Raw genomic sequence first — 115,343 nt, 5'->3', positions numbered from 1 at the left:
GCAGTGCTGCGCCGGCATCCCGCCTGGCGGTCAGCAGGAAATCGATGGTCTGCCCTGCGGTATCGACGGCCCGGTACAGGTATTTCCACTGCCCTCTGACTCTGATGTAGGTTTCGTCCATTCGCCAGCGTCGACCCACCGGGCGTTTATACCGTCGGAACACCTTATCCAACAGGGGCACCAGGCGGATGACCCAACGGTGAAGCGTCGAATGATCAACAACAATGCCGCGCTCGGCCATCATCTCTTCCAGATTACGGAGGCTCAGGGAATACGCCAGATACCAGCGAACACACTGGGCGATAACATCGGGGGGATAATGCAGGCGTTGGAAAGATTTTCGGATCAGGGATATGGTCAGGCAACATCGTAAAAAAAACAGCATGTTACCTCACGACGTCTTAATGCGACAGAACCCTAAAAATGCCTTTTCGAATTTACTGAAAAATTGGCAGGTAGCCAGAATGAAGCTGGTTATTCCTGATTATGGCTGGATCATGTACGGGGTCAGGGTCAGGGTCAGGGTCAGGGTCAGGGTCAGGGTCACTGCACCCCACATTCTGGAATTGTCCAGGATCTGGGGTTCAGTAAAGACTGCGCCTCTTTGGGCTTACTGCGCCGCCGCGCAGTAAGCGAAGCGCATGATTTTGATCTAGAAATTGAAGTTCAAAAGCTGCCTTTAGATTGCAATTCTAAACCCCACTCCCATATTTCATTAATAGTTGGATTACCGATAACGTGCGTAAGCCTCACTACCATCGGCACAAACAGTGAGGGCGGTGAGGCAACATCAACCACATGATAGTTATATAGATTTTTTGAATTGACCTCGGAAGCAGGCAATAAAGTTGCAGCTTCGACGCCAAGATTGAACAGTTCAATAATCAGGCGAGGCTCTGAAACCTGCATGATCACGTTTATTTCATGGGCATATTTGTGCAGGCTATCGATCAATACTTCAAAAGTGCCATTACCGCCCGCGCGGTGCAATAACACCAGTGGAAAACGCGTCAGCGCTTCTAGGGTAATACTTTTCCTGGGCTTTTCGGGCAGTAAACTTTTGGCAATAACCGCCACAAGCTTCATTGGCCCCATTTCAATGACATCAAAGGCTTTTGTCATTTTCGGCTTTTGAATTAACGCAATATCAATAATTCGCTGCACCAGTAAGAACTCGAGATGACTTGAGTCGGCAACCGAGATATTTATTTCTATTTCAGGATAGCGCTGGCTGAGCTTATGAATAAAACTGCTGAAGTAGGAGAGGAAAAGATAGGAAATACCAATTCTGATAATCTTTTTATTGCGACTGGCGATTAATAAGGTTTGCAGCCTGATATTATCAATATTGTTAAGGATCTCTTTAGCATTTTGATAAAGATAAACTCCCGCCTCTGTAGGTATTAACGCTCGGTTAGTGCGATCAAAAAGCGGTGCGCCTATCTCGGCTTCCAGCTCCTGCATGCGCTTGCTAAGCGGCGGCTGCGCCATGTTCAATACCCGCGCCGCATGGCTGATAGAGCCTTGCTCGACGATGGTACAGAAGTAGCGCATTCTTTTGAGATCCATGGATGACTCCGATCTAAGACTTTTTATTCTATACTGTCATTAAATAATGACGCTGGAATGCCGCTGAAATGGCATCCTCTTCCCTGATTACAGTAATTATAATTAAAGCCTTTACCTTTTAAAGTAAATTTTTTAGAGCGCGCTATACCTTTCATTACGTTTCTTGATTAAACTCTGCTATCGTTAATACTGTGTTACTTATCTGCCCAAAGAATAGTTTATTCCAACTTTTATGATCTAGACGTAGACTAAAACGGTATTTTTTAATTTATTTCTATCGGCGTAATTTAAATTCCGCACCACGGTTATTTAAACTTACCTGAGAAATATGATGAAAAATACAACCCATTCTAAAAAAGAGTCACCCGTTCACGATCTTCGTTCAGCTATTGATTTCCTGCAAACCTTACCAGGCGAATTCGTAGAAACTAATGTAGAAGTTGACCCAGAAGCAGAACTCTCCGGCGTTTATCGCTATGTTGGCGCAGGCGGTACCTGTGAGCGTCCAACCCGTAAAGGACCGGCGATGATGTTTAACAATGTCAAAGGTTATCCGGGAGTGCGCGTGGTGACCGGCATTCTGTCGACCCGCGAACGTACTGGACATCTGCTGAACTGCAAACCTGAAAAACTGGGCTTTCTATTAAAGGATTCCGTACAAAACCCGATCCCTCCAGTCACCATTGAACGCGGCCAAGCCGTGTGCCAAGAAGTTATTCATCTTGCCAGCGACTCCGATTTTGACCTGCGCACACTGTTGCCCGCGCCTACTAATACCGAAGAAGATGCAGGTCCCTATTTCACCATGGGCATGTGCTACGCCTCTGACCCGGAAACGGGCGAGTCCAATATCACCATTCACCGCCTGTGTGTACAAAGCCGCGATGAGTTGACCATGTGGTTGACGCCGGGCCGTCACATTGACGCTTTCCGCCAAAAGGCCGAGGCCGCCGGTAAACCGCTACCGATTTCGATTAGTATCGGCGTAGACCCTGCTATCAGTATCGCCGCCTGCTTCGAACCACCGACTACGCCACTAGGTTATGACGAATTGAACGTTGCGGGTGCGTTGCGTGGCTATCCGGTAGAGCTGGTTAACGGCATTACCATCAACGAAAAAGCTATCGCCCATGCAGAGATAGTAATCGAAGGCGAGTTATTGCCAAACGTGCGTATCCGCGAGGATCAAAACACCAACACCGGTAAGGCGATGCCTGAGTTTCCGGGCTATACCGGCGAGTCAAAAGACGAGCTGCCTGTCATCAAGATTAAAGCTATCACTCACCGCAAAAACCCGATTCTGCAAACCACACTGGGGCCAAGCGGCGAGCACGTCAATCTGGCCGGGATCCCGACCGAAGCCAGCATTCTTGACATGGTCGAGCGCGCAATGCCGGGACGTTTACTCAATGTCTATGCCCACACCTCGGGCGGCGGCAAGCTTTTGGCCGTGCTGCAATTTAAAAAATCTTCGATTAATGATGAAGGTCGCCAACGTCAGGCTGCGCTGCTTGCCTTCTCGGCGTTTCCGGAATTGAAGCACGTCATTCTGGTGGATGAAGATGTTGATTTGTTTGATACCGACGACGTGCTGTGGGCGATGCAGACTCGTTTTCAGGGTGACATCGACACCATTAACATCCCGGGCGTGCGCTGTCACCCGCTCGACCCGTCGCAAACGCCGGAATTTAGTCCGCATCTGTTGCAGGTCGGCACCTCGTGCAAAGTGATTTTTGACTGCACGGTGCCGTTCCATCTCAAACATCACTTTGAGCGTTCCAAATTCAAAAAGGTTGACGTTAAACGCTTCCTTCCAGACTTCAAATAATAGGTAAAGAGTCATGACAACACGGCGAATCATCATCGGTATCAGCGGCGCCTCAGGTTTTCAATATGGTGTTAAGGCCCTGCAATTGCTGAAACCTATGGACATCGAGGTGCATCTGGTGATGTCCAGAGGAGCTGAAGTTACACGCGCGCTGGAAACCGACTATCAGCGGCAGGAAGTCAACGCGCTGGCAGACAAGATTCACTCGATAACCAATCTGGGCGCCACGATTTCGAGTGGATCGTTTAAAACGATCGGCATGCTGATCGCGCCGTGTTCAATGAATACCTTAGGTTCCATTGCGCACAGCCTGACCGACAATCTGCTGACTCGCGCCGCAGACGTGGTGTTGAAAGAACGCAAGCGGCTGGTATTAATGGTGCGAGAGACGCCTTTAAATCTCTCTCACATCAACAATATGCGTTGCATTACTGAAATGGGCGGGATTATTTTCCCGCCGGTTCCGGCCTTCTATCAACGCCCTGAAACGCTCGACGATATCGTGACGCACAGCGTAGGCCGCGCATTGGATTTGTTTGATTTGGACGTGCCTGACCTCCCGCGATGGGGCGACAGAAATAACACGACCAGAGAAAATTTAGACTAAACATTCATCAGGAGTATATATGTTAATTGGGCCTATAGCTAATGGCGCCGCCGTGGTATTGGGCGGCCTGGCGGGCGCCTTCATGGGATCGCGTTTACCTGAAAGATTACGTTGCGCGCTGCCTTTAACCTTTGGACTTTCTTCGATTGGTCTAGGCATTATTTTAATCGTTAAAATCAAATCGCTGCCCGCGGTAATTTTGGCGCTGATTCTTGGCGCGGCGATAGGCGAATTGATTTACTTCGAACGCAAGATTGGTGAATTCGGTGCATTTTCGAAAAAACTGGTTGAGCGAATAGCCCCTGCTAAGCAAGGTATGAGCGCAGAGTTATTTGAGGAGAAATTTGTCGCCATACTGGTGCTGTTTTGCGCCAGCGGCACCGGCATTATTGGCGCGATGACGGAAGGCATGACCGGTAGCCCATCGATTTTGCTGGTTAAAACCATCATGGATTTCTTTACCGCCGCCATTTTCGCCACCTCGCTGGGTTATGCCGTCGCTATGATAGCTGTGCCACAGTTTATTATCCAGCTCTGCCTGGTGGCCGCCGCCGGTATTATCATGCCGCTGATTTCTCCCACGATGATGGGTGATTTTACGGCGGCAGGCGGACTGGTGATGCTGGCCGCAGGTTATCGTATTAGCGGTATCAAGCTGTTCCCGGTAGCAAATATGTTACCTGCGCTAGTATTGGTGATGCCGATTTCCTATCTGTGGACCAGCTATATTCATTTTTAATCAGCCCAAGAGGTAATTGGTCGATAAGCTCCGAGGAATTTTTCCGGTTTCGAAACTTCAATGGTCATTTATTCCACAGCGCCGGAACCGGATAATAAGTGTAAGGCGCCACCTCTTGCATTTCTTTGCCTTTTGTCCAAATTTAAAAGTGTCGCCACTTAAGTTTGTAGATCTTTTCAGTGACATTCGCGCGTGGCCTAGGTCGCGCCGCTCTGTAGTTTATTCATTTCTTTCGAAAGCCAGAAGCGTCTTTCTCAACGTCATTCAGTGCAGCCCTGATTGTAAGCACACTCGTTTTAATTCCACACACTTTTTGAGTTTTCAGTCTTCTCAGCCATCAGCAGGCATTCTTCCTGAGTCAGGTTATTCAGAGATTCATGGAGCCGCTTACTGTTGTATTCATTCAGCCAGCGTGAATAGACCAGGGATTCACGGACACGATGCAGCTTCACAAATAGCTTCGGCATCCACGAAGTCGTTTTAACCCTGACCCAAAATCCTGCGCCATTCAGAAACAGAATTCCGGCATGATATTGACTCCCCTGAACGGAGGATGTGTCGATGAAAAAGTCACGATTCACCGAAGAGCAGATTGTTTTTGCCCTGAAGCAGGCTGAACTGGGTACGTCAGTGCCGGACGTCTGTCGCAAGCTGGGCATTTCGGGTGCCACTTTCTATACGTGGCGTAAAAAATACGGCGGCATTTCTCCTTCGGAGCTGAAGCATATGCGGCAACTGGAAGAGGCAAATCTGCGGCTGAAGAGGCTGGTTGCCGATCTGAGCCTTGACAAGGCGATGCTGCAGGACGTGCTGGCAAAAAAGAACTGACGCTGGCATGCCTGCGCGAATGGGGCAGGGATTTGCAAGCCCGCTACAGTGTCAGTGAGAGACAGGTCTGTTTTGTGCTGCGGGTCAGCCGCAGCTCGTTTCGATATCGTTCTGTGGTCGCCGACGACAGCGCACTGCGGCTACGCATCCGTGAGATAACCGAAATTCGGGTTCATTACGGGTACCGCCGGGTACACGTGATGCTCTGGCGGGAAGGCTGGCGCGATAATCACAAAAGAATCTACCGCCTCTACTGTGAGCAGGGTCTGTCGTTGCGCCTCAAACGGCCACGCCGCAATAAATCGGCCCAGCGCTGGCAACCGCAGCCTCAGGGTCTGTATCCGAATCACGTCTGGGGCATGGATTTTGTCTCTGATGCGTTGTTTGACGGGCGACGACTGCGCCTGCTGACGGTTATCGACCTGTACACCCGCGAATGCCTGGGGATCTGCGTGGGGCAGAATTTGGGTTCAAAATAAGTGGCAGAAATGCTGAATAGCATAGCGCTCAGACGTCCTTTACAGCTGACTTAAACGCTAGCTGGATGCACTAAATAGGTATCATGGTTCTGAATTTGTAGGGAAAATGCTGGACAGATGGGTGTACGAAAGAGGCATCAGAATCGACTTGTCACGCCCGGGAACACCGACGGACAACGCGACGGTGGAGTCCTTCAACGGCAGGAATGTCTGAACGAGAACGGGTTTATGTCTTTGGAGGATGCACGGTGCAAAATCGAGGCCTGGCGCATACACTATAACCAGAGGCGTCCCCATTCTGCGCTGGGCTGGATGACCCCGTCAGAATTTGCTGAGAAGTCTGCCGGTTGCCAGAAGACACAACCAACATGAAGCCGGTTATTCCTGATTATGACTGGATCATATTCGGGGTCAGGGTCACTAACATCACGGTGTATTAATCAACGGGGAGCAGGTCAAGATTACTGACACTGGATAAAATAACCAAAGTGTACAGTTGGAGGAGAAATGAGGTAAGAAGGCGTGCTAGCGGCCTAGCTTTTAGGATTGACTCGATAGTTGGGATCTCCCCGTTATCATCAAATTCAACAGGTATGAAAGTCTATACATCGCTCTCAGCAGACCTTCAGCGTCACGTGCTTGTCTGCTGTGTGCCAGAAGCGGAAGTTCGACTTTTGTACAGATCCTCAGCACAACGGTTTCTCCGCGCTAAAAAACGTTTTAAAGATATCGAATCTGACGTCCTGCAACGCCTCAGATAGGCAGCGCGCGATCTTTCACGACCGTTTTCATAACCAGCGTTGAGGTAAGTCGCTGCACGCCTGACATACCGGAGAGTTTTTCATCATACAACTGCTGAAAAGCATGAAGGTCCCGGGTGATAACGTGAAGCAGATAATCCGGATCGCCAAACAGTCGCTGCGCCTGGATAATTTGCGGTATCTCTTTTACTGTCGCCTCAAAGGCGCTGACCGTCTGTCGATCTCCCTCGCGCAGGGTAACGAAGACTAAGGCTGAAAAGTTCAGTCCGAATCGGGACGGATCGAGATTCGCCCGGTAGCCGCTGATCACGCCTTCCTGTTCAAGCGCTCTGACACGACGCTGGCAGGATGACAGGCTGATCCCAACCCGTTCTGCCAAGTCAGTGAGCGAAATCCTCCCGTCCTGCTGAAGCTCAGCAATAATATTGCAGTCTGCCCTATCCATTAATTAAAACCTCCCGATTATTTACATTTTTGAGTTAAATATGAAAGCATATCCCGCATAAAAAGCGATATTCTTTCTTTAATTATAAGCAAATATTCAGGTAAAGGTTTCTCTATATGCAGGTATCAGACGTTTATAAAGGGCAGGTCAGAGGTCGGGTCAATAAGGATAACGGCGCATGTCATTGAGCATGTTCGCCGCGTTCTGGGCTGTTTCCACGCTTTTTGTTATCACACCGGGTGCTGACTGGGCTTACGCCATTTCAGCTGGCATCAAGGGACGCCGTGTTGTACCAGCAGTTGCCGGTATGCTGAGCGGCCATCTTGTTGCAACACTCATAGTGGCAGCGGGAGTCGGCTCGGTCATTACGGGAGTGCCGGGCGTGTTGACCGTCCTGACCGTAGCTGGGGCTGGCTATCTGCTCTGGATCGGCATAGGCATGCTCCGCCACCCGCCCGCACCGGCGGCGGGGCAGAGTGACGATAGCGGCTCGCGACTGAAGTGGGCGCTCAAGGGCTTTTGCATCAGCGGGCTTAATCCAAAGGTCTTTCTGCTGTTTCTGGCTCTGCTGCCACAGTTCACCGACGTCCACGCCGCCTGGCCGCTTTCGCTGCAGATGATAGCGCTGGGGCTGGTACATATGATTAGTTGCGGCGTGGTCTACCTGCTTGTGGGCTATGGCTCCGGCACAGTGCTTCGGACGCGCCCACGCGCGGCGCAGAATGTCAGCCGGATTTCGGGCAGCCTGATGATTATTATTGCGGCTCTGTTGTTGGCAGAACAGTTTCTCTGAAGCGCGGCCATTCAGGATAATTAACAACATATCATGCAATAGGTACCCTACCTGCGCTGCTGCACGCCGGGGCTCGAAGGCATTTGGCAAATCGAGAAATACAATTAAGCGTTACGAAAGTCAGTATTATCGCACCCGCAACCACCTTTATTAATGCAACGAGTTAGCAGAGAACACCATGCCATCAATCACTCTGACATACCTGAAAAACCTCAAGCAGCGCGGTGAAAAGATCACCATGCTTACCTGCTACGACGCCACGTTTGCCCACGAGCTGAGCACGGCGGGTGTTGAGATGCTCCTCATCGGCGATACGTTAGGAATGATTTTGCAGGGCCATGACAGCACCCTGCCGGTCAGACTGGAAGATATGGTTTATCACACGACCTGTGTAAAGCGCGGAAACAACGGTGGCTTCATCATCGCCGACCTTTCTTTCATGACCTGTTCCTCACCAGAGCAAGCCCTGCACAACTCGGCGCAACTGATGCAGGCGGGTGCTCAGATGGTCAAGATTGAGGGCGGGGAGTGGTTGTGTGACACGGTGCATCAACTGACGCGCAACGGCATACCTGTGTGTGCTCACATTGGACTCACTCCGCAGTCGGTTAACGTCTTTGGTGGATTTAAGGTTCAGGGTCGTGACAGCAAGCAAGCAGAAGCGTTGATCGAAACCGCGAAAAAGTTTGAGCAGGCGGGTGCGGTGATGGTTCTGGTCGAGGCAGTACCGGTTTCGCTCGGAAAAGCGCTAAGCGAGGCGGTTTCAATACCGGTCATCGGCATCGGCCCCGGCACCGACGGGCAGGTACTGGTTCTTCACGATATGCTTGGCCTGAGCATCACCGGCAAGGCACCAAAATTCGTGAAAAATTTCATGAGGGGAGAGGAAAACATCCAGGGCGCGGTTAAAAGCTACATTGCCGCTGTCAAAGGCGGTAGCTTCCCGGCACTGGAACAGTGCTACTCTGAATGATTTATATTAAAAAGCCGCTTATTGTTAGTGGTTTTTTTAACGCTGCTAAACCAACTCATCCAAAAAGTAATGTCCGCAGATAGCTCATGAGGGACAATCATACTTAAATCTCCTACATTGCAGGAGGTTTGAGCATGAAAACGGCACCGTGAAACAAAGCCCGTATCATCGGACAAAAAAGACCGCTTTAGATATCTCCTATCTGGGGGATTAGAATCAGACTTGAACTAGAAGGCAAACGCGCGATCTAGCGCTGTTCAACATGGCTTTAGACAGTAAACTTCGGGGCTGCGATCTGGTAAAACTTAAAGTATCAGATGTTGCATATGGCAGTTCTGTTTCGAGCAGAGCAACGGTGTTACAGCAGAAAACCGGTAGTTCCGTCCAATTTGAGATAACCAAAGGGACAAGAGAAGCAGTTCCAGCGCTAATAATGCGAGGCAATCTGCACAGTAAAGACTACTTGTTCCAATCTCGGGTCGATTCTTGCCAACACATTTCAACCCAGCAATACATTGTATTTTTCATGGGTGGATAGCAAAGCTTGGTCTCGAAGATTCACTGTACAGCACACGTTTTATGAGAAGAACAAAACCTTTCCTGATATACAAGAAGACCAAGCATCTCCGGGTGATCTAACTTCTATTAGGCCATAAGAAACTGGAAAGACAGTGCGTTATCTCGGCATTGAAGTCGATGATACGTTAGAGATCTCTGTGTCGATTGAAGTCTAAGTTGTCAGGGCTGCAACAGCAGCCCTGTACCAGAAGCGGATATGGCCAACACCACGGTTTGTTAATCAATTGGGAGTAGGTAAGCCTGATATGATCCAGGAAAACAGACCCGGCAGCGACTTGGGGATTAATCGAAAATGTTAGGTTGGCATCAGGATGAGGTGGCGAATTATTCGCCGGTATTAACCGCGGGGAGTCAGCCAACGTCTCTCTTTTCACGAGGCTCGAGCAACCAGCGTTTCTCAGTGGCGACTTCGTCATAATTCAGCGCCGAGTGATCAGTTCAATCAGCAGGCCAAACGGCGTACGGCAGAACCAGGTCTGATTACCTATACCTTCTTCCTGCGCAAAACAGTCGGTTGGCCCTGCAAACATCAAGGCAACGTGTTGCTGTAAACTTTCGCCTGCCTGACGGATATCGTCCATATACACCGAGAAATGGCTGATACCGTACTGACTGATATTGGTCTCGCCGTTTTCCGTGACGGGACGGGTTTCGAATAACTCAAGATTACAGCCGTTTCCCAGTCGCAGCATAGCTAGGTCGGTCAGATTCAGCTCTTCGGAGAAATCATTCAGCGCGTGCATCTATTTTTCCGCTCTGCTTTGCCGGGGGCACGATGCGGTACAACACGGTGGCATCCAGCGTATCAATGAAAAATTGTTCTGCTTCCGTCAGGCTTGAGACTGTCACACCAGTATGTCCAATTCCTCTGATAATCATGATGTTCTCCTGATTAATCAGGAGCGAGCATCATGCCGCCCCTGATATGTTCATTACTTCGACGTTGTACTGAGTTTATCCGCCGCGCCGGTCAGTTTTCGCATATGGCTGACCTGATCTGCCGTCACCTCACTTCCCTGATTCCCCCAGCTATTACGCACATAAGTGAGGATTTCCGCTATCTGCCGATCATTCATTTTCCACGCAAATGACGGCATTCCGGCCGCAGTCTGGCGTTCTTCGGTATGCGGCGCGCGGGCACCATTCAGCATGGCATTGATCATGTTGGTCGGATCGTTTTGCATGGCGTTATTCCCCGCAAAAGCAGGCACCATGCCGGTGATGCCTTCGCCTTTCACGCCGTGACAGGCCGAGCAGTTCACTTCATACGTCAGCGCGCCATGTTCTTTGCTAGCGGCGTCCATGGCAAATGCCTGCGGTGCCGGTTTTCTGGAGGACGGCAGCATTTTGAGATACGCCGCGACGGCCTGTGCATCTCTGTCGCTGAAATACTGCGTGGAATGCTCGACCGCTTCAGCCATCGGACCTGCCGCAACACTTTTTCCGTCGGAGCCGGTTTTCAGGTATTGCGCAATGTCGTCGCTGCTCCAGTCACCTATGCCGGTATGTGGATCCTGCGAGATATCCGGCGCATACCACGCACCGAGGCTACCGCCCTGTAAATAACCGCCGCTGACTTCACCACCCAGCACGTTACGTGCGGTATGGCAGACGCTGCAGTGCGCCGGGCCATCGACGATGTATTTGCCTCGGTTAATCATGTCCATATTGGCGTTTGCGGCGGTTTTGGCCGTGTCTGGTGTGAAACCGCTGTTATCGAAGAACAGAAAATTCCAGCCGAGCATGGCAAAACGGATGTTATAAGGGAACGACATGCCGCCGTTTTCATCCACCTTATGTTTCACCGGTTTCATCGTGGACATGTACGCCCAGAGATCGTGCATATCGGCATCGCTCATCTTCGCATAGGCAGTGTAAGGCATTGCCGGATAGAGGAAGCCGTGGTCGCCGCGCCCCTGACGAACAGCGTTGAAGAAGTCGCGCTCAGTCATGTTGCCGATACCGGTTTCGCGATCTGGCGTAATGTTCGACGTCTGCAACTCGCCGAAAGGCGTACTGATTTTGTACCCGCCCGCAAAGCTCGATTCGTGGCAGGCCGCGCAGTCACCGAGACGCATGGCGTATTCGCCGCGTTTAATCGCAGCGCTGTCGGTGCTGTGGAAATCCGCCAGCCGGGTCGTGTCATCCGCGACCTGAGATCGTGAGCTGTCCATGACTTCCCACAGATGACCAAAGGCGACGATCCCAGCGACAACGGCCAGCGCCGCCACGCTGTAAGCAATTTTCTTTTTTGTACTCATGATTTATGCCTTCACCAGAGGAGCCGGATTTTTGATGTAAGTCTGGTGGATCGCCTGAGCGGCACGAATTGCCAATGCGCCAACAGTGATCGTCGGGTTGTAACCGCCATTGTTAGGGAAGGCGGAAGCGCCGACCACAAAGACGTTATGCACATCCCAGCTTTGCAGATAGGTATTCAACGCTGACGTGGTCGGATCCGCGCCCATCACTGCGCCACCGATAGTGTGCGAGCTGTCCTGCTGATACGGGTTCCAGCTTTTATCGGTCTGGTTTTCGGACGTGACGTATTTACCCCCGGTTTCCAGCATGATTTTTTTTGCATGATCAATGATATATCTCGACATGTTGACGTCGTTTTTATTCCAGTCGAAGGTGAGGCGTAACAACGGCTGTCCGTGACGGTCTTTATAAACCGGATCCAGATCGAGATAGGCTTCACGTACCGGCATAGAGGTGCCCTGACAGAAAATGGTGGCTGCGGTCTGGTAATCGCGCGCGTATCCGGCTTTCCACTCACTGCCCCAGCGTTTCGTGCCCGGACGCAGCGCATCCATATGCTGGATAGGACGGCCATCGGTGGAGAATCCCATGATCCCGGCACCGCCGATGAAATCGAGATTGCTGTGATCAAAGTTATCGCCGTTGAAGTCGTCAATCTGCACCGCCAGCGCGCCGCCGCCGATAAACGGGTTCATCCGTTCGCCGTCAAAGAAGCCAGTGACGGTCGCGCAGGTCTGATAGCTATAGTTGCGTCCGACCGTGCCGTGGCCTGTTTTCGGGTCGTATGGTTCACCGATTTTCGAGAGCAGCATCATGCGCACGTTATCCATCTGGTAAGCGGTGATGCACACCACGTCCGCAGGCTGGAAACCTTCAACGCCTTCTTTGGTGATGAAACGTACGCCTTTAGCGGTCTTGCCATCGTCGTGTTTGACCACCTGTAAAACTTCGGTATCGGTCAGCACGGAAAAGTTCGGGCGCCGCATCAGTGCGGGCAAAATACAGGCCTGCGGTGAAGATTTGGAGAAGTTGCCACAACCGTGGAAATCACAGAAACCACAATAGGTGCAAGGCCCCATGGTAACGCCAAGCGGATTGACGTACGCCTGCGAGATATTACCGGCAGGGATAGTGAACGGGTGATAGCCCATTTTTTTCGTGGTCTCGCGGTATTTACGCATCCAGTGCGTGTCTTTTAACGGCGGCGTCGGGTAATCGCGCGAACGCGGTCCTTCGAAAATATTGCCGCCTTTCTGCGGCTGACCGTTTAGGTTTCCGGCGATACCCGAAGTACCCGCGATGCGCTCAAAACGATCGTAATACGGCTGCATTTCGTCGTAAGTAATGCCCCAGTCTTGCACCTGTAAGCCTTTGAGCTTCTCTGCGCCGTAGCGTTCACGCGTCTGGCTCGCCGCCTGGAAATCCCATGGCAGGAAGCGCCATGACATTCCGGCCCAGTGCGTACCGGCCCCGCCGACATTCCAGCCATACTGAAAGGCAGACCAGTTACGCACCGGTGCGGCGTCCTGACTACTGTTGTTACGGAAAGTGGTGGTTTCCACACTCATCGGCTGCAGGATCTGACGACGGGTGTGCCAGCGCAATTCATCCGGATCGACTGCCACCGGGAAATCCGTGGACGTATCGCGCCATGCACCGCGTTCAATGGCAACAACGTTCAGTCCGGCGCGGGTCAGTTCTTCTGCCATGACGGAACCCGCCCAGCCTAATCCGACGATCACTACGTCGGTTTTATTTCTTATTTCTGGCATCTTGTTGCTCCGCAATTAATCGTTCGGGATCAGGCTGACGGGAATTAATTTTAAATCTTCACCGCGACGGTCAATATATTGACGGTAGTCATAACGGGCGCCAGGGAAGCCAATCATTTTCCATCCGGCCATGGTTTTATTTCCGCCATAGAGCGGGTCGGATAAATAACCTTCACGAACGTTTTGCAGCATTAATTCAAAAAATGCCTGACTATTGACATCCGCACCGAGATTAATTTTCCCGGCTTCCATATCAGTCAGAAATGCATCGATCTGATCAGCATTGAGGCTAAAAAAGGAGGCGTGGTGGTGAGTCTGCGACCAGGCTTCGAGGGCTTTCAGTCCGGTCATATAGCGCTCACGCGGAGAGGAAAGAAATTGCGGACTGCCCATCAGTTTCTCTTCATTCTCCGGACGCAGCGGGCCGACCAGATACAGCGCGGATCCTGCACCGTAGTCGCTTGCGAGCTGGCTGTCGATGAATTCTATGCAGCCTTCTTCACTGGCAGAAGGACCGTGATCGTCGGCGGGGATCAGCCGGTCAAAAATAGCCGCCAGATTTTTGCGGTCAGTCTCGTTGGTTAATACTTGATAGCCGCCTTGCAGGGCAGGGACGGGCAACACATCTTTTGTCAGCTGTGTTTCCAGCGGGACATTGTGCATTTCTTTCGCACTCAGTTTGGGTACCACGGTTAGGGTGGCGACCAGTGAACTCAGTGAAAAGAGCGCTTCTCTTCGGTTCATGAATATATCCTTCAATAGCACGACATTTTATTAACTGTTTTATAACCGCTTATTTCAGGCAAGCAGATCCCTGCGGAGCGGCAACAGAAAACCGATCCTGTTAAAAAACATGATTAAGCTGATGATTTATCACCAGAGGATAAATATTAAGGAAGGAAACCCTGAGAAGTGTTTCCCCGGTATTTTATTTTAAGAATGAATAAATAGTTCAAATGCACAATTATGTTTTATTGCTATCACTGTTCCGGTCAGATTTTAGTATCCTGATCCGAAACAACGTTCGTTCTGTTACCTCTTCAGGTGTGACTGCCTGATAATCAGTTCCCCATGACGCCAGTCGCCATCGGGATCCGGATTATCATCAATCAGCCGGTTCAGCGCTTCGGCGATCAGTTTTTCCCTTGGCTGACGGTACGATGTCAGCTGCCAGACCGGTGAACTGGCCTCGTCAATATCGTCAAAGCCGATGACGCCCATACTGTGCCGCTGATCCCGCGCAATCAGCGCTTCGAGCACGCCAATGGCCAGAATATCGTTCTCACAAAACATCGCTTCAATACGCTCTCCGCGGGGCGTTGCCTGCCAGTACCCGGTGATCTGTTGATACGCTGCGTTGCGATCATAATGCCCGGCGACCATCATGACATTCAGCGTCGCGCCTTTTGCCTCCAGCCCGTCACGAAACCCTTCCATACGCAGCAGGTGGTTAGAGCCGACATCCGGTCCTTTCATGTAGCCAAACCGCTGATAACCCTGCGCGAGAAACAGCTCTGCGATCTCGCGACCGGCTTGATAACCATCAATATTCACAATATCGACACCGCGGTGCTCCTCACTGTTACGACAAACCTGCACCAACGGGATGTGATGCATGGCGTGAGCGACATCGTAAAGCTGGGTGGTCAGCACGTTACCTAAAAACAAAATGCCATCAACCTGAAGCTGATCGGCCATCGTAATCACGGCCTGATAATTTTCGCCCTCGGTGATGTTGAGCAGCAACGTCATATAACCGCGAGTTTGTAATGCTTTTGTTACCGTATCGAGAACCATCATCGAATGCGGGTTTTTCAGCTCATCAATGGCAACGCCAATGATGTGTGTGCTTTTCTTGGTCAGACTGCGTGCCAACAGGTTAGGGCGATAACCGAGTATTTCCGCGGCCGCCAGCACTTTTTTTTGTGCTTTGTCGGAGACTGATGCGCCGGGAGTAAACGCCCGCGACACCGTCCATTTCGACACGCCCGCCAGTTCGGCGACATCGCTGGCCGTGGCTTTCGAAGGTTTTGGCGCTTTGGTTTCTTTCGTCATTAGCCTGATTTTAGTGTCAGAGATACAGATCTGATATTGAACGTTAAAAGTCGACGAAAAGAAACTCCTCTCATTGCACATTCCCGCAGTTAAGTACGATAAAAAAAGTCCATACAAAAGCAATGTTGGGATTATGTTAATTTTTGCACCCGAGTGCAAACGATTTTTGCACTCGGGTGCAAAAATTATAATAACGACTAAGAAACAGAGCAGTTGATGAGAAGCCGGTCAGAAGCGGAAATTAAGGAAATTGCAATTCGTTGAGTGCGGCCTCCTACAGCGACTCCCGCAAATGATAAAGATAACATTCACTCATTGACTGTATTAACGCCTATCGCGGGTCGCTGACGCATAGCGCCTAGCGGATATCCATTGATGCACTTAAAAGCTCTGCTAAACGCTGCCTGTGAGGCATAGCCGAGGCGAAGAACAACGGTATCAATTGAGATTTTATCTTGGATAATTCAGTGACTTGCGATGCTCATTCGCACCTCCCTTGCATAGTGCTGGGAGGATTCTGGAGTATGGTTGCTGCCGTCGCTATGCGGCTGGTCCCTGCTAAAAGGGTTCTGTCGCGTTAACGTAGTGAAGATGATGAAATCTGCGCTACCTGTTTTTTCAGGCTGCCAGCAGATAAAATTGTTCTGCAGACGACAATCCTTCGCCAGCTTGATGATGAAGCTGTCCTTTACGGATCATGTTTACCAGCTCAATACCCGCAAGTATGGTCTGTGCCCGCCGGAATGATTTGAATCCCAGCATGGGTCGCGTTCGTCGTTTGATGTTCCGGTGATCCTGCTCCACAAGGTTGTTCAAATATTTGTTCTGCCTGATCGTGATGCTTTCTTCATCGGGTTTGTCGGCATTGAGTGTGGCCAACGCTGCCGTATTGGCGCTACTTTTATCAATGGTTACCCTTTCTGGCCCACCGTGGTGGCGAATAGCCTTACGAAAGAAGCGCAGTGCTGCGCCGGCATCCCGCCTGGCGGTCAGCAGGAAATCGATGGTCTGCCCTGCGGTATCGACGGCCCGGTACAGGTATTTCCACTGCCCTCTGACTCTGATGTAGGTTTCGTCCATTCGCCAGCGTCGACCCACCGGGCGTTTATACCGTCGGAACACCTTATCCAACAGGGGCACCAGGCGGATGACCCAACGGTGAAGCGTCGAATGATCAACAATAATGCCGCGCTCGGCCATCATCTCTTCCAGATTACGGAGGCTCAGGGAATACGCCAGATACCAGCGAACACACTGGGCGATAACATCGGGGGGATAATGCAGGCGTTGGAAAGATTTTCGGATCAGGGACATGGTCAGGCAACATCGTAAAAAAAACAGCATGTTACCTGACGACGTCTTAATGCGACAGAACCCAGCCTGACAGCGCGGATGATGCCGCGCCAATGCACAAACGAGCAGGGCTTTAAAGCCGCGGATTACCGCGCAATGATGCCACTGTTTTTCACGATTTCACCCTGGCGAATAATCAGCGGCAGGTGTTTTCCCTGACCACTCAGCAGGCTGATATCGCTTAACGGGCAGCCGTCAACGACGATCATGTCGGCGCTAGCGCCTACGCTCAGGCAGCCCACTTCACCTTCCATCCGCAGCAGCTGTGCCGCGATGCCGGTGGCGCTGCGAATAACCTCCTGCGTCGGCAAGACGCGCGCGCGAATTTCAAACTCACCGGATTGATGGGTATGCATGTCACCCAGCAGGTCACTGCCGTAAGCCATCGGTAAGCCCGCTTCATACATGATTTTCAGGCTGTCGAGACCCGAAAGCCTGACGTCGTCAATCTTAGCGATGGAGTCCGGCTGCAGGCCGTACTGCGCGCCTTCGAGTTTTAGCATTTCGAAGGTCACCAGCGTAGGGCAGGCCATCGCGCCTTTTGCGGCGGCGTGGGCGGCGGTTTCTGGAGTGATCAGGTTACAGTGCTCGAGCGAGCGTACACCGGCGTCAACCGCGCGACGAATCGCTTCATCGGTATAAAGGTGTGCGCTAACGTAGGTTTTGGCGTTGCTTGCTTCTTCAACGATGGCTTCAAGCTCAGAGACCGAGAAACTCAAAAACTCAATCGGATCGCTCGGCGAAGAGACGCCACCGTTGGCCATCACCTTGATAAACTCGGCACCGCCTTTGATTTCCTCACGCACGGCGCGGCGCACTTCATCGATACCGTTACATACGCGACCCAGCGTACCCAGCTTTTGGGCATAGAAATCGACATTGCGCTGGTCATAGCGGCCACGATAGTCGGTATGGCCACCGGTTTGCGACAGCGCCTTGCCGCAGACAATCAGGCGCGGGCCGTTAATCAGCCCCTCTTCCTGTGCCTGCTTTAAACCGTAGTCGGCACCGCCAACGTCGCGCACGGTGGTGAAGCCGCGCATCAGCATTTCATTCATCAGTTTTGATGCGCGGGCGGCGACCAGCGAGTCCGGTAAGAGGGCGTTGGCGCCGAGGTTGGCGCTGCTGGCAACGACGTGAACGTGGCAGTCGATAAGTCCTGGCATCAGCGTCTTGCCCGCCAGATCGACAACGATTGCGTCCGCTGCGTCAATGGGCGTGGCGGAAACGGCGTCGATACGGCCGTGGCGAATTAACAGCTGGTGATTTTTTAATGGCTCGGCCGAATTACCATCAACCAGATTGGCATTGATGAACAGGATGGCGTTGTTTGAGGATGTCGCAGGCATAGTGCTCCCGTCTTGGAATTATAGGTAATTATTTGATTATTCGGTGATGTTGAGTTCTTCACGCCTGAGTGTTTATTCTCTGAGCAGGCTTTGGCAGCATCTGTCATCTGTCTGCAATAATGAAATGAAAAAGTCGCATGCCGGCATGCGTGGGAGGAATGGCGTGCGGTTCAGAATGATTGATACGATAGCGATATTATGATGCCGGAGATTTTACTGTTATAAATTAAGGATGAACGTTACTTGACCGAGAGACGAGTATTGGATATCGCCACGCAGACTTTGCCCCGCTGGAAGATTTTTTTCATCCTGTTATTGCCGTTGCTGATTGTGGGCGTCTGCCTGCATCCCTCGGTTGCGCGTGCGGCAACATTGGGCGTGGTACAACCGGTAACCGACTGTGCCGATTTAGCGGACGTCGATCTCTCCGCAATCGGTGGACCCGGCAGCAAGGTGATGTCGGTGCGTGAAGTGGTAAAAGGCGATGTGTTTTGCGAGGTGAAAGGCCTGCTCAAGCCGACTGTCAATTTCACCGTACTGCTGCCGATCAACAGCTGGACCCAGCGTTATCTTCAGGTCGGCTGCGGCGGATTATGCGGGCGCGTGCTGCTCCAGCTAGACGGCGCAGCAGGCTGTACTCCGCTTAACAACAGCGGATTTGTGATTGCTGCTACCGACATGGGCCACGCTGCCGGCGAGGCGAACTTTGGCAATAATCCGCAGAAGAGGCGCGACTTTGCCTTCCGAAGCGTGCATCTGACCGCCGTGGCCACCAAGAAGCTCATCAGTGCCTATTATGGGCGTGGGCCCACCTATAACTATTTCAGCGGCTGCTCGGACGGCGGGCGCGAGGCGCTCGGCGAGGCACAGCGTTATCCAACCGATTTTAACGGCATCATTGCCGGTGCGCCGGTGACCGTTTTCCAGACCCATAAGGCGCTGGACCACGGTTGGAATGCGATGTCCAACACGGACGCCAGCGGCAACGCTATCATCACCGCCCGACAATTGCCGATGATTCATAAGGCAGTGCTGGCACAGTGCGACGCCCAGGATGGCCAAAAAGACGGGCTGATTTCCGATCCACAAAATTGCCATTTTGACCCGTCGGTGCTGAGCTGTGCAGACCTGAGTGCGGATAATATTGCCGGGCAGGACTGCCTGTCGGAAATGCAAATCAGCACCTTGCGTAAAATCTACGGCGGCCCGCGTGATGCCGTTACCGGACAGCGGTTGACCGTTGGCGGGCCTTTGCCCGGTTCAGAACTGGCTTGGGCCGGGCTGTTTGTTCCCAAAAAGACCGGGGATCTTAACTACAGTCAGAGCGTGGCGCTTTCGACCCTGAAATACCTGAATTTTGAAAAAAATCCGCCCGTCAGCTACAGCCTCAAGGATTTGAAGTTTACCCAGCAAACGCTGGTCGAACTGACCAGGCTGCATCCGCTCTATGACGCCAGTAATCCTGATTTGCGTTCATTTTATGCCGCAGGTGGCAAGCTGATTCTTTGGCACGGCTGGGCCGATCCCAGTATTTCGCCGCTCAACACGCTGGCCTACCATCAGGCGCTGGCGCAGACCATGGGCACGGTGACCCGCGATAAGTTTGAGCGGCTGTATATGCTGCCCGGGGTCTATCATTGTTCGACCGGAGAAGGGCCGAGCCTGGTCGATTTCCTGACGCCGATGCTTGGGTGGGTGGAGCAGGGCAAGGTGCCCGACGGCGTGGTGAGCTATCAGGCGACGGTGGAACAGAAAAATAAAATTGCCTCTAAGCCGCTGCAAGGCGACATGAAGCTCGATTATATCGCCGAAGATGCGCCATCGCGTCCGGTCTTTCCTTATCCGGACTATGCCGTTTATCGCGGGAAAGGCGATGACCGTCAGGCGACCAGCTATGAGCGCAAGCGTCTGGCGGTTGTTCCTGCCAGCTATCCGTGGTTGGGAGATAACCTGTTTAAACCTTATCAATTCATGAACTAAAGGGTCAGGAAATCAGTCCTTGTCCGCTGAGTCCTTCATATTCCAGTAGCCAGCGTTTGAACAGGCGGGTGGCGCGATTTTCGTGACGGTGCTGCGGCGTAATCAGGTAAAATCCTCCGCCCTGATGCGCTGAGGCAGCGCAGGCGCGCACCAGACTTCCCTGCCTGAGCGGGCGGTCGATGATACGCTTCCACGCCAGCGCAATGCCCGCTTCTTGAATCGCCAGTTCGATAAGCGGCGGATAGTGGTTGATGCGCAGCGTGTTACTCAGGTTTATTGGCGGCAGGCCGTTCAGCTCCAGCCATTCTGGCCAGCCAATCCACTGACGCTGTGCGTCCTCCAGCACCAGCAGCGTTTCGCTTAGCAGCTCCTGCGGCGTAAACCCGTTGCGCCCTGCCAAATATTCCGGTGAGCAGACCGGAAACATCTCCTCGTCGAACAGACGGATAGTATCAAAGTGAATGATATTGCTCTGTTTGAGGTAATACATGCCCACGTCAAATTCAAACCCGGATAGCGTGGTGATGCCGTCACGCATAATGAGATTGAAACGTATATCGGGGTAGGCTTTACGGAAGGCGGCAAGCCGCTGGGGGACCCAGAACTGGGCAATGCCCGACGAGCAGGCCAGGTTGATTTCGTTCTCCCCGGCGTGACGCATCACTTTGGCGGTGGCATCGGCGCATTCTTCGAGCAAATAGCGTACACGATGCAGGTAGCGTTCCCCGGCGGTGGTGAGCGTCAGCCCATTGTGATTCCGCAGGATCAGCGTGCGGCCAAGCGACTGCTCCAGCGTGGCAATCTGCCGACTGACGGCACTTTGTGTCAGATTGAGTTCTTCACCGGCACGCGTAAAACTGCCGAGTCGCACCGTGGCCTCGAAGGCAATCAGAGTATGCAAGGGAGGAAGGGGGGAAAGAGCCATATTCACTGTTCTTTTTATTGTGCAAACATGATGGCTACTATGAGCAAGATGATTTGAGCGGTCAATCTACCCTGACCTTCAGGGGCAGTGCTTTTTCTTATTGATAAGCCGCGATGAAAGTGTTCACTTACCCCCCAGCACAGAGCACACAAGGCAGCAATAATTCAGTTGTGACAGACTTTGTCACAAATCCCCGCAGTAAATCCGAGTGCGTAGAGAATTTTCCTCCCTTATAATTCGCCAGCAGTATTCGACGCTCCATTGATGACAACCTTTTTAAATACAGAGCAATGCATGTGAAAATCCGTCTTTTGGTATTGAGCTTTTTAGCCCTGAATGCAAGCATGATGATGCCTGTTGACGCCCTGGCTGCCAGCAAGTCTCAGCCGGTTGTCGCTCCCCTTGTTCAAATTGCTTCCGGCAGTGCCATGGTGGTCGATCTCAAGACCCACGAAGTGATTTATTCTCGCGATCCGGATCAGGTCAGGCCAATTGCCTCCCTGACCAAACTGATGACGGCGATGGTGACGCTTGACGCCAGGCAGCCGCTCGATGAGGTTATCTCGGTTGATATCCATAACACCCCCGAGATGCGCGGCGTGTTCTCCCGCGTAAAACTGAACAGTGAAATCACTCGCCGCCAGATGATTCAACTGGCGCTGATGTCCTCTGAAAACCGTGCTGCTGCGAGCCTTGCTGCACATTATCCTGGCGGCTACGACGCGTTTATCCGCGCCATGAACGCCAAGGCTAAAGAGCTGGGCATGACGCACACCCATTACGTCGAGCCGACGGGGCTGTCTATTCACAACGTCTCGACCGCCCGTGACTTGACTCGTCTATTAATGGCAACCCGCATGTATCCGCTGATTGGTGAACTGAGTACCACACAGGAGAAGACGGCGGTGTTTAGCCATCCGTCTTATGCTCTGCCGTTCAGAAATACCAACCATCTGATCATGAATCCGAAATGGAGCATTCAGGTGACCAAGACGGGCTATACCGATGAAGCGGGGCACTGCCTGGCAATGCGTACGGTCATCAATGGTAAACCGGTCACGCTGGTGGTGCTCGATGCTTTCGGTAAGTTCACCGCCTTCGCTGATGCCGCGCGCCTGCGTACGTGGATGGAAACTGGAAAAAGCGTGCCGGTGCCGCAGATTGCCAAGGTATATCGTAAGGAAAAGGATCAGCGCCGCACCGAACCTTCGGTTGAGCAGGCTACCGACTAGGCATTTTTGAGTCAGGAGCGCCTATCCGGCAAGACGCCGTGTCGGATAGGCTTTATCAGCGGTAAAAGATGAGGGGGCGTTAAAAGATCAGCTTAAATACGCCAGTGATGGTCAGCAGACCAACGATAAAGATAATGGCGATAATCCATAAAATAATTTTCATCGTTTCTCCTTAGGTAGGGTACATCGCAGAATAAGCATCGCTAACTCAATGATATCCTTTGTTCAAGTATAGCCCCTGTCTGAAAAAAATCCTTGGTAACCCCTATTTTCTGGTATTCCCCTGGCGCTTTTTTAGGCTGAAACAGCGGCTCTGAGTCCGCAAATCGGGCTGGTCAGCGGCGTGCCAAACTGGGTTAATTCTGCCGCACCTGCCATCGACGCCTGCGCCAATACCACGATGTCTGCACCCGCCTCATAGGCCTTATCAGCACTTGCCGCTATCTGCTGTAAATAGCCTGCGCCGTTACCCGCCTTAAACATGTCCCACGCCCCGGCGACCCATTCAAAGCGGACGTTGGCCTGTGCGTAGCCTTCTTGCTGTGAGAAAAGGTGTTCCGTGGGGCCTCGCGTCGTCTCTACGGCGTAGAGCACCGCAATTTCTTTTCCCTGCGCTAATGCGGTTTCTGCCAGCGCCTTGTCGACACGCAGAATAGGCACAGTCGAATTCAGCGCCGCGCGTTCTGCGGCAGCACCCAGCGTCGAACAGGTAAGCACGACGCTGTCGGCATCCTGACTGAGCGCCAAAAGATAATCAGCGGTGAGCTGACAGATTTCATCGGTCAGTCCACCGGCTTTTTCGCAGGCATCGAGTAAGTCAGATCTGACGTGGTGGGTAATAACCTCGGCGGGAACATTAATTTGAGCGGCGGCGGCGTTGAAAACGGCAATATTGCTTTCGGCGGTGTGCAGGCAGTGAATGCGCACGGACTTCCCCTTGAAATAGACGTTTATGACATGGAATGACTATCACAAAGTTAAAGCATTTCTCCCGCTATCACTGGTTTTTTTGCCACTAAATGCTATCTATTTCTATAGGGCTTTAAGACCGCTTAAAGCAGATGTATTATCTGGTTCGTTTTATGACGCAGTAATTATAAGGTCTCTCGTTTAATCGCCGTTTAATTATGCGTGATTTGGGTAATGTTTAACCAATAAGCCTGTAAATAAATGTTATTTACTATGATCGTATAATTCTATTTATATAAATACTTGATTTTAAAGTGTTTTAAAATGTACCGAATGGTACGAAATGCATTACTTTCATCTAACATCTCCGTATAATCTTCTTCACATTTTTTCGGGGCCCTTTTTCGGCTCCAGTCTCACTCGTCATGTAATGTGCGTAAACAGGAGAACTATCGTGAAACGCAGACATTTTCTGACCTCTCTCGGTGTGCTGTTAATCAGTACTGCTCTGAAGGTCAAAGCCAAAATCATCTCGGGCGGAATGCCGTGGGTTGTTCATGCCGTCAGGCCTCCAAAGCCTGTGGTTGCAGGGGACTGGCTGTACTTTAACCCGCTTGAGGTCGCGACGGTTGAAGCCATCGCTGACCGCATTATTCCTGCCGATGAGCTGAGTATTGGTGGTAAAGAAGCCGGTTGTGCGGTGTTTCTTGACCGTCAGCTGGCGGGAGACTACGGCCAGGCAGTGAGCGTTTATCGCCTAGGTCCGGTAATTCAGGACGGTATCCCTCAGGCTGGTCCGCAGTATAAAGATACCCCAGCCGAGCGTTACCGCACGGGTCTGGCCTCAATCAATGAAGCGTCTAAAGCACACTACAGTGGCAAAACCTTCAGTGAACTGACCCACGAACAGCAGGACGATCTGCTGAGCAAAATCGAAACCGGCGATATTCCCCTGGCGGGTGTGAACGGCAAATTCTTCTTCGCACAGTTGATTCAAAACATGCGTGAAGGCTTCTTTGCCGATCCGATTTATGGCGGTAACAAAGATATGGCGAGCTGGAAAATGCTAGGTTTCCCGGGCGCACAGTATGACTTCCGAGACGTCATCGACCGCCGCGGTGAAGACCTGCACATCATCCCCGTTAGCATGGTTAGCAACTACGAAAAATCATAATAAGCCGGTCACCGAACGGGCAAAGATTCACCTGGAGACAATTTTATGAGCAAAAAAAGAGAGAAGGTCGATGCGGTAATCGTCGGCCTGGGTTGGGCGGGTTCGTTGATGGCCAACGAATTGACGCAGGCAGGGTTGAACGTTGTAGCGATTGAACGTGGTTCATGGCGCGATACCAGTACTGATTTCCCAACCACTATCGACACCGATGAGCTGCGTTTCATCAGCCGCCGCGCTATTTTGCAGCCGACCGCCGTTGAAACCATGACCTTCCGTAATAACCCGATTCAGCAGGCACTGCCGCTGCGTGAGTTCAATACCTATCAGTTTGGTATGAACGTCGGCGGTGCGGGTACGCACTGGAACGCCATGACCTGGCGCTTCCTGCCAAACGACTTCCAGACCTATACCAACACCGTTGAACGCTATGGTAAAGATAAATTCCTGGAAGGCATGCAGGTTCAGGACTGGGGCGTAACCTATAACGATCTGGAACCGTTCTACGACAAATTTGAACGTTTTGCCGGTACCTCAGGCAAGGCCGGTAACATCAAAGGCGAAAAAATTGACGGCGGTAACGTCTTCGAAGGTCCGCGCAGCCGTGACTATCCGCTGCCGCCGCTGAAGCGTACCCAACTGTCGATGATCTTCGACAAGGCAACGCGCGAAATGGGCCTGCACCCGTTCGCCGTTCCAGCCGGTAACACCTCAGGCGCGTACACCAACACCCTGGGCATCAACATGGCCCCTTGTACCTACTGCGGTTACTGTGAATTCTTCGGTTGCGGTAACTGGTCCAAGAGCAGCCCGAATGCCTGTATCCTGCCCGCCGTGATGCAGCGTCCTAACTTCTCGGTTATCACCGAGTCGGAAGTTCTGCGCGTTAATAAAGCGCCAGACGGCAAAACCGCAACCGGCGTTACCTTCATTGGTAGCGACGGCGTCGAGTGGGAACAGCCTGCCGATATCGTCGTCATCTCCGCGTATCAGTTCGATAACGTGCGTCTGATGCTGCTGTCCGGCATTGGCCAGCCTTACGACCACAAAACCGGTGAAGGTGTTGTTGGCCGTAACTATGCCTACCAGACTATTTCTGGCGCGGGCGTGTTCTTTGAGAACGAAAACCTGAACCCGTTTATCGGTGCAGGCGCGCTGGCTCAGGCGGTTGATGACTACAATAGCGACAACTTCGACCACACTAACCATGACTTCATCGGCGGTGGCGTTGCGCTGGTTCACTCAACCAACGGTCGTCCGATCACCCTGTCAGGCGCCGTACCTCCAGGCACGCCGAAGTGGGGCGCGAAGTGGAAGCAGGCAGCCAAAGACAGCTACCAGAACTACAACTCGGTCTACGTGATGGGCAACAGCTATCCACACCGCGATGTGTTCCTGGACCTGGATCCAGAATACAAGGACCGTCACGGCCAACCGCTGCTGCGCGTCACCTTCGACTGGATCGAAAACGACAAGCGTTCAGGTAAATTCATGGCTGACCGTTCTGTTGAAATTGGTCACGCAATGGGCGCAAAAACCGTTGTTCGTCAGGAACCTACCGCAGCACCGTTCTCTCCGATGGACAACCTGTCATCGCACACCACCGGTGGCGCATGTATGGGTGATGATCCTAAGACCAGTGCCGTTAACCGCTACCTGCAAAGCTGGGACGTGCATAACGTCTTCGTTTGTGGCGCATCGGCATTTGCCAACAACGGCGGCTACAACCCGACGGGTACCGTGGGGGCGCTGACCCTTTGGGCGGCTGAGGCAATCAAGACTCAGTATCTGAAATCTCCTGGTCCATTGGTGAGGGTGTAAGCATGGGCGTTAAGAAGACAATCGCTAGCGTTGTTGGCGTAGTTGCTGTCGTTGGCCTGGGTTTTGTCGGTTACAAAACCTGGCATAACTCGCACCAGACCTACACCTTCCAGGCTCCTGCCTCAACCGGAATGACCGGTAAAACGGCTATCGAACGCGGTCAATATCTGGCGCAGGCCGGTGACTGTGTGGCTTGTCACACTGCGCCGGGCGGTAAACCGTTCGCCGGTGGTCTTGGACTGGCGACGCCGTTTGGTACTATTTATGCCACTAACATTACGCCTGACAAAGACACCGGTATCGGTGGCTGGACCGATCAGCAGTTCATGGATGCGGTGCGTAACGGTAAAGGTATTCACGGTGAGAACCTGTATCCTGCAATGCCTTACAACGTCTATGCCAAAGTCAGCGATCAGGACCTGAAAGACCTGAAAGCGTATCTGGATAGCGTGCCGGCGGTGCATTACGACGGTCCTAAAACCAACCTGCCGTTCCCTTACAACATCCGTCTGATGATGTTTGGCTGGAATCTGCTGTTCCTGGATACCGCTCCGTTCAAGGCCGATCCTAAGCAGTCTGACGAGTGGAACCGTGGTGCTTATCTGGTTGAAGGTCTGGGTCACTGTACTTCATGTCACACGCCTAAAAACTTACTGGGTGCCGATGACTTCGGCGTTCATCTGCAGGGGGCTCAGCTTGAAGGCTGGCTGGCGCCTGAGATTACCGGCAACAAACGTCAGGGCGTTGGCGCATGGAGCAATGAGGAGCTGGTGGATTACCTGAAAACGGGTGCCAACGACAAAACTGTGGCTGCGGGCCCAATGGCTGAAGCGGTGCACAACTCTCTGCAACACATGAACAAGCAGGACCTGACGGCGATGGCCGTTTACCTGAAGAGCTTGCCGGGTAGCAAAGACGAGACCCAGACGCTGGTGAACTCGCAGGACGTCATGGCACGGGGTAAAGACATTTACCTGAGCAACTGTGCGGCGTGTCACCAGTCCAACGGTGAAGGCGTTCGCAGCATGGTGCCTGCTCTGAAAGGCAACAATGCGTTGCAGGCCTCTGAACCGACCAACGTACTGCACGTGCTGATGGTAGGCGCGCAGGGCGCGGCAACGGACAGCAATCCGACCAGCGCAGCAATGCCTGAGTTTGGCTGGAAACTGACCGACCAGCAGATGGCCGACGTGAGCACCTACGTCCGCAACAGCTGGGGTAACAGCGCACCAGAGGTTACGGCGGACCAGGCAGCGGCAGCGCGTAAACTGCTGTCAGGTGATGCAGCACTGCATAACCCTGCCACCAAGTAATTGTTTCAAGAGTCATGAAAGGCTCCCGACTGGGAGCCTTTTTTATGTGCGTTAACAAAACCTTTTCCACGACTCGCACCCTCGCTAACCCGAGCTATACTTGGTTATAAGGTCGCCACCTTTTTATCTCTGTCGCATTTGAGAATTTACAGAGCGAAAGGAATGACTTTTGGCCGCTGTGGGCGACTGCCAGCGAGCAAGGGGGTGTATCATGGTAAATCATGTCTGGGGACTGCTGTCACATCCAGGTCCTGAATTGCAACGCATTCAACGTGAACATGAAACTGTTTCTCACGTCTATTCTCATCATGTCCTGCTAATGGCGGCCATTCCTGTCGTGTGTTCCTTTATCGGTACTACACAGATAGGTTGGAATTTTGGTGATGGGCAGAACATGCAAATCACCCTGCTTACGGCAGCTTCTATCGCAGCCGCTTTCTACGTATTAATCCTTTGTGCCGTCGCGCTGATGGGCCGGATCATCTATTGGATGGCGCGCCGGTACGAAAGTCGACCCAGTCTAAACAGCTGTATCGTGTTTGCTGGCTATGTGGCAACGCCGATGTTCCTAAGTGGGATAGTCGCGCTGTATCCACTGGTGTGGCTGTGTCTGTTCGTCGGCCTGATAGGCCTGTGCTACAGCGGTTATCTGCTGTATCTGGGGATCCCTAATTTTCTCGAAATCGACCATCGGGAAGGTTTCCTGTTTTCCAGCTCCACGCTGGCGATGGGCGTGCTGGTGCTAGAACTTTTACTGGCACTGACGGTGATCATGTGGGGATATGGTTCTAAAATATTTTGATTGAGGCCAGGTTATTCCAGTTTCAAATGCAGTAACAGCAGTAATAGATGCCTTATACGCAGTACCCTAAATCCCCGCCGGATAGCTATCTTGCGGGGATTTATTTTTTTATGCCTGCCAGTTTTTCAGTTTGCTGGTTTTGCCAATGCCGGGGTTAAAGCTGTTGGTCGGGTCGGCCTGACGATAGAACTCCTGCAGGTGCGGTTTGGCGAAATACAGATGGCCAACGTTGTGCTCTGCCGGATACTCGGCACCTTTGGCATCCAGAATCTCCAGCATCCGATGTTTAAGCGCTTTGCTATCGACGCCTTTTTTGACGATGTAATCCTGATGGAAAACGTGGCACATAAAGTGGCCGTAATACAGTTTTGCCACTAACTGCTGGTCAATGTCGGGCGGGAGCACTTCAAACCAGTCGCGATCGTTGCGTCGCAAGGCGATATCCAGCGCCAAAATATCTTCCACTTCTTTTTCATGCACGGCGTGATAGCGCACCGCAGCACCGGCGGCCGCAAAACGATGCAGAAAAGCCTTTTTACCTTCATCCGCCGAGCAGACAAAAAAGTCGCCGTCTCTGTCGGCAAAGAAATGGGTCAGGAAGTTTTGCGCTTCCGCCACGCCATCCCCGGACATTTTCAACAGCAGATGATGTTCGTACCGATCGCGGTATTTCTTCATCCGTGGCGGAAGATGGTTGGGAAGGGCGCGGCTCAGGCACTGCATAACGCGGTCACTGAAATGTTTGGGCAGAAAGGGCACCTTACTGATTTTGGCGTCGAACTTACCTTTGGCGGTAAATATCTCAGGCATTTTGTCGGTGCCGAGTTTGTCGATCATCAAAAAGGTATCTTTGCCGTAGACCTCGGTAATATCAAAAATATCGCGATGCATATACTCACCGGCGACCGGCAGATTGTTGAACTCACCGAGTATGCTGCGGCGTAAATCGGTAAGCACGGCGGTGCTGTCCGTGCCGATATAAAACACCTGTTGTTGAGTTTCGGCCTCGAAGGTGTCGAGCCTCACGGCAAAAATGGCTAACTTACCGGCGCAGCCTGAAGCTCCATAAAGGCGGCGGCTGTCGGCGTTGAAGCGTGAAGGCGTGTCGGCATCGACGTCGCGCACTCGCTCGGCATAGTCGTGATCGGAGGCCAGTAGATCACCGTAATGAATATCGGCGGGGGTATAGTTCCCCTGCTCAAGACGGGTGAGGATCTCTTCCGGCGTCGCGCCGAGGTCAATGCCCAAATGGTTGATAAGGATTAGCTTTCCCTGCTCATCTCTCTGTGCATACAGCGCCAGCTCCGTATAGGCCGGGCCGCGTTTCACCAGCGATCCGCCCGAGTTGTTGCACACGCCGCCAATGACCGACGCGCCAATACAGGAAGAGCCAATCACCGAATGGGGCTCACGTCCCAGCGGTTTAAGGCGTTTCTCAAGCTCATACAGCGTGCTGCCGGGAAAACCGATCACCTGCTTACCGTCATCAAGCAGCTGAATGCCGTTGAGCTTCAAGGTGCTGAAGATAATGATATCGCGATCGTAATCTTCGCCGCTCGGCGTTGAGCCCTCGGTCAAACCGGTATTCGCGGCCTGCATGATAACGATTTTGTCGGCCTCGACGCAGGCCTGTAGCAGCTGCCACTGCTGGAGCAAGGTCTGCGGAAAAACAACCGCCAGCGCCTTGCCGCCTCCGGAACGAAAGCCTTTGCGGTATCGTTCGGTCTGGCTTTCGGAGGTCAATACGTGACGACCTCCGACGATATTTTTGAGCCGCTCAATCAATGCGGCGTTGCTCTCTGGTGTGGACGGATGCTGAAGAGTCATTCTGCCTCCCTGTCGTTGTTTCGGCACATTTTTGCCGTTAGCTTGCCTCTAATCATAGGCTTAATTGCCATTTAAGGTATTTAAGATACGTTTTATCAATGGAAGAAGGTCATCTTTCGTCCATTAAAACATCATCAATCTGTCATAGTTGTCGCGCTTAATGGACGTCAGAATCTGCACGTAACCGGAGACAGCATGATGGCGCAAGCTCAACTTAAGCTGGCACAGGCTGAATATCCTCAGGCCGAGCCACAGCATCAGAATAAAGTGTTAGACGTTAAAGGCCTGGTTAAATCTTATAAATCAGGCAGTCGTGTGCTTAATGATATTAATTTTGAACTCCACGCCGGTGAATTTGTTGCCGTGATTGGCCGCTCAGGCGCGGGAAAATCCACGCTGCTGCACGTGCTCAATGGCACTATTCCACTGAGTGAAGGCAGCGTGGTTTGCCACTATGACGGTGGTGAAAAACAGGAGCTGGCGGGCCTGACCGGCAAGGCATTACGCCGCTGGCGAGCGGGCTGTGGCATGATTTTTCAGGATTTCTGTCTGGTACCTCGTCTAGACGTCTTGACCAATGTGCTATTGGGACGCCTGAGCCAGACCTCAACCTTCAGGTCTTTCTTCAACCAGTTTGATGATGAAGATCGTGCGCGAGCGATCTCTCTGCTCGACTGGCTACACCTATTGCCCCATGCGCTACAGCGCGCCGAAAACCTGTCCGGTGGTCAGATGCAACGGGTAGCAATTTGTCGTGCCTTGATGCAGAACCCTAAAATTCTGCTGGCTGATGAACCTGTCGCCTCGCTAGATCCTAAAAACACCTTACGTATTATGAATGCGCTGAAAAAAGTCAGCGAAGATAACATCGCCGTCATGGTTAACCTGCACTCGGTTGAACTGGTTAAAGATTTCTGTACCCGAGTTATTGGTATTGCCCACGGTGAGATTATTTACGATGGACATCCAGACTATTTAACCGATTCGATTTTGCACCAACTGTATGGCGAAGAGAGTGAAGCGGTAAACGGTTAATGATTAACTGTTAACAATTAATAGTTGGCCGTCATTCTATTTGTCATGCCACGGATGGCATAACGTATTTGCTTTCACATTTATCTATTTCATTCTAATTTAATCAATCTACACAAGGGTTATTATTACATGAAGAAGCTATTACGTCTGGCGGTATTCGTTGCAGGGACCATGGCAGCAATGAATAGCATGGCCGCAGATGCACCAAAAGAGTTAAATCTGGGCATTCTCGGCGGTCAGAACGCCACACAGCAAATTGGCGATAACATGTGTGTAAAACAGTTCTTTGATAAAGAACTGAATGTAGATACAAAATTACGTAACTCTTCTGACTATTCTGGCGTTATTCAGGGGCTGTTGGGCGGGAAAGTTGATATGGTATTAAGCATGTCGCCTTCTTCCTTCGCGTCGGTCTATCTTAATAATCCGAAAGCCGTCAGCATCGAAGGTATTCTGGTTGATGACACCGATCAGTCACGCGGTTATCACTCGGTTGTTCTGGTTAAAGCCGACAGTAAATATAAAAAGCTAGAAGACCTGAAAGGCACCGCATTTGGTTTTGCGGACCCTGATTCCACCTCGGGCTATCTTATCCCTAACGCAGCCTTCAAGAAGATGTTTGGCGGGACTACCGACAACAGCTACAACCATTTCTTCTCGAGTACGACCTTCTCTGGCGGTCATGAACAGGATATTCTTGGCGTGCTGAACGGCCAGTTTGCTGGTGCTGTTGCTTGGTCATCGATGATTGGCGACCCGTCAACCGGCTATACCTCAGGCGCATTTGGTCGCATGATGCGTATGGACCACCCGGACCTGATGAAACAGATCCGTATCATCTGGGAGTCGCCGTTGATCCCTAATGGCCCAATTCTGGTGAGCAATTCGCTGCCTGCTGATTTCAAGGCAAAAGTTGTGGCGGCAATTAATAAGCTGGATAAAGATGATCACGCCTGCTTTATTAAAGCCGTCGGCGGTAAGCAGCATATTGGTCCGGCAACGCTGGCCGATTATCAGCAAATCATCGATATGAAAAAGGCATTGACTGAAGGCGGTCGTTAAACCTCAGACTCTCGACAACCACGCGCCATATTATTGGCGCGTTATTTTTATCAGGCAGTGCAGATTATTATCTCCGCCATCAACTGTGGAAGCCTTATTTTGAATACTGAATTTCATCATTATTACCAGCAAATACGCAGCAAGCAAAAAAGAGAGGCGTTAATTTGGTCTGGCTTGATGTTAGTCCTTTATTTATGGGCGGGGAGTATTTCCGAGCTTAATTTAAAAACGATATTCGTCAATGCGCCACACTTTTTTGACTATATTGGTCAAACGGTGCCCACTTTACATTGGCACGATCTGTTTGCCGACGGACATACCAAAGGTTCTCTGGCCTATTGGGGTTATCGTTTAAACATTCAGCTTCCATTGATTTGGGAAACTATTCAGCTGGCCTTTTCGTCGACCATTTTGTCAACCGTGCTCGCTGTCGTGCTGGCCTTTATTGCGGCCAATAATACCGATTCGCCGAAATGGCTAAAATTTAGCGTGCGTACCTTCGTGGCATTCCTGCGTACCATGCCCGAATTGGCGTGGGCGGTGATGTGTGTAATGGCGTTTGGCATCGGCGCTATCCCCGGTTTTATCGCCCTGACGCTGCATACCGTCGGTAGCCTGACCAAACTGTTTTATGAATCAATAGAGACTGCCTCGGACAAGCCGGTGCGCGGCTTAAAGGCGTGTGGCGCAGGACGCCTGCAAAGGATGCGTTTTGCTCTGTGGCCGCAGGTACAGCCCATTTTTCTCTCGTACAGCTTTATGCGCCTTGAAATTAACTTCCGCCAGTCGACCATTCTTGGTCTGGTAGGCGCGGGCGGGATAGGGCAGGAGCTGATGACATCAATCAAACTAGACCGCTATGACCAGGTCAGCATGACGCTGTTGCTGATTATTTTTGTGGTTTCCGTGATGGACTATGCCTCGGGCAAACTCCGTAAACGCGTTGTAGAGGGCACATTCTGATGCTTACCGATTCTTTGAGCGCCACTGAAGTTGCGAGCATTCGTCAGCAACATCGCCATCTTTTTACGGCGCAGCGCCGGACCTTACGCGTGTTGGCCATTTCAGTTGCGGCTATCGTGCTTTATTACCTGGTGTTCTTCCATTTCTACGGTATCTCCGTGGGCCAGTTCACGCACGGCTGCGGTGAGATAGGGAAATACTTTTTGCGCATGTTCGTCTGGCAGAATTTCTCACAGTGGCCGCTGATGTATTACTTTACGCAGATAGCGATTACCTTGGCGATTGTGTTTGCCGGAACCGTAACCGCCACTATTCTAGCCCTACCGCTGTCATTTTTGGCGGCGCGCAATGTGATGTCCACGCCTTTCCTGCGCCCAATTTCACTGGTTGTGCGCCGCATTATGGACGTCTTGCGCGGACTGGACATGGCCATCTGGGGGCTGATTTTCGTCCGTGCCGTGGGGATGGGACCGCTGGCCGGCGCGCTGGCCATCATCATGCAAGATTTGGGTCTGTTGGGGAAACTCTATGCGGAGGGGCATGAAGCCGTAGAGCGTTCACCGAGCCGTGGACTGCGCGCGTTGGGGGCTAATCCGCTGCAAACCCACCGTTTTGGCATTTTCACCCAGTCGTTCCCGACCTTTTTGGCCCTCTCGCTTTATCAGATTGAATCAAACACCCGCTCTGCAGCAGTGTTGGGATTTGTCGGTGCGGGTGGGGTGGGTCTGGTCTACGCCGAAAATATGCGGCTGTGGAACTGGGACGTGGTGATGTTCATTACGATGATTCTGGTGGTGATCGTGATGGCAATGGACAAAATTTCGTCGATGTTACGCGCAAAATATATCATCGGTGATGAAATTGATTTGTATAAACCGGAACAAAATAAACGTCCGAAGATTGAGCTGTACCGTTCGGAATGAAAAACGCCCTCCCGAAGGGGAGGGCGGCTGGATGACCGTCAGGATTTTTCGGCCAGAACGACCAGTTTCTGATTCACAAATTCTTTGATACCCAAGTCTGAAAGTTCTCGGCCAAAGCCTGAACGTTTCACGCCACCGAAAGGCAGTTCCGGCGCAGTATTGGTGAGTGAATTCACGTAAATCATCCCGGTCTCGATTTTCGAGGCCAGCTTACGAGCACGAGTGAGATCGCGGGTAAACAGCGCACCGCCAAGACCGTAATGCGAATCATTGGCCAGTTTCACCAGCTCCTCGTCATTTTTCACCACGTAGACCTGCGCCACCGGGCCAAAGAACTCTTCAAAGTAGGCCGGATTGTCGCGCGTGATCCCGGTGAGGACAGTGGCCTCAAAGAAGTTACCCGGATTGTTGCTTACCGGTTCACCCCCAACGAGCACTTTCGCCCCATGTTTAACGGCTTCTTTCACCTGTTTAGTCAGCGTGTTAACTGCATCAGCAGAAGAGAGCGGACCGAGAGTGGTTTTCTCGTCGAGTGGGTCACCTATTTTCAGCTCTTTAAAGTGCTGAGTGAATTTTTTCAGGAATTCATCGGCGACCTTCTCGTGAATGATAAAGCGTTTGGCGGCAGTACAGACCTGGCCGGCATTGGCAACGCGCGCCTGAGCGCCCACCTTGGCTGCGTGGTCGATATCAGCGTCTTCAAGAACGGCAAAAATATCGTTACCGCCCAGCTCAAGCGTTGATTTTTTCAGTTTACCGGCCGCACGTGATGCCACCACCGCCCCGGCTTTTTCAGAGCCGGTCAGGGCAACGCCTTGAACGCGGTCGTCATCAATGATGGCCGATACCTGATCTTGTGAAATAAACAGGTTGGTATATGCCCCTTTTGGCGCACCCGCTTCGGTAATCAGTTTCTCAAACGTTTCTGCACTGTGCGGCACGATGCTGGCGTGCTTGACCAGCACGCTGTTACCGGATGCCAGATTGGGCGCTAGAACGCGGATAAGCTGGTAGAACGGGAAGTTCCACGGCTCCACGGCCATGATAACCCCGATAGGGCTGTGCTCGACCCAGGCCTCACCCAGGTTTGACTTATAGGACACCGGTTTAAGAAATTCTTCCGCATTTTCGGCATAATATTTTGCGATATCGGCGGTGAGCTGAACCTCTGCACGGCTCTGCTCAATCAGTTTGCCCATTTCGATACTGATGCCTTTCGCCAACTCTTCTACGCGTGACGAGATAATATCCGACAGCTTGTGCAGTACGTTGAGGCGTTGCTTGATATCGCCCTGTGCCCAGTCGGATTTATACAGTTGATGTGCCGTTTCCAGAGCCTGTTCGACGTGCCGATCGTTATGCGTTTGATATTCTTTGATGAGCTTATTGTTGAACGGGTTGATGGTTTGATAAGGCATGAATTGCTCCTTGTTTTGCCGTTCAGAGGGGGAAATCACTGTTGATCCCCTGAACATGAATTGAGGTGCGAAATTCAGCTTTTGCTGCGGCTGACTGTCAAGCATAGTCGAATGAGAGAGTCTTTTTGGTGTTTGGCTGCGGTTCGGGGGCTTTTAGGAGTTGTCCTTTTCCTGAAGGTTTGGCTCAAATTTAGAATCTTTGCATCAGCCGATTGATTGACGGACGATTCACTTCTATTCTGGAATTCCCCCAATTGTATGAGACTAAAATGAATTTATCCTCTATTCCTTTTTGTACCACCGACTGGAGCCAAATTGAACCTACCGAGCATCAGGGTGAAATCGGCATGGCGCTTTGGCGAACTCAGCACTTTGGGGATGACGCACAGCCAATCCGCGTCAGGATTGTTGAATATTCGGCGGGATACCTGGCCGATCACTGGTGTAAGAAAGGGCACGTTTTATTTTGTCTCGAAGGTGAGTTGCATACCACGCTTGAAGATGGCCGGTCGTTCATCCTCAAACCCGGTATGAGTTACCAGGTGGCGGATAATGCAGAAGCGCATCAGTCCTCCACGCCCTCTGGAGCAAAGTTGTTTATCGTAGACTAAGCGCGGTTAATGTTGATTAAGAGCAGTTTTGAAGGAGTCTAGAGTGAGTAAATTACGCGTGGGTATCATCTTTGGAGGCAAATCGTCGGAGCATGAAGTCTCGCTGCAGTCTGCACGCAATATCGTGGATGCGATGGACAAGCAACGTTTCGAGGTGACTCTGCTGGGGATCGATAAGCAGGGCGAATGGCACATCAATGATACCAGTAACTATCTGATTAACGCCGAAAACCCGTCGTTAATTGCGTTGAATCGCTCGAATCAGCAGGTCGCGCTGGTACCCGGTCTTGAAAAAAATCAGCTTATTGACACCCAGAATGCCCACGCACTGTCGCAGCTTGACGTTATTTTTCCGATTGTCCATGGCACGCTGGGAGAAGACGGTTCGTTACAGGGACTGCTGCGGATGGCAAACATTCCCTACGTCGGTTCCGGCGTGCTCGGTTCAGCGGTGTGCATGGATAAAGATGTTACCAAGCGTCTGTTGCGGGATGCCGGGCTCAACGTAGCGCCGTTTATTACCCTGACTCGCCGCACTCGCAGCCAGCACAGTTTCGACAGTATCGTTCAGCAGCTTGGCCTGCCGTTGTTTATCAAACCCGCCAATCAGGGATCCTCCGTTGGGGTCAGCAAGGTCAAAGATCTCGCATCCTTCGAGCAAGCGTTGGACAGCGCCTTTAGCTTCGATCATAAGGTATTGGTCGAGTCGGCAATCAAGGGGCGTGAAATAGAGTGTGCGGTGTTGGGCAATGATTACCCTAAAGCCAGCACCTGCGGTGAGGTTATCCTCAACGATGAGTTCTACTCCTACGATACGAAATACATCAACGAGCAGGGCGCATCGGTTGCGGTACCGGCTGACCTGGCTGCAGAAGTTAATGACCAGATTAGAGAGATAGCGATTCAGGCATTTCAGGCATTGGAATGTCGGGGCATGGCGCGCGTTGACGTGTTCTTAACGGAAGGGGGAGAGGTGGTGATTAATGAAATCAATACGCTGCCTGGCTTCACCAATATCAGCATGTATCCCAAGCTCTGGGCGGCCAGCGGATTGGATTACACTTCACTTATTACCCAACTAATAGAATTGGCTATCGAGCAACACTCGCAGGACTGCCAGCTTAAAAGTTCGGCGCACTGATTTATAGAAACGAAAAAGGCGGCAATCGCCGCCTCTTCTACTGACTGCTGTCTGACTTATTTATACAGTTCAGCGGTTCCGTACAGGTAATTGTCACCACCGGCTGAAATGATGCGGTAAGAAGTCGCACCTTCCTGAGCCGCCTTGGCCGCCAGTTTACCCTGCAGGCTGGTCAAATCACTGGCCCCAGTGCTTGCACTTACCACACCGATGCTTTGTTCACCGGCTGGAGCTGAACTGACTTCGGTCGCCGCAAAAGTGGCGAATGAAGCCGTACTCAGTGCGATAACAGCAAATGCTTTAGTCAGGTTTTTCATTTTATTGTCCTATTTATTGTCGTTTTGCTTAATTTCTATGACGACATTGATTGTCGTTCGCTTGTGAAATCAAGCCTCAATACTGTCCGATACACATTGGCTACCTTTTAACCTGCGCCGACCGAATGTGTGATACCCATACTTCTATGACGATTTGAATCTAAGGCTTATTTGTAGATTTCAGCAGTACCGTACATGTGGTTTTCACCACCAGCCGCAACGATGCGATATGAGGTTGCGCCTTCTTGAGCGGCTTTAGCAGCCAGTTTGCCTTGCAGCGTACTCAGGTCACCGCCGTTGGTTGATGCGCTAACGGTACCGATGCTCTGTTCACCCGCTGGAGCCATACTCACTTCGGTAGCCGCGAAAGTCGCGAATGATGCGGTGCTCAGTGCGATTACTGCCAATGCTTTAGTCAGGTTTTTCATGGTCTTAATTCCTATTCTCGTTGTCATTAGACTTAATTTTTCGCTGACGATATTGTTTATCGTTCGTTAATTAAATATTAAGCCTTGTCTCTGTCCGATGCAAATTATTTATTTAATAACCGTTAACTAATTGTGCTACTACCGTAAGACTTATTTGTAGATTTCAGCGGTACCGTACATGTGATTTTCACCACCGGCCCCGACGATACGGTATGAACTCGCTCCTTCCTGGGCCGCTTTAGCAGCCAGTTTGGCTTGCAGCGAACTCAGATCACCGCCGTTGGTTGATGCACTAACGACACCAATGCTTTGTTCACCTGCAGGAGCTGAGCTAACTTCGGTAGCAGCGAATGTCGCAAATGAAGCGGTAGTCAGTGCGATAACGGCAAATGCTTTAGTCAGGTTTTTCATGATGGCTTCCTCATTATCTGGTTAGCTGAAACGTTGTCTTATCGAGTTCAGCGATTGATTTTTGTTCGTCGTTATTAATTAACGTTCGATAAGTTAATGATAGAGACTGAACGGATTCTGTGCAATCTATTTTTATATTAATCGTTAACTAATTGTGCGGTTCGTTTAATGGGGTGATCAGTCCACAGCGAAATCGTTAATTAAGGAAAAGGTGGCCGTAGCCACCGATAAGTGCCTGTATTAATTGATTGATTAAACTGAATTTATTTATAGATCTCGGCGGTGCCGTAAAGATGGTTCTCACCTCCTGCAGAGGTGATGTGATAAGAACGTGCGCCTTCTTCAGAGGCCTCACTGGCGAGATTACGCTGAAGTACGCTGAGGTCGTCACTGTTGGTTGAGGCACTCACTTCACCTATCTTGTGCTCGCCATTAGGCTGTGAGCTAACGGCAGTAGCAGCAGCAAGGGTGGTGAACGAGGCGGCACTGAGGGCAATAACAGCCAATACTTTGGTTAAATTTTTCATTTCAGTTCTCCTTTAGTCTTTCACCCTGCCTTTTTACCTCTTTTTTCTTATCGAAAACTTAAATCTCAAAGCTTGCACATAAACTTCGGCACTCTCATACAAATGGCTTTATCTCTGAAAGATTTAGCTAAAGATAATTTGCGAAAACAAGACATTAGCTGACAATTGAACGCGAAAAAGGCGGCAAATGCCGCCTCTTCTCTTTTTCACGCTCTTGCTACAAAAGCTTATTTGTAGATTTCAGCCGTACCGTAAAGATGGTTCTCACCTCCGGCGGCCACAATGCGATAAGAGCTTGCCCCTTCCTGGGCGGCTTTAGCGGCCAGTTTCCCCTGTAGCGTACTTAAATCACCGCTGTTAGTGGACGCGCTAACCTCACCGATGCTTTGTGCTCCCTGCGGAGCTGAACTCACTTCAGTGGCGGCAAAGGTAGCGAATGAAGCGGTAGTCAGGGCGATAACAGCAAATGCTTTGTTCAGAGTTTTCATGATGGCTTCCTCATTATCCTGTAGACCGAACCCGCTATTTTTTGAGGGTCGGAACCTGTTTTTTTGAGTCTACGATATTAATTAACGTTCGATAATTAAATGATAGTGACGGATCGATTCTTGTGCAATTTGTTTTTTTATCAATCGTTAACCTATTGTGCGGGTCTTTTTTGGAGAGGGGAAGTGAGGGAATTTTGGGAGATATAAAAATGAAAAAGGCGACAACTGTCGCCTCTTCTTCATACTTATAACACGTTATATTTTAAACATTATTTATAAATTTCAGCCGTACCGTAAAGATGGTTCTCACCACCGGCAGAAACGATGCGATAAGAGCTTGCCCCTTCCTGGGCGGCTTTAGCAGCCAGTTTACCTTGCAATGTACCTAAGTCACCGCTGTTGGTAGAAGCGCTAACCTCACCCATGCTCTGTGCACCTTGAGGCGCCATGCTGACTTCTGTTGCCGCGAAAGTAGCAAATGAAGCGGTAGTCAGGGCGATAACCGCAAATGCTTTAGTCAGGTTTTTCATAATATTTTCCTCTATATCGTTTTGCTTAATTTCGGTGACGTCATGATTGACGTTCGATGTGAAATTAGGCGTCTTACTGTCCGATACATCTCTCCGGCAAAGTTCTGCTGACAAGATGCGAATACCCATACCTCTTTATTCTTACTCTGCTGCTAAAAATGATTCATGCTTATTTGTAGAGTTCTGCAGTACCGTACATATGGTTTTCACCACCGGCAGAAACGATGCGATAAGAACTTGCCCCTTCCTGGGCGGCTTTAGCAGCCAGTTTGTTCTGCAGAGTCGTGATATCGCTACCGTGAGTTGATGCGCTCACCATACCAATACTTTGTTCGCCTGCTGGCGCCATGCTCACTTCTGTTGCTGCAAAGGTGGCGAATGAAGCTGTACTCAGGGCGATAACAGCAAATGCTTTAGTCAGGTTTTTCATGATTGCTTCCTCATTATCGTGTTAGCCGAACGGGATACTGCTCGAGTCCAGCGACTAATTTCTGCTTCGTCGTTATTAATTAACGTTCGATAACTTAATGATAGGATCGGATCGGAATCTGTGCAATTTATTTTTGTATTAATCGTTAACTAATTGTGCGGATCGCCAGTAAGCCCATGTTTGGCGTTAGTTTAGTCATGCTTGATCCTGTTTTATCGATGTTCTCTTTTTGCTGCCTCGATCGAGCGCAAAGCGAGGGAAAGCATTTCCCGACGTGACGGTGAAGCTTATTAGCGATACAGCTCGGCGCGGCCGTAGAAATGATTTTCGCCGGTGGCGAAAATTACGCGATAGGAGGTAGCGCCCTGCGCGTCGGCCTCGTTTGACATTCTATGTTTAAGTGCACTCAGGTGATCCCCACCCGAGACGTTTATCACTCCCATGCTGACCTGACCTGCTGGTGCTGAACTCACCTCGGTCGCCGCCACCGCGGCAAATGAAGCACTAATGAGCGCAACAGCAGCCAGAGTTTGATAAAAAGTTATGGTGATGTTTTTCACGATGATTTCCTCGTTATTGGCACAATTGTCAGCGTGGCCACTGTGAGTCCATCAACGAAATCTCTTCGGTAGGGCACATGGTCACTTTTATTAATATTCATTAAATAAAGCGTAGTGGTGGTATGCCTGACCTGCCACCAAATTAAATAACGATTATTAATTTAATTGGCGTTATTTAACGGGTGAAGATGAAAATATCCGATTTAAATATCTTGTTAATATATTGTTTTTAAATGGCTTTATATAAGTCACTTTTCTCCTTTCGCTGCATTTTGATTTAAAAGCTATTTTTGACATAAAAATGCCAGCCCGAAGGCTGGCTGATAAATTTAAACGGGTGCTTTGGACCTTTGTCTGACAACCTCCAACGGACGGGAGCGAGCTCCCGCCTGTTGGATTGCTTACCTCACGGATTCGTAGGCCAATGATGCAACAACCTCTATCCAAATGCTCTTCACCTTAATTTCACAAAGTGTATTTCCTTTCATCCAGGTGAACGCTAAAAGACTCGCACAGATGAAAAAGACCAGCAGAACAATCGTTATAGATGTGAAGCGCACATAGACCTCCTTTTCCTTGCATTCCTGCATATGAGGCGCTACCTTTACGTTGTTGGACATAAGGGACGCCTCGAGTTGATGTAATATCAGTTCGGGGCTTTTCTCATTCTGTCCCTGCATAAATTTTATTTCATGCCCAGAGCAGAAAGATCCTGAGCACCCGCACAAAGAAGATCAGTATTGTCCCTCTGTTGTTATTATATTCCCCATTTAAATTAATCGATTAAATTTATAAAACGGTTGGTTTTTGTGGTTGGTAGAGCCGGTGGTGAAATTAAAAATCATTTATTATCTTTTGGCGTTGATTTAATTGCTCTATGGTTTTTATAAAACAATGTAGGGTGTGAAATAAAAGAATATTTTATTTAATTGGCGTAGAGCAGTAAAGGACAGCTTTATTGGTTTAAATATTAACCTGACTCTATCCAGCAACGAAATATCTTTGAAGAAGACAAATTTTATACCCTATGAAATGAGCAGGCTATCGATAACCCTCTGCTTGCTTTGGTTTTACCGATGTTAAAAAAGGCGGCCACGGCCGCCTTTCGTCATTATCTTTATCAGGCTTATTTATACAGCTCAGCCGTTCCGTACAGGTGGTTGTCACCTGAGGCTGAAATGATGCGGAAAGAGCTTGCGCCAGCTTCTTCAGCTTTAGCGTTCAGATTACGCTCCAGGCTTGAGAGATCGCTACTGGAGGTAGCTGATACTACACCTATTTTCTGTGAACCCGCTGGAGCCTGAGTGACTTCTGTCGCGGCTAAAGTTGAAAATGAACCGGTAGCCAAGGCCAGTGCTGCAAAAATCATGGTTAAGTTTTTCATGGTGTCTAATCCCATAGGTGATGAACATGCGTTCTTTTCTTCGGCGGAACGCTATTAGTTAACGTTCGATAATTAAATGTTAATCTTCAGGGGCCACCTTGGCAATCTTTTTTATTAATGATCGTTAACTAAATGTGCTGTGAGGGGGTAACTCACAGAATAGGAAAGAAATTTCTGCGCATAAATCAGTTGGGTGCCTGAAGTCGCCTGCGGATTACCTAAGGTGATAAGGGTTGTGAAATATCTGCATTAAATGAGCCGGGTCGTCTGTCGTACTCTGTATTTCTGCTTATAACTTATTCAATCTCATTGCTTTTTTCATTATCTTGCAATGGTTATTCAATATAATCATTCGGATTTGGCATCCAAAAAGTTTATTTTAATAGCCGCTAATAAATTCTTGAGGTACGAGGATGAGGGTGTTAAAAAAGAAGGCAGCATAAAATGCTCTGCCTTCTTTATGGGTACTCAGGCTTCGATAGGGACATCTTAGTAGTAGATGGCGGAAGGTGAGTTATGTGACGCAACAGGAGCCGGCGGTATGGTCGGTGAACTCGAGATACCAGGTTGTGCTGGTTTCCTGTTCAGAGTGCCATGCGGAGGCTGTACGACATTACTGTCGCCAGTCACGTTAACCATCGCGACCTGCTGAGTTTGTACTGGCATCATGATTGTCTGCTGTGCGGCAACGTTAGCAACCGGCACAACGGCCAATGCCATTACTGCAAGAATCAATTTGATGTTTCTCATGATGTTAGGTCCTGGGTTACTGTCTTATAGCTGAGTAGTTTTCTGTAGGGAGTGATTTACTTATCGCTCGATAATTAAATATTAATCTCTACTGGACTTCTGCGCAACTATTTTTAATAATGATCGTTAATTTATTTCGACAACCATAATCACAAGAGTGATGAAAGGAGGGTGTATGAGCACTGAACAGACGGCATTAGTCCGGAAAAGTCGCGGTCGCCCAAAACAGTTCGATCGCGGAACTGCTCTGAGTAAAGCGTTAAACCTGTTCTGGCGTCATGGCTATGAAGCCACGTCTTTGGCTGACTTAGTTGAAGCAACGGGTGCGAAAGCGCCTACTTTATATGCTGAATTTGGCAACAAAGAAGGGTTGTTCCGTGCATCGGTTGAACATTATCTGGCAACCTTTTACGAAAAGAGTTTATGTCTGCTAAGCAGAGATGATTTGTCGGTAGAACAGGCAGTAGAGCAGTATTTGCGTACCACGGCCGAGATGTTTACCGACTGCGACACGCCGAGCGGCTGCTTTATCATTAACGCAGCGTCGGGCATGTCTGCAGCTTCTCAGGAAATTTCTGACATGCTACGTTCACGCCACCTGTCTCAGGAGCGCACCTTGTTCGAGTTTTTTGAGAAGAAAAAACTGAGCGGCGAGTTCCCGAATGATTCCGACAGTTCTCTTTTGGCGAAATACGTGGCGACCACCGTTCAGGGAATGTCGGTGCAGTCGCGAGACGGTGCCAGCAATGAACAGTTGGGCGCTATTATTGACCTGTTTATGTACGTATGGCCGCAACTGCGCACCGTTCCGATGTCGAGCGCGATTGCCCACTAAGCCATGGTTTGAAGTAGCGAAGAAACTTTCATCCCTGTATGCCTTAGGCACGCCTTATTGTAGAAAATATTGAGAACAATGTGTCATGCCAGTTGGTGAAAGTTTACGTAAGAAGATAGAGCGCCAGGTGTTAAGCATTTCCGGCCTGGCGCTGGGAGGAATCGATTTCGAACAGCCTCGTGGTGATGCCGGGTTATTTGGACCCGACACCGTAGTGTGGCAAGTTCACGGCGATTTCTCGACCATGTTGTGCGGCGGCGTGAGTGCACTGCTGCTGCAAATGCTTCATCCTCTTGCTCTGGCGGGCGTGTGGGATCATTCGAACTTTCGCCAGGACATGCTGGGGCGTCTCAGACGCACCAGTCAATTCGTTTCTGGCACCACTTTTGCCTCTCTTGCAGACGCTCAGCGTCTTATCGAACGCGTAAAATCCATTCATCTTGGCGTGACCGGCGTCGATGCGCACGGCAACCCTTATGCCGCCAGCGATCCCGATTTATTGGTGTGGGTGCACGTTGCCGAGTCCTACAGCTTTCTCCAGTCCTATCTTCGCTATCGTAATCCCAATCTCAGCCTCGCCGAGCAGGACCAGTATTACCGTGAAGTCGCGCGTGTGGTCGAGGGGTTGGGGGGCGTCAATGTGCCCACCAGCGTGAAAGAAATCGACGATTATCTCGAGCGCATGCGGCCCTCTTTACGCTGTGATGAGCGCACGCTTGAAGTGGTAAGGCTGCTAAAAAACGCGCCCGCACCCAGCCGAGCCGCGGTTCCCGTGGGTAAGCTGATGATTTGGTCGGGCATTGAACTGTTGCCGCAGTGGGCGCAGGACGAGCTGGGGATCAGGTTTTCGCCGTTGATCCGCAAAGGCATCGACTTTTCAATGCGTCGCATCGCCAGCGTGCTGCGCTGGGCGGTGAGAAACGGTTCCTGGACAAGAGCGATGCGGCGCGTCGGACGATTGCCCTAGCGCCGCGGCGTTCAGACGATTACGACGGCATGTGCGGATACACGCCCGGACCAATCGGCAGGCCCAACAGATACCAGACGACCAGCATCAGCAGCCAGACCAGGAAAAACACCACCGGATACGGCAGCACCAGCGAATAGTAAGTGCCGAGCTTAGCGTCCTTGTTGTAACGCTGTAGAAACCCGAGAAACAGCGGCAGGAAAGGCGACATCGGTGCCAGCGGCAGCACCGAGGAGTCAGCGATACGAAATACAATCTGTGCAAACGCGGGATGGAACCCGATCAGCATAAACATCGGGATAAAGATCGGTGCGAGAATCGACCAAATCGCCGAACCGCTGGCGATAAACATGCACAGCAGCGCCGACAGGAAGATAAGCCCCACAAACGCCGGAATACCCGTCATCCCAAGCTTCTCCAGCACATCGGTCAAGCCGATAGCCATAAATTTCCCCATATTGCTCCAGTTAAAGAACGCCACAAACTGGGACAGTGGGAAAACCATCACGATGAAACCGGCCATGCCTTTCATTGGATCGATCAGTAGATTAGGGATATCACTCTGCGAGCGGATCTGTTTCGTGACCAGGCCGTAAGGGATCGAGACGACAAAAAAGAATAGGATAATCAGCGGCACAATGCCCTGAATAAACGGCGAAGGCACTATCCCGTGGGTGTGGGGATTACGCAGCGGAGCCGACTCCGGCACTACCAGCATGGCCACCAACGCGATAAACACCAGTGCGGCGATACCGCTGGCCCGTAACCCGCGATTCTGCAGGGCGGTGAGCTTTTTCATTTCCTCGCTGCGATCGCCGTCGTAGGCCGGCAGGCGCGGTTCGACAAATCGGTCGGTCAGAATACCGCCGACCAGCGTCAATACAATCACCGATGCGGCCATAAAGTACCAGTTATCAACCACGCTGACCTGCACCGCTGGGTTGATAACCTTCGCTGCCTCAGAACTCAAACCTGACAACAGCACGTCAGTCGTCACGATCAGCAGGTTAGCGGTAAAGCCGCACCCGACGCCGGCGATGGCCGCCAGCAGTCCGGCAACCGGATGACGTCCCACGGCGAGGAAGATGAGCGCTCCCAGAGGGGGCATTACCACCAGTGCGGCATCGGAAGAGATATGGCTGAAAAAAGCAATGAAAATAACCAGATAGCTCGCGTACTTTGCGCTGACTCCCGCCGCCATCTTGTACATCAGGCTTTGCAATAGCCCTACGCGTTCGGCGAGTCCTGCCCCCAGCACCAAGGCCAGAATCGACCCCAGTGGCGTAAAGCCGCTGAAGTTTTTGACCACGTTAGGCAAGATCCACTGTAACCCTTCAACGCTGAGCAGGTTTTTAACGTGGATAATCTCACCGTTGGTTGGATTAACTGCGGTGATGTTTAGCCAGGAAATCACCGCGCTGCTCAGCATTAACACAACAATCAGATAGACAAACAGAAGGAATGGATTAGGAATTTTGTTCCCTACGCGCTCGACCCAACGGAAGAAGCCGCCCGGGCTATGTTGTTGTTCCTGTGCTTCAATACTCATTAAAAACCCCTCGTCGAAAAAAGTGATCACGTTAATTTCCGCCGGTCGTGCCGTGCGGTTTTATTATTTTTTTATGCCCGGCCCCGACGATGAGGAAAGGTCGAAGCAGGGCAGTCGATCTTTGTAGCGTTTTTTACTTCAAAGGTGAAGGCTTAATGCCTTCCGGGATCGGACAGTGATAGGGACGTCGCGCACGCACCGCACGATGTTCCTCCTGGCAGGCATCCAGCAGCGCCGAGTCGGAGAACAACGCGACGGCCGTGGAGGCCATGACTTTCGCCGCGAGACACATGCCTTTATGGGCAAGAGAGGTTCTGCCCTGTGACACAATCTGCCAGGTATGCAGCGGTGAACCGACCACGAAGCAGGGGCTAAAGCACTGCGCGGTAGGGACTATCCAGCTTACGTCGCCGACGTCGGTGGAGCCGTAAAGGATATTTTCATTGGCACAGTAGGGTGCGACGGCGGAGGTTAGCGGTGAATGGCGCAGTGTCTCGGCGAAGGCTTTGCCTGCGATGCCGCCGGTTTTCGCCATCGTATTCAAGCTGTTATCGATGTCCTGTTCGCTGAGTGTGGCGTGGATTGAACGGGCGAACGCCTGCTCTTCCTGACTGTATTGCGGCGTGCCGAAGGCCTGAACGTAGCGATACATCACTTCTTCCAGCTTATGGTTGGGGGCATAGTTGGAGCAGGCCTTGTCGAAGCGCATCGTCATGCGGGTGCCGGTCATCAGTGCCGCGCCCTTGGCGATATCGACTACGCGGTCAAAAATGGCCTGCGCCTGATCGAGCTGCGGTGCCCGCACCAGATACAGCACTTCGGCGTCGGCCTGTACCACGTTCGGCGAGATACCGCCCGCATTGGTCACCGCGTAATGCACGCGTGCTTCCTGAATAATGTGCTCACGCAGGAAGTTGGCACCGGTGTTCATCAGCGTCAGGGCGTCGAGCGCGCTGCGGCCAAGATGCGGGGCGGCGGCGGCGTGTGCGGCGGCACCCTTGAAGTGGAACGCGGCCTGAATATTGGCCAGCGTCGGGTTGCTGAACATGCCGCTGAAGGTTTCGGGGTGCCAGGTTAGCGCGGCGTCCACGCCGTCAAACAGGCCTTCGCGGGCCATAAAGGTTTTGCCTGAGCCACCTTCCTCGCCCGGACAGCCGTAAAATCGTACCGTGCCTTTCAGGCCTTCTTTCTCCATCCACGCCTTCACCGCCAGTGTACCACCCAGCGCCGCAGTGCCCAGCAGGTTGTGACCGCAGCCGTGGCCGTTACCGTTCTCTACCAGCGGCTGCTCGCTGTCGCAGCCCGCCTTTTGGCTCAGTCCCGCCAACGCGTCAAACTCACCGAGCAGAGCGATAACCGGCTTTCCCTCGCCGAAGCTGGCAATAAACGCGGTGTCCATGCCGCCGACGCCGCGCTCGACCTGAAAGCCTGATTCCTCAAGTTTGTCGGCAAGCAGTCTTGAGGAGATAGACTCCTCGAAACGCGTTTCAGGATGGTCCCAGATTTCATCGCTGATAGCCGATAATACGTCGCGTTGGGTATCGATAAAATCGTCAACAAAGCTGATAATTTCTTGATTGGCAAGCATAATCAATGCTCCTTGAATGAGTTGATATTCAGCGCCAGCGCAGCCAGCGTCTTGATTCCCTGAGTCATGACCTTCTCATCGAAATCGAATTTCTCATTGTGATGTCCAGCACTAAGATCGGTGCCAAAGATGACGTAAGAAGCCTGACCGCCCAGTGATTTGACGCGCTCCATCATGTAGGTGGCGTCTTCTGAACCGGCAGCGCCTTCCTGACGGTCGATAATCTCTTCAAACAGACCCAACTGCTCGGCCTGACGATGGATGTACTTCACCCATGGCTCGGTCGGCGTGCTGCTCTGAGCCGCTCCCATCAGGCGGGTTTCGAACTGCACCTGATACATCTCGGCGGCACCGGAAATCACCTTCAGCGCCTGCTGATAAATAAACTCGTTCACCTCGTTAGTCGCCCCACGGGTTTCGACCTTCATCATCGCGCTCGAAGGCACCACGTTACGACCGGTGCCGGCCTGGAGTACGCCGACATTAATCCGCGAGCTGCCCGCGCTGTGACGCGGCAGGGCGTGCAGGCCGAGAGTTGCCTGTGCCGCCGCCAGCAGAGCGTTACGCCCTTGCTCAGGGTTGCCGCCCGCATGCGCAGCGACGCCGGTAAAGACGACGTCGAGTTTGGTGGTAGCCATAAAGGTATCATTGCCGCAGACGATATGATTGGCCGGCACACCGGTGCCGATATGCACGGCGGTAAAGAAATCGACGTCATCGACGACGCCTGCTGCCACCATGGATTTTGCGCCTCGCGTGCCTTCTTCGGCAGGCTGGAAGATAAGCTTAATGGTGCCACACAGCCGATCGCGCAGTTCCATCAGCAGCTGTGCCAGCCCGAGCCCAATCGTAGTATGCCCATCGTGGCCACAGGCGTGCATCATGCCGCCATTCAGCGAGGAAAAACCCTCACGATAAGGACGATGGTCATCGTTCTGAAGCTCATTGAGGTCCAGCGCGTCCATGTCCACGCGATAGCCGATAACCGGACCCGGTCTGCCGGTCTCAAGCGTTGCCACAATTCCTGTGAATCCGCCGGAGAAATGAGGCATCCAGCGTGCAATTGCGCCTTGTTCCAATGCGCGCTGCTCCTGCTGTTGCAGGACTTCGGCAGACGGAAGGCCCATACGCGAATCGGCATCGATCACCTCACGCCCCAGTTGCAGGCTGTAGCCGAGTTCGCTCAGACGCTCGGCAACAATCGTGGAGGTACGAAACTCGAGCCAGCCGGATTCGGCATATTTATGCAAATCGCGGCGGCGGGTCTGGAGATCGGTAAAAAGTGTATCGACGCGTTTTGACAGCGCCTGTAGGGAAGATGGTGCGCTCAATTCGGATGCCTCTGTAACCATGATTAGCTCTCTTTTAGTCGCGGTAAGACCGATATTTTTCGAAGATGAGATGTGACACTTTGATTTCAATGTACACAAAGCGACCATGGCGTATAAGATGCCAAAATCTTAATGGTGATAATCAGGGGTTATCAGTCGCGGTCATGTCATCACAAATAAAAATGCATCAACTGCGCGCTTTTGTGGCTGTGAGCCGTCAGGGAAGTATTCGCGCCGCCAGCCGCTTTTTGAGTCTTTCTCAACCGGCATTGACCAAGTCAATCAAGGAGCTTGAGGACAGCCTCGGCGCACAGCTGTTTATTCGTCGACGTCAGGGCGTCACACTAACCGAATGCGGGGAGATTTTTTTCAAGCGGGCCAGCCTGATTCTTGAGGAATTACGCGTCGCGCAGGAGGATATTGCCCAGCGCCTTGGTACGCACAGCGGGCAGGTCAACCTCGGCGTCGGGGCCAGCATTGCGCGCACCATTATGCCGATTGTCATAGACCGTTTTCATCGCGAGTTTCCCGAGGTAAAGGTCAGGATTGCCGAAGGGCAGTTGGTGTCGATGATCCCGGAGCTGCGGCAGGGAGAGTTGGACTTCACCATCAACACTTATTATCAAAGCGCCTATGATAACGAACTGTTATATGAAAAACTTATGGATAAGGAGTATCGGGTGGTGTGTCGGCGCGGACATCCTATGGAGAAGGCTCGCAGTATAAAAGAGCTTCTGCACTGTGACTGGACCATGCCGACGCCGCGCGGCAGCTATTACAAGCTATTGAGCGAGATGTTCAGCGAAATGGAAGCCGAGCCAATAATCAGCGTGGTGTGTGAGACCTTTATGTCCTGCACCAGCCTGTTGGCGAAGACAGATTTTCTGAGCGTGCTGTCGGTCGATATCATCAACGACCCCCTGCTTGGCCAGAGCCTGGTCGCGCTGGATCTTGATCTGCCTCTGCCCAAGGCAACCTTTCATCTCATCCAACGTAAAGACTCAACGCTGTCGCCGATGGCCGCGCACTTAGCACAGCTTTTCCGGCTTTACTGCCGATAATGAGAAAAATGGCGCAAAAATCACCCTATTCAAGGCGTTCAAGCCGAGTTTTGGGATTTTTGCCCGTTAACCTGATGCTGAAGACGTTCTACACTTTATCTCATAGAATAAGAAGCGACTAATCCTATTGAGGTAGCATGCGCCAGTCAGAAATACTCGCTCAGGTCAGCAACGATAAACAGACCCTCATCGCCATGGTCGAACAGGACGACAGGGTCGCTTATCTTTACATCTATGCGCGTGAAGACTTACGCGATCGCTTTCCGCGAATGCGCGGCTGCTGGGTGAGAAACCTGTCTCCGGCACCAGCACAGGACGACGCGCAGGCGATGGCTGAAGGCTTGCCACCGATGTTGGCGGCGCAATATTGTCGCAGCCTTGAGGCCGAGGCACCGCTGGATCCCGAAGGGATTCAAATCCTGTGGAATGAAAGCGACGACGGCGCGGCGCTCTGGTATCACGGACTTCTCTTGGCGGTTATCCCCGGTTGGAGCCTGTATATCGACCACTCGGTCAGCTATTCCGCCGGGTGCATTCAGCAGAACTCCTTAACCTTCCCCCTGGGCTCTGCCTCGACCAATACCCAATACGCGCTGGCGGACAAAACCCGGCAATTCTGGCGCGACTGGCAGCATAACGAGCACAATCCCTGGCCTAAACACCAGCGTAATTTCATCGCCTGCTATGAACAACGCTTCGGCCCGGCGGTAAAATATTACGCTATCGATCAGGGCACGTGGCCGCCGATGGCGATTTCACAGCATGAAGATGACGAGAATTTCTACTTCTTCACCCTGGGCATGAGTATCCGCCCGATGCCGCAGATTGAGCTGATTTTTAACGATGAGGCTGAGCATCATCGTCGTATCGAACTGGCGTTTGCGGTCGGCAAAGAGTACGTCGATGAGGCCAATGCGGTGCAGATGGCGAGTGCGATGTCAGAGTATGCCCAACTGCCCTGGACGACGCTGAGTTGGTTGGGGGAGGGGCACACGCTGCTTTCGCCGGTTGCGCCGTTAGGCTATGAAGGTCACGTGGTGTCGGCGGAGTTAGGCGCACCGCTCGGAAAACTTGAGATGCCGCGCAGCTACGGCGATCCGGTTAACCTGTTTTGGATAAGCCCGATAGTGGCGACCGAACTCGAGTTCGCGCAGAGCCGCCCGAACGGTGGGCACGCGTTGGTTGCGATGCTGACCGAGGCGGGCGTACAGCCGGTCTTTGCGCCGCGCGCACCGGTAGTTTGATACATCCGCTCCTCCATTTTTAATCCACGGGGGAGCGGACTGTTACTTTTTATGCCTTGACCGGTTCGAAGTCTTCCGCGTCGACGTCATAGCCTGAAGGTTCCCAACGAATAGCCAGCAGCACAATCAGCCCCGCCAGTGGCGCAAACGCGATAACCCAGAATACGCTAGTGCCGAGTGCGGCAGAGAGCACGGGGAAAAGGAACAGTGACGCCGTTGAGCTGGCGCGAACCAGAATCTGGTTAAAACCGACCCCGACGCCGCGCAGCGACGTGGGATAGCTCAGCGAGGCGAAAGTCATGGTGTGCGATCCCGGACCGATGCCTTGACCAAACAGGAACAATGCAAGCATAGAGATGGAGATAGCCGCCTCGGCACTGTCAGCCGGACGGCCCACCAGCGCCAGACCCACCATCGCAATCAGCTGCAATGCATAGCCTGCCAGCGTCATATTCCACGCGCCTAACTTAGGCACCAGACGCACCGCCAGCAGCCCACCCACGAACGCAAAGCACAGATTTAGCCCCAGCGAGAATAGGATGGTGCTCATCAGCGACTGTTTGAGAAAGGTTGAGAGAATGACCGGCAAACCAAAGGCAACGGCGTTGTAAGCAAACGGTGAAACCAGCGACGTCACGGTGGCAAGGATCGTACGCTTGAGATAAATGCCTTTCAGCAGCTCGCCGTAGTTACTCCAGGCCGCTTTGCGCACTTCCGGCTGCGGTTGCAGATTGGCGTCTGCCGCCACTTCTACGTTGATATTATAAGAACGACGCAAAATTGCCGCTGCGCCTTCAAGGTCGCCCTGATTGGCGGTCCAGACCGGCGATTCATTCATGTAACGATGGCGGATAGCAATGATAAGCAGTGCAGGCACCGCACCAAAGCCCAGGATCAGACGCCACAGGATGTCGGTCTTGTCAGCGGGAAGCACCGCATACAGCAACAGAACCAGCAGGTAGGAAATGCTGATAGCCGCATACCAGGTCGGGCACCACATCGCGACCCGCGAAGCTTTGTTGCCGCGGCCCGAGAGCTTTGAAAACTCGGCCAGAAACGCCATCGCTACCGGTAAATCGATGCCGACGCCAATGCCCATCACGAAGCGAGAACCGCCCAGAACCCACTCGTTAGGGGCGAATGCACAGGCCAGTGCGGCAACGACGAAGAAGAACATATCGGCCATGAAGACGCGGTAGCGACCAATTTTGTCGGTGAGGTAACCCCCAAACAAGGCACCTACGATTGCGCCGAGCGTAATTGCCGAAGCCACCAGACCCGCGCCCGACGGCGACAGGCCAAACTGGCGAGTAATGTCTTTCATACCGAAGGCCAGCCCACCGAGATCGTAAGCGTCGAGGAAAACGCCTCCCAGTGCGATGGCGACGACGATACGGGCATCGCTAAGTTTGGTTGCGCCCTGATTCACCAGGCGTGTGATATCGGCCGCGGAACGGATCAACGTCGGCGCATCGTCGACGTTGGATGTGTGGGTATACCCTGATGAGGCGGCGGTAGAAGCCGCAATAGTGTCAGACATTTTTTTAACTACGCTTTTAATAAAAAAAGCAGTATAGACGTCCAGACAGCTACGCAACAAGATCAAAATGAGTATAAGTTAAAATAAAAAGATCTAATTATTGTCGATTAAAGCATCTGGTGAGCGCTTTTTTACTCTATTCCCAGACTAACACCGCTTTGACGGCGCTGCCGTTGTTCGCCTCTTTAAGCGCGCGGTTTATGTCATCAAAATCGTAGAAAGTAATCATCTGCTCGAGTGGGAAGCGCCCCTGCTGCCAGTATTCGATCAGTTTTGGCAGAAAATCTTGCGCCACCGAGTCACCTTGAATCACGCTAATCGCCTTACGCCCACGAGTCAGCGGCTCACCGGCTATACCGGCCAGGCGAACCAGCGTTCCCCCTTCCTTCAGGACGTCTTGACCCAGCTCGTCGAGATGAGATATTCCTGTTGTATCAATAACATAATCAAGATGCGGGCACAGCGTCGCAAGGTAGTTTTCTTCGTCGGAATTAATGCTCTCCGTCGCCCCAAGCTTACGGGCCAGCGCCAGCCTGCGCGGTTCACGGTCAACGGCGATAATCGTTTTGGCCCCGGCAATTTTAGCGGCCATGATGGCGGCAAGTCCTACGGCACCGGTACCCATGACCATCAGGCTTTCGCCTGGCTTAACCTTTAGCGTATTAAACACGGTTCCCGCACCGGTCTGGATACCGCAACCCAGCGGGGCCAGCACGTTAAGCGGCAGCTCGGGCGCAACTTTCACCAGATTCTGTTCGGTGACCAGGCAATAGTCGGCAAACGCCGACTGACCAAAAAAGTGGCCCTGCACGCCCTCTGGATAAGCACTGGTTCCGTCAATTCGCTGAAAGCCAAAGTTAAGCTTTGAGAAGTGTTCACAGTTATACGGATGACGGTCCTGACATTCCGCACACACACCGCACGACTGGTAGGAGAGTAAAACGTGATCGCCCGGTTTGACCGATTTAACCGCGCTGCCGACCTGCTCGACGACGCCAGCGCCTTCGTGGCCCAAAATCGCGCCTTCGGTCATAAAGCCGAGATCGGTGTGGCAAATGCCGCAGGCGACTATCCTCACCCCGACCTCGTTCTCAAGCGGAGCCGCAAGCTGGATCTGATGAAAATCCATGTGATGGTGACTGTTAACGACAGCGGCGTTAACTGCTCTGGGTTGGGTAACATTGCTCATATCTGCCTCTTTCCTCAATGAAAGACCGCTTTTCGGCGGTGTCATGATTAATTCGGATTAATCAGCGAAGTTTTAGTAAAGCTATGCACTAAAAGTCAGTTTACTGCACCTTGAGCAACTGCTTTTATGTGTGGCCATTTTATGCACAAGCAAAAATTGAACTATCCTTGTAACACCCTCATTTTATGTACAGATTTCTGTTAATTAACTTTGATCCAGGTCGGCCTTCTGCCCGATAAGAGGAAAATGCATGGCGCGCACAACAGGAAATGCTCGATTGAGAAGTATAGCTGCCGCAGCGGCACTGACAGTGGTCACTACCTTCAGTCTTTCTGCTCAGGCGGCAGACAGCGTCAAGGTGGGATCTAAAATCGATACCGAAGGATCACTACTGGGAAATATCATTATTCAGGTACTTGACGCCAACGGCATCAAGACCACCAATAAACTGCAGCTTGGCAATACCAAAGTCTTACGTGGGGCCATCACCGCAGGCGAAATCGATATCTATCCTGAATACACCGGTAACGGCGCATTTTTCTTCTCTGACGAGAAAGACCCCGCGTGGAAAAATGCAAAGCAAGGCTACGAGAAGGTGAAAAAGCTCGACTATGACCAGAATAAAATCGTCTGGCTTGACCCGTCTCCGGCGAACAATACCTGGACTATCGCGGTACGTGATGACGTTGCCAGGGCCAATCATCTGCAAACGCTGGCCGATTTAGGCAAGTGGGTCAACGGCGGTGGTGATTTCAAGCTCGCGGCCTCGGCGGAGTTTATCGAGCGTCCCGATGCGCTGCCTGCTTTCGAAAATGCCTACGGCTTTAAGCTTAACCAGAACCAGCTGCTGTCGCTAGCCGGGGGCGATACGGCGGTGACCATTAAAGCGGCCGCCGAGAAAACTTCAGGCGTTAATGCGGCGATGGCCTACGGCACCGACGGACCGGTCGCGGCGCTGGGGCTGCAAACCTTACAGGATCCGAAAGGCGTGCAGCCCATTTATGCCCCGACGCCGATCGTTCGTGAAGCGGTACTGAAAGCGTATCCGCAAATTCCCGGCCTGCTGAAGCCTGTCTTCGCTTCGCTGGACGGTCCGACGTTGCAAAAGCTCAACGCGCAGATTGCGGTCGGCGGGGCGGATGCGAAGAAGGTCGCGGCTAAATATCTACAGCAGAAAGGCTTCATCAAGAAGTCATCCTGACAATAGGTTAAGGGGGCAGGGAGAGTTTTTTTGACTAACGTTGTGTTGGCTCACCGCATAATAAAGAACCGCGTACTTTTTACGCTGCTGGTGCTGATAATCGCCGCCGGTGCCGGTCTGGCGTTTATCACCCACGCGCCCAATCGTTTGATCTCGGGACAGGGCATTGCCCTGTCATCGCTGCTCAACGGGCCCGTTGTGCTGCTGCTATTGCCGGTTATCCTTTTATTTTTGCTTTCTTTTGTTACCCCGTCGCGAGGCGTTTATTGGCTGGTCATGCTGCTGGCCGAACTGCTGCTAGCGCTGCTGGTGGCGCTGGCCGGGCACGCGGCTTTATCGCTGACTGGAGGGGATGAAGACAGCCTGGCACGCATCTCTTTTGGCGGGGGATTCTGGGCCTGCGCCGCGCTGTCGCTGCTGACGGCCTCCGACGCCATCAGCCGTTTGACCGCCAATCACAGCTGGCGGGTGTTGCTTAACCTCCAGCTTGCTGTGCCCATCGTGGTGCTGCTCGCGAGCGGGCAGCTGTCGCAGCTTTCCCTGCTCAAAGAGTATGAGAATCGTTCGGACGTGTTCAATGACGCACTCTGGCAGCACCTCGGACTGCTGGTCGGCACGCTGATACCCGCGATTCTGATTGGCCTGCCGCTCGGTATGCTGTGCTGCCGTTTGCCGCGCTGGCAGCCGTCGGTGCTCTCCATACTCAATATTATCCAGACGCTTCCGTCGATCGCACTGTTTGGCCTCCTTCTCGCCCCGCTGGCGGGGCTTGCCAAGGCCGTTCCCTGGCTCGGCGCACACGGCATAAGCGGCATCGGTGCGGCACCGGCAATTATCGCACTGGTGCTGTATTCGCTGTTGCCTCTGGTGCGAAGCGTCATAGCGGGAATGAACTCCGTCGCGCCCGGCGTGATAGAGTCGGCCACCGGCATGGGCCTCAGCCGTTTTCAGGTCTTTTATAAGGTGCAGACTCCTATCGCGCTGCCGGTTATTTTGTCCGGTATCCGCATCGTCGCGGTACAGACCGTGGGCATGGCGATGGTCGCCGCACTGATCGGTGCCGGTGGGCTAGGGGCCATCATGTTTCAGGGACTGCTCAGCAGCGCACTGGATCTGGTGCTGCTTGGCGTGATCCCGGCGGTGTTGATGGCGGCCGTGGTTGACGGAATTTTTAAATTTTTAGTCTCAATTCTGGAGACCTCGCGCAAATGATCAATTTCTCACAGGTAAGCAAATTCTTTGCCGGTAAGGCGGTAGTGCGCGATCTCAATCTGCACATCGCTAAGGGGGAGTTTACCGTGCTGATCGGGACTTCCGGTTCGGGAAAATCAACCACGCTTAAAATGATCAATCGGTTGGTTGAGCACGACCGCGGGCAAATTACCTTTGCCGATGAGCCTATCGAGAAGCTTCGCGCGCAGGATTTACGCCGTAGAATGGGTTACGCCATCCAGTCTATCGGGCTGTTTCCACATTGGACGGTGGAACAGAATATTGCCACCGTGCCGCAGTTGCTTAAGTGGCCAAAGACCAAAATTCGCGACCGCGTGACCGAACTGATGGAGCTGTTGAGCCTTAACCCTGAACAGTTTCGTCATCGCTATCCGCACCAGCTTTCCGGCGGCCAGCAGCAGCGGGTGGGGGTTGCGCGAGCGCTGGCCGCCGACCCTGAGGTGTTGCTGATGGATGAACCCTTCGGTGCACTGGATCCGGTTACGCGTGCGACGCTGCAGAAAGAGATTGCGCGCATTCATCAGCTTTCCGGGCGCACTATCGTCCTGGTGACGCACGATATCGATGAAGCGTTAGGTCTGGCGGACCGCATTGTGTTGCTCAGCGATGGGCAAATCGTGCAGCAGGGCACGCCGCTGGAGCTGCTGACGCAGCCAGCGACGCCGTTTGTGCGTGACTTCTTCGGGCGCAGCGAGCTTGGAATAAAACTGCTGTCGTTAGCGTCCGTCGGCGAGAGAACGCGCCGGGGAGAAACTGCCGAGGGCGAACCGGTATTAGCGTCTATATCGCTACGTGAGGCGCTGTCGATTTTCGTGGCCCGTCACACCGAACGTCTGCCGGTGATTGATGACAATCAGCGGTTAATCGGGGTACTTCACTTCGCCGATCTGGTGGCAGAGCGGGAGGCGTTATGAGCAACCTGACGGGCAATCGCTGGCTGCGAGCACTGCGCGATCCGCTGACTTGGGTTATCGCGGTGTTCCTTGCGCTTATCTTTGGGATGCGTTCTTTAGGCGGAGTCTTTCATTGGCTGTTTCCTGACCTCGACAGGCCGGTTTATCTGCAAGACAGCTTCAGCAGCCTGGTGCTGGCACATCTGGTGCTGGTCGGCGTTTCGAGCGCGATTGCGGTCGTCATCGGTGTGCTGGCGGGGATGGGAGTCACGCGCCAGGCCGGCAAGGAGTTCAGGGCGTTGGTTGAAACACTGGTCGCGATGGGGCAGACCTTTCCCCCGGTGGCGGTGTTAGCCGTCGCCGTGCCGGTGATGGGATTCAGTGAGAAACCGGCCATCATCGCGCTGGTGCTTTACGGGCTGCTGCCGATTTTACAGGGCACCATTACCGGCCTTGAATCGGTACCCGCCTCGGCGCGCGAAATTGCCGAAGGGGTCGGCATGAGCCGATTACAGGTACTGACCCAGGTCGAGCTGCCGCTGGCGGCGCCGGTCATTCTGGCAGGCATCCGCACCTCGGTGATTATTAATATTGGCACGGCGGCCATCGCCTCTAGCGTGGGGACACAGAGCCTCGGTTCGCCGATTATTATCGGGCTGAGCGGATTCAATACGGCCTATGTATTGCAGGGGGCCATCGTGGTGGCGCTGCTGGCCATTATTGTTGATATGATATTTGAGCGCTGGAGTCGTCGTCTACAAAATTGGCAGCCTTCAGCGCGAGAGTAGCTTACTGAGACGATAATAATACTATGGATGATCTATTAAACAAATCGTGATAGAAAATCCGCAGGCTGTTTAACGATGTAGCTTGAGGAAAGAATATTGCTTTTATAATTCTTTAGGAAGTTATTATTTAAATCATTTTTCAAATAGTGGAGGGTTTTTTCTTTTTCCTCTGACGTGATTTCATACCTCGCTAATGAACGTTCGATTAAACGTAAGTCATTATTGAGTTCGCCTATTTCTTCCTCTAACGTTTTTATTTTATCCAATGAATGGCTGGCCAGGTTTGGATAGATGATTTTTATCTTATCAGTATTGTTTCGACTCATTTTCCTCTCGATGGCGAGCACCAGTGAAGGCGAACGTAGTGGAGAACTGTCCGCTTTAATGGGCTCGCTCTGCTGGCGTAGTCGAGGGTTACCTCTTTTACCTCTCAATAAATCGGATAATGCATCAGAGTACTCAAGTAAGTTTTTTTTTAAACTATGAGTTAATTCTACCTGGACGGGATTATTACTGCTTTTAACGGTATTGTCCTTATAAGGGGTAAAGGAAATCTCTCTATTTTTAGCGCTTTTTAAGTATTCAGTCATTGCCCGTGGCGTAGAGGGTCTGTTATTTCCGTTAAAAGTATTTTCAGGTTGGCTATTCTGTAGGGGAGCTCTGGGAGCCATAAAGGGGGGCGGGTTGACAGCATGGCACATGGTGTATTCCTTAATATTATTGAGGGAGGGTCAGGCGGCAGTATAGAGAAAATAGCAGCGACAAAAAAATACAGTTTCAATATGGAATTAACGTGAATAATTCAGCAGGCACGTGGAATAAGCGAAATCCAGTTTATGCCTGCTCAGGCGCATTGTGCCAGTGGCGGGGCTTCAGGAAGCCGTGGAGGCAGGCGCTGGTGCGGTAACAGGGGTGGGTGCGCCGCCTGGCAGTTTCACGGGCTCTTCAATAACGATGGCATAGCCTGCCACCATTACACCGCCGATAGCGCCGATAGCCATCAGGCCGAACAAGGCGATAAACAGTTTTTTACCTAGAGTATTCATTTTTGCCGGACTTTTTCCAAAAAACAGGCGCTCAGTATAAAACTTTTAAGCCGCATGACACAGTCATTATTTGTGCGAAAAATACTTTCTGGATACATTCCATAAACTTCAAGAAACTTTCTCGTTACCTTTTCGCTAAATAGCACGGCGGAACTTGCTAGCCATCCCTGAGATAGCGTTAACTGAGTGCCTCTTGTCTTCGCTATAAGCAAAAATTATGTCACGTTCCACTTTGCGTACGCTGTTGCCGTTAATGAGTGCCTTGTTTGCGCTGTATTTTATCTGGGGTTCAACCTATCTGGTGATCCGCGTGGGCGTTGAAAGCTGGCCGCCGCTAATGATGGCAGGGATCCGTTTCTTCGTGGCGGGCGTTATCCTGTTCACCTTTTTGCTGCTGCGCGGTCACAATGTGCCGTCGATGACGCAGTGGCTGGCTGCGGGGGTAATAGGTATCCTACTGCTTGCCGTGGGGAACGGTTTAGTGACCGTCGCCGAGCATCTTGAGGTGCCCTCCGGCATTGCCGCCGTGATGGTGGCCACCGTGCCGCTGTTTACGTTGTGCTTCAGCCGACTGTTTGGCATGCCGAACAGTCGGCTTGAATGGACCGGCGTCGCTATGGGGCTTTGCGGCATTGTTTTGCTTAATACTGGCAGCAATCTCAGCGGCAATCCCTGGGGAGCGCTGTTGATTTTGCTGGCCTCTTTGAGCTGGGCCTTTGGGTCGGTGCTGAGTGCCCGCGTGCAGCTGCCGAAAGGGCTGATGGCCGGTGCAGCCGAGATGATTATTGCCGGTGTCGTACTGCTGGTGGTGAGTCGTTTGAGCGGTGAGAAGCTAACGCATGTTCCTTCCGCCAGCGCATTTGCGGCGCTGGCGTATCTGGTGGTTTTGGGCTCGATGATTGCTATCAGCGCCTATATGTTCTTGCTAAAAACGGTCAGACCGGCCATCGCAACCAGCTATGCCTACGTGAATCCTATCGTCGCCGTTCTGCTAGGCATCGGCTTCGCGGGGGAGTCGCTGTCGCGGGTCGAATGGCTGGCGCTCGGGGTCATCCTGAGTGCGGTGCTGCTGGTGACGCTGGGGCGCTTCGTATTCAAACCAAAGCCTGCCCCGCTTGATAAGGTTAAGGTCTAGCGTCTGAAACGCCCTCGCTCGCTGCGGTGAGAGAGGGCGCTGTCATTACTGTTTTTCGAAGAACAGCGTGACTCTGGCAACCTGGACACCGAATTTAGTCAGCGATGTCACGTTCATCAGATGCCGATCGTCTTGTTGAAACAGCCAGTCATCGAAGTTCAGACGGTAGGTTTTGCCGCTGGCTTTGATATCCATCACGTAGTTCCAGTTAAAGGCGTTGCCCTGCGTATGGCCGGTCGCTACGCCGATAATATCCCCCGCCGTGCCGCGATAGCTGCCGTCAGGCTGACGCTGAATGTGCCATACCCGCGTCTGTTTCTCACCGTCGTTGTAGGTGAAATCTTCGTGCAAGGTCAGCGTATCGCCCACCACGTCACCGCGAATGATCACCGAGAAGCGCCGCGTCTGCTTGTTGCTGTAATCCTGAATCATACCCCAGGCATGACTGTTGCCCTGAAAGTAGCTGTAAATATCCAGCTGCGGCTGTGTGCCCTTGTAGTCATCTATTTTCGCGCTGCATCCTGCGAGCAGCAAGGCGACGGCCAGCGTCATGAAACGGATAAAACCCTGAATATTGAGCATGGTAACTCCTGTATTAGCGGGCCCCGATCAGGCCTTTACGCAGTTGAGGGTATTGAGTGGACGGAGAAAGCCAGATAGCCAGAAATGCATCGCGAAACGAAGCGTCAAAACGTGGACCAATGGGCACAGGCGCACCGTTTTTATTGTTGCTTGCGAGATAGTAGAACTGCCCGCCTTGCTTATCGGCGAGAAAGGTTATCTGGCTGCCCGCGCTGACGTCTGGCCAAATCGCCTGTACTTTTTGCAGCCATTGATGCTGGTTGGCTTCATCGAGCAAGCCGAGTGCCTTCCATTGATCTGAGGTTGCCTCGGTCAGATCCTGACTGCTGATGTCGCGCAGATAGTCAATGATCAACGCCTGAGGCCACACACCGGGCTGATATTTCCCCGAAGGGGTGCGCAGCTGGGAGTTGTAGACATCGAGAAAAGCCCAGGTCAGTTTGGCCGAACCAGTTTGTGGCCATGCGGACCAAGCGGCCGCCTGCGAGGTCGAGCTGAGGCAGAGGCTGCCGAGCAGCAGTAATAGCGTCAAAAAACGCGTTCTCACGATAAGCTCCTTAAGGTCTGATGTTTACGCAGCACCGGCAGGCTGACAATCGGTAGAAAGCACGCCCAGCCAAGTGCCAGGGTAGAAAAGACCTGCCACGGCGAGGCCTCAAGCTGCATAGCATCCAGGCGCATGCCGAGATAATAGGCCAGCGGACCGCTGACTGCCCCGAGTAACACCAGCCACGGCCAGCGCAGGGAGAGATGACTGCAAAACCATAGCCACCAGGCGCTGAAGCTTAGCCACAGGGCCATCATCCACAGCGGTACGCCCGCGCCGTCACTGAATGAAAACAGGCTCAGTGCCCCCCAGATACCGTCCATCGCAATACCCAGCGCACAGGCAAAGAGCACCCATTTTCTGCGCTCTGGAGGCGTGAAAAACAGCATCAGCAGCGCGCCCACCACCAGCAATAGCTCCACGCTTTCGCGTCCCCACACTGCCAGCGTCCACCAGAGGTCGAAGCCCAGTGTCAGGAGCCAAAAGCGCAGCGTGTTCATGCCTGTCGCTCGGCAACCAGCTGGACGGTACTGATAGTGCGCGCCCTGAACCCGGCCTCGCAGTAGCACAGGTAAAATACCCACAGGCGGCGGAAACGCTCGTCGTTGTATTGGGCATTCTGTGTGCTCCAGTAGCGCTGGACGCGCTCGCGCCATTCATACAGCGTGCGCGCATAGTCGTTGCCGATATCGAACAGATCCCGCACCACTAGCGCGGTGTGCCGCGTCATGCTTTCGGTCATCGCGTTAATCGAGGGCAAGAATCCACCGGGGAAGACGTAACGCTGAATAAAATCCACGTTACGGCTGTAGTGTTTATAGCGCTGGTCGACGATGGTAATGGCCTGAATCGCCATACGCCCCTTAGGTTTCAGCAACTGATTACAGCGTTTAAAGAAGGTCGGTAAATAACGTTTACCGACCGCCTCAATCATTTCGATGGAAACCAGCTTGTCGTACTGCCCGCGCAGGGCGCGATAGTCCTCAAACAGCACGGTCACGCGCTCGGTCAGCCCTGCCTTTTCAATTCGCTGGCAGGCGAAATCATACTGCTCGCGCGAGATGGTGGTGGTGGTCACCTGACAGCCGTATTCCCGTGCGGCAAACTCGGCCATCGCGCCCCAACCGGTGCCAATCTCGAGCAGATGATCTTCAGCACGCAGCTGCAGCTGTTCGCACAGACGGCGCATCTTGGCCTCCTGTGCCTGTTCAAGCGTCATGTGCGGGGTTTGATACCACGCCGAAGAATAAAGCATCCGTTCGTCGAGAAAGCCCTGATAGAAATCGTTGCCGAGGTCGTAATGCGCCGAGATATTTTTACGCGCCTGACTCGGACTGTTGTTTCTGAAGAAATGCACCACGCTGTTGACCGGTGAGGTTAACCAACTGAATTTTGATTCGATTTTATCGACCAACCCCAGGTTCTCCGCCAGCAGTTGCAGTACCACGGTTAAATTCGGCGTGGTCCAGTCGCCGTCGATATAGCTTTCACCGGCCGCAATGCTGCCGCCCAGCAGAACCCGACGATAGACGCGCAGGTCTTGCACCTCAATCTGGCCTTGCAGTGGCGCGGTTTCATCGCCGAAAAACATCGGCTCATTGCCCATTTCCTGCAGCGTTAGGCCCGCACCGCGCAGCTGCCTTAGCATCCTCAGTAATATCGCGCGCGATCCCTTGCGACGACGGCTGCCCGCCTGTTGGGCAAGTCGCAAATCAGGTGAGTTCATGGTCAATCCTTATCAACGGGAGGATGCGAATAGATTGGTGCACGTTTCAACCAAAGTTTCACTGCCTGCCAATAAATAGTAAGTGCGGTTTTTACCGTCATCAACGGAAAGCGCCAAAGCTGCTTGCGTAGGTTTTGACGCGTCAACGGTGCATAAACCAGTGACAGCGTGGCATCGAATTCGCGTTCCTGGCGATGAGTCTCGATGTGCACACGCAGACGTTTTCCCGGGGGTGTTAACTGCCAGTGATAAACCATATCCATCGGATTAAAGGGTGAGACGTGAAACGCTTTGTCTATTGTCTGCGACCCATCGGGTACCACCGCGTAGGTGTGGCGCTCGTTCCACGGCGTGTTACGCACTTCCGCTAGCATCCACTGCAGTACATTGTTGTTGTCGTAGAGATAGTAAAAATTTACCGGATTAAAATAACAGCCGAAGTAGCGCAGCTGGGTGAGGAGCATAACGCGGCCCTCAACCCTGTCGCCGGTGAGCGCTAAAATACGCCGCTGGGCGGTGTCCTTAATATCACCACCGCCGAGATAGTCGCTGCGACGAAAGGTCGCAGCCGAAAAACGCTCAAGCCGGATGCCGGTGTGCGGCAACTGGTCGATTTCATCTAGGTCGATCAGCGCCATAAAAATACCGTAATCAAAATGATGCTCAATCGGTTTGAACCGCCGATGGCGCACGCTGCCGACGTAAAGTGCGCTGTTCATGCGTCATCCCTGGCGAGCAGCTGTTCAACCACTTCCTCGGCGCTTCTCACGCCGTCCTCATGAAAGCCGTTGTGCCAGTAAGCCCCGCAGTACCAGGTGCGGTTCTGACCGTTTATCAGCCCGCGTTTCTTCTGTGCCTGATAGCTGGCAAGGTTCAACACCGGATGCCAATACTCGGTTTTAAAAAGAATCTTTCTCTCGTCTATCGAGCTCATGGGATTCAGCGTGACGCAAAATACCTGATTTGAATCAATCCCCTGCAAAATATTCATATTGTAGGTGACGCTGGCTTTACGGCCCCGCACGATAGCGGCATGCACCGTGGCGGAGGGCGTCTTCCCTAACGCGCTGTCGACGCCTTTGGGTAACTGATAGTTCCAGCTTGCCCAGGCGCGTCGTGCCTTGGGCAGTTGGCTGATATCCGTGTGCAGAACCACATCGTTAGGCTGATAGGGTAACGCGCCGAGCACCTCGCGTTCGTTTTCGGTCGGTGAGGCAAGCAGGGCGAGAGCCTGATCCGCATGGCAGGCAAAGATAACCTGATCGAAGGTTTCACCGCCGCGTGAGGTTTCAAGCGTTACCGAGGTATCGTCGCGTTTAACCGATAAAACCGGGGTACTGGTCAGTAGAGTGACACTGGCGGGCAGCTTTTCCTGCATGCGGCGAATATATTCTCTTGACCCTCCCGGTACCACCAGCCACTGCGGGCGATTGGCCACGTCGAGAAGCCCGTGGTTGTCAAAGAAGCGCAGAAACATCGTCAGTGGAAACTTACCCATATCATCGAGCGACGAGGACCAGATGGCCGCGCCCATCGGCAACACATAATGCAGCGCAAAGAAGGCTGAAAAGCCGTTCTGACGCAGGAAGTCCGATAAGGTCGTCGTATCGTTGCCGGTATTTTCCAGTCGTGCTTTACAAAGCCGGTTAAAACGCAGAATTTCACGCAGAAACTTCCAGAACTTCGGCTTGAGCAGATTGATGCGCTGGGCGAAGAGCGTGTTAAAGGTGTGGCCGTTATATTCAAGATTGCTGTCAGGGTTGTGCACGGAAAAACTCATCTCCGTGGGCTGTCCCTGGATCCCCAGTTGCTCAAGCAGCGCAATAAAGCGTGGATAGGTTTTTTGGTTATAGACGATAAAGCCGGTATCCACGGCATAGGTGCGGTTGTCGAGCGTAATGTCTCGGGTAGCCGTATGCCCGCCCAAGGTCGGGCCGGCTTCAAAAACTGTAATTTCACACGCGGTCAGGCGCTGCGACAACATCCATGCGCAGCTCAGCCCTGAAATACCACTGCCGATAATGGCAACCTTCATACGCGATTTACCTTACTAACTTTTTAGCCAAAAGTTTTTGAACGCCTCGCGGCAGCACAGAAAGCAAGCGCAACAGCCAGGCAAACAGAGGGGGGAAAGCGATTTCGCTTGCCCCACGAGCCAAGCCTTTTCGGATGAATGCCGAGGATTTCTCAACGGTTATCATCATCGGCATTGGAAAGTCGTTATTGTCGGTCAGCGGCGTTTTCACGAAACCGGGCTGTACCAAAGAGATAGCAATGCCGCGCGGAGTCAGGTCAAGCGCCAGGCTGCGGGCGAAATAGGCCAGCGCCGCCTTTGACGCGCCATAGGCCTCGGCCCGTGGCAGCGGAAACAGCGCGGCGGTCGAGCCGACCAGCGCAATGCGGGACCCCGAAGCCATGCCTGGCAGCAGGGCATCGAGGCAGTTAACCGGCCCCATCAGGTTGGTGGTCATCACGCGCAGTACTTTGTCCGCCTCGACTACGCCGTTGTCGAGATATTCACAGGTCCCTGCGCACAGGATGACCAGGCTCGCCTGCACCCATGCCAGCGCCTTACGTGTTTCTTCAAGGTCGGTCATGTCAAAGGTCAACGTGCTTATCTGCGCCGAAGCCGCGCTCAGCGCCTCAAGTCGTTCAGCATTACGGCCACAGGCTATGACTTTCCAGCCTTCGGCGGCGTAGTCGAGCGCGAGCTGTTTGCCAATCCCCGAGCTTGCGCCGGTAATCAATACGCTTTTCATGACGACAGCCTTGATTTCAAGGCTTTTACTACGCTACCGAGCACCGGGACGTGTTCGTAGAGCATCGCGCCCAGGTCGTAGTAATCGCGCTGGTAAATGACTCTGTTTTCGCTAAAGCGCAGGTGACTGCTGCCCTCAAGCACCCGCTCCTTACCCTTGTTTATCCGTGGATGGGCGTAAAACATCTTCCAGATTAAGACAGTATCTTCGCCATCGGTCAGGGTCTGCTGGATATCGAAACGGCAGTGCTGGGTCTGCGCGAGCAGTTTTTCAAAATAGTTTCTGAGGGCGTCAATGCCCGCATGTCGACCGACGGGGTCGATCAATACCGTCTGCTGATGATAGATATCAGCCAGTTTGGAGAGGGCAGCAGAATCCAGATGCCGATAAAATTCCTTCAGCTTTTCGAGCGTGTTCTGACGTGCACCCGTTTCACCGGATGTGGAGGCTGTTGAGGCAAATGTCATTAACGTCTCCTTCATCTGATAATCGCGTCAGGTTCTTCATCTGGCGGGGTTTGCAGCAATACGGCTGCACTTCCCAATAGTGAAACGGGGAGCCCCAACTGTTGCCAGTGCAAATAGCGTGTACGCTGAACGCTGGTTAATTTTCCTTCCGCCCACAGCAAGATTAGCTTGGCCTGCACGCCTTCGAAATGCGGGTCCTGAAGGGGATCGGGCAACAGGTCGATATGCAGGCCATCACCGCTGCGGGCAATAGCTTCAAGCCAAAGCTCGGTGCGATCTATTTCTCCCCATCCGGCCAATAGCACCTTGGTTCCGGCTTTTTTTCTCGCCGCATTCATGCACATTACGGCATGTTCAATCAGCACGCCGTCGAGCAGTCCACGCAGATACAGTGTAGAGGCATTTGAGACTAATCGTGTGCGAAGCGGCCTCAGCACGTTATTTACCAAACTTTCAGGGGGATATTCCCGGCCAAATTCGATAATTAGCTGACGGACTTTCTGCGTTTTTTCTTCCTGCAAAACGGAAAGCAGCTTTTGCTCCAGCTGCGACCAGCCGCTGGGATGTGGCGTGATACTCCCCTCGAGCAGTCCTTTGACCTGACTGACGGGAACGCCACGGTTAATCCACCCTAAAATGGTGCGGATAGTTTCCAGGTCGTTATCGTCGAACAGTCGATGTCCGCCCTCGGTACGCTGAGGCTTGAGCAAGCCATAACGCCGCTGCCATGCACGCAGCGTAACCGGATTGATGCCGCAAATGCGTGCGACTTCGCCGATGCTGTACAGAGACATAAAAGATATTCCGCTAAATTACTAAGCCTTAATTAACTCTAGCCGTTCATCGCCAAGTTGTACAAGTTTATTGTTCTTGTACAACTTATAAAGTGATACAACTTTAGAGGTGAGAGGTCAGAGCAGTCATGATGTTTGCCATTATACCGAGTGTTGTGTTTCGCGACGTAACCCGTTGCTAATTTCTCAAATAAGAGATAAATTCTCACTAAAGAGAATTTGGTGGGAAATAATACCGATGAACGATGAGCAAAAACTGGCGCACAGACTGTCGACGTTGAGAATAAATCAAAACTGGTCGCTGGAGATACTGGCCGAGAAAACCGGGATTAGCCGTGCCACGCTCTCGCGGATAGAGAGGGCGGAAACCAGCCCGACTGCCTCGCTGCTCGGCAAGCTAAGTGCGGTTTACGGCCTGCCGACTTCGCGATTGCTGATGGATCTCGACGAAAATACTGCCGAACTCATTCGCCACAATCAGCAGTCAGTTTGGCATGACACGGAAACCGGTTTTGAGCGACGTTCAATTTCACCGCCTGCCCGAGATTTTCACGCCGAGTTTATGTCCGGTCGGCTGCGTGCGGGGGCGACTATCCACTACGATGCGCCGCCGGTTTTCGGACTTGAGCAGCATATCTGGATGTTGTCTGGCGTCATTGAATTACAGCTCGACGCCCAGCGCTATCGATTGGAGGCGGGCGACTGCCTGCGTTTTCATCTTTACGGCAGCTCGACGTTTCACGTGCCCGGCCCGCAAGATGCCTGTTACACCCTTGTTATTTGTCGTCCCTAAGCGTAAGGAGAAGTCTGTGGTTATCATCAGTGAATTGAAAAACGAGCTCTATTCGCAGGATTTCTCGCGTGCCGATCTGCTTGACCTTGCCGACACGCTGGTGGGCTGCGTCAGCCTTGGCGCGAGCGTCGGATTTATTTTCCCTTTTGGTCAGGCCGAGGCGCTGACGTTTTGGCACAAGCTGTTACCCGCTTTCGCGGCCGGTGAGCGTCGAATTCTGGTGGCGCGTCTCAACGATAAGATTATTGGCACGGTGCAGTTGGTGGTCGATATGCCGGGCAACGGTCAGCATCGTGCCGACGTGGTGAAACTGCTGGTCCATCCTGAGGCGAGAAGGCAGGGGATTGCCAGAAAACTGATGCAGGCTGCTGAAAAGCTGGCGGTTAAGCTTGATAAGACGCTGCTGGTGTTGGATACGGTTACCGACAGTGATGCCCAGTCACTTTACCATTCGCTGGGCTATTCCCTGTGCGGTGTTATTCCGGGGTATGCGTTGTCTACCGAAGGAGTCTTTGATTCGACCAGTGTGATGTACAAGAAGATCGGCTCTTGAAGACAACCTGGTTTTTAGATTCCATTTTAAGGGCATGTGAAGCACATACCCTTTATTTTAAAGGATCTTAATTCCAGCGTGGCAATGAAAAATTATTTGCCATCCCAGGCTTTCAGCGCATCAGCTCTGACTTTCAGCTTCTGCTCTGGCGTCAGCTTGTTATAGCCCGGCGCCAGCCCGCTCTCCCAGTCGCCGTAAAGCGGGTTAGGCAGCACGATGAACTGAGTACCGAACAGGCTGTGATTGCTGTTCACGAAATTGCGGCGCTCGGCGTTGCTTTTATGGTAAGTCGCGGCACCAAAGTCGTTCAGGTTGTCACCGACGTACAGCACGACGTTATAACCTTCGTTTTTGATGGCATCGAATCGCGCCTGTTTGTTCGACGTCGTCGTGCTCAGACGCAGCGTTTTAGCATTAACATTCGGGAAGCCAAGACGCTGTAAGTTGGCAAGCGTAGCGGCATAGTCTTTCTGGTCACGGTTGGAAACGTAGAACATAATGCCGCCGTGGCTGTCAACGTATTGCGCAAAACTGACAGCACCCGGTACCGCGTTAGCCTGCTCGGCGTGTGTCCATCGGGACCAGCTCTTATCCTCAAACGGCTTGTTTGCCTTGACCTGCCAGGCGCTGTAGGCGCTGTTGTCGATCATGGTTTCATCAAGGTCAACGATCACGGCCTTAGGTTTTCCCGTCAGCGATTGCGCTTTGTCGAAGGCGTAGGTGGCCGTAGTAAAGGCCTGATAGGTCAGCGCCTGATATTCACCAGACTGCTGGAACCAGTTCAGCGCCATCACCGATTGGTCGTTAAGTTGTGCAGCGGCATCCGATTTGCTTTGCTGAGCACAGCCGGTCAAGGCCAGGAATAGCAGTGCGCCGGTGCCGTAAAGAGAAGCTTTCTTCATCATTATCTGTATCGTCCTGTGATGGTGTGATTAGAAAAGTTATTATTCCCAGACAAGGGCCTAAAACTTTAGCAGATTCAGCGGGCTGGGGAAGGGCGAAGGGCGAGAAATTTGCGCTGGATAAGCTTTTCGTATGACGAAAAAAGCCGGGGGATGAGCCCGGCAAAATATCCAATGAAATTAAAATGAAGCGAGGTGTTATTATTAGAATTGGTAGGTCAGACCGACAGCAACCACATTATCAGTATTCAATGCCAACTTATTATCGGTGCTCAAACGGTTGATTTTATAATCTACGAAGGTTGACATATTCTTGTTGAAATAATAGGTCGCGCCGAGATCGATATATTTAATCAGGTCCGCATCACCTACGCCTTCAATATCTTTCGCCTTGGTTTGCACATATCCAAGAGAAGGACGCAGACCCCAGTCAAATTGATATTGAGCCACGGCTTCGAACGTTTGTGTTTTATCCGCATAACCGCTGACGGCTGAACTTGTCTGGCTGGAAACGCCCGCAGGAACAGATACCGCAATCATACGTTGAGTTTCGGCATAAATAGCGGCTAAATAAACACCGTTATTATCATATTTCAGACCGGCGTTCCAGGCGGTGGCTTTATCGCCTTTGCCCAGCGTCGTTGCGGCCTGGGTATTGGTGCGGTCAGAGGATGTGTAGGCCGCACCTGCGCTGATACCTGCACCGATGTCATAGGTTGCGGAAGCGGCATAGCCGTCACCGTTTGAAGCCGTTGCGGAACGGGTGCTGCTGTCGTCGTTTTTACCCTGGTATTGCAGGGCGAGATTCAGACCGTCGACCAAGCCAAAGAAACCGCGGTTGCGATAGGTCGCCATGCCGTTGCCACGGCCTGTCATAAAGCGGTCAGCCTTGGTATAGCCGTCGCCGCCGAACTCTGGGAACATATCGGTCCAGCCCGCGACGTCGTACAGTACGCCGTAGTTACGGCCGTAGTCAAAGGAGCCGTACTGGGCGAATTTCAGACCGGCAAAGCCGAGACGAGTTTTAGAACCGGTTGAGCCCTGTGCTTCAGAGACGTTATCGGCAACCTGATATTCCCACTGGCCGTAGCCGGTAATCATATCATTAATTTTAGTCTGACCTTTAAAGCCAAAACGTACATAACTCTGGTCACCATCACTGCCGCTTGCATCAGAGAAATAGTGTTCGGCTTTAACTTTTCCGTAAAAGTCTAGTTTATTTCCGTCTTTATTATAAATTTCTGCTGCGTGTGCGCCTGAGGCAATTAATAATGATGGGATTAATATTGCCAGAAGATTACGTTTCATTGTTAACCCTGTATTTGTTTTTAAACGTCGTGTCAAACGTTTTTAATTAAAAGACGCTATTCATCATGTGTGCTGTTATTTCCATCTATGAGCGGAAATTTCTACAGCGAGAGTTTTTTACCCTATATTTGTGATCGATTTATGACATCGGGAAATGAACTTTCTTTTTTTTAAGTGAATGATTTTAATAAGCTAGCTAATAATAGTGATGTCTATTAAGTTGGCGGCTATTCAATTTGCGGCTGACGTGAGCGGGCGAGTGTGGGACAATAACGCAAATTTTGAAAATGATAAGAGATGCATGGCGCTGTCCTCCGCAGTAAAAGATCAGATTAGCCAGTGGTACAAAGCCCTACAGCAGCAAATTCCGGATTTTATCTCCCGCGCCCCTCAACGTCAGATGATTGCTGAGGTTGCGAAGGCCTTTACCAGTGATTCAGCTCGACACCTCGCGATTGAGGCGCCCACCGGGGTAGGTAAGACGCTGTCGTATCTTATTCCTGGGATTGCCGTCAGTCGGGCCGAAGAAAAGCCTTTGGTGATAAGCACCGCCAACGTTGCGCTACAGGACCAGATCTTCAGTAAAGATCTGCCACTGCTTAAGAGAATCATACCAGACCTCAAATTTACCGGGGCGTTTGGCCGTGGGCGCTATGTCTGTCCGCGCAATCTGTCGATGATGAGCACTGAAAATGCGCAGGGCGATCTTGGATTGTTTCTCGGTGACGAGCTTGCTCCTTCCAGTACGGAAGAGCAGCAGTTTTGCAGCACGCTCGAGAAAGCGTTGGCGCGCTACGAGTGGGACGGACTGCGTGACCACTACAAAAAAACCATTCAGGACCCGCTGTGGCTGAAAATAAGCACCGATAAGGCCAACTGTCTCGGCCGCAACTGCCACTATTATCGCGAGTGCCCCTATTTTGTGGCGCGCAAGGAAATCGAAAGTGCGGACGTGGTTATCACCAACCATGCGCTGGTGATGGCCGCTCTCGAGTCGGAGTCCGTGTTGCCTAACGCCAAAGATTTGCTGCTGGTGCTCGATGAAGGCCACCATCTGCCAGAGGTTGCACGCGACGCGCTTGAAGTGGACGCCGAAATCACCGCGGTATGGAACCATCTGCAGCTGGATAACTTCGTGCGCCAGATTGAGCAGTGCATCGCGCTGTTTACCCCAAAGAATCCGCCGCCGCTGGCCAACGCTGAGCGTTTATACAATCACTGTGCCGAAATGCGCGAGCTGCTGCTGTTGATTGAGCAGCAGGTTAACCTCTATCTCCCCGCCGCCGAGCCTGAAGGCGAATATCGCTTCGAGATGGGCGCGCTGCCGCCCGAACTTTCCGAACTCTGCGCCCGGCAGTTCAAGCTGACTGATGCACTGCGCGGTTTGGCCGAGTTTATGCTCAACGATCTGAGCGAAAAAACCGGCAAGCATGACGTGCTGCGCCTGCATCGCTCTATTTTACAGATGAGCAGAATGCTCGGTTATCTCGAGACCATGACCAAGCTCTGGCGGCTCGCGGCCCTCGACAAAGCTTCCAATGCGCCCATTGGTAAATGGGTGACGCGCGAGTATTTCGATAACCAGAGCCATCTGTTGTTCCACTGCGCGGGAATTCGCGTCAGCGAGCAGTTAGAGAAACTGCTTTGGCGCAAGGTGCCGCACGTGGTCATAACCTCCGCGACGCTGCGGTCCCTCAACAGTTTTGCGCGTATCCAGGAAATGAGCGGTCTCAACGAGAAAGCCGGCGATGTGTTTATTAGCCTCGACTCGCCGTTCAATCACGTCGAGCAGGGTAAAATCGTCATTCCGCAGATGCGCCACGAGCCGTTAATGGCCAACGAAGCGCAGCATATTCAGGAGATGAGCGACTTTTTCCGCGCCGAGCTGGCCACCGAAAAACACAAAGGTATTTTGGTGCTGTTTGCCAGCAATCGCGCACTGCAGCAGTTTGTCGAACTGATGCCTGACCTGCGCCTGCTGCTGTTAGTTCAGGGTGACCAACCGCGCTATCGTCTGGTCGAGGAACATCGTCAGCGCGTCGAAGCCGGAAAGGTTAGCGTGCTGGTGGGGCTACAGTCCTTCGCCGAAGGGCTGGATCTCAAAGGCGACCTGCTGACTCAGGTGCACATTCACAAGATAGCCTTTCCGCCTATCGACAGCCCGGTTATCCTCACCGAGGGTGAATGGCTTAAAACGCTCAAGCGCTACCCGTTCGAAGTACAGAGTTTGCCGAGTGCGTCGTTCAACCTGATCCAGCAGGTGGGACGATTGATCCGCAGCCACGAATGCCGGGGTGAAATTGTCATCTACGATCGTCGGCTGATCACTAAAAACTATGGCGCCAGGCTGCTCGCCGCGCTACCGGTCTTCCCTATCGAGCACCGTGAAATGCCGGCTCCCGGCTTTAATAAATACGTTCCACTGACCCAAACCAAGGTCGTTAAAGCGCGGAGAAAACGCTGAGCCTCAGCGGGCAGGGACACCAAGGTTTCTCCCCGTCATTGGCTGGGTTATGCTGGTGTAATTCGCAGGTGAGGGAACCAAGATGGATTACACAAAAATTATTAAAGAAGTCGGACGCGGGAAGAACCATGCCCGTGACCTCGACCAGGAGCAGGCGCTGGCGCTCTACCGTTTGATGTTGGCGGGTAAGGTACCCGACTTGCAGCTCGGGGGGCTGCTGATTGCTTTTCGTATCAAGGGTGAAGCCGAGCAGGAAATGCTGGGCTTTTATCAGGCGATGGAAGAGCAGACCATCAAACTGCGCGCTCCCGCCGACGGCCCGATGCCGGTGGTCATTCCCAGCTACAACGGCGCGCGTAAACAGGCCAACCTGACGCCGCTGCTGGCAATTTTATTGCATCGCCTGGGCCTGCCGGTCGTGGTTCATGGCGTCACAGCAGACCCAAGCCGCGTGACCAGTTATGAAATCTTCCAGGCGTTGAACATCCCCGCTGCCGGCTCCGCAGAGCAAGCGCAGTCGATGCTGGATGCAGGCGTCGGCCCGGTGTTTATCCCCGTATCCGTGCTCTGTCCCGCCATTGATAAACAGCTGAATCTGCGCTGGGAGATGGGCGTGCGCAACAGCAGCCATACGCTGGCCAAGCTCGCGACGCCGTTTTTCGAGCAGCCTGCGCTGCGTCTCGCCAGCGTCTCACATCCTGAATATATCCAGCGCGTCTCATCATTCTTCCACGATGTTTCCGGCCTTGCCTTGCTGTCGCAGGGGACGGAAGGCGAGGTATACGCCAATCCACAGCGCAGCCCGCAGGTTCACCTGATTGGGGCCGGAGAGCAGCAGCTCCTGCTCGACCGCCAGGAGTTTAGCGGCCTGACGCTGCCTGCATCGAAAGACGCACAGACAACCGCTGACTGGATAACCGACTGTTTGCTGGCTAAGGTTCCGGTCCCTCAGGCGATTTTAAATCAACTCGCCTGCTGTCTGGTCGGCACCGGACTGGCCGAGGATATGTCCGAAGCTCAAACTCGGATTGAGCGGCTTTTTTAGGGCAAGCCTGGTCGACAGACTGCGGCTCTGAATTTACACTCAAAAGATAATCTCTTTTATTTTCAGCCAAGAAGGATGCTTATGAAACAGTCACAGGATTATTTTGCGGCGCTGAATCACGACTATCTCAAGGTCCATAAAACCAAGGAAGCGTTGTTCTGGCAGCATTATATGGGCACAGGAGACGACGACGTCGCCGAGCGTTTCTCGGCTGCAGAAAGTGCCTTTAAACGCTTTATCGCCAACCCGGCCAGGCTGGCGGAGCTGCGTGAGCAGATTGCTGCCGTTGAGGCTGAACCCGAGAGCGCGGCGCGTGAATCGCTGCTGACCGGCCTGCGCGGCTGGTACCGCTTTTTCGACTGCAATGCTATCGAAGATCCGCAGGCGCAGGAAATCCTTGATGAAATCATTCAGGCCGAATCCGCGCTGTACGGTAAACGCAAGCAGCATCGCCTGATGCACCTCAATAGCAAGGGCGAGCAAGTGACGGCGTCGCTCGGCGAGCTGTTGACCAATCAGGCCACTAACGAAAACGAAGAGTATCGCCGCAGTTCCCAGGTTGCGCTCCGAGAGCTGGAACAGTGGCTGCTGCATAACGGTTTCCCCGAGCTTATTGCGCTGCGCAACCGCTTTGCCCGCCAGCTGGGCTACCGTAACTACTTCGATTACAAAGTTAACAAAACCGAGCAGATGAGCCCGGAGCAGCTGTTCGCTATCCTGGACAGGTTCGAGGAGCAAACCCGCGACGCCAACGTGCGCAGCCTCAACGAGCTCGTGGCACGCGAAGGCGATGCCGCGCTGATGCCGTGGAATATCCGTTATGCCAGCGCAGGTGACGTGACGCGTCAGCTGGATCCCTACTTCCCGTTTGCCGACTCGCTGAGCCGTTGGGTCAACAGCTTCAAGCGCCTGAATATCGGTTTCAACGGTGCAACGATGCAGCTGGACCTGTTGGTGCGCGAAGGCAAATATGAGAACGGCTTTATGCATGCCCCTGTGCCTGCGTTTGTCGATAACGGCAAATGGGTGCCCGCGCAGATAAACTTTACCAGCCTGGCAAAACCGGATCAGGTCGGCAGCGGTGCGAGCGGGTTGAATACGCTGTTTCATGAGGGCGGCCACGCGGCGCACTTCGCCAATATTCGCCAGAATGCGCCGAGCTTCTCGCAGGAGTTCCCGCCGACGTCGATGGCCTATGCCGAAACGCAGTCGATGTTCTGCGACAGCCTGCTCGACGATGCCGACTGGCTTAAACGCTATGCGAAAAATGCGCAAGGCGAACCGGTGCCTGATGCCTTAATCGAGCAGAATATTGCCGCACGCCAGCCGATGCGTGCGTTCAACGATCGTCATATCCTGCTGATGCCGTATTTTGAGTGGCAGCTTTATCAGTGGCCGGAAGAGAAGTGCACGCCGGAGGCGATTACCGCGCTGGCTCGCGACGTCGAAACGCACATCCTCGGCGTGGCGGGTAGCCCAAGGCCAACCCTTGCGGTGCCACACCTGCTGTCGCTTGAGTCGGCGTGTTCTTATCAGGGATACCTGCTGGCGCTGATGGCGGTGGAGCAGACGCGGGCATTCTTCCTCAAACGTGACGGCTATCTGACCGATAATTCGGCCATTGGCCCCGACCTGGCGAAACATTATTGGACGCCGGGCAACAGCGTCAGTCATGACGAGACCTTACGTAGCCTGACGGGAGAGGGATTTAATCCGGATTATCTGGCGCAGGCCTGCAACCAGACGGTGGCGGCAGCGTGGGAAGAGGCGCAGCAGGTTATTGCCGACGCTGCGAGCCGAGAACAGCCTCCTGCCGACTTTGATCTCAACGTTCATATCAAGGTGGTTGACGGCAAGCGCGTGCTGGCGGATAACGCCGAGGGTGATGAGGCGATGTGTCAGGACTTCGCCGACTTTGTCGAGCAGACTTACTTCAGGAAATAGCGGTGAGAAGCGTGGGGGACGGATATCCCCCACGCGCTTATCGTGCGTCAGGCCTCGTGAGGTCGAAACGCAGGTCTTCTGAAATTCCATAATAGGCCGAGGGCCCTCCGGCGCGCAGCACCGGCTCGGCGAGTGCCGTCTGATATATCCCGTCTTCATTCAGCAAATGGCGGGCAATATGTACTGCCACCACTTCCCCCATCACTAACCAGGTATCAATCTTCTCACCGGCCGCGCTTTGCAGTTGAATGCACTGCGACAGTTTGCACTCGAAGTTGACCGGACTTTCGGCAACGCGATCGGCGGCAACCAGCGTGCCCGGCGTTGGCGTCAGCCCGGCAAACTCGAACTCATCGCGGCCATGGGCCAGCGAGGCCGAGCTTTCATTCATTTTCACCGCCAGGCTGCGGGTCGTCAGGTTCCAGACGAATTCTCCGGTTTCGACGATATTCGCCACGCTGTCTTTCCATCCACTGCTGGCGAAACCAATGATCGGTGGACGATAATTAAAGCAGTTGAAGAAGCTGTAGGGGGCGAGATTGCGCTGGCCCTGCGCGTTGCGCGAGGCTATCCAGCCAATCGGGCGGGGGCCTACGATGGCGTTCAGCGGATCGTGCGGCAGGCCGTGCCCTTTTGCGGGCTCGTAAAAATAGCGATCGTCGGAGCTCATAGTTCACCTTTTTGGTCATTTAGCGTTGCCCACTGGCGTAATGTGCGTCAGTCATTAGGCAGTTTCTCAATAGCTTAGCCAAGGCGGCGTCGAATTACAGTGGCCTGGTGTGTCATGCTGACAGTCATGGCGGGCCGTTTGTGTTATCTTACGCGGCAGAATTTTCCCCGAGGTGTGTAACGTGACGACTACGCTCACACATTGGGTAAGCTTAACATTGATATTGGAGAGTCATTCAGGTGGAAAGAAAGAAAGCGATTCCGCAGGATAAAAAGATAGTTTTCCCGCAGGAGAAAAGCGGGCTTCATGCGCGAAATCGCCACCGTAGCCGCTATGATTTTCCTGCACTGATTGCCAGCAGCCCAGAGCTTGGGGCATTTGTTGCCGAAAACAAATGGGGCGATCTGTCTATTGATTTCGCCGATCCTCAGGCTGTAAAAGCGCTGAATCGCGCTCTGCTGCGTCATTTTTATCAGATTGAAAACTGGGATATTCCGGCAGACTACCTCTGCCCACCGATCCCTGGCCGCGCCGACTACGTTCACCACTTGGCGGACGTTCTAGCCGACAGCAACGGTGGGGTTATCCCGCAGGGTAAAAACGTGGCGATTCTGGATATCGGCGTTGGCGCTAACTGTATCTATCCGATAGTCGGTTTGCGCGAGTACGGATGGCGCTTCACCGCAAGCGAGATTGATGAAGTCTCGATGGCAGCAGCCAAGAAAATAGTCGCGACTAACCCAGTGCTTACCAATCAGGTCCGTTTCCGTCTACAGGCTAAGCCGCCGCGCATCTTCGACACGATTATTCGTCACGACGAGCGCTACGATGCCGTGCTGTGTAATCCACCGTTCCACGCCTCAGCCGCCGAAGCCGCCGCAGGCAGCCAGCGTAAGCGCCAGAACCTTGGGCTTGAAGGCCGCGACAACAAGGCCGAGCTGAACTTTGGCGGTCAGCACAACGAACTGTGGTGTGAAGGGGGTGAAGAGGCCTTCGTGGTACGCATGGTAGAAGAGAGTGCGCAAAAGGCGCATAACTGCCTGTGGTACACGGTGCTTATCTCAAAGAAAACCACGCTGCCGCTGATTTATGACGCGCTGGAAGAAGCCGGCGCGACCAACGTGCGCACCGTCGAGATGGCGCAAGGGCAGAAAGTCAGCCGTTTTGTCGCCTGGACCTTCCTGACGCCTTCCCAGCAGAAAGCCTGGGCCGGTAAGCGCTGGAAATAATTACCGCGTTTTCCGCATTAAAAAAAGGCCCCTTATGGGGCCTTTTTTTACGAAACGTGTTGCAGGAACTCGCGCAGGCGTTCGCTTGGCGGGTTGCTGATAAGCTCGGCTGGCGGACCATCCTCTGCGATGCGTCCCTTGTCGATGAAGATCAGACGTGAGGCCACTTTCTCGGCAAAGCCGACTTCGTGGGTCACGATAACCATGGTCATGCCTTCTTCGGCCAGGTCTTTCATGACGGTCAACACCTCGTGACGCAGCTCGGGGTCCAGCGCGGAGGTTGGTTCATCAAACAGCATCAGCTTAGGCTTCACCGCCAGTGCACGAGCAATAGCGACGCGCTGCTGCTGGCCACCGGAAAGCTCTGACGGATAGTGGTGCGCCCTTTCAGACAGACCGACTTTCGCCAACAGCTCTTTCGCCAGCTTTTGAGCCTCATCCTTGCTCGCGCCACGGACGCGAATCGGGCCAAAGGCCACGTTCTCGAGCGCCGTCATGTGCGGGAAAAGGTGGAACTGCTGGAATACCATCCCGGCTTCTTGACGAATCAGTCGGTCATCAACCTTCGGATCGTTGACCTTCAGCCCGTCGACAATCAGGTCGCCGGAGGTTATCTCTTCCAGCTTGTTGATGCAGCGCAGCAGGGTTGATTTGCCAGAGCCCGATGGCCCGATAATAACCACGACCTCGCCCTGAGAAATTTTCAGGTCGATATCATGCAGCACCTGGGTTTTCCCAAAGTGTTTGGAGACGTTTTTAAATTCAATCATAAAATTTTCAGTTTGCGTTCTAAGCGGCGCATAGCAAAGCTCAGTGCCAGCGTGATGATCAGATAGATAACGGCAACAGCACTCCAGATCTCCATTGCGCGGAAATTACCGGCAATAATTTCCTGACCTTGACGTGTAAGTTCCGCTACGCCGATAACGATAAACAGCGAAGTATCTTTGATACTGACGATCCATTGGTTACCCAACGGTGGCAACATGCGGCGCAAAGCCAGCGGCATGATGATGTAACGCAGTGTTGCACGACGGGAAAGTCCCAGCGCCAGGCCCGCTTCGTTGAAGCCTCGATTGATAGACTGCACCGCACCACGCGTGATTTCCGCGATATAGGCACCGGAGTTGATAATAATGGTGACCACAGCCGCGGTAAACGGATCGATTCTCAGACCGCTTATCATCATCGGCAGGGCAAAATAGATAAACATCACCTGGACAACGATTGGAGTGCCACGAATCAGCTCAATGAATACCAGAGCGATATTACGGCTGATAACGCCGCCAAACGCGCGCGCGAAGCCCGCGATGACGCCAATGATAACGCCCCCAACTAAACCCAGGATAGAAATCCACAGGGTCATCTTGGCGCCTTCAAGAAGGATAGGAAGAGCGGCCCAAACAACGCTCCAGTCAAACTGCATGGATTAATCTCCTGATAAACAAAACAAAGCCGACCCTGGTGATATTCCACTCAGGGCCGGTGATATAGACTGTGCGTGAGTCACGCAGGACAGCTATACCTCGTTAGTGCAATTATTTAGGTTCGGCATCAAACCATTTTTTATAGATAGCAGCGTAAGTGCCGTTCGCGCGCAGCGTTTTAAGTGCAGCGTTAACTTTATCACGCAGTGGGCTGCCTTTCGGGAAGGCAACGCCGTAGTCCTGACCTGCAACGGCTGGACCTACAGTTTTAAAGTTACCGTGACCGGCGGTTTTGATGTAGTACTGAATATTAGGGGCATCGAACAGTACCGCGTCAGCACGACCTGTACCCAGCTCCATGTAGGCGCTGTCGATGTTCGGGAACTGGCGAACGTCTTTAGGTTTCAGGTTTGAAGCCAAATAGTTGACGGAGCTGGTGCCGCTTTTCACTGCCACCACTTTACCGTTCAAGTCTTGAGTCCCTTTGATATCGGTATTGTTTGACTTAACCATGGTGATCAGGCCGCTAGTGTAGTAGCCGTCAGAAAAATCAACTGCCTGCGCGCGCTGTGGGGTAATAGTGATACCCGCCAGAGCCAGGTCGATGTTTTTGGTCTGCAATGCGGGGATGATACCGTCAAAGTCCATAGGCTTCAGGGTATAAGAAACTTTCATTTCTTTTGCCAGCGCTGCCCACAGGTCGATATCGAAACCGACGTATTTGTCACCCTGTTTAAATTCAAAAGGAACAAATGCGGTATCAGTAGCCACGATAAGTTTTTCTTCTGCTGCATGAGAGCTTACTGCAAAGGCCAGAGTCAGTGCGGCCAGGGAAACTTTTAACATCGACTTCATAAGTGCAATTTCCTTTGTATATTTATGGGAGAACATACCCTTTTATAGTTACGTGGGTGATAAGCAAAAGTTATGCCACATTTCTATCTTTGTTTAATTTCAAGGGGTTAGTCGCCATTCATTGGCATGAAATGCTAAAATGCCTCAGGGTTTGCACCAAATTGGTGCCTTGGTTTTTCGCGGATGTCCATTTTGGTGCGAATCACTAGGCTAAACTATTTTTTATCTCAAAACTGCGCATTTATTAACATTGTTATACATAAAGTACGTGCTTCTGCTAACAAAATTGCTTGCAAAGGCGGTGGTATGCCTTTTTATGGAGCGTGGAGTGTGTCTTAAAACGGAGCAGGAGGCAATAATGTCTTTTGATGCACGTTTATAGGGCGGTGGTGAAAGGAAGGGCCAAGTTTGGGCAAAAAAAAATGAGGAGCCGAAGCTCCTCATCTGTTCAAAAATCGTCGTTAGTGATGACGTATGACGGATAAATAATACTTTCCGTCGTTACTCGATGTTGGATTCGATAAACCACAAGAATTTATCGAGGTCGCGAGATGCGGCAGTAAAGATATCCGCAGTATCTTCATCTTCGACCTGAGTAATCGCCTTACGGGTATCGTTGGCAACTATCGCGTAACGTTCTGCCAGGGCTTTAAGATGCTCCTGGACGGTATGAATATTGGTTGGATAGCTTTTCAGCGGCGTCTTGTCGTTCACGACCTGCACGGTACCCAGCGCAACCCCACCTAACTGAACAACACGTTCTGCGATAGTATCCTGGTGCTCAGTGATTGCGGTACGGAAGCCGTCGAGCATTTCATGCACGCCGATAAAATTTGCGCCACGCATGTTCCAGTGCGCCTGTTTAGTAATCAGCGACAGGTCGATGAACTCGGCAACCAGTTTGTTCAGAACCTTGATGGTCTCGAGTTTGGTGCTTTCATCTACATCGTTACGCGTATAAAGAAGTTCTGAAGATTTCGTTTTTACCAGTTTAGCGGTACTCATCATTAATATCCTCTTCAGTGAGTAGTTATGTATTTGATCACGGGAATAAGTATAGCAAGCTTTGGAGATGACGTTGAAAAATATTTCCTATCACTCTTATAGCCGTGGGCTAATTAATAAAAAGCGGGCCATCCACCACCCAGGAAATTATACCTAGCCCTAATTTATTATTCCGCGCTGCTTTTAAATAACCTAAGGCCCATAAACGTTAATATCAACCCCTGAAACGTAGTTTTCTAACTAACTTGCTGTTTTATTTGAATTTATTTATTTTGCTTGAGTTTGATTAAATGGTGGGTGTGAATGTGATTTATTTTCATTGGCTTTTGTCATGAGCATTTTAAAGAATTCATTAAGACAATTCTGCATTATGTCATGTTTATTTGAGCTATTGGTGCGGTAGATTATTCACGCTGTATCGGAAATTTAAATCGGTATATTGAGGAAGGTGCTGCCTTCCTCAATATATAAGACGTGGGGGCAATGCTAAAGCGTGATGCGTCCGCTGTAGAGCACCGCACCTGTGGGTTGGCCGGTAGGGGAGCCGCCTTTAGGCTCAAGGCTGATAGCCAGCGTCGAGTTGCCGTTGGCGAGATTGTCGTTTAATGCCAACTGCGTCGCGGCGCTGTTGCTCAACAGCCCCAGGGATTGCGGTTTGCCGCCGGCAGGGATAACCCAAAGTTCCAGACTGCGATCGCTGGCGACCTCCGCGGCGTGCAGCGGCGTAATGGTCAACTGCTGAACCTGACTGGAGGTGTTACTGGCGGTCACCACCCATTGTCCGGAATCCGCTGTCCCCGCGCCGTTGCCAAGAATAGCCACTGGCGTTGCTTGAGACGAAAGCATCGACGAGGATTCCCAAAGTTTAGGCAGCACTAAGACAACCGCCAGACAGGCCGCCACCGCCCAGCCAATATAGGCGCTGTTAAGCCTGCTTATTCCGGGAAGCCTAGAAGAAGTGCTCTGGTGGGTTGTGTCAGTAGCAGGCGGTTTGGGCGGCAGCTGCAGCTGAATGCGTTTCCACACTGAATCGGGCGGCACTATGGGCTTTAACTGGTTGTCCAACTGCGCAAAGGCCTCCTGCCAACGTGCGACCTCTGCCGCCAGCTCCGGGTCTTGTTGCATCTGCTGCTCAAACTGTAGGCGAGCAGGCCCCCTTAGGGTTCCTAGCGCATACTCTGCCGACAGAGCAGCGTGATATTCGCGTCTGTTTTTCATAGGCCCACGCAGCTCTTCAAGTGATCCAGGGCGCGACGGATCCAGCTTTTAATCGTGCCAAGAGGTTGTTGCAAGTGGTCGGAAACTTCGCCGTGCGAGAGCCCCTGGTAGTAAGCCAACACCAGACTCTGTCGTTGTTCCGCAGGGAGATGCCCCAGACATTCCGCCAGTTTTTTTGCATCGGTATCTTGCTGCAAACGGATGAGCGGCTGATCGTACTCATCATTGCCGAGAGTATCCTCTACGCCTTCTTCCAGTTCCAGCCACTGATTATCACTCCCGCGCATCCAGTCAATGGCGCGATTGCGCACGATGTGCGTCAACCAGGTCATGGGAGAACTCAGTGCAGGGTTGTAGCTTGCCGCACGATTCCAGGCGGTAATATAGCTGTCGTGCAAGACCTCTTCTGCCCAGGCGTGGCGACGCAGCATGCGCAACGCAACCGCAAAAAGGCGGGGGGAGGTTAACCGGTAGAGTTGTTCAAAGGCTTGACGGTCGCCAGCAGCGACAGACTGCATCAACTCTCTTTGCAATACGCTGTCGGTTGCCGGATTGTCCAATGCGTTTTCTTTCATCAGTTCTTCCTAAAACCTCGGAGGGAGCAGCACACCGGCGGCACTGCATCCCTCCGGCTGTGTCCGAATACGACACAGCTCATTATAGGAGAGGGTTTTTATTTAGGCATCAATACGGTATCGATAACGTCAATGACACCGTTGCTCTGGTTAACATCATAAGTGCTGATGTTGGCCACGTCGCCTTTGGCATCTTTCAACTGGATATTGTGCGGACCATTGCTGATTAGCCACAGAGCTTGACCGTTAACGGTTTTAAGCTCGGCATGACCGCCGCCTTTTTTCAGCAGTTTTTCGAGATCTTTCATCTCGTATTTACCCGCGACCACGTGATAGGTCAAGATGCTGGTCAGCGTGGCTTTATTTTCAGGTTTGACCAGGTTGTCTACGGTACCGGCCGGTAATTTGGCGAAGGCAGCGTTAGTTGGCGCAAAGACGGTGAAAGGCCCTTTACTGGAGAGGGTATCGACCAGACCGGCTGCCTTCACGGCGGCGACAAGAGTGGTATGGTCTTTAGAGTTTACGGCGTTCTCAACAATATTTTTTGAAGGGTACATTGCTGCACCACCGACCATGGTGGTGTTGTCTGACATCATTGCAGCCATTGACGCGCTGCTAAACAGAATTGAAGCACACAGAGCGGTACGGATAAATGTTTTCATGATGTAATCCTTTAGGGTTGAGGGTAGGACTTATTGCCTGACATAAGTACATACGACCCAGCTCGCCTTTTGGATGCAGCGGTGAAGCAAAAAGATTTTCTTTTTCGACATAATGTCTTTAATTATATGATTTTAAAATAAAATTTATTTTATTGCGGATCCACTTTTATCGCGCGAATTTTAGCGCGCTTCTGTACCGTCAGCGTCGAGCCCGCCGAAGCGGCGATGATAGCCACCAGCGCAAGCCATTGCATCGGATTCAGTATTTCATCAAGAAACAGAATACCCGAGAAAGCAGCCATCGCCGGTTCCATGCTCATCAGCGTACCGAAGGTCTTGGCCGGAAGCCGCGTCAGCGCCACCATCTCTAGCGAATACGGCACCGCCGAGCTCAACAGCGCAATACCCAGACCTATCGGCAGAATATCCAGGCTAAACAGACCACTGTGCGCTTGTGCAATGCCAATCGGGCAGAAGATCAGTGCGCCGATGCTTGACCCCAGCGCCGCCGTGCCCGGCCCATAGCTGCTGCCAGCGTGCTGGCCAGCGAGGATGTAAACCGCCCAGCAAGCGCCTGCTATCAATGCAAAGCCGGCACCGACGGGATCGATGCCAGTCACGCTATGGCCTATTGGCAGGAGGAACCCTAATCCAATCACCGCCAGCAGCACCCAAACAAAGTCGATAGGGCGGCGAGAGGAAAACATCGCAACCGCCAGCGGACCGGTAAATTCTAGTGCCACGGCAATGCCTAAGGGAACCGTGCGAATTGCCAAATAGAAGGTATAATTCATACAACCCAGCGCCAGACCGTATATCAGCAACGAGCGCAGATTGCCGCCGCGCATTTTTATTCGCCACGGTCTGAAATAGCACAGCAGGATTATCGACCCCATGCCAAGACGCAGTGCGGTCACGCCCTGTGAGCCGACGAGGGGGAATAATGACTTCGCCATTGCAGCACCGCCCTGCAGAGAAAGCATGGCAATCAATATCATTGCAACGGCAATCAGCGGATTGTGTGCTTTAGCCGCTGCGGGTGAAACGGTATCGGTTAAAAGTTGCCCCGACTGATTTTTAAGAGAATTATTTTTCAAAGGTAACGGGTCCGTACAGAGTAAAAGGCGGATAGAGCGCCGCTGAAAAGCCGATATTGTACTGGCAACCAGAAATTTTTAGTGGATTAGTGTTAGCAGAAGGTAAAAAAACTTTTGTCTCAAGGGGATGAATGAGACAATTGCACAACAAAACCGCTGATTATTTGCGCAAAACATTAGGAATATTCCGCTAATTTGAAAAAGTTCAATAAGTTTATCTTATATTATTACGGTGAAAAAACTCTTTTAAATTAGCTGGATACGTCGATTTGGAAACTTTTTGTTACACCATAAAGTGCATTGGACATCTTAATTGAGGCAGAGTTTCACACTACTTTTTGTTATATTTTCATGGTGAAGGTTATTTTGGTTCCCTTTTTTGAGGTGGTTATGAAAAAAATTGCATGTCTTTCCGCATTAGCTTGCGTAGTAGCTTTAGGTACTTCAAGTGCATTCGCTGATACCAGCACTGTTACAGCTGGTTATGCTCAGAGCGATATGCAGGGCGTGGCTAATAAAGCAAACGGCTTCAACCTGAAATACCGTTACGAGCAAGACAACAACCCACTGGGTGTGATCGGCTCTTTCACCTACACTGAAAAAGATCACTCTCTGACTGATAATTCTTATCAGAAAGGTCAGTACTACGGCATCACCGCAGGTCCAGCTTACCGTCTGAATGACTGGGCTAGCATCTACGGCGTAGTAGGTATCGGCTTCGGTAAATTCAGCAATACCGAAAACCCAGACTCTACCGTTCTGCGTCAGAAGTCTGACACCAGCGACGTTGGTTTCTCCTACGGTGCAGGTCTCCAGTTCAACCCAATCCAGAACGTCGCTCTTGACGTTTCTTACGAGCAGAGCCGTATCCGCAGTGTTGACGTTGGCACCTGGATCGCAGGCGTGGGTTACAGCTTCTAATTATAGAAACCTGGCTGCCTCGGTCTTTAAAGATTCAGGCAACGATGTTTCGAAAAAAAACCGCCTCTCGGGGCGGTTTTTCTTTTTTTATTTTCCGTCTGTTAGTCCTGCATTTTGCTTAAATCCCGCTGTACCAGTTATACCCCTGGTCTTCCCAATATCCGCCTGGGTAGGTGTCGGTCACAAAAATTGCCCCGATATGTTTGGCATTTTTGAAGCCAAGCTTAGTCGGCATACGCAGACGAAGCGGATAACCAAAGTCGGGCGGCAAAGGTTTTCCGCCGAAGTCGAGCGCCAGAATGGTCTGCGGATGCAGCGCGGTTGCCATGTCGATGCTGGAGTAATAGCGGTCATCGCATTTAAAACCGACATATTTGCAGGTCAGGTCCGCGCCGACATGCTGCAAGAAGGTCTTCAGCGGCACGCCGCTCCACTGGCCTATAGCGCTCCATCCTTCGATGCAAATCAGTCGGGTTATCTGGCTGCTTTGCGGTAATTGCTGCAGCTGTTGCAACGTCCAGGGCGCTTTTTTCTCCACTTTCCCAGAGACTTCAAGGCGATAGTTGGGGATATCTATCTCGGGCACGTTGTACTCGGGATAATAAGCGTTAAAGCGAAAGGGTTTGGTAATCTGGTCCGCCGAGTAAGTTTGCGCTAACTTCTGACCGCTGAAGAGCCAGCTCTGGACGCGGTCGTTCCAGCGTGACATCGCCCACAGCACCTTATCGACGTCATCTCCGTCCTGCATATTGCAGCCTGTTAGCATCGACACTGCGCCAAGCGTCAGGCCAGACTTAATCATCAGGCGGCGTTGAACGTTAACCAGCTGCTTGCGCTGGTCCGGCTCAAGAATTAACTTTGGCCGTTTCTTTTCATCAGTCATCCGCGCTTTCTCCTGCATTTTTGGTCGCAGCGTTGCCGCCGGTAATCATGCCCGGCAAGGTTTTCGGCACCAGCAGCACCATTACCACGTGTACAACAACGAACAGCATAATGCCGCTCATCGCAAAGAAATGGACGTAGCGAGCGACGGTGAATCCGCCCATCAAATACACCAGTCCGCTAAACTGCACCGGTTTCCAGATGGACAATCCCGAAATCACTAACAGCAGGCCGAGCAACAGCACGCCGACGTACATCAGCTTTTGCACCGCATTATATTGATTAGACTTATGGGATAACCGAAAACGCAGTGCGCTTACCAGGTCATGCCAGACTGAGGCCGGCGTGAAAGGGAAAAAACGCTGCCTGAAATGGCCGCTGAACAAACCCCAGAGCAGGTAGAAAAGCCCGTTTGCCGCCAGTACCCACATCACTGCCAGATGCCAGCCGATATTGCCGCCGAGCCATCCGCCGAGCGTGGCGTTTTGTGGAAAGGTAAAATTAAAAATGGGGTCAGCGTTATAGATACCCCAGCCGCTCATGACCATGCCAATCATCACCAGCAGATTGACCCAGTGGCAGAGCCTCACCGGCCAGGGATGGATTCTTTTTTTACGCATAAGATTTTCCTTGGAGGGAGGTCAGCGCCAGTCCGCCTTGAAGCGCAGACACGTGAGGGGGCGAACCGGCGCTGGTATTCAATTCACATTACATCGGTGGGGTAACGCCGTCTTTGCCGGCAGCAATTCCGCGAGCGGCCAGGGCACCTTGAGCATCTTTAATTGGGAACAGCACGATGTGAGCACCTGGTTTCAGCAGGCTGCGGTCACCCGGTGCCAGCAGAACGACCGGTACGTCATCCGGTACTACTACGGTTTTTTCGCCGTTCTGGTATTTCACGGTCAGTGTACGGCCATTGGAGTTGACCAGTTTGCCGACGGTGCCGTTGGTCATGGTATTGATTTTACCGTCTGCGGACTCGAACGGGTTGAAGCCTTCACCGCTGCCGCGCAGGCTTGGGGCGAATACGTGAACTTCGAGCGCCTTCAGGGTACCGTTAGGCTGAGGTACGGCGGCAGTGCCGATGAAACTGTCAGCCTTGATGTCCGACATTTTACCTTCGGTAACCTGGGTAATTTTGGTCTGATCGGTCAGCTTGACATCCAGCTTTTCGCCCTGACGGGTTGTGAGCTCGAGGGAGGTAGGGGTCACAGAATCGATGGTGCCACGGGTCGGTTTAATGGTGTTGCTAGCGTCTGCTGCAAAAGCCCCGCTGGTCATCAGTAGGGAAGACAGCAGCAGACCGGCAAGGCGTGAGGATTTAATCATAATACTCTCCAAATTATTCATATGAGAACTACAAGGGAAGTCAGGTGACGCATCAATATAAAAATCAGCCTAATGTTTGCTAATTAATAATAGACAGGATGGACGACATACAGGGACTCATTGATGACAAGTTGATGACAATAATGTCATCAAAGGTTTCTTCCAGAACTGATAGACTTTACAAAGGAATGCGGAGTCAAAGAGGCACACATGCGGATACTGGTTATTGAAGATGACGTCAGCACCGGCGACTACCTTAAGAAAGGGCTGGGAGAGGCGGGCTATCGCGTTGATTTGGCGCGTAACGGCGCAGATGGGCTATTTTTGGCGCTGGAAGACAACTTTGATGCGGTGATCCTCGACGTCATGCTGCCGGGGCTCAACGGCTGGCAGGTGATGGAAGTGCTGCGCAAGAAGAGCGACGTGCCTGTTTTGTTCCTCACGGCACGCGATGAAGTGCAGGACCGTATTCACGGGCTTGAGCTAGGCGCTGATGATTATCTTATCAAGCCTTTCTCCTTCACCGAACTGGTCTTGCGCGTGAGAACGCTGCTGCGTCGAGGCACGGTGCGTGAGTCTGACACCTATTCGCTGGCCGACCTGCACATTGATGTGCTGCGCCGTAAGGTGACGCGGCAGGACACGGTTATTCCCTTAACCAATAAAGAGTTCATGCTATTGCATCTGCTGATGCGCCGTGAGGGGGAGGTGCTGTCGCGCACCATGATAGCCTCGCAGGTCTGGGACATGAATTTTGACAGCGATACCAACGTGGTCGACGTGGCGGTCAAACGCCTGCGCAGTAAAATCGACCGGCCCTATGATGTGAAGCTTATCCATACCGTGCGCGGTATCGGCTACGTGTGTGAAGTGCGAGACTATGAGTAAACCTTTTTCACTTATCCTGCGTTCGACGCTGCTCTTTGCCCTGATTGCCGCCCTGGTGGTCAGCTGCGTGGGCTTTTATCTCTATTACTCGATGGAGAAAGAGATGATCCGCCGAGCAGATTATCAGGTCGCGGGCAGGGTGCAGTATTTCCGCCAGCTGCTGGGCAATGATTTTCCGTTGACGCAGCTCAGCCACAATCCCGGATTATTTGAGAATATGCTCGGTAACGAGCGCGATATTCTGCGTTTTCGCCTTCTCGGCCAAGCGCCAATCATCAACGTCAATCCAGGCCACATTGTGCTGCCAGAGGTTGCGGCCGTTCCGGTCGGTCAGACGCTCACCCTGCAAAGCGTGCATCATGTTTTGGCCGAAGACGATACGCCGGTGCGTTTCGCTCTCGCCGACGTGCGTATGAAAGACGGTCAAACGGTCGAGATTCTCGCCGGGCACTTTATGGCGGGTGAAACCAAGATGCTGGATGCGTTCCGCTGGGAGATCATTGCCTCCGTGCTGCTGGCGTATGTGCTGATCGCCGGACTCGGTTACGTGGTTATCCGTCGCGGACTACGCCCGCTGCAGAAAATGGCTAATGAGGCCGCAAAAATCCATCCAACCAGCCTGTCTACGCGGCTAAGTGAAGAGGGCGCACCGCTGGAGCTCCAGCAACTCATTGTTTCTTTCAACGCGATGCTCGACAGGTTGTCGGACGGTTATCAGCGGCTCAATCAATTCTCGGCCGATTTGGCGCACGAGATCCGCACGCCGGTCGGCGCGCTGATGGGGCATTGTCAGGTGGCCCTTTACCAAACCCGCACAACGGAAGAGTATGAGACCCTGCTGGCCAATAACATGGGCGAGTTGGAGCGTATTTCGCGTATGGTCGAGAATATCCTCTTCCTGGCCCGCGCCTCGCATGCACGTTCGGTGCTTAATATTGTGCCGCTGTCGATGGAGAACGAAACGCTGCGGGTGGTGGACTATTTTGAAGGGCTGGCCGAAGAGCGCGGCATACGCCTGGCGTGTGAAGGCGAGGGCGTGGTGTTTGCCGACGCTCTGCTTTTCCAGCGGGCGCTGAGCAACCTGGTGGCTAACGCCATTAATTACGGGGATGAAAACAGCGAGGTCAAGGTTTGGGTCGAGCATCAGGCACAGAGCAGCGCCGTTAACGTCGATAACGCCGGTCCGGCTATTCCCACGGACCAGATAGACAAACTGTTTGACCGTTTTTATCGTGCGGATCCGTCTCGTAGCGAAGGGGGAAGCTCAAACGGTCTGGGGCTGGCGATTGTTCAGGCCATTATGACGCTGCATCGCGGCAGTGTGTCGGTCTCGAATCTTCCGCAGGGCAGAACACGTTTCACGTTGACCTTCCCTCGAGCGTAGAAACCGAGGCGATAAACTCATCGTTAAATAAATATTAAATAAAGCGTAAAAAGTGTATTTTTCGCCATCGCGTAACGCAATGAAATATAAGGATATCGTTAATTTTGTTACATTTTATTAGTCAATGTAATAATTGAATTTATGAGAAATCGGCATTTTCAGGGTCTCATAGTGTCATCGGCAGCCACAAATTGACGCTTTTAGGTCATTTGCCTCCGGCACGGGCGCGCAGCATACGCGAATAGAACCTTTGAAAGAGCTTTTACCGACTGATGTATAAAATACGAGACTTATCGCAACAGAAGATTTCACTTTTTATTGCTTTGTACCTGGGAATATTGCTCAACCTTCCAATTTTTTACCGTCGCTATCACGAATTACACTATGACAATACCTTGTCTTTGATGGTTGAGATGGTGGCGGCATTTGCGTTGGTCTATTTCCTCACCAAGCTTGTCTCCTTTACCGGTAAAACCGTGTATCGAGTGCTGCTTTCTATTGTTGTCGTGGCCTCTGTGGCGGCGGCTTACTACATGATTATCTTCAATGTCGACATCGGCTACGGCATTCTGGCTTCGGCGCTGGCAGTGGACTCGCTCGACCTGTCTAAAGAGTCGGTGGGCAGCCACTTCTTTATCTGGCTCATTGCCGTTAGCTTTATCCCGCTTATCCTGCTTTGGGGCAGTAAAATGCCCGGTTCGTCGCTGAAAGAAACGCGCTTTCGCACCGTTGCCATCAAAATAGTGCTTTTGGTTGTCAGTGGACTGGCCTGTTGGGTGCCACTCAAGTTGATGGGCGGCGCGCAGGAAGCGCATGACCGCATAAACAACCGCATGATGGCCAGCTACGGCGGTGTAGTGGCGGGGAGTTACTTACCTTCTAACTGGTTGTCCGGGCTGGGTCTTTATATCTATAGCTCCTACAGTCAGGCCGAAGATACTAAAAATCTCTTCGATCCTTCAAAACATTTCACTTATGTGCCGCCAAAAGACGTGAAAGATCTGTACGTGGTTTTCGTGATTGGCGAAAGCGCACGACGCGACCACATGGGCATTTACGGCTATGCGCGTGACAATACGCCTAACCTTGAGAAAGAGAAGAATCTGGTCGCGCTACAGGGATATTCTTGCGATACCTCGACCAAACTTTCGTTACGCTGCATGTTTGTACGTATGGGCGGAACTCGCGACAATCCGGAGCGGACTCTCAAAGAGATGAACGTCTTCTCTGTGCTTAAGAATCAGGGCTTTAGTTCTGACCTGTACTCCATGCAGAGTGAAGCCTGGTTCTACAACAAAACCAAAGCCGATGAATACTCGCTGCGTGAAAGCATCGGCTCTGAAAAGCGCAATGCCGGTAAACCGGTCGACGATATGTTGCTGATCAACGAAATGAAGGACTCGATTGCCAACCATCCACAGGGCAAGCACCTGATTATTCTGCATACCAAAGGGTCGCATTACCTGTATTCAGAGCGATATCCGCGTAACTTCGCACGCTATCAGCCGGAGTGTATGGGCATTGATGACGCCTGCTCGACCGAAGAGATGATTAACGCTTACGATAACTCCCTGCTTTATACCGATGATTTCCTTGAGCAGGTGTTTAATCAGATGCGTGATAAAAACGCCATCGTGTTCTATGCTTCCGACCACGGCGAATCTATCTCGCAAAACATGCATTTCCACGGCACCCCGCGGGATCATGCGCCGATTGAGCAGCGTACCGTCCCTATTATGGTGTGGGCATCTGACAAATTCCTGGCCAACGATCAGAATCGTCAGGCGTTTCAGCAGTTGCAAATCATGGCCAGGAACAAAGTGCCGGCCTATCATGAGAAACTTTTCGACAGTATATTAGGTTGTATTGGCTACACTTCGCCGAACGGTGGCATCGTGGAACAGCATAACTGGTGTCACGTACCGACTACGGGAAAATAATGAGAACAAAAAATGGATAATGCGCGTCTAGTGGTGGGGATTCTCACCCTGATTATGACGTTGTTGACCCTGTTGCCTTTATCTCGTAACCAGCGCTGGTGGGTGCGTATCTGGGACTTCCCACGCCTGCAAATGGCCGTGTTGTCGCTGGTGTTTCTCCTGCTTGAGTTGTGTTTTCTGCCCGGAGGCGGGCAGTTTTCATGGCTCATCGTGCTGCTCGCCCTGGGTTGCACGATTTATCAGAGCTGGTGGATATTTCCCTACACTGGCCTTTCGAAAGTGCAGGTAAAAAAAACGCCAGCCAGCCAGCATCCTCGCATTAAAATCCTCAACTGCAACGTGCTGATGACCAACCGCAAGTCTGAAAAACTGCTGGAAATCCTTGCGCAGAACAGACCCGATGTCATCGTCCTGCTCGAAACCAATCTATGGTGGGAGCAGCAGATGGCGCCGTTGCAGGCCAGTCATCCCTACACGCTCAAATGCCCGTTAGAGAACCTTTATGGAATGCACGTCTACTCGCGCTTTCCCCTCATTGAGGCAAAAATTCAGTATCTGGTGGCGGAGGGGATCCCTTCGATGCATTTTCGCGTCGAGCTTGAGGGCGGGGAGCAGGTGGTTCTGCACTGCCTGCATCCGATGCCGCCTAGCCCGACCGAGGACGACGAGTCTACCAACCGCGACGGCGAGCTGATTGCTGTCGGGCATACCTGCGCACGGGCGACTTATCCAACCATTGTGACCGGAGACCTGAATGACGTGGCCTGGTCACGGACTACCCGGCTGTTTATGAAAATCAGCGGGCTGCTCGACCCACGTCGCGGACGCGGAATGTTTAATACTTTCCACGCCAGCTATCCGTGTTTCCGTTGGCCGCTGGACCACGTTTTCCACAGCAAAGACTTCACGCTGGTTGACCTGAAACGCCTTGAACCTATGGGTTCCGATCACTTTCCGATTATGGTGGAACTGGTCCTTAATCCTCGAGAGGGCAGTACGCAGGAGAAGCTGAAAATTGAGCAGGGCGATATCGAGGAGGCGCGCGAGAAAATGACCCACGCCGGAATAAAAAGCCGCGATGTTCATCAGGCAGAGCTTAGTGATATCCAGCATTAAGCGATTAATTTTATTTGTTGAAGAAGCGGGTTGGCAGGTCAAGGGCCAGCGCGCAAGGCGCGTGCCCTTAACCTTTAATCCCCGTTACTCCGGAAACGTCAATGTATTGCCCGGCGCTTCCCGATTGATGTGCAGGAAGTTTAGGTGACGCTCGTACTGGTCCAGAATATCGTTGATCACCTGATGCTTGGTAAAGTCCATCAGGTCATTGCCCTGCGTGCCCTCTAGCAAAAAGGTTTCCAGGCGATAATAGTGCGATTTGCCCGAACGCGCGCGATAGGTGAAGCCCGGTACGGCGTAGCGCTGCGGCCAAATCTGATAGATAAAGTTCTGCTCTTCACCCAGCTTGACCAGCAGCTCCAGATGGTTGAGTTTCTCATCATCCACCGGTGCGCCTTCGGTAAATTCTACCTTGGCACCGCGCAGCTTCAGCTCGTTCGCTACCTCCTGCATCGCAGGACGGCAGACAATATCCAGCATCTTCTGCGTGTGCGTGGTTCCCGGGAAGTTCATCACCCTCGACAGACGCTGCTTCCAGTTCAGTGCTGCATCACCGGCGGACGGTGTCGCAGGCGCAAAGTTTTGCAGCGTACTGGCACGTCGATAATCCTCAAGACGCAGCGATTTATACAGTCCCGCCATCACAAAGAAGATAACGAAGCTAAACGGCAGTCCCATGATAACCGTCGTGTTTTGCAGCGCTGATACGCCGTCGGTCATCAACATTCCCAGCGTCAGCACGCCGATGGTGACGGACCAGAAGATGCGCAGCCAGTTGGGGGCATCGTTGTTGATATCGGCCAGCTTAGAGGTGAAGTTCCCCAGTACCAGCGAGCCAGAGTCGGCCGAGGTAACGTAGAACAGCAGGCCGGTGATGGTTGCTACAGAGGCGCTCAGCGTAAAGCCTGGATACTGCGCCAGCAGGCTGTAAACGCCGCGCTCCGGGTGCGCAATCACTTCGTTGGCGAAGGCAATATTGCCGTGCAGAATCTGATACAGCGCGCTGTTGCCGAAAATAGACAGCCAGAACAGCGTGAACACAAACGGAATAATCAGCGTCCCCAGCACGAACTGGCGAATGGTTCTGCCACGCGAAATACGCGCCAGGAACAGGCCCACAAACGGCGACCAGGCAACCCACCAGGCCCAGAAGAAGAGGGTCCAGCTGTTCATCCACTGCGTTGGGCGGTCAAAGGCGAAGGTGTTGAGCGTCATGCCCATAAAGCGATTGATGTAATCACCAATATTCAGCACCAGCGCATTGAGCAGGAACTCGGTATTGCCGAAGAACAGCAGGAACAGGATAAGCCCCAGCGCCAGCAGCACGTTCAATTCGGAAAGAATACGAATGCCCTTGTTGACGCCCGAAGTGACCGACACTGTGGCCATTATTACCGACAGCAAAATCAGCGCCGCCTGCACCCCCAGACCTTCCGGGATATGGAACAGCACTTTCAGGCCGTAGTTTAGCTGAACCACCCCAATACCCAAGGTCGTGGCGATACCAAAGATAGTGCCGACCACCGCCGCAATATCCACGCTGTGGCCAATCGGGCCGTAGATTTTCTTGCCGAAAATAGGATACAGCGCCGAGCGGATGGTCAGCGGAAGATTGTAGCGATAGCTGAAATAACCGAGCGCGATACCCATCAGCGCATACATTGACCAGCCGGTCAGGCCGTAGTGGAACAGCGTCCAGACCATCGCCTGGCGTGCCGCCGCAATGTTCTGGCCCTGGCCTTCCGGCGGCATCATATATTGCGTGACCGGTTCGGCTACCGAGAAGAACATCAGGTCGATACCAATACCGGCGGCAAACAGCATCGAGGCCCAGCTCATCATGGAGAATTCAGGTTTTGACTGCTCGGGCCCGAGCTTGATAGAGCCAAAGCGCGAGCTGGCGATAAATACCACAAACACAATGTACAGCGTTGCGGCCAGCATGTAATACCAGCCGAAGGTGGCTGATACCCATTCCAGCGCCACGCTAATTGCTTTTCCCGAGATATCGGTAAAGAAAATGGTCATCAGCGTAAAGGCCAGAATCAGCCCCGCCGAGGTAAAAAATACCACCTTGTTTAGCGAGTCTTTAGGTTTTTCCGAAAGTTCGATAGAAGCCATCGTTTTCCCGTTTTCCAAAGGTCATAAAAGACAAAACACAAGGTCGGGAGTGGTGTTTAAAAGCAGCGCGCCTTAGCGCATATCAAGAACACCGGGGACAAGGTTTATGACGCTAAAAAAATGTCCTGACAGGAGATCCGCTGAGTGCACTGGCTTTAAAACGCCTTCATCGACCTGAAAATAAGCAAGTTCTGATATTGCCAGTAACCTGCTTTTTATCAACCGCTTGTGAAAGAATTTGCCTCAATGTTTCTACAAATTCGTTACCAGACGGTAATAAAATATATTCATTTTTTATTGAACGTTCAATCAAAAAAAAGTTTAATAGGGACAGTTCCGGCGTTAAATAAAATTGAAACAGGCATCAATACAGCCGTTTCATCACGCCATTTTCAGGAGTGGAGTCAATGCCAAAAGTTGGAATGCAGCCGATTCGGCGGCAGCAGTTAATTGATGCGACGCTTGCCGCCGTGAACGAGGTTGGCATGCATGACGCCTCGATTGCCCAGATTGCCCGTCGAGCGGGCGTATCCAACGGCATCATCAGTCACTATTTTCGTGACAAGAACGGACTGCTCGAGGCGACGATGCGTTATCTGCTGAGCCACCTCGGCGACAGCGTTAAGCAACGACTGGCTACGCTTAACGACGATGCGCCGACCGCGCGTTTACGGGCGATTGCACAGGCAAACTTTGATGAAGGGCAGACCAACGATCCGGCGATGAAAACCTGGTTGGCCTTTTGGGCCAGCAGCATGCATCACCCCCAGCTGTACCGTTTGCAGCAGGTCAACAGTAGAAGGCTCTACTCGAATCTATGCGTCGAATTTCGACGATTTTTACCTCATCACGAGGCGCGTCTGGCGGCGAAAGGCCTGGCAGGACTGATTGACGGTTTGTGGTTACGCAGCGCACTGAGTCACCAGGTGTTTGACCGTCAGGAAGCGTTGCTGATTACGCATCGCTACATCGAATCACTGGCGCAGTCTGCCGCACGCTGAAGGTCAATGCCTTCACTTTGTCGCCCGCTTTGAAACAGGAGAACTTATGTCCCGCTTTGGCATGCAAAAACTTTATATCGACGGTCGCTATCAGGACAGCACCGGCGGTGAAACTTTTCCGGCCATCAACCCGGCCAACGGTGAAATCCTCGCCGAGATTGCTTCTGCGTCCCGCGAAGATCTTGACCGTGCGGTAGAAGCGGCGCAGAAGGGACAGAAAGTCTGGGCCGCGATGACAGCCATGCAGCGCTCCCGCATCCTGCGCAAAGCCGTGGATATCCTGCGTGAACGCAACGACGAACTGGCGCAAATTGAAACGCTGGACACCGGAAAACCGCTGTCTGAAACCACCGCCGTGGACATCGTCACCGGTGCCGACGTGCTGGAATATTACGCCGGTCTGATCCCGGCCATCGAAGGCCAGCAGATCCCGCTGCGCGACACCTCGTTCGTTTATACGCGTCGTGAGCCGCTGGGCGTGGTCGCCGGTATCGGTGCCTGGAACTATCCGATTCAGATTGCGTTGTGGAAGTCTGCACCGGCACTGGCGGCGGGTAACGCCATGATCTTCAAGCCGAGTGAGGTTACCTCGCTAACCGCGCTCAAGCTGGCTGAAATCTATACCGAAGCGGGTGTGCCGGACGGCGTGTTTAGCGTGCTGACCGGTAACGGGGCCGAGATTGGACAGTATCTGACCGAGCATCCGGGGATCGCAAAAATCTCCTTCACCGGCGGCGTGGTTACCGGCAAGAAGGTGATGTCGAGCGCCTCAGCTTCGACGCTGAAAGAAGTGACCATGGAATTGGGCGGCAAGTCGCCGCTGATTATCTTCCCGGATGCCAATTTGGATCTGGCGGCGGATATCGCGATGATGGCCAACTTCTACAGCTCCGGTCAGGTGTGCACCAACGGCACGCGCGTGTTTGTGCCAAAACATTTGCAGGCCGAGTTCGAAGGGAAAATCGTTGAACGCGTCAAGCGTATCAAGCTGGGCCTGCCGACCGACGAGCAGGTCAACTTTGGGCCACTGGTCAGCTTCCCGCACATGGAAAACGTGCTGCGCTTTATCGAAAGCGGTAAGCGGGACGGAGCTCGTCTGCTGGCGGGCGGTCACCGCGTCACCGACGGCGAATACGGCAAAGGCGCTTTCGTTGCGCCCACGGTATTTTCCGACTGCACGGATGACATGGAAATCGTCCGTGAAGAGATCTTCGGCCCGGTCATGAGCATTCTGACCTATGAAAGCGAAGAAGAAGTGGTGCGTCGCGCTAATGACACTGACTTTGGCCTGGCGGCCGGACTGGTGACGCGCGACCTGAATGCGGCGCACCGGGTGATTCACCAGCTCGAGGCTGGCATCTGTTGGATCAACACCTGGGGCGAATCGGCGGCAGAGATGCCGGTGGGGGGCTACAAACATTCAGGCGTAGGCCGTGAAAACGGCGTGAGTACTCTCGAACATTACACACAAATCAAATCCGTGCAGGTTGAGCTGGGCGAATTTAGTTCGGTGTTTTAAACCGCCGACCGCAAGAGGAGATTTCAATGGATTACGATTACATCATTATTGGTGCCGGTTCTGCCGGTAACGTATTAGCGACCCGATTAACCGAAGACAGCAGCGTCAACGTGCTGCTGCTCGAGGCGGGCGGTCCGGACTATCGTGCCGATTTCCGTACCCAGATGCCTGCCGCGTTGGCTTTCCCTTTACAGGGGCGTCGCTATAACTGGGCCTATGAGACCGACCCTGAGCCGCACATGAACAACCGCCGCATGGAGTGTGGCCGGGGTAAAGGGCTGGGGGGGTCATCGCTTATCAACGGCATGTGCTATATCCGCGGTAACGCGATGGACTTCGACAACTGGGCGAAAGCACCGGGCCTTGAAAACTGGAGCTATCTGGACTGCCTGCCGTATTTCCGTAAAGCGGAAACGCGCGACATCGGCGCGAATGATTTCCACGGCGGGGACGGTCCGGTCAGCGTGACCACGCCGAAAACCGGCAATAATCCGCTGTTCCACGCGATGGTCGAGGCGGGCGTACAGGCGGGTTATCCGCGCACCGATGACCTCAACGGCTATCAGCAGGAAGGCTTCGGTCCGATGGACCGCACCGTGACGCCAAAAGGCCGTCGTGCGAGCACGGCGCGAGGCTATCTGGATCAGGCAAGACCGCGCGCCAACCTGACTATCGTGACGCACGCGTTGACTGACCGCATCCTGTTCGACGGCAAGAAAGCTGTCGGCGTGAGCTACATGAAGGGAGACGACCTGCATCCCATCGAGGTGCGTGCCAAACGTGAGGTTCTGCTGTGCAGCGGCGCGATAGCTTCTCCGCAAATCCTGCAACGTTCAGGCGTCGGCCCGGCAGCATTGCTGACTTCGCTGGATATTCCCGTGGTTCATGACCTTCCGGGCGTGGGTGAGAACCTGCAGGACCATCTGGAGATGTATCTACAGTACAGCTGTAAACAACCGGTGTCGCTGTACCCGGCGCTGCAATGGTTTAATCAGCCGAAAATCGGTGCGGAATGGCTGTTTAACGGGACCGGCGTGGGCGCGAGCAACCAGTTTGAGGCCGGTGGCTTTATTCGCAGCCGCGAAGAGTTCGACTGGCCGAACATTCAGTATCACTTCCTGCCGGTGGCGATTAACTACAACGGCAGCAACGCGGTGAAAGAGCACGGATTCCAGGCACACGTTGGCTCGATGCGTTCACCAAGCCGTGGCCGCGTGCAGGTGAAATCCAAGGATCCTCGCCAGCATCCGAGCATCCTGTTCAACTATATGTCTACCGAACAGGACTGGCAGGAGTTTCGCGACGCGATTCGCATCACCCGCGAAATTATGAATCAGCCTGCGCTTGACCCTTATCGCGGACGTGAAATCAGTCCGGGTATTGAGGTGCAGAGTGATGAAGAACTTGATGCCTTCGTGCGTGAGCATGCCGAGACGGCGTTCCATCCATCCTGTACCTGTAAAATGGGCAGCGACGAGATGGCGGTGGTTGACGGGCAGGGCCGTGTACACGGGATGCAGGGGCTGCGCGTGGTGGATGCATCCATCATGCCGCAGATAATCACCGGCAACCTGAACGCGACGACCATCATGATCGCCGAGAAAATTGCCGATTCTATTCGGGGCCGCGAGGCGCTGCCGAAAAGCACCGCCGAGTATTATGTGGCCGACGGTGCGCCGGTCAGAGGCGAACCCCTGAAGGCCGTGACGCTGAAAAAAAGCGCCTGAGCATAGATTTACCGCCTAGAACGCTTAAGGCATGATGAAAAGAGATAACCTCGGGTTATCTCTTTTTTTATGTCTGGTCCTTTTCAGCGTCCGAGAGGTTTCCATGAATCAATCCCACCCGCTACTGCGTGAACGCAACGGCCATGAAGCGTCGGTCTCCTATTCCGAACTGCTGTTTGACCTCATCTATGTCTTTGCGGTCACCCAGCTTTCACATTATCTCCTGCATCACCTCAGCTGGACTGGCGCGCTGCAAACGCTGGTCATGTGGTTCGCGGTCTGGCTGGCGTGGCAGTACACTGCCTGGGTGACCAACTGGTTTAACCCTGATCTGCGTAGCGTGCGCCTGATGTTGTTTGCCGTAATGCTGATGGGGCTGTTTATGTCCTCGGCAATCCCTGAGGCTTTTGGCCAACGCGGGGGAGTGTTCGCTCTGTTTCTGGTGCTGATACAGGTGGGGCGTACGCTGTGCGTGCTGAACATGCTTGGCTGGCAACATGCGCTCTCAGGCAATTTCAAACGTATTCTTGGTTGGGTGTCTATCTCGGCGGTGTTCTGGCTGGCGGGTGGCGTTTGTCAGGGTGAGACCAGGCTGCTGCTCTGGGCCATCGCAGTGCTGTGCGAATATGTGTCACCGATGTTTGGTTTTCCGCTACCCGGATTGGGACGTTCAAGCAGCCGCCGTGAGTGGACGATTGACGGGCATCATCTCGCCGAGCGCAATCAGCTGTTTGTTATCGTCGCCTTGGGTGAAACCATTTTGATCACCGGCGCGACCTTGAGTGAGCTCACGCCGTGGACTCCCCCGGTGATTATTGCCTCACTCGTCGCCTTCGTAGGCAGTTTGGCGCTGTGGTGGATTTACTTTGATACCTCCAGTAAAGCCGGAAGTGAAGCGATCGTCCATGCGAAAGATCCCGGAAAAATGGGGGCCAGATTTCACTACGTTCACGTGGTGCTGGTCGGCGCGATAATTGTCTGTGCGGTGGCGAATGAGCGGGTTATCAACGAGCCAGCAAGCCACATCAATACCCTCACGGCAGCCGTGCTGATAGGCGGGCCTCTGGTTTATCTCTGCGCCAATGCGGTCTATAAACTTTTTGTTTATCAACGTATCCCGTTATCACATCTTGTCGGCATCGCTGCGTTGGTTGTGCTTGTGCCGTTCAGTTTCGTTACTGACGTGCTGATGGTAAACGGGCTCACGACGCTTATTGTCATTGTAGTCGCCGCATGGGAGAGCATCTCGCGGGCCAGGAAAACGGAAGTAACATCTCCATAGCATTTATGCAGCATTTTTTGAAAAGACAGAAGCCAGAAAGCAGAATCACAGAAAGATGAACTTTATGTGATATCGATCACATAAAGAGTGTATGAAAATGAAACGTAAATTGACAAATGTTGACCGAATCGATAATTAAGAGGCGGCGCTAGGGGCGGCTACAGATTTTTCTGAGAAGGCGTTTTTTTGAACGCGTTTTTTCCCGGAATGTTGCCGAATTTTGCCTTGTCATTTTTGTTCGTTTTTAACACCCACAGTCTCCTTGATACAGGGAGTTGCTTTCTCATTGCTTCTGGTAACCCATGAAAACTAAAATTTTACTAGCAGGTGCACTTCTCGTTTCTTCTTACAGCGCGCAAACGCTTGCTGACGACGGCAAAGATCAATATGTTTCCGACTGGTGGCATCAGAGCGTCAACGTCGTTGGCAGCTATCACACCCGTTTTGGACCGCAGGAAAATAACGATCTGTATCTCGAGTATGAAGCCTTCGCGCATAAAGACTGGTTTGATTTTTACGGTTATGTTGACTTGCCTAAATTCTTTGGCACAGGCAACGGCAATGATAACGGTATGTGGGACAAGGGGGTCGGTTCTCCGTTGTTCATGGAGATTGAACCGCGTTTCTCTATCGATAAGCTGACCGGTAAAGACCTGAGCTTCGGTCCGTTCAAAGAGTGGTATTTCGCCAACAACTATATCTACGATATGGGGCCGAATAACGCCAACCGCCAGAACACCTGGTATATGGGGCTGGGCACCGACGTTAACACTTACACCCCGCTGAACCTGTCTCTGAATATTTATGCTAAATACCAGTGGCAGAACTATGGTGCAGCGAATGAGAACCAGTGGGACGGCTACCGTTTCAAGGTTAAATACTTCTTGCCACTGGGTGAGATGTGGGGCGGGAAGGTCAGCTACATCGGTTTCACTAACTTCGATTTCGGTTCGCAGCTGGCGGACAACGAAAACTACTCGCGCACTAACCACTCCATCGCTTCAAGCCACATCCTGGCGCTGAACTATGCGCACTGGCACTACTCGCTGGTGGCGCGTTACTTCCATAACGGCGGTCAGTGGGCTGACGGAACTGAACTCAACTTCGGTAACGGCAACTTCACGGCGAAGACCACCGGATGGGGTTACTACGCAGTGATCGGCTACAGTTTCTAATTAATTGTTTTAAAACAATAAAAAAACCGTCGCAGAGGAGCATTCCTGCGGCGGTTTTTTATTCGTTTAACTTTCGTTTAATTATTTTGCATTAGTTTGGGGAAAAATTAAGAAATCATTATGAAAATCGCCTGCGCTTCTCCACAATTTGAACTATCTATTAAGATTGTGTAATTGTTGCTGGGTTGATTGTAAAAAGGATTATTTATATGCTCCCTTCTTCTCATGTTGCGCGTATTTTTGTCGGTTGCGATCCCAACGATTGTGATCTCGAACAAATGATGGTGCTGGAATACAGTCTGCGTAAACACTCTTCTATTCCGATTGAAATTGAATGGATGAGGCTTTCGCGTAACCCCGACAGTTTCTGGTATTCCGACGGCAAAGGCAGTGGCTGGACTACCGATCGTTGGGCAACGCCTTTCTCGGCTTTTCGCTGGGGCATTCCGGCGTACTGCAACTTTGAGGGAAGGGCACTGTATCTCGACGCCGACATCATGTTCATGAGCGACGTTGCCGAGATGTGGAATCACCCGATCGGCGGAGGCCGGGCGATACTGGCTTCCGGCGCAGGAAGAGAGCTGCGTCTGGGTGAGCTAGTGTGGGACTGTGCGGCCGCCAAAGCGGTTGTGCCTGATATCCATCAGTTGCACCGCGACCCCCTTGGCCATAAAAAGCTGCAAAATTTCTTTGAGGAAAATCCGCACAAAGTTCAGCCATTGGGCGCGGAATATAGCAATATCGACGGGGATGACATCCCGCTTGAGCAGCTGAAGGCAGTGCATTACTCCAAGATGGATACTCAGTTCTCGCATCAGTTTTCACTGCCGCGTTTGCAGGCCGAGCAGAAGGGACACTGGTTTGACGGCAGAATTGAGCCGCATCCGCGCCAGGAGCTCGCTGACGTGTTTGAGCAGTACTATCATGAAGCAATTGCCGCAGGGTATTCCATCGACGACTATCGCAATCCTGAGGTCTTCGGCGAATTCAATAAACAGTCGCAAAACACCTCCGGCAACAAAAAAAGAAAACCGCTCCTCAAACGTCTCTTTGGCAGCCTGGTGAGCTAAGTTTTAAGGCTTTCACATGCGCTATTCCTACGGATAGCGCAATAATTCACCAAAACTTCGCACGATCTCTTCCCCTGTTTATGGCATAATGCGCGCCAAATCACGTAACTCAATTAAACTTAAGAGCGAGCTCTGTGCTAAGTACTTACAACATCACCATGCAATTCGGCAGCAAGCCGCTATTTGAAAACATTTCCGTTAAGTTTGGCGGCGGTAACCGTTATGGTTTGATCGGCGCGAACGGCTGTGGCAAATCTACCTTTATGAAAATCCTCGGTGGCGACCTTGTTCCCTCCGGCGGTAACGTCGTGCTCGACCCGAACGAGCGTCTCGGTAAACTTCGTCAGGACCAGTTCGCCTTCGAACAGTACAGCGTTCTCGACACCGTCATCATGGGTCACTCCGAGCTGTGGGAAGTCAAAGAAGAGCGCGACAGAATTTACGCTTTGCCAGAAATGAGCGAAGAAGACGGCTATAAAGTGGCCGACCTCGAAGTTGCCTACGGCGAAATGGACGGCTACAGCGCCGAGTCGCGTGCTGGCGAACTTTTGCTGGGTGTCGGTATCCCTGTTGAGCAACATTACGGCCCGATGAGCGAAATCGCTCCAGGCTTCAAGCTGCGCGTATTGCTGGCACAGGCGCTGTTCTCTGACCCAGAAATTCTGCTGCTCGACGAACCAACGAACAACCTCGACATCGACACTATTCGCTGGCTCGAGCAGGTGCTGAACGAACGTAACAGCACCATGATCATCATTTCGCACGACCGTCACTTCCTAAACATGGTTTGTACCCACATGGCTGACCTGGACTACGGCGAGCTGCGCGTTTATCCGGGCAACTACGACGAGTATATGACGGCCGCAACTCAGGCGCGTGAACGTCTGACTGCCGACAACGCCAAGAAGAAGGCACAGATTGCCGAGCTGCAGTCCTTTGTTAGCCGCTTTAGCGCCAACGCCTCCAAGTCCAAGCAGGCAACGTCACGTGCGCGCCAGATTGATAAAATCCAGCTCGACGAGATCAAGGCCTCCAGCCGTCAGAACCCTTACATGCGCTTCGAGCAGGACAAGAAACTGTTCCGTAACGCGCTGGAAGTTGAAAAGCTTACTAAAGGCTTCGACAACGGCCCGCTGTTCAAAGACTTCAGCCTGATGCTCGAAGTTGGCGAAAAAGTTGCGATTCTGGGTGCCAACGGCGTGGGTAAATCCACCATGCTGAAAACGCTGGTCGGTGATGCTCAGCCTGACAGTGGGACCGTGAAATGGTCTGAAAACTGCAAAATTGGTTACTACGCGCAGGACCACGAATACGAGTTTGACGACTCGCTGAACGTTTTCGACTGGATGAGCCAGTGGAAGTCCGAAAAGGACGACGAGCAGGCCGTGCGCGGTATTCTGGGCCGTCTGCTGTTTGGTCAGGACGATATCAAGAAGAAAGTGAAAGTGCTTTCCGGTGGTGAAAAGGGCCGTATGCTGTTCGGCAAGCTGATGATGCAGCGCCCTAACATCCTGATTATGGATGAACCCACCAACCACCTTGATATGGAATCTATCGAATCGCTGAACATGGCGCTGGAAATGTACGAAGGCACACTTATCTTCGTTTCCCACGACCGCGAGTTCGTGAGTTCACTGGCGTCGCGTATCATTGAAATCACGCCAAACAAAATCACTGACTTCACCGGTAATTACGAAGATTACCTGCGCAGCCAGGGCATCAACGACTAATCAATCAGGTTGTTGTGCCAATAGAAAGGCCGGTCATTCTGTGACCGGCTTTTTTTGTCTCCACTATTGCCCGCAAACGTCGCAGCGCGGATTTTTTGGCAGTTTCATTTCACGAAACTGTAGCGTCATGGCGTCAAACATTAGCAGCCTTCCGCTTTTGATTTCCCCATAGCCGGTCAGCAGCTTAATACTCTCCATCGCCTGTAAACTGCCGATGGTGCCGACCAGCGGGGCCATGACGCCCGCCTCGACGCAGGTTAGCGCTTCTTCGCCAAACAACCGGCTCAGGCAGCGGTAACATGGCTCGTCATCGCGATAGGTGAAGACGCTTATCTGCCCTTCCATACGGATGGCCGCGCCGGACACCAGCGGCTTTTTGAGCTGAAAGCAGGCCTGGTTCAACTGATTACGCGTGGCGACGTTATCGGTGCAGTCGAGCACCACGTCGCATTCGCCTATCAGCGCGAGTAGCGCGTCCGATTCAAGCCGTTGGTCGATTTGCTGCAAACTGACGTGCGGATTCACTGCCGCCAGCGCGATGGCTGCCGAGGCCACTTTTTTCATGCCGATGCGCGCATCGCTGTGCAGCGTTTGGCGTTGCAGATTGGAAAGCGAGACGCTGTCGAAATCGAGCAGGGTGAGGGCACCGATACCGGCAGCGGCCAGATACTGCGCGGCTGCACAGCCTAGCCCACCGAGTCCGACCACCAGCGCACGGCTGGCCTTGAGCTTTTCCTGCCCGTCGAAATCAAAGCCGCGCAGCACTATCTGGCGGTTATAGCGCAGCGTCTCGGCGTCGCTCAGTTCAGGCAGCGTCATCATTTTATTCCTTTAACAGCGCGTTGAAAGGCTCAACCTCAACCCATTCTCCTACAGCGACGTCACCGCGCTCGCGTTCAAGTACCACAAAGCAGTTTGCCAGGCTGTAGGAACTGAACACGTGCGAGCCCTGCGGTCCGGTGGTGTACGCTTCCAGCTCGCCTTGAGCGTTATGGTTGAAAACGGCACGCTGGAAATCGAGGCGTCCCGGCGTTTTCTTGAAACGAGTTGCCGCTCTGGCACGCAGGCGCGGCGGCAGACGCCAGTCGCTCTGCGCCGAGAGTTGGGCGATGAGTGGCTGTACCAGCTGATAAAAGGTCAGCACGGCCGAGACCGGATTACCCGGCAGACCGCAGAACCAGGCGTTTTTCAGCTTACCGAAGGCAAAGGGTTTACCTGGCTTGATGGCCAGCTTCCAGAAACCAATTTCACCGAGCTCGTCGAGCATCGTTTTGGTGTAATCCGCTTCACCCACCGACACTCCGCCGCTGCTAATGACTAAGTCGGCAAAGTCGTCGGCCTGCTCAAAGGCGCGGCGCAGGGCAACGGGGCAGTCGCGGATAATACCGAGATCCAGCACCTCACATCCCAGCTGGTCGAGCATCAAATGCACCGCGAAACGGTTGGTGTCGTAGATTTGACCTTCCTGCAATGGCGTACCGACAGGCTGTAGCTCGTCACCGGTAGAGAAAACGGCAACCTTCAGGCGACGGTTTACCTCAACTTTTTCGATACCGAGCGAGGCCAGGAGCGGCAGATGCGCCACTCCGAGTCTCACACCCGCTTCCAGGACTTCCTGTCCTTCACGAATATCGTCACCGATGAGGCGAATATTTTGACCGGCTTCGATCTGCGCGGTGAAACGTACACCGGCGTCGGTAACCTCAGCCTCTTCCTGCATAACCACCGCATCGGCGCCTTCAGGAATCTGTGCGCCGGTCATGATGCGGATGCAGCTCCCCGCAGGCCATTCGCCGGAGAAGGGAGCACCGGCAAAGGCTTTGCCAGCAACGGGGAAGATTTTGTCGGCGCTAAATTCGCTGCGACGCAGGGCATAGCCGTCCATCGCCGAGTTGTCGAACGGCGGGACAAAAATGGGGGAGCGAACCGGACTGGCGGTAATACGACCTGCGGATTCGGTCAAAGGGAGCCATTCGGTGGCGGCATTTGTCAGCGGCGCGGTCTGCGCGAGCATTTTATCCAGCGCTTCCTGCAGAGAAATCAGGCCTGAAGTGAACGTATTTTCCATTATTAAACCCTTTTATTACCGGCTAACGACTGCAGGGCTGCATGCGAGGTGCGCCGGTCAAAGTGACAAAACACTCTTTTTATTATGCCAGAGAAAAACACTCACCCCCAAACTAACGCCAGAGCATTAACTCTGCGTAAAGCCGGGCAGCATTAGCAGAAATCGGCATTAAAAAAGTTTATTTAGAATGAAAAATTTGCGAAAACATTCTAAAAGAATGAGATCGATCGCAAAAATGATTGCCGATCCGTCGTATGATTACACGCTTTTTTGTGACTGCTATCACACTAAATTGTCTTCTGCATCTGGAGTTACATCGTGATGAAAAAAAACCGCCATCAGGCTATCCTGAAACTGGTGGATCAGCATGAGGTAGTTCAGGTTAACGAGTTAGCGCTTTGGTTAGAGGTGAGTCTGGAAACGATTCGCCGTGACTTAAACGAAATGCAAGACAAAGGATTGATTCAGCGCCGCCATGGTCGGGCACGTCGTGTAGATCCACCGCCTTCGTACGGTTGGATAAACAGCTTGCAGCGCGTCTCACACAGCTGAACACCCGCAATATAGAGAAGGAAAATCAGCGTGGCTGATTTTCCTTTTTTTGTTTACCCCTTTCGTTATTCGATCTCCTGACTAAATTTCTATAAATATTCTAAGCAATTAGCGTCATGAGGCTGGATTTCATTTTCAGCTTTACATACGCTGACCGGCTAAATATAGTCAAAATTCTCGATTATTCTTTATACGGCCTTCTCGGCTCCAAGAGCGCATGACATGAGCACAACAATTCCAACTGCTGTTAATGAAAAGCCCGCTGCGGCTATTGCTATTCACGGCGGTGCGGGTGCCATCACCCGTAAGGCGATGAGTCCGGAGAAAGAACGTCTCTATTTGCAGGCGCTGGAGCGGATTGTCAGCAGCGGTCAGGCCATTTTGGCGGCGGGCGGCAGCGCACTCGACGCGGTAACAGAAGCGGTGCGCCTGCTTGAAGAGTGTCCTTTATTCAACGCCGGGACGGGCGCAGTCATGACCCATCAGGGCACGCATGAACTAGACGCCTGCATCATGGACGGCCGCACGCTCGACTCCGGCGCGGTGAGCTGCGTGAGCCACATCCGTAACCCTATCCTGACCGCCAGAAAGGTCATGGAAGAAAGCCCGCACGTGCTGTTTACCGGCGCAGGCGCGGAAACGTTTGCCCGCGAGCATGGGCAGGAAATTGTCTCTGCCGACTATTTCTATACCCAGGAACGTTACGATCAGCTGATGCGTGCCAGAGCCAGTGAAGGCGTCATGCTGGATCACGACGCGGCGACGCTCAATGCGACAGCGCCGGACGATCCTTTGGATCCCGATCGCAAATTTGGCACCGTGGGTGCCGTGGCGCTGGATTCTTTGGGTAATCTGGCAGCAGCAACGTCGACCGGCGGTATGACCAATAAACAGGCCGGACGCGTCGGCGACACGCCTATCATCGGCGCTGGCTGCTACGCTAGTAACCAGACGGTCGCTATTTCCAGCACCGGCACTGGCGAAGTATTTATGCGCACCGTGGCAGCCTACGACGTGGCGGCGCTGATTGACTATGCGGGCATGACGCTGCAACAGGCCACCGACAAAGTGGTCATGGAAAAAATCGGCGCGCTGGGCGGGTCCGGCGGCATGATTGCTATCGACCGTTTCGGCAACGTCTGCCTGCCGTTTAACAGTGAAGGCATGTATCGCGGTTTTGCCTACGTCGGCCAGTCTCCGCAGGTCGCTATTTATCGATAAGTCTCCTTATGTTGCAGCAAAAGTATTCAGGGAGCCGTAAATTTTAAGGAGTCTTGGTGAGCCAGATTATTTCTCAATCCTCGCCGTTGTCTGTGCCGACCTTGCCGGATGAAAAGGTGCTGTCGGTACGTAATCTTAGCGTCCGTTTCGAGCATGAAGGGCAGGCCATTGACGCAGTGCGTGACCTCAGCTTCGAGGTTAATCGCGGTGAGACGCTGGCTATCGTCGGCGAATCTGGTTCCGGAAAGTCTGTCACCTCGCTGGCCTTAATGCGTCTGGTGGAGCAGGGCGGTGGCGTACTCCATCAGGGTAAAATCCTTTTTCGACGCCGCAAGGGTGAGGTGATTGACCTGACCGCCGCACGCCAGTCCGAGATGCGCAGACTGCGCGGTGCGGACATGGCGATGATTTTCCAGGAGCCGATGACTTCGCTGAATCCGGTGTTTCCGGTCGGGGAACAGATTGCCGAGTCGATTCGCCTGCATCAGGGCATGAGCCATGCGGCCGCTCGCGCAGAGGCGCTGCGTATGCTGGAACTGGTGCGTATCCCACAGGCGAAAAATATCCTCGATAGCTATCCGCACCAGCTCTCGGGCGGCATGCGTCAGCGGGTGATGATCGCCATGGCGCTGTCGTGCAAACCGGCTTTGCTGATTGCTGACGAACCCACCACCGCGCTGGATGTCACCATTCAGGCGCAGATTCTGCAACTCATCCGCGTATTGCAAAAAGAGATGCAGATGGCGGTGATTTTTATCACCCATGACATGGGCGTCGTCGCTGAAATCGCCGACCGCGTGCTGGTCATGTACAAGGGGGAAAACGTCGAAACGGGCGACGTGAGCCGCGTTTTCCATACCCCGCAGCACTCCTACACCCGCGCCCTGTTGGCGGCCGTACCGAGGCTTGGGGCGATGAAGGGAACGCAGCTGCCTGCGCGTTTCCCGCTGCTCAATGTCGTCGAAGATCCTCTTGCTCCCCCTGACGCTGGGCTGACGCAGTCAACGCTCGTTCCCGGTGCCCCTCCCATTTTGCAGGTGCGCAATCTGGTCACGCGCTTTCCGCTGCGCAGCGGCCTCTTTAATCGCGTAACCCGCTACGTGCATGCGGTGGAAAAGGTCAGTTTTGACCTCTATCCCGGCGAGACACTGGCGCTGGTGGGAGAGTCGGGCTGTGGTAAATCCACCACCGGCCGTTCGCTGTTAAGGTTGGTCGAAAGCCAGAGCGGGTCGGTGATTTTCAACGGTAAAACGGTGTTTGACGGCGAGCATGCCGGGCAGCTTTCCGGTGCCGCATTACAGCACCTTCGTCGTGACATTCAGTTCATTTTTCAAGACCCTTACGCCTCGCTCGACCCACGGTTGACCGTCGGTTATTCGATTATGGAACCGCTATTGGTGCATAAGATTGGCACCCGGCAGGAGGCCAGAGCGCGCGTCGCCTGGCTACTCGAGCGGGTCGGGCTGCTCCCTGAACACGCCGATCGTTATCCGCACGAGTTTTCCGGTGGCCAAAGGCAACGAATCTGTATCGCGCGTGCGCTGGCGCTGAACCCCAAGGTGGTTATCGCCGATGAGTCGGTCTCGGCGCTGGACGTCTCCATTCAGGCGCAAATTGTCAATTTATTAATGGATTTACAGAAAGAGTTCGGCATCGCGTTTCTGTTTATTTCTCATGATATGGCGGTCGTGGAGCGCATCAGCCATCGCGTTGCGGTGATGTATCTGGGGCAGATTGTGGAAATAGGGCCGCGTGCGGCGGTATTCGAGAATCCACAGCATCCCTACACCCGCAAGTTGATGGCCGCCGTGCCGGTGGCCGATCCCTCCCATCGACGCGCCGAGCAGGCGCTGCTGGTGGACGAAATTCCAAGCCCCATCCGCCCGATTGGCGATGAACCTATTATTGCACCGCTGGTGCGTGTCTCTGAGGGGCACTATGTTGCCCGTCATACCATTGCCAGCGTTTATTGACAGTCGAAGGGTACCTCTACAGGGTCTTTTATAAATCTAAGGTAAAGGAAATCAGTATGAAGCAGAAAATGGTGCGCAAGGCCGTTCTGGCGACCTTAATGGTCAGCGCGATGGCTTCCGGCTCGGCCTGGGCAGCGAAGGACGTAGTGATTGCGGTCGGTTCAAATTTCACCTCGCTTGACCCTTATGACGCCAACGATACGCTCTCTCAGGCGGTGGCAAAATCCTTCTATCAGGGCCTGTTCGGCTTTGATAAAGATATGAAGTTGGTCAACGTGCTGGCCGACAGCTACACCGTGAGTCAGGATGGCCTGACCTACACCATCAAGCTGCATCCGGGCATCAAGTTCCAGGACGGCACCGATTTCAACGCACAGGCGGTGAAAGTTAACCTCGATCGCGCCAGCAATCCTGACAGCCACCTCAAGCGCTACAACCTGTTCAAAATGATCGCCAAAACCGAGGTTGTCGACGCGACCACGGTTAAAATCGTGCTGAAAGCGCCATTCTCCGCTTTTATCAATAACCTGGCACACCCCTCTGCGGTGATGATTTCCCCTGCTGCATTGACGAAATACGGCAAGGACATTGGCTTCCATCCGGTCGGAACCGGCCCTTATACCCTCGATCAGTGGAACCAGACCGACTTCGTCAAGGTGAAGAAATTTGACGGCTACTGGAAGAAGGGTGAGCCAAAGCTGGATACCATCACCTGGCGTCCGGTCGTCGATAACAACACTCGCGCCGCGATGCTGCAAACCGGCGAGGCGGATTTAGCCTATCCGGTGCCTTACGAGCAGGCGGCGCTGCTGGAGAAAAACAGCAAGCTGCAGCTGGTGACCTCGCCGTCGATCCTACAGCGTTATATCAGCTTCAACGTGACGCAAAAGCCGTTTGATAATCTGAAGGTGCGTCAGGCGATTAACTATGCCATCAACAAGCAGGCGCTGATCAAAGTGGCGTTTGCCGGTTACGCCGTGCCTGCCGAAGGCCCACTGCCTGCAAGCATCGAATATTCGGCTAAGTATCAGCCATGGCCTTACGACCCGGCCAAGGCGCGCGAGCTGCTGAAAGAGGCTGGTTATCCGAACGGTTTCACCACCACGCTGTGGTCATCGCACAACTCGAGCACTGCTCAGAAGGTGTTGCAGTTCACTCAGCAGCAGCTGGCGCAGGTCGGTATCAAGGTAACCGTGACCGCGTTTGACGCCGCGCAACGTGCGGCTCAGGTTGAAAACGTAGGCCAGAAGGAGTCGGGTCTGCGGATGTTCTATACCGGCTGGTCAGCTTCAACGGGAGAAGCTGACTGGGCGCTGACGCCGCTGTTTGCAACGCAGTCTGCACCGCCGAAGCAGTTTAACACCGCTTTCTACAGCAATCCTCAGGTCGACAAAGATCTCAGCGATGCGCTGAATACCACCGACAAAGCCGCTAAGGCCAAGCTGTATAAAGATGCACAGGACCATATCTGGGCTGACGCGCCGTGGGCATTCCTGGCCACCGAGCGCCTGCTGTCGGCAAGCAACAAGCGTCTGACCGGTTTCTACGTGATGCCGGATACGTCGTTCAACTTTGATAATGCCGATGTGAAATAGCATGACTGCATGCCCCGTGGTTTCGCGCGGGGCACTGCAGGAAGGCCCAATGGATCGAGTTAACCATTTATTATGCTGAATTATTTTATCAAACGGCTGCTGGGCCTGATCCCAACCTTGCTTATCGTGGCCGTGTTGGTGTTTTTATTTGTCCATCTGCTGCCGGGTGATCCTGCGCGTATGATGGCCGGGCAAGATGCCGATCAGAGCGTGGTGGAACTGGTTCGTCAGGATCTGGGGCTGGATAAGCCTTTGTGGCAGCAGTTTCTGACCTTCTTCGGCCATGCGCTGCGCGGTGATTTTGGTCATTCTATGGTGTCGAAGCGACCGGTTATCGATGAGATAGCGTCCCGCTTTATGCCGACACTTTATTTAACGTTGACCAGCATGCTGTGGTCGGTGATTTTCGGGCTGATTATTGGCGTAGTGTCCGCCGTGTGGCGCAACCGCTGGCCCGACCGTCTGGGCATGGCCTTGGCCGTATCGGGCATTTCGTTCCCGGCCTTTGCGCTCGGTATGCTGTTGATGCAGATTTTTTCCGTCAATCTGGGCTGGTTACCGACTATCGGAGCAGACGGCTGGCGTAACTATATTTTACCCTCAATCACGCTGGGAGCTGCGGTGGCCTCAATCATGGCACGCTTTACCCGCGCGTCTTTTGTCGAGGTCATGCAGGAAGACTATATGCGCACCGCGCGGGCCAAAGGGGTTCGCGAGTCCGTGGTCGTGGTTAAGCACGGGCTTCGCAACGCGATGATCCCGGTGGTGACCATGATGGGCCTGCAGTTTGGTTTCCTGCTCGGCGGATCTATCGTGGTGGAGAAGGTCTTTAACTGGCCGGGACTGGGACGCTTACTGATTGATTCCGTCGAGATGCGCGACTATCCGGTGATACAGGCGGAGGTCCTGCTGTTTTCGCTGGAGTTCATACTGATTAACCTGTTGGTGGACATGCTGTATGCCGTCATCAATCCTTCAATTCGATATAAGTGAGTGAGCGCATGAAAAACTGGCGACGCAAAGCCGCGCTGGCATCCATGCCATTAGTAACTCGAGAAAGCCTGAGCCAGCCGCCGGTGCGTACGCCGCTGCGCGCATTCTGGCGACGTTTCCGCAAACAGCATATTGCGTTGATAGCGGGCGCGTTTGTCATCCTGTTGATCGCGGCGGCGGCCTTTGCTCCCTGGTTAGTGCCGTTCGATCCGGAAAATTATTTTGATTACGATCGGCTGAACGAAGGGCCCTCGCCGCTGCACTGGTTAGGCGTGGACTCACTGGGGCGTGATATCTTTAGCCGCATTCTGATGGGGGCGAGGATCTCGCTGGCGGCGGGCGTGTTGTCGGTTATCCTCGGTGCGGCCATCGGTACCCTGTTAGGACTGATAGCAGGCTACTACGAGGGCTGGTGGGACAGAATCACCATGCGCATCTGCGACGTGCTGTTTGCCTTTCCTGGTATCCTGCTGGCGATCGCCGTCGTAGCGGTGATGGGCAACGGCATGGCCAATGTGATTGTCGCGGTGGCGATTTTCAGCATTCCCGCTTTCGCGCGTCTGGTGCGTGCTAATACGCTGGTGCTGAAAGGGCTAACTTATATCGAGTCTGCGCGCAGCATTGGGGCGTCGGATGTCACCATCCTGTTTCGCCATATTCTGCCGGGTACGCTGTCCTCGATTGTGGTGTATTTTACGATGCGCATCGGGACATCGATTATTACTGCGGCAAGCCTATCGTTTCTCGGCATGGGGGCACAGCCCCCGACGCCGGAATGGGGTGCAATGCTCAACGAAGCGCGGGCGGACATGGTCACGGCGCCGCACGAAGCCATTTTCCCGAGTCTGGCGATATTTTTGACGGTGTTGGCGTTTAATTTATTAGGTGATGGTCTGAGGGACGCGCTGGATCCAAAATTGAAAAACTAAGACTCCTTATCTCATTGGGCATTGCAGCCTGTTTTGCCCAAATCTGACTCAAATACTTAAGCGGCATTTTATTTTTCTCTCTATAGTCTATCGCTTCAGAAACCCTGTCTGGAAGGTACAGCATTCAATCTAAGTAATGAATTGAAATAGAAATTATTTATAAAACCCTTAAATTTTAAATGTAAATTTGACATAAATAATGGGTAAGAATACTACTTTTTTAGTAAATGATATTTAACTTTTCAATCAGTAAGCGTTAGGTCTTGCATTCAACATTTATATTCAGGCGTTCAGCACTTTTGTCCATGATGGCGGCTCCACTTCCCGTGAATAACGATAACACCTTGTTTATTAA

At 52.6% G+C, this 115,343-nt stretch carries 109 protein-coding genes and 3 pseudogenes (1 of these 112 running past the window's edge); 52 read left to right on the top strand and 60 right to left on the bottom strand.

The window, feature by feature from the left end:
- Together BS640_RS00555 and BS640_RS00545 are read right to left on the bottom strand one after the other, a co-directional pair.
- Positions 1-355, bottom strand: the 5' portion of a protein-coding gene (locus BS640_RS00555; RefSeq protein ID WP_084911668.1) for an IS6 family transposase. The gene continues 341 nt to the left of window position 1, outside the view; 355 of the gene's 696 nt are visible here — the first part of the coding sequence; it begins with the start codon at positions 353-355; its stop codon lies off the left edge, out of view.
- A gap of 311 nt (positions 356-666) precedes the next feature.
- Positions 667-1,569 carry a LysR family transcriptional regulator gene (locus tag BS640_RS00545; RefSeq protein ID WP_084911584.1) on the bottom strand — a complete coding sequence of 301 codons (903 nt, stop codon included), beginning with the start codon at positions 1,567-1,569 and terminating at the stop codon, positions 667-669.
- A gap of 331 nt (positions 1,570-1,900) precedes the next feature.
- On the opposite strand from BS640_RS00545, the gene BS640_RS00540 reads away from it, so the two are divergent.
- Genes BS640_RS00540 through BS640_RS00530 form a run of 3 tightly spaced genes read left to right on the top strand, consistent with a single transcriptional unit; the run spans position 1,901 to position 4,743 of the window.
- Positions 1,901-3,397 carry a UbiD family decarboxylase gene (locus BS640_RS00540; protein ID WP_084911582.1) on the top strand — a complete coding sequence of 499 codons (1,497 nt, stop codon included), beginning with the start codon at positions 1,901-1,903 and terminating at the stop codon, positions 3,395-3,397.
- A 13-nt stretch (positions 3,398-3,410) separates the two neighbouring features.
- Positions 3,411-4,004 (top strand): UbiX family flavin prenyltransferase, encoded by a 594-nt coding sequence (locus BS640_RS00535; protein WP_084911579.1) that lies wholly within the window; start codon positions 3,411-3,413, stop codon positions 4,002-4,004.
- A 19-nt stretch (positions 4,005-4,023) separates the two neighbouring features.
- Positions 4,024-4,743 (top strand): DUF554 domain-containing protein, encoded by a 720-nt coding sequence (locus BS640_RS00530; RefSeq protein WP_084911576.1) that lies wholly within the window; start codon positions 4,024-4,026, stop codon positions 4,741-4,743.
- A 296-nt stretch (positions 4,744-5,039) separates the two neighbouring features.
- Here BS640_RS00530 and BS640_RS21855 read toward each other — a convergent pair whose 3' ends face one another.
- A complete protein-coding gene (locus tag BS640_RS21855) occupies positions 5,040-5,210 on the bottom strand; it encodes an integrase core domain-containing protein (protein WP_420916427.1) in 171 nt (56 codons plus the stop codon).
- A gap of 94 nt (positions 5,211-5,304) precedes the next feature.
- Between BS640_RS21855 and BS640_RS00520 the strand changes: the two are divergent.
- Positions 5,305-6,422: pseudogene (locus tag BS640_RS00520) on the top strand (IS3 family transposase).
- A gap of 381 nt (positions 6,423-6,803) precedes the next feature.
- Here the strand turns inward: BS640_RS00520 and BS640_RS00515 are convergent.
- Positions 6,804-7,256: an Lrp/AsnC family transcriptional regulator gene (locus BS640_RS00515; RefSeq protein WP_017494426.1), complete on the bottom strand. Its 453-nt coding sequence runs from the start codon at positions 7,254-7,256 to the stop codon at positions 6,804-6,806.
- 178 nt (positions 7,257-7,434) lie between these two features.
- Here BS640_RS00515 and BS640_RS00510 point away from each other — a divergent pair, with 178 nt between their 5' ends.
- The 3 genes and pseudogenes from BS640_RS00510 (at position 7,435) to BS640_RS22215 (ending at position 9,756) form a co-directional block, all read left to right on the top strand.
- The gene (locus BS640_RS00510; protein ID WP_084911571.1) at positions 7,435-8,049 is read left to right on the top strand and encodes a LysE family translocator; all 615 of its coding nucleotides are present in this window, start codon (positions 7,435-7,437) and stop codon (positions 8,047-8,049) included.
- Between the two features lie 178 nt (positions 8,050-8,227).
- Entirely contained in the window at positions 8,228-9,022 is a 795-nt protein-coding gene (panB, locus tag BS640_RS00505; RefSeq protein WP_084911569.1) for a 3-methyl-2-oxobutanoate hydroxymethyltransferase, read from the top strand.
- A 191-nt stretch (positions 9,023-9,213) separates the two neighbouring features.
- Positions 9,214-9,756 (top strand): annotated as a pseudogene (locus BS640_RS22215) (tyrosine-type recombinase/integrase).
- 264 nt (positions 9,757-10,020) lie between these two features.
- Here the strand turns inward: BS640_RS22215 and BS640_RS00500 are convergent.
- From BS640_RS00500 to BS640_RS00465, 8 genes are all read right to left on the bottom strand, one after another.
- Complete coding sequence (locus BS640_RS00500) at positions 10,021-10,344, bottom strand: VOC family protein (protein WP_084911567.1); 324 nt, start codon at positions 10,342-10,344, stop codon at positions 10,021-10,023.
- Entirely contained in the window at positions 10,328-10,480 is a 153-nt protein-coding gene (locus BS640_RS22040; RefSeq protein ID WP_017494150.1) for a VOC family protein, read from the bottom strand. Before BS640_RS22040 ends, BS640_RS00500 begins: the two co-directional genes overlap by 17 nt.
- 53 nt (positions 10,481-10,533) lie before the next feature.
- Positions 10,534-11,862, bottom strand: a complete 1,329-nt coding sequence (locus tag BS640_RS00495) for a cytochrome c (protein ID WP_084911566.1) — start codon at positions 11,860-11,862, stop codon at positions 10,534-10,536.
- A 3-nt stretch (positions 11,863-11,865) separates the two neighbouring features.
- Entirely contained in the window at positions 11,866-13,635 is a 1,770-nt protein-coding gene (locus tag BS640_RS00490) for a GMC family oxidoreductase (RefSeq protein ID WP_017494152.1), read from the bottom strand.
- 15 nt (positions 13,636-13,650) lie between these two features.
- Entirely contained in the window at positions 13,651-14,379 is a 729-nt protein-coding gene (locus tag BS640_RS00485) for a gluconate 2-dehydrogenase subunit 3 family protein (RefSeq protein WP_017494153.1), read from the bottom strand.
- A 288-nt stretch (positions 14,380-14,667) separates the two neighbouring features.
- On the bottom strand, positions 14,668-15,690 hold the full coding sequence (locus tag BS640_RS00480) for a LacI family DNA-binding transcriptional regulator (RefSeq protein ID WP_017494154.1): 1,023 nt from the start codon (positions 15,688-15,690) through the stop codon (positions 14,668-14,670).
- Positions 15,691-16,308: 618 nt separating this feature from the next.
- Positions 16,309-17,004, bottom strand: coding sequence for an IS6 family transposase (locus tag BS640_RS00470; RefSeq protein WP_084911564.1), 696 nt, complete (start codon positions 17,002-17,004; stop codon positions 16,309-16,311).
- A 125-nt stretch (positions 17,005-17,129) separates the two neighbouring features.
- Positions 17,130-18,392, bottom strand: coding sequence for a metal-dependent hydrolase family protein (locus tag BS640_RS00465; RefSeq protein ID WP_084911562.1), 1,263 nt, complete (start codon positions 18,390-18,392; stop codon positions 17,130-17,132).
- Positions 18,393-18,635: 243 nt separating this feature from the next.
- On the opposite strand from BS640_RS00465, the gene BS640_RS00460 reads away from it, so the two are divergent.
- Positions 18,636-20,372 carry a tannase/feruloyl esterase family alpha/beta hydrolase gene (locus tag BS640_RS00460; RefSeq protein WP_206023975.1) on the top strand — a complete coding sequence of 579 codons (1,737 nt, stop codon included), beginning with the start codon at positions 18,636-18,638 and terminating at the stop codon, positions 20,370-20,372.
- A 4-nt stretch (positions 20,373-20,376) separates the two neighbouring features.
- Here the strand turns inward: BS640_RS00460 and BS640_RS00455 are convergent, their stop codons facing one another.
- Positions 20,377-21,297, bottom strand: coding sequence for a LysR family transcriptional regulator (locus tag BS640_RS00455; protein WP_084911558.1), 921 nt, complete (start codon positions 21,295-21,297; stop codon positions 20,377-20,379).
- A gap of 290 nt (positions 21,298-21,587) precedes the next feature.
- Between BS640_RS00455 and pbpG the strand changes: the two genes are divergently transcribed.
- Positions 21,588-22,529 (top strand): D-alanyl-D-alanine endopeptidase, encoded by a 942-nt coding sequence (pbpG, locus tag BS640_RS00450; protein ID WP_165428962.1) that lies wholly within the window; start codon positions 21,588-21,590, stop codon positions 22,527-22,529.
- Between the two features lie 79 nt (positions 22,530-22,608).
- On the opposite strand, the gene BS640_RS22430 is transcribed toward pbpG, so the two are convergent.
- Positions 22,609-22,692: a small membrane protein YohP gene (locus tag BS640_RS22430; RefSeq protein ID WP_017346848.1), complete on the bottom strand. Its 84-nt coding sequence runs from the start codon at positions 22,690-22,692 to the stop codon at positions 22,609-22,611.
- A 131-nt stretch (positions 22,693-22,823) separates the two neighbouring features.
- Positions 22,824-23,456 carry an aspartate/glutamate racemase family protein gene (locus tag BS640_RS00445; RefSeq protein ID WP_084911556.1) on the bottom strand — a complete coding sequence of 211 codons (633 nt, stop codon included), beginning with the start codon at positions 23,454-23,456 and terminating at the stop codon, positions 22,824-22,826.
- A gap of 436 nt (positions 23,457-23,892) precedes the next feature.
- On the opposite strand from BS640_RS00445, the gene BS640_RS00440 reads away from it, so the two are divergent.
- The 4 genes from BS640_RS00440 (at position 23,893) to BS640_RS00425 (ending at position 28,545) form a co-directional block, all read left to right on the top strand.
- A complete protein-coding gene (locus BS640_RS00440) occupies positions 23,893-24,612 on the top strand; it encodes a gluconate 2-dehydrogenase subunit 3 family protein (RefSeq protein ID WP_017493651.1) in 720 nt (239 codons plus the stop codon).
- A gap of 45 nt (positions 24,613-24,657) precedes the next feature.
- Entirely contained in the window at positions 24,658-26,430 is a 1,773-nt protein-coding gene (locus BS640_RS00435; RefSeq protein WP_017493650.1) for a GMC family oxidoreductase, read from the top strand.
- A 2-nt stretch (positions 26,431-26,432) separates the two neighbouring features.
- Positions 26,433-27,743 carry a c-type cytochrome gene (locus tag BS640_RS00430; RefSeq protein ID WP_084911554.1) on the top strand — a complete coding sequence of 437 codons (1,311 nt, stop codon included), beginning with the start codon at positions 26,433-26,435 and terminating at the stop codon, positions 27,741-27,743.
- A gap of 211 nt (positions 27,744-27,954) precedes the next feature.
- A complete protein-coding gene (locus BS640_RS00425; protein ID WP_017493648.1) occupies positions 27,955-28,545 on the top strand; it encodes a Yip1 family protein in 591 nt (196 codons plus the stop codon).
- 108 nt (positions 28,546-28,653) lie between these two features.
- Here BS640_RS00425 and dld read toward each other — a convergent pair whose 3' ends face one another.
- Complete coding sequence (gene dld / locus BS640_RS00420; protein ID WP_084911552.1) at positions 28,654-30,372, bottom strand: D-lactate dehydrogenase; 1,719 nt, start codon at positions 30,370-30,372, stop codon at positions 28,654-28,656.
- A gap of 198 nt (positions 30,373-30,570) precedes the next feature.
- On the opposite strand from dld, the gene phnC reads away from it, so the two are divergent.
- From phnC to phnE (BS640_RS00400), 4 genes are all read left to right on the top strand, one after another.
- The gene (phnC, locus tag BS640_RS00415; RefSeq protein WP_026110766.1) at positions 30,571-31,407 is read left to right on the top strand and encodes a phosphonate ABC transporter ATP-binding protein; all 837 of its coding nucleotides are present in this window, start codon (positions 30,571-30,573) and stop codon (positions 31,405-31,407) included.
- A gap of 129 nt (positions 31,408-31,536) precedes the next feature.
- A complete protein-coding gene (phnD, locus tag BS640_RS00410) occupies positions 31,537-32,469 on the top strand; it encodes a phosphonate ABC transporter substrate-binding protein (RefSeq protein ID WP_017493645.1) in 933 nt (310 codons plus the stop codon).
- Positions 32,470-32,568: 99 nt separating this feature from the next.
- Positions 32,569-33,432: a phosphonate ABC transporter, permease protein PhnE gene (gene phnE / locus BS640_RS00405; protein WP_026110765.1), complete on the top strand. Its 864-nt coding sequence runs from the start codon at positions 32,569-32,571 to the stop codon at positions 33,430-33,432.
- Entirely contained in the window at positions 33,432-34,355 is a 924-nt protein-coding gene (phnE, locus tag BS640_RS00400) for a phosphonate ABC transporter, permease protein PhnE (RefSeq protein WP_084911550.1), read from the top strand. Before phnE (BS640_RS00405) ends, phnE (BS640_RS00400) begins: the two co-directional genes overlap by 1 nt.
- A 38-nt stretch (positions 34,356-34,393) precedes the next feature.
- Here phnE (BS640_RS00400) and BS640_RS00395 read toward each other — a convergent pair whose 3' ends face one another.
- The gene (locus BS640_RS00395; protein WP_084911548.1) at positions 34,394-35,773 is read right to left on the bottom strand and encodes an NAD-dependent succinate-semialdehyde dehydrogenase; all 1,380 of its coding nucleotides are present in this window, start codon (positions 35,771-35,773) and stop codon (positions 34,394-34,396) included.
- Positions 35,774-36,042: 269 nt separating this feature from the next.
- Here BS640_RS00395 and BS640_RS00390 point away from each other — a divergent pair, with 269 nt between their 5' ends.
- Positions 36,043-36,384 (top strand): DHCW motif cupin fold protein, encoded by a 342-nt coding sequence (locus tag BS640_RS00390; protein WP_017493641.1) that lies wholly within the window; start codon positions 36,043-36,045, stop codon positions 36,382-36,384.
- A gap of 43 nt (positions 36,385-36,427) precedes the next feature.
- Positions 36,428-37,525 (top strand): D-alanine--D-alanine ligase, encoded by a 1,098-nt coding sequence (gene ddlA / locus BS640_RS00385; RefSeq protein ID WP_017493640.1) that lies wholly within the window; start codon positions 36,428-36,430, stop codon positions 37,523-37,525.
- 56 nt (positions 37,526-37,581) lie between these two features.
- Here ddlA and bhsA (BS640_RS00380) read toward each other — a convergent pair whose 3' ends face one another.
- The 10 genes from bhsA (BS640_RS00380) to BS640_RS00330 form a co-directional block, all read right to left on the bottom strand.
- Positions 37,582-37,842, bottom strand: a complete 261-nt coding sequence (gene bhsA, locus BS640_RS00380; RefSeq protein ID WP_084911546.1) for a multiple stress resistance protein BhsA — start codon at positions 37,840-37,842, stop codon at positions 37,582-37,584.
- A 167-nt stretch (positions 37,843-38,009) separates the two neighbouring features.
- The gene (bhsA, locus tag BS640_RS00375; protein WP_017493638.1) at positions 38,010-38,270 is read right to left on the bottom strand and encodes a multiple stress resistance protein BhsA; all 261 of its coding nucleotides are present in this window, start codon (positions 38,268-38,270) and stop codon (positions 38,010-38,012) included.
- A 150-nt stretch (positions 38,271-38,420) separates the two neighbouring features.
- A complete protein-coding gene (gene bhsA / locus BS640_RS00370; RefSeq protein WP_017491540.1) occupies positions 38,421-38,681 on the bottom strand; it encodes a multiple stress resistance protein BhsA in 261 nt (86 codons plus the stop codon).
- A 263-nt stretch (positions 38,682-38,944) separates the two neighbouring features.
- A complete protein-coding gene (bhsA, locus tag BS640_RS00365; RefSeq protein ID WP_084911544.1) occupies positions 38,945-39,208 on the bottom strand; it encodes a multiple stress resistance protein BhsA in 264 nt (87 codons plus the stop codon).
- 227 nt (positions 39,209-39,435) lie between these two features.
- Positions 39,436-39,696 (bottom strand): multiple stress resistance protein BhsA, encoded by a 261-nt coding sequence (bhsA, locus tag BS640_RS00360; protein WP_017491542.1) that lies wholly within the window; start codon positions 39,694-39,696, stop codon positions 39,436-39,438.
- A gap of 269 nt (positions 39,697-39,965) precedes the next feature.
- Positions 39,966-40,226 (bottom strand): multiple stress resistance protein BhsA, encoded by a 261-nt coding sequence (gene bhsA / locus BS640_RS00355; RefSeq protein WP_017491543.1) that lies wholly within the window; start codon positions 40,224-40,226, stop codon positions 39,966-39,968.
- Between the two features lie 169 nt (positions 40,227-40,395).
- Positions 40,396-40,656, bottom strand: a complete 261-nt coding sequence (gene bhsA / locus BS640_RS00350; protein ID WP_017491544.1) for a multiple stress resistance protein BhsA — start codon at positions 40,654-40,656, stop codon at positions 40,396-40,398.
- Positions 40,657-40,946: 290 nt separating this feature from the next.
- Positions 40,947-41,216: a multiple stress resistance protein BhsA gene (bhsA, locus tag BS640_RS00345; protein ID WP_017491545.1), complete on the bottom strand. Its 270-nt coding sequence runs from the start codon at positions 41,214-41,216 to the stop codon at positions 40,947-40,949.
- A gap of 1,126 nt (positions 41,217-42,342) precedes the next feature.
- On the bottom strand, positions 42,343-42,600 hold the full coding sequence (gene bhsA / locus BS640_RS00335; RefSeq protein ID WP_017491547.1) for a multiple stress resistance protein BhsA: 258 nt from the start codon (positions 42,598-42,600) through the stop codon (positions 42,343-42,345).
- A gap of 489 nt (positions 42,601-43,089) precedes the next feature.
- A complete protein-coding gene (locus BS640_RS00330; protein ID WP_017491548.1) occupies positions 43,090-43,350 on the bottom strand; it encodes a hypothetical protein in 261 nt (86 codons plus the stop codon).
- A gap of 175 nt (positions 43,351-43,525) precedes the next feature.
- Between BS640_RS00330 and BS640_RS00325 the strand changes: the two genes are divergently transcribed.
- Positions 43,526-44,185, top strand: coding sequence for a TetR/AcrR family transcriptional regulator (locus BS640_RS00325; RefSeq protein ID WP_017491549.1), 660 nt, complete (start codon positions 43,526-43,528; stop codon positions 44,183-44,185).
- 85 nt (positions 44,186-44,270) lie between these two features.
- The gene (locus BS640_RS00320; RefSeq protein WP_084911540.1) at positions 44,271-45,152 is read left to right on the top strand and encodes an oxygenase MpaB family protein; all 882 of its coding nucleotides are present in this window, start codon (positions 44,271-44,273) and stop codon (positions 45,150-45,152) included.
- 19 nt (positions 45,153-45,171) lie between these two features.
- Here the strand turns inward: BS640_RS00320 and abgT are convergent, their stop codons facing one another.
- The 3 genes from abgT to BS640_RS00305 all read right to left on the bottom strand — a co-directional run bounded on the left by abgT (position 45,172) and on the right by BS640_RS00305 (position 49,641).
- The gene (abgT, locus tag BS640_RS00315; RefSeq protein WP_017491551.1) at positions 45,172-46,701 is read right to left on the bottom strand and encodes a p-aminobenzoyl-glutamate transporter; all 1,530 of its coding nucleotides are present in this window, start codon (positions 46,699-46,701) and stop codon (positions 45,172-45,174) included.
- A 133-nt stretch (positions 46,702-46,834) separates the two neighbouring features.
- The gene (locus BS640_RS00310) at positions 46,835-48,289 is read right to left on the bottom strand and encodes a M20 family metallopeptidase (protein ID WP_084911538.1); all 1,455 of its coding nucleotides are present in this window, start codon (positions 48,287-48,289) and stop codon (positions 46,835-46,837) included.
- A 2-nt stretch (positions 48,290-48,291) separates the two neighbouring features.
- Entirely contained in the window at positions 48,292-49,641 is a 1,350-nt protein-coding gene (locus tag BS640_RS00305) for a M20 family metallo-hydrolase (protein WP_017491553.1), read from the bottom strand.
- A gap of 143 nt (positions 49,642-49,784) precedes the next feature.
- On the opposite strand from BS640_RS00305, the gene BS640_RS00300 reads away from it, so the two are divergent.
- Complete coding sequence (locus BS640_RS00300; RefSeq protein ID WP_026110487.1) at positions 49,785-50,681, top strand: LysR family transcriptional regulator; 897 nt, start codon at positions 49,785-49,787, stop codon at positions 50,679-50,681.
- A gap of 137 nt (positions 50,682-50,818) precedes the next feature.
- Positions 50,819-51,925 (top strand): suppressor of fused domain protein, encoded by a 1,107-nt coding sequence (locus tag BS640_RS00295; protein WP_017491555.1) that lies wholly within the window; start codon positions 50,819-50,821, stop codon positions 51,923-51,925.
- Positions 51,926-51,974: 49 nt separating this feature from the next.
- Here BS640_RS00295 and BS640_RS00290 read toward each other — a convergent pair whose 3' ends face one another.
- Positions 51,975-53,465 carry an MFS transporter gene (locus BS640_RS00290; protein WP_017491556.1) on the bottom strand — a complete coding sequence of 497 codons (1,491 nt, stop codon included), beginning with the start codon at positions 53,463-53,465 and terminating at the stop codon, positions 51,975-51,977.
- Positions 53,466-53,601: 136 nt separating this feature from the next.
- Positions 53,602-54,654, bottom strand: coding sequence for an NAD(P)-dependent alcohol dehydrogenase (locus BS640_RS00285; RefSeq protein ID WP_017491557.1), 1,053 nt, complete (start codon positions 54,652-54,654; stop codon positions 53,602-53,604).
- Between the two features lie 250 nt (positions 54,655-54,904).
- Between BS640_RS00285 and osmF the strand changes: the two genes are divergently transcribed.
- Genes osmF through BS640_RS00265 form a run of 4 tightly spaced genes read left to right on the top strand, consistent with a single transcriptional unit; the run spans position 54,905 to position 58,769 of the window.
- Complete coding sequence (gene osmF / locus BS640_RS00280) at positions 54,905-55,855, top strand: glycine betaine ABC transporter substrate-binding protein OsmF (protein ID WP_026110488.1); 951 nt, start codon at positions 54,905-54,907, stop codon at positions 55,853-55,855.
- A gap of 30 nt (positions 55,856-55,885) precedes the next feature.
- Positions 55,886-57,067, top strand: a complete 1,182-nt coding sequence (locus BS640_RS00275) for an ABC transporter permease (RefSeq protein WP_265576787.1) — start codon at positions 55,886-55,888, stop codon at positions 57,065-57,067.
- Positions 57,064-58,002, top strand: a complete 939-nt coding sequence (locus tag BS640_RS00270) for an ABC transporter ATP-binding protein (RefSeq protein ID WP_084911535.1) — start codon at positions 57,064-57,066, stop codon at positions 58,000-58,002. The genes BS640_RS00275 and BS640_RS00270 overlap by 4 nt, the downstream gene beginning before the upstream one ends.
- Positions 57,999-58,769, top strand: coding sequence for an ABC transporter permease (locus BS640_RS00265; RefSeq protein ID WP_017491561.1), 771 nt, complete (start codon positions 57,999-58,001; stop codon positions 58,767-58,769). The genes BS640_RS00270 and BS640_RS00265 overlap by 4 nt, the downstream gene beginning before the upstream one ends.
- Positions 58,770-58,804: 35 nt before the next feature.
- Here the strand turns inward: BS640_RS00265 and BS640_RS00260 are convergent, their stop codons facing one another.
- Both BS640_RS00260 and BS640_RS22205 read right to left on the bottom strand, forming a co-directional pair.
- Positions 58,805-59,470: a hypothetical protein gene (locus tag BS640_RS00260; protein ID WP_084911533.1), complete on the bottom strand. Its 666-nt coding sequence runs from the start codon at positions 59,468-59,470 to the stop codon at positions 58,805-58,807.
- Between the two features lie 246 nt (positions 59,471-59,716).
- Positions 59,717-59,815 (bottom strand): annotated as a pseudogene (locus BS640_RS22205) (hypothetical protein); the annotation flags it as partial.
- 217 nt (positions 59,816-60,032) lie between these two features.
- Here BS640_RS22205 and yedA point away from each other — a divergent pair.
- Positions 60,033-60,950, top strand: a complete 918-nt coding sequence (yedA, locus tag BS640_RS00255) for a drug/metabolite exporter YedA (RefSeq protein ID WP_017491564.1) — start codon at positions 60,033-60,035, stop codon at positions 60,948-60,950.
- A 45-nt stretch (positions 60,951-60,995) separates the two neighbouring features.
- Here yedA and BS640_RS00250 read toward each other — a convergent pair whose 3' ends face one another.
- From BS640_RS00250 to BS640_RS00210, 9 genes are all read right to left on the bottom strand, one after another.
- Positions 60,996-61,532 (bottom strand): DUF3833 domain-containing protein, encoded by a 537-nt coding sequence (locus BS640_RS00250; protein ID WP_017491565.1) that lies wholly within the window; start codon positions 61,530-61,532, stop codon positions 60,996-60,998.
- A gap of 13 nt (positions 61,533-61,545) precedes the next feature.
- Complete coding sequence (locus BS640_RS00245; protein ID WP_017491566.1) at positions 61,546-62,079, bottom strand: chalcone isomerase family protein; 534 nt, start codon at positions 62,077-62,079, stop codon at positions 61,546-61,548.
- The gene (locus tag BS640_RS00240) at positions 62,076-62,579 is read right to left on the bottom strand and encodes a DUF2878 domain-containing protein (protein ID WP_017491567.1); all 504 of its coding nucleotides are present in this window, start codon (positions 62,577-62,579) and stop codon (positions 62,076-62,078) included. The genes BS640_RS00245 and BS640_RS00240 overlap by 4 nt, the downstream gene beginning before the upstream one ends.
- Complete coding sequence (locus BS640_RS00235) at positions 62,576-63,727, bottom strand: class I SAM-dependent methyltransferase (protein ID WP_376783537.1); 1,152 nt, start codon at positions 63,725-63,727, stop codon at positions 62,576-62,578. Before BS640_RS00235 ends, BS640_RS00240 begins: the two co-directional genes overlap by 4 nt.
- 80 nt (positions 63,728-63,807) lie before the next feature.
- Positions 63,808-64,524: a DUF1365 domain-containing protein gene (locus BS640_RS00230; RefSeq protein WP_017491569.1), complete on the bottom strand. Its 717-nt coding sequence runs from the start codon at positions 64,522-64,524 to the stop codon at positions 63,808-63,810.
- Positions 64,521-65,840: an NAD(P)/FAD-dependent oxidoreductase gene (locus BS640_RS00225; protein WP_017491570.1), complete on the bottom strand. Its 1,320-nt coding sequence runs from the start codon at positions 65,838-65,840 to the stop codon at positions 64,521-64,523. Before BS640_RS00225 ends, BS640_RS00230 begins: the two co-directional genes overlap by 4 nt.
- Before the next feature lie 7 nt (positions 65,841-65,847).
- Complete coding sequence (locus tag BS640_RS00220; RefSeq protein ID WP_017491571.1) at positions 65,848-66,564, bottom strand: SDR family NAD(P)-dependent oxidoreductase; 717 nt, start codon at positions 66,562-66,564, stop codon at positions 65,848-65,850.
- Complete coding sequence (locus BS640_RS00215) at positions 66,561-67,031, bottom strand: nuclear transport factor 2 family protein (RefSeq protein WP_084911528.1); 471 nt, start codon at positions 67,029-67,031, stop codon at positions 66,561-66,563. The genes BS640_RS00220 and BS640_RS00215 overlap by 4 nt, the downstream gene beginning before the upstream one ends.
- An 11-nt stretch (positions 67,032-67,042) precedes the next feature.
- On the bottom strand, positions 67,043-67,825 hold the full coding sequence (locus tag BS640_RS00210) for a MerR family transcriptional regulator (RefSeq protein WP_017491573.1): 783 nt from the start codon (positions 67,823-67,825) through the stop codon (positions 67,043-67,045).
- 238 nt (positions 67,826-68,063) lie between these two features.
- Between BS640_RS00210 and BS640_RS00205 the strand changes: the two genes are divergently transcribed.
- Both BS640_RS00205 and BS640_RS00200 read left to right on the top strand, forming a co-directional pair.
- Positions 68,064-68,618 carry a helix-turn-helix domain-containing protein gene (locus BS640_RS00205; protein ID WP_017491574.1) on the top strand — a complete coding sequence of 185 codons (555 nt, stop codon included), beginning with the start codon at positions 68,064-68,066 and terminating at the stop codon, positions 68,616-68,618.
- Positions 68,619-68,634: 16 nt separating this feature from the next.
- Positions 68,635-69,171, top strand: coding sequence for a GNAT family N-acetyltransferase (locus tag BS640_RS00200; RefSeq protein WP_139802748.1), 537 nt, complete (start codon positions 68,635-68,637; stop codon positions 69,169-69,171).
- A 92-nt stretch (positions 69,172-69,263) separates the two neighbouring features.
- On the opposite strand, the gene BS640_RS00195 is transcribed toward BS640_RS00200, so the two are convergent.
- Both BS640_RS00195 and ompC read right to left on the bottom strand, forming a co-directional pair.
- Positions 69,264-70,073, bottom strand: a complete 810-nt coding sequence (locus tag BS640_RS00195) for a 5'-nucleotidase, lipoprotein e(P4) family (RefSeq protein ID WP_026110490.1) — start codon at positions 70,071-70,073, stop codon at positions 69,264-69,266.
- A 204-nt stretch (positions 70,074-70,277) separates the two neighbouring features.
- The gene (ompC, locus tag BS640_RS00190) at positions 70,278-71,381 is read right to left on the bottom strand and encodes a porin OmpC (protein ID WP_017491577.1); all 1,104 of its coding nucleotides are present in this window, start codon (positions 71,379-71,381) and stop codon (positions 70,278-70,280) included.
- Between the two features lie 301 nt (positions 71,382-71,682).
- Between ompC and dinG the strand changes: the two genes are divergently transcribed.
- The 3 genes from dinG to BS640_RS00175 all read left to right on the top strand — a co-directional run bounded on the left by dinG (position 71,683) and on the right by BS640_RS00175 (position 76,834).
- A complete protein-coding gene (gene dinG, locus BS640_RS00185) occupies positions 71,683-73,845 on the top strand; it encodes an ATP-dependent DNA helicase DinG (protein WP_084911664.1) in 2,163 nt (720 codons plus the stop codon).
- Between the two features lie 82 nt (positions 73,846-73,927).
- A complete protein-coding gene (gene ybiB / locus BS640_RS00180; RefSeq protein ID WP_017491579.1) occupies positions 73,928-74,890 on the top strand; it encodes a DNA-binding protein YbiB in 963 nt (320 codons plus the stop codon).
- Positions 74,891-74,971: 81 nt separating this feature from the next.
- Positions 74,972-76,834 (top strand): M3 family metallopeptidase, encoded by a 1,863-nt coding sequence (locus BS640_RS00175; protein WP_017491580.1) that lies wholly within the window; start codon positions 74,972-74,974, stop codon positions 76,832-76,834.
- Between the two features lie 37 nt (positions 76,835-76,871).
- Here the strand turns inward: BS640_RS00175 and BS640_RS00170 are convergent, their stop codons facing one another.
- The gene (locus BS640_RS00170; RefSeq protein ID WP_017491581.1) at positions 76,872-77,504 is read right to left on the bottom strand and encodes a flavin reductase family protein; all 633 of its coding nucleotides are present in this window, start codon (positions 77,502-77,504) and stop codon (positions 76,872-76,874) included.
- A gap of 239 nt (positions 77,505-77,743) precedes the next feature.
- Here BS640_RS00170 and rlmF point away from each other — a divergent pair, with 239 nt between their 5' ends.
- Positions 77,744-78,733 (top strand): 23S rRNA (adenine(1618)-N(6))-methyltransferase RlmF, encoded by a 990-nt coding sequence (gene rlmF, locus BS640_RS00165; protein WP_017491582.1) that lies wholly within the window; start codon positions 77,744-77,746, stop codon positions 78,731-78,733.
- A 47-nt stretch (positions 78,734-78,780) separates the two neighbouring features.
- On the opposite strand, the gene glnQ is transcribed toward rlmF, so the two are convergent.
- The 8 genes from glnQ to rhtA all read right to left on the bottom strand — a co-directional run bounded on the left by glnQ (position 78,781) and on the right by rhtA (position 85,572).
- On the bottom strand, positions 78,781-79,503 hold the full coding sequence (gene glnQ / locus BS640_RS00160) for a glutamine ABC transporter ATP-binding protein GlnQ (protein WP_017491583.1): 723 nt from the start codon (positions 79,501-79,503) through the stop codon (positions 78,781-78,783).
- A complete protein-coding gene (glnP, locus tag BS640_RS00155; protein ID WP_017491584.1) occupies positions 79,500-80,159 on the bottom strand; it encodes a glutamine ABC transporter permease GlnP in 660 nt (219 codons plus the stop codon). Before glnP ends, glnQ begins: the two co-directional genes overlap by 4 nt.
- Positions 80,160-80,271: 112 nt before the next feature.
- Complete coding sequence (gene glnH, locus BS640_RS00150; RefSeq protein WP_017491585.1) at positions 80,272-81,015, bottom strand: glutamine ABC transporter substrate-binding protein GlnH; 744 nt, start codon at positions 81,013-81,015, stop codon at positions 80,272-80,274.
- A gap of 501 nt (positions 81,016-81,516) precedes the next feature.
- Positions 81,517-82,020: a DNA starvation/stationary phase protection protein Dps gene (gene dps, locus BS640_RS00145; RefSeq protein ID WP_017491586.1), complete on the bottom strand. Its 504-nt coding sequence runs from the start codon at positions 82,018-82,020 to the stop codon at positions 81,517-81,519.
- A 486-nt stretch (positions 82,021-82,506) separates the two neighbouring features.
- Positions 82,507-83,238, bottom strand: a complete 732-nt coding sequence (locus BS640_RS00140; RefSeq protein WP_017491587.1) for an anti-sigma factor — start codon at positions 83,236-83,238, stop codon at positions 82,507-82,509.
- Complete coding sequence (locus tag BS640_RS00135) at positions 83,235-83,813, bottom strand: RNA polymerase sigma factor (protein ID WP_017491588.1); 579 nt, start codon at positions 83,811-83,813, stop codon at positions 83,235-83,237. The genes BS640_RS00140 and BS640_RS00135 overlap by 4 nt, the downstream gene beginning before the upstream one ends.
- 98 nt (positions 83,814-83,911) lie before the next feature.
- Complete coding sequence (locus BS640_RS00130) at positions 83,912-84,475, bottom strand: fasciclin domain-containing protein (protein WP_017491589.1); 564 nt, start codon at positions 84,473-84,475, stop codon at positions 83,912-83,914.
- Positions 84,476-84,624: 149 nt separating this feature from the next.
- Entirely contained in the window at positions 84,625-85,572 is a 948-nt protein-coding gene (rhtA, locus tag BS640_RS00125; RefSeq protein WP_084911523.1) for a threonine/homoserine exporter RhtA, read from the bottom strand.
- Between the two features lie 390 nt (positions 85,573-85,962).
- On the opposite strand from rhtA, the gene ompX reads away from it, so the two are divergent.
- A complete protein-coding gene (gene ompX, locus BS640_RS00120; protein ID WP_026110492.1) occupies positions 85,963-86,493 on the top strand; it encodes an outer membrane protein OmpX in 531 nt (176 codons plus the stop codon).
- A gap of 118 nt (positions 86,494-86,611) precedes the next feature.
- Here the strand turns inward: ompX and BS640_RS00115 are convergent, their stop codons facing one another.
- The 3 genes from BS640_RS00115 to BS640_RS00105 all read right to left on the bottom strand — a co-directional run bounded on the left by BS640_RS00115 (position 86,612) and on the right by BS640_RS00105 (position 88,704).
- A complete protein-coding gene (locus BS640_RS00115; protein ID WP_017491592.1) occupies positions 86,612-87,376 on the bottom strand; it encodes a molybdopterin-dependent oxidoreductase in 765 nt (254 codons plus the stop codon).
- Positions 87,369-87,995, bottom strand: coding sequence for a cytochrome b/b6 domain-containing protein (locus BS640_RS00110; RefSeq protein ID WP_017491593.1), 627 nt, complete (start codon positions 87,993-87,995; stop codon positions 87,369-87,371). The genes BS640_RS00115 and BS640_RS00110 overlap by 8 nt, the downstream gene beginning before the upstream one ends.
- Positions 87,996-88,083: 88 nt before the next feature.
- Positions 88,084-88,704, bottom strand: coding sequence for a hypothetical protein (locus BS640_RS00105; protein WP_017491594.1), 621 nt, complete (start codon positions 88,702-88,704; stop codon positions 88,084-88,086).
- Between the two features lie 210 nt (positions 88,705-88,914).
- On the opposite strand from BS640_RS00105, the gene BS640_RS00100 reads away from it, so the two are divergent.
- The 4 genes from BS640_RS00100 (at position 88,915) to BS640_RS00085 (ending at position 94,032) form a co-directional block, all read left to right on the top strand.
- Positions 88,915-89,592 carry a heavy metal response regulator transcription factor gene (locus BS640_RS00100; RefSeq protein WP_084911520.1) on the top strand — a complete coding sequence of 226 codons (678 nt, stop codon included), beginning with the start codon at positions 88,915-88,917 and terminating at the stop codon, positions 89,590-89,592.
- Positions 89,585-90,976: a heavy metal sensor histidine kinase gene (locus BS640_RS00095; protein WP_084911517.1), complete on the top strand. Its 1,392-nt coding sequence runs from the start codon at positions 89,585-89,587 to the stop codon at positions 90,974-90,976. Before BS640_RS00100 ends, BS640_RS00095 begins: the two co-directional genes overlap by 8 nt.
- Before the next feature lie 272 nt (positions 90,977-91,248).
- Positions 91,249-92,916 carry a kdo(2)-lipid A phosphoethanolamine 7''-transferase gene (gene eptB, locus BS640_RS00090; protein WP_084911514.1) on the top strand — a complete coding sequence of 556 codons (1,668 nt, stop codon included), beginning with the start codon at positions 91,249-91,251 and terminating at the stop codon, positions 92,914-92,916.
- 12 nt (positions 92,917-92,928) lie between these two features.
- Positions 92,929-94,032, top strand: coding sequence for an endonuclease/exonuclease/phosphatase family protein (locus tag BS640_RS00085; protein ID WP_084911512.1), 1,104 nt, complete (start codon positions 92,929-92,931; stop codon positions 94,030-94,032).
- Positions 94,033-94,116: 84 nt separating this feature from the next.
- Here BS640_RS00085 and BS640_RS00080 read toward each other — a convergent pair whose 3' ends face one another.
- Positions 94,117-96,153, bottom strand: coding sequence for a choline transporter (locus BS640_RS00080; protein WP_084911510.1), 2,037 nt, complete (start codon positions 96,151-96,153; stop codon positions 94,117-94,119).
- Positions 96,154-96,560: 407 nt separating this feature from the next.
- On the opposite strand from BS640_RS00080, the gene betI reads away from it, so the two are divergent.
- The 7 genes from betI to BS640_RS00045 all read left to right on the top strand — a co-directional run bounded on the left by betI (position 96,561) and on the right by BS640_RS00045 (position 105,657).
- Complete coding sequence (betI, locus tag BS640_RS00075) at positions 96,561-97,154, top strand: transcriptional regulator BetI (RefSeq protein WP_017492434.1); 594 nt, start codon at positions 96,561-96,563, stop codon at positions 97,152-97,154.
- Positions 97,155-97,200: 46 nt separating this feature from the next.
- Positions 97,201-98,673 (top strand): betaine-aldehyde dehydrogenase, encoded by a 1,473-nt coding sequence (gene betB, locus BS640_RS00070; RefSeq protein WP_084911507.1) that lies wholly within the window; start codon positions 97,201-97,203, stop codon positions 98,671-98,673.
- 26 nt (positions 98,674-98,699) lie between these two features.
- Positions 98,700-100,400, top strand: coding sequence for a choline dehydrogenase (gene betA, locus BS640_RS00065; protein WP_084911505.1), 1,701 nt, complete (start codon positions 98,700-98,702; stop codon positions 100,398-100,400).
- 103 nt (positions 100,401-100,503) lie between these two features.
- Positions 100,504-101,682 (top strand): low temperature requirement protein A, encoded by a 1,179-nt coding sequence (locus BS640_RS00060; protein WP_084911503.1) that lies wholly within the window; start codon positions 100,504-100,506, stop codon positions 101,680-101,682.
- 302 nt (positions 101,683-101,984) lie between these two features.
- Positions 101,985-102,857: a nucleoside-specific channel-forming protein Tsx gene (locus tag BS640_RS00055; protein ID WP_017492429.1), complete on the top strand. Its 873-nt coding sequence runs from the start codon at positions 101,985-101,987 to the stop codon at positions 102,855-102,857.
- A 209-nt stretch (positions 102,858-103,066) separates the two neighbouring features.
- A complete protein-coding gene (locus BS640_RS00050; protein WP_084911500.1) occupies positions 103,067-103,927 on the top strand; it encodes a glycosyltransferase family protein in 861 nt (286 codons plus the stop codon).
- A 134-nt stretch (positions 103,928-104,061) separates the two neighbouring features.
- On the top strand, positions 104,062-105,657 hold the full coding sequence (locus BS640_RS00045) for an ABC-F family ATPase (RefSeq protein WP_081601415.1): 1,596 nt from the start codon (positions 104,062-104,064) through the stop codon (positions 105,655-105,657).
- A 63-nt stretch (positions 105,658-105,720) separates the two neighbouring features.
- Here the strand turns inward: BS640_RS00045 and moeB are convergent, their stop codons facing one another.
- The gene (moeB, locus tag BS640_RS00040) at positions 105,721-106,479 is read right to left on the bottom strand and encodes a molybdopterin-synthase adenylyltransferase MoeB (RefSeq protein WP_084911498.1); all 759 of its coding nucleotides are present in this window, start codon (positions 106,477-106,479) and stop codon (positions 105,721-105,723) included.
- Between the two features lies 1 nt (position 106,480).
- Positions 106,481-107,725 (bottom strand): molybdopterin molybdotransferase MoeA, encoded by a 1,245-nt coding sequence (moeA, locus tag BS640_RS00035; protein ID WP_084911495.1) that lies wholly within the window; start codon positions 107,723-107,725, stop codon positions 106,481-106,483.
- A gap of 321 nt (positions 107,726-108,046) precedes the next feature.
- Here moeA and BS640_RS00030 point away from each other — a divergent pair, with 321 nt between their 5' ends.
- From BS640_RS00030 to gsiD, 6 genes are all read left to right on the top strand, one after another.
- Positions 108,047-108,277: a DeoR family transcriptional regulator gene (locus BS640_RS00030; RefSeq protein ID WP_009638252.1), complete on the top strand. Its 231-nt coding sequence runs from the start codon at positions 108,047-108,049 to the stop codon at positions 108,275-108,277.
- Between the two features lie 222 nt (positions 108,278-108,499).
- Positions 108,500-109,498, top strand: coding sequence for an isoaspartyl peptidase/L-asparaginase family protein (locus tag BS640_RS00025; RefSeq protein WP_017492424.1), 999 nt, complete (start codon positions 108,500-108,502; stop codon positions 109,496-109,498).
- Positions 109,499-109,554: 56 nt separating this feature from the next.
- A complete protein-coding gene (gene gsiA / locus BS640_RS00020; protein WP_084911492.1) occupies positions 109,555-111,471 on the top strand; it encodes a glutathione ABC transporter ATP-binding protein GsiA in 1,917 nt (638 codons plus the stop codon).
- A gap of 68 nt (positions 111,472-111,539) precedes the next feature.
- Positions 111,540-113,066, top strand: a complete 1,527-nt coding sequence (gene gsiB / locus BS640_RS00015) for a glutathione ABC transporter substrate-binding protein GsiB (RefSeq protein WP_376783538.1) — start codon at positions 111,540-111,542, stop codon at positions 113,064-113,066.
- A 72-nt stretch (positions 113,067-113,138) separates the two neighbouring features.
- Complete coding sequence (gene gsiC, locus BS640_RS00010; protein ID WP_017492421.1) at positions 113,139-114,059, top strand: glutathione ABC transporter permease GsiC; 921 nt, start codon at positions 113,139-113,141, stop codon at positions 114,057-114,059.
- 8 nt (positions 114,060-114,067) lie between these two features.
- Positions 114,068-114,988, top strand: a complete 921-nt coding sequence (gene gsiD, locus BS640_RS00005) for a glutathione ABC transporter permease GsiD (protein WP_017492420.1) — start codon at positions 114,068-114,070, stop codon at positions 114,986-114,988.
- Positions 114,989-115,343: the final 355 nt, after the last annotated feature.

It is taken from the genome of Rouxiella badensis (assembly GCF_002093665.1).
Taxonomy (GTDB): Bacteria; Pseudomonadota; Gammaproteobacteria; order Enterobacterales; family Enterobacteriaceae; genus Rouxiella; species Rouxiella badensis.
The sequence above is the reverse complement of the archived record's forward strand: the minus strand, read 5'-3'. Positions and strand labels throughout refer to the sequence as shown.

Coding starts and splice junctions, on each gene's coding strand:
- glnQ (WP_017491583.1), bottom strand. CDS start 79,503: ATGATTGAATTTAAAAACGTCTCCAAACACTTTGGGAAAACCCAGGTG.
- BS640_RS00395 (WP_084911548.1), bottom strand. CDS start 35,773: ATGCCTTATCAAACCATCAACCCGTTCAACAATAAGCTCATCAAAGAA.
- BS640_RS00140 (WP_017491587.1), bottom strand. CDS start 83,238: ATGAAAAACAGACGCGAATATCACGCTGCTCTGTCGGCAGAGTATGCG.
- BS640_RS00515 (WP_017494426.1), bottom strand. CDS start 7,256: ATGGATAGGGCAGACTGCAATATTATTGCTGAGCTTCAGCAGGACGGG.
- BS640_RS00510 (WP_084911571.1), top strand. CDS start 7,435: ATGTCATTGAGCATGTTCGCCGCGTTCTGGGCTGTTTCCACGCTTTTT.
- bhsA (WP_084911546.1), bottom strand. CDS start 37,842: ATGAAAAACCTGACTAAAGCATTTGCTGTTATCGCACTGAGTACGGCT.
- BS640_RS00050 (WP_084911500.1), top strand. CDS start 103,067: ATGCTCCCTTCTTCTCATGTTGCGCGTATTTTTGTCGGTTGCGATCCC.
- bhsA (WP_017491543.1), bottom strand. CDS start 40,226: ATGAAAAACCTGACTAAAGCATTTGCGGTTATCGCCCTGACTACCGCT.
- betA (WP_084911505.1), top strand. CDS start 98,700: ATGGATTACGATTACATCATTATTGGTGCCGGTTCTGCCGGTAACGTA.
- glnH (WP_017491585.1), bottom strand. CDS start 81,015: ATGAAGTCGATGTTAAAAGTTTCCCTGGCCGCACTGACTCTGGCCTTT.
- gsiD (WP_017492420.1), top strand. CDS start 114,068: ATGAAAAACTGGCGACGCAAAGCCGCGCTGGCATCCATGCCATTAGTA.
- bhsA (WP_017491547.1), bottom strand. CDS start 42,600: ATGAAAAACTTAACCATGATTTTTGCAGCACTGGCCTTGGCTACCGGT.
- moeB (WP_084911498.1), bottom strand. CDS start 106,479: ATGATGACGCTGCCTGAACTGAGCGACGCCGAGACGCTGCGCTATAAC.
- ompC (WP_017491577.1), bottom strand. CDS start 71,381: ATGAAACGTAATCTTCTGGCAATATTAATCCCATCATTATTAATTGCC.
- BS640_RS00055 (WP_017492429.1), top strand. CDS start 101,985: ATGAAAACTAAAATTTTACTAGCAGGTGCACTTCTCGTTTCTTCTTAC.
- bhsA (WP_017493638.1), bottom strand. CDS start 38,270: ATGAAAAACCTGACTAAAGCATTGGCAGTAATCGCACTGAGCACCGCA.
- BS640_RS00270 (WP_084911535.1), top strand. CDS start 57,064: ATGATCAATTTCTCACAGGTAAGCAAATTCTTTGCCGGTAAGGCGGTA.
- BS640_RS00495 (WP_084911566.1), bottom strand. CDS start 11,862: ATGAGTACAAAAAAGAAAATTGCTTACAGCGTGGCGGCGCTGGCCGTT.
- BS640_RS00455 (WP_084911558.1), bottom strand. CDS start 21,297: ATGGCTCTTTCCCCCCTTCCTCCCTTGCATACTCTGATTGCCTTCGAG.
- BS640_RS21855 (WP_420916427.1), bottom strand. CDS start 5,210: ATGCCGAAGCTATTTGTGAAGCTGCATCGTGTCCGTGAATCCCTGGTC.
- BS640_RS22040 (WP_017494150.1), bottom strand. CDS start 10,480: ATGATTATCAGAGGAATTGGACATACTGGTGTGACAGTCTCAAGCCTG.
- phnC (WP_026110766.1), top strand. CDS start 30,571: ATGGCGCAAGCTCAACTTAAGCTGGCACAGGCTGAATATCCTCAGGCC.
- BS640_RS00080 (WP_084911510.1), bottom strand. CDS start 96,153: ATGGCTTCTATCGAACTTTCGGAAAAACCTAAAGACTCGCTAAACAAG.
- BS640_RS00215 (WP_084911528.1), bottom strand. CDS start 67,031: ATGACATTTGCCTCAACAGCCTCCACATCCGGTGAAACGGGTGCACGT.
- BS640_RS00545 (WP_084911584.1), bottom strand. CDS start 1,569: ATGGATCTCAAAAGAATGCGCTACTTCTGTACCATCGTCGAGCAAGGC.
- eptB (WP_084911514.1), top strand. CDS start 91,249: ATGTATAAAATACGAGACTTATCGCAACAGAAGATTTCACTTTTTATT.
- BS640_RS22430 (WP_017346848.1), bottom strand. CDS start 22,692: ATGAAAATTATTTTATGGATTATCGCCATTATCTTTATCGTTGGTCTG.
- BS640_RS00095 (WP_084911517.1), top strand. CDS start 89,585: ATGAGTAAACCTTTTTCACTTATCCTGCGTTCGACGCTGCTCTTTGCC.
- BS640_RS00530 (WP_084911576.1), top strand. CDS start 4,024: ATGTTAATTGGGCCTATAGCTAATGGCGCCGCCGTGGTATTGGGCGGC.
- BS640_RS00105 (WP_017491594.1), bottom strand. CDS start 88,704: ATGATTAAATCCTCACGCCTTGCCGGTCTGCTGCTGTCTTCCCTACTG.
- BS640_RS00205 (WP_017491574.1), top strand. CDS start 68,064: ATGAACGATGAGCAAAAACTGGCGCACAGACTGTCGACGTTGAGAATA.
- bhsA (WP_017491542.1), bottom strand. CDS start 39,696: ATGAAAACTCTGAACAAAGCATTTGCTGTTATCGCCCTGACTACCGCT.
- BS640_RS00210 (WP_017491573.1), bottom strand. CDS start 67,825: ATGTCTCTGTACAGCATCGGCGAAGTCGCACGCATTTGCGGCATCAAT.
- BS640_RS00170 (WP_017491581.1), bottom strand. CDS start 77,504: ATGAGCTCCGACGATCGCTATTTTTACGAGCCCGCAAAAGGGCACGGC.
- BS640_RS00490 (WP_017494152.1), bottom strand. CDS start 13,635: ATGCCAGAAATAAGAAATAAAACCGACGTAGTGATCGTCGGATTAGGC.
- bhsA (WP_084911544.1), bottom strand. CDS start 39,208: ATGAAAAATTTAACCAAAGTATTGGCTGTTATTGCCCTCAGTGCCGCC.
- BS640_RS00390 (WP_017493641.1), top strand. CDS start 36,043: ATGAATTTATCCTCTATTCCTTTTTGTACCACCGACTGGAGCCAAATT.
- BS640_RS00290 (WP_017491556.1), bottom strand. CDS start 53,465: ATGTCTGACACTATTGCGGCTTCTACCGCCGCCTCATCAGGGTATACC.
- BS640_RS00250 (WP_017491565.1), bottom strand. CDS start 61,532: ATGCTCAATATTCAGGGTTTTATCCGTTTCATGACGCTGGCCGTCGCC.
- dps (WP_017491586.1), bottom strand. CDS start 82,020: ATGAGTACCGCTAAACTGGTAAAAACGAAATCTTCAGAACTTCTTTAT.
- BS640_RS00240 (WP_017491567.1), bottom strand. CDS start 62,579: ATGAACACGCTGCGCTTTTGGCTCCTGACACTGGGCTTCGACCTCTGG.
- BS640_RS00540 (WP_084911582.1), top strand. CDS start 1,901: ATGAAAAATACAACCCATTCTAAAAAAGAGTCACCCGTTCACGATCTT.
- BS640_RS00030 (WP_009638252.1), top strand. CDS start 108,047: ATGAAAAAAAACCGCCATCAGGCTATCCTGAAACTGGTGGATCAGCAT.
- BS640_RS00085 (WP_084911512.1), top strand. CDS start 92,929: ATGGATAATGCGCGTCTAGTGGTGGGGATTCTCACCCTGATTATGACG.
- BS640_RS00175 (WP_017491580.1), top strand. CDS start 74,972: ATGAAACAGTCACAGGATTATTTTGCGGCGCTGAATCACGACTATCTC.
- phnE (WP_084911550.1), top strand. CDS start 33,432: ATGCTTACCGATTCTTTGAGCGCCACTGAAGTTGCGAGCATTCGTCAG.
- BS640_RS00235 (WP_376783537.1), bottom strand. CDS start 63,727: ATGCTAAGGCAGCTGCGCGGTGCGGGCCTAACGCTGCAGGAAATGGGC.
- bhsA (WP_017491544.1), bottom strand. CDS start 40,656: ATGAAAAACCTGACTAAAGCATTTGCTGTTATCGCCCTGAGTACAGCT.
- BS640_RS00225 (WP_017491570.1), bottom strand. CDS start 65,840: ATGAAGGTTGCCATTATCGGCAGTGGTATTTCAGGGCTGAGCTGCGCA.
- ompX (WP_026110492.1), top strand. CDS start 85,963: ATGAAAAAAATTGCATGTCTTTCCGCATTAGCTTGCGTAGTAGCTTTA.
- BS640_RS00430 (WP_084911554.1), top strand. CDS start 26,433: ATGGGCGTTAAGAAGACAATCGCTAGCGTTGTTGGCGTAGTTGCTGTC.
- gsiB (WP_376783538.1), top strand. CDS start 111,540: ATGGTGCGCAAGGCCGTTCTGGCGACCTTAATGGTCAGCGCGATGGCT.
- BS640_RS00060 (WP_084911503.1), top strand. CDS start 100,504: ATGAATCAATCCCACCCGCTACTGCGTGAACGCAACGGCCATGAAGCG.
- BS640_RS00535 (WP_084911579.1), top strand. CDS start 3,411: ATGACAACACGGCGAATCATCATCGGTATCAGCGGCGCCTCAGGTTTT.
- BS640_RS00285 (WP_017491557.1), bottom strand. CDS start 54,654: ATGAGCAATGTTACCCAACCCAGAGCAGTTAACGCCGCTGTCGTTAAC.
- BS640_RS00115 (WP_017491592.1), bottom strand. CDS start 87,376: ATGACTGATGAAAAGAAACGGCCAAAGTTAATTCTTGAGCCGGACCAG.
- BS640_RS00500 (WP_084911567.1), bottom strand. CDS start 10,344: ATGCACGCGCTGAATGATTTCTCCGAAGAGCTGAATCTGACCGACCTA.
- BS640_RS00470 (WP_084911564.1), bottom strand. CDS start 17,004: ATGTCCCTGATCCGAAAATCTTTCCAACGCCTGCATTATCCCCCCGAT.
- BS640_RS00135 (WP_017491588.1), bottom strand. CDS start 83,813: ATGAAAGAAAACGCATTGGACAATCCGGCAACCGACAGCGTATTGCAA.
- BS640_RS00100 (WP_084911520.1), top strand. CDS start 88,915: ATGCGGATACTGGTTATTGAAGATGACGTCAGCACCGGCGACTACCTT.
- dld (WP_084911552.1), bottom strand. CDS start 30,372: ATGACTCTTCAGCATCCGTCCACACCAGAGAGCAACGCCGCATTGATT.
- BS640_RS00480 (WP_017494154.1), bottom strand. CDS start 15,690: ATGACGAAAGAAACCAAAGCGCCAAAACCTTCGAAAGCCACGGCCAGC.
- BS640_RS00295 (WP_017491555.1), top strand. CDS start 50,819: ATGCGCCAGTCAGAAATACTCGCTCAGGTCAGCAACGATAAACAGACC.
- gsiC (WP_017492421.1), top strand. CDS start 113,139: ATGCTGAATTATTTTATCAAACGGCTGCTGGGCCTGATCCCAACCTTG.
- betI (WP_017492434.1), top strand. CDS start 96,561: ATGCCAAAAGTTGGAATGCAGCCGATTCGGCGGCAGCAGTTAATTGAT.
- phnD (WP_017493645.1), top strand. CDS start 31,537: ATGAAGAAGCTATTACGTCTGGCGGTATTCGTTGCAGGGACCATGGCA.
- BS640_RS00465 (WP_084911562.1), bottom strand. CDS start 18,392: ATGCCTGCGACATCCTCAAACAACGCCATCCTGTTCATCAATGCCAAT.
- bhsA (WP_017491540.1), bottom strand. CDS start 38,681: ATGAAAAACCTGACTAAAGCATTTGCCGTTATCGCACTGACTACCGCT.
- BS640_RS00310 (WP_084911538.1), bottom strand. CDS start 48,289: ATGCTTGCCAATCAAGAAATTATCAGCTTTGTTGACGATTTTATCGAT.
- BS640_RS00110 (WP_017491593.1), bottom strand. CDS start 87,995: ATGCGTAAAAAAAGAATCCATCCCTGGCCGGTGAGGCTCTGCCACTGG.
- BS640_RS00265 (WP_017491561.1), top strand. CDS start 57,999: ATGAGCAACCTGACGGGCAATCGCTGGCTGCGAGCACTGCGCGATCCG.
- BS640_RS00195 (WP_026110490.1), bottom strand. CDS start 70,073: ATGAAGAAAGCTTCTCTTTACGGCACCGGCGCACTGCTATTCCTGGCC.
- ybiB (WP_017491579.1), top strand. CDS start 73,928: ATGGATTACACAAAAATTATTAAAGAAGTCGGACGCGGGAAGAACCAT.
- BS640_RS00435 (WP_017493650.1), top strand. CDS start 24,658: ATGAGCAAAAAAAGAGAGAAGGTCGATGCGGTAATCGTCGGCCTGGGT.
- BS640_RS00325 (WP_017491549.1), top strand. CDS start 43,526: ATGAGCACTGAACAGACGGCATTAGTCCGGAAAAGTCGCGGTCGCCCA.
- BS640_RS00330 (WP_017491548.1), bottom strand. CDS start 43,350: ATGAGAAACATCAAATTGATTCTTGCAGTAATGGCATTGGCCGTTGTG.
- BS640_RS00220 (WP_017491571.1), bottom strand. CDS start 66,564: ATGAAAAGCGTATTGATTACCGGCGCAAGCTCGGGGATTGGCAAACAG.
- pbpG (WP_165428962.1), top strand. CDS start 21,588: ATGCATGTGAAAATCCGTCTTTTGGTATTGAGCTTTTTAGCCCTGAAT.
- BS640_RS00025 (WP_017492424.1), top strand. CDS start 108,500: ATGAGCACAACAATTCCAACTGCTGTTAATGAAAAGCCCGCTGCGGCT.
- BS640_RS00130 (WP_017491589.1), bottom strand. CDS start 84,475: ATGAAAACATTTATCCGTACCGCTCTGTGTGCTTCAATTCTGTTTAGC.
- yedA (WP_017491564.1), top strand. CDS start 60,033: ATGTCACGTTCCACTTTGCGTACGCTGTTGCCGTTAATGAGTGCCTTG.
- moeA (WP_084911495.1), bottom strand. CDS start 107,725: ATGGAAAATACGTTCACTTCAGGCCTGATTTCTCTGCAGGAAGCGCTG.
- BS640_RS00320 (WP_084911540.1), top strand. CDS start 44,271: ATGCCAGTTGGTGAAAGTTTACGTAAGAAGATAGAGCGCCAGGTGTTA.
- BS640_RS00300 (WP_026110487.1), top strand. CDS start 49,785: ATGTCATCACAAATAAAAATGCATCAACTGCGCGCTTTTGTGGCTGTG.
- abgT (WP_017491551.1), bottom strand. CDS start 46,701: ATGAGTATTGAAGCACAGGAACAACAACATAGCCCGGGCGGCTTCTTC.
- BS640_RS00425 (WP_017493648.1), top strand. CDS start 27,955: ATGGTAAATCATGTCTGGGGACTGCTGTCACATCCAGGTCCTGAATTG.
- BS640_RS00305 (WP_017491553.1), bottom strand. CDS start 49,641: ATGGTTACAGAGGCATCCGAATTGAGCGCACCATCTTCCCTACAGGCG.
- BS640_RS00485 (WP_017494153.1), bottom strand. CDS start 14,379: ATGAACCGAAGAGAAGCGCTCTTTTCACTGAGTTCACTGGTCGCCACC.
- panB (WP_084911569.1), top strand. CDS start 8,228: ATGCCATCAATCACTCTGACATACCTGAAAAACCTCAAGCAGCGCGGT.
- betB (WP_084911507.1), top strand. CDS start 97,201: ATGTCCCGCTTTGGCATGCAAAAACTTTATATCGACGGTCGCTATCAG.
- osmF (WP_026110488.1), top strand. CDS start 54,905: ATGGCGCGCACAACAGGAAATGCTCGATTGAGAAGTATAGCTGCCGCA.
- BS640_RS00230 (WP_017491569.1), bottom strand. CDS start 64,524: ATGAACAGCGCACTTTACGTCGGCAGCGTGCGCCATCGGCGGTTCAAA.
- BS640_RS00260 (WP_084911533.1), bottom strand. CDS start 59,470: ATGTGCCATGCTGTCAACCCGCCCCCCTTTATGGCTCCCAGAGCTCCC.
- dinG (WP_084911664.1), top strand. CDS start 71,683: ATGGCGCTGTCCTCCGCAGTAAAAGATCAGATTAGCCAGTGGTACAAA.
- glnP (WP_017491584.1), bottom strand. CDS start 80,159: ATGCAGTTTGACTGGAGCGTTGTTTGGGCCGCTCTTCCTATCCTTCTT.